Source organism: Kitasatospora sp. NPDC101801, from assembly GCF_044766665.1.
Taxonomy (GTDB): domain Bacteria; phylum Actinomycetota; class Actinomycetes; order Streptomycetales; family Streptomycetaceae; genus Kitasatospora.
The window spans coordinates 396046-510187 of sequence record NZ_JBIWML010000001.1 but is presented as its reverse complement, the minus strand read 5'-3'; the positions used below and the strand labels follow the sequence as shown (position 1 = coordinate 510187).

The 114142-nt window shown below is 72.0% G+C and carries 105 protein-coding genes, 7 tRNA genes and 1 pseudogene (2 of these 113 running past the window's edge); 88 read left to right on the top strand and 25 right to left on the bottom strand.

Annotation, left to right across the window (positions count from 1 at the left end):
• Positions 1–510, top strand: the final stretch of a protein-coding gene (locus ACIRPK_RS02260; protein ID WP_403031679.1) for a methyltransferase. It extends 648 nt beyond the left edge of the window; only the last 510 of its 1158 coding nucleotides appear in the window; its start codon lies beyond the left edge, outside the window; it ends in the stop codon at positions 508–510.
• A gap of 22 nt (positions 511–532) precedes the next feature.
• Here the strand turns inward: ACIRPK_RS02260 and ACIRPK_RS02255 are convergent, their stop codons facing one another.
• The 5 genes from ACIRPK_RS02255 to ACIRPK_RS02235 all read right to left on the bottom strand — a co-directional run bounded on the left by ACIRPK_RS02255 (position 533) and on the right by ACIRPK_RS02235 (position 5191).
• Positions 533–838 (bottom strand): hypothetical protein, encoded by a 306-nt coding sequence (locus tag ACIRPK_RS02255; RefSeq protein ID WP_403031677.1) that lies wholly within the window; start codon positions 836–838, stop codon positions 533–535.
• Positions 839–841: 3 nt separating this feature from the next.
• Positions 842–1753 carry a RimK family alpha-L-glutamate ligase gene (locus ACIRPK_RS02250; RefSeq protein WP_403031674.1) on the bottom strand — a complete coding sequence of 304 codons (912 nt, stop codon included), beginning with the start codon at positions 1751–1753 and terminating at the stop codon, positions 842–844.
• Between the two features lie 40 nt (positions 1754–1793).
• The gene (locus ACIRPK_RS02245; RefSeq protein WP_403031671.1) at positions 1794–2591 is read right to left on the bottom strand and encodes a hypothetical protein; all 798 of its coding nucleotides are present in this window, start codon (positions 2589–2591) and stop codon (positions 1794–1796) included.
• Complete coding sequence (locus ACIRPK_RS02240; RefSeq protein WP_403031668.1) at positions 2588–4399, bottom strand: M6 family metalloprotease domain-containing protein; 1812 nt, start codon at positions 4397–4399, stop codon at positions 2588–2590. Before ACIRPK_RS02240 ends, ACIRPK_RS02245 begins: the two co-directional genes overlap by 4 nt.
• A 99-nt stretch (positions 4400–4498) precedes the next feature.
• The gene (locus ACIRPK_RS02235; RefSeq protein ID WP_403031665.1) at positions 4499–5191 is read right to left on the bottom strand and encodes a Clp protease N-terminal domain-containing protein; all 693 of its coding nucleotides are present in this window, start codon (positions 5189–5191) and stop codon (positions 4499–4501) included.
• Positions 5192–5436: 245 nt separating this feature from the next.
• Between ACIRPK_RS02235 and argC the strand changes: the two genes are divergently transcribed.
• The 20 genes from argC to ACIRPK_RS02135 all read left to right on the top strand — a co-directional run bounded on the left by argC (position 5437) and on the right by ACIRPK_RS02135 (position 28263).
• Positions 5437–6465, top strand: coding sequence for an N-acetyl-gamma-glutamyl-phosphate reductase (gene argC / locus ACIRPK_RS02230; RefSeq protein WP_403031662.1), 1029 nt, complete (start codon positions 5437–5439; stop codon positions 6463–6465).
• Between the two features lie 14 nt (positions 6466–6479).
• Positions 6480–7631 carry a bifunctional glutamate N-acetyltransferase/amino-acid acetyltransferase ArgJ gene (gene argJ / locus ACIRPK_RS02225; RefSeq protein WP_403032709.1) on the top strand — a complete coding sequence of 384 codons (1152 nt, stop codon included), beginning with the start codon at positions 6480–6482 and terminating at the stop codon, positions 7629–7631.
• Between the two features lie 13 nt (positions 7632–7644).
• The gene (gene argB / locus ACIRPK_RS02220) at positions 7645–8577 is read left to right on the top strand and encodes an acetylglutamate kinase (protein ID WP_403031659.1); all 933 of its coding nucleotides are present in this window, start codon (positions 7645–7647) and stop codon (positions 8575–8577) included.
• Positions 8574–9767: an acetylornithine transaminase gene (locus ACIRPK_RS02215; protein ID WP_403031656.1), complete on the top strand. Its 1194-nt coding sequence runs from the start codon at positions 8574–8576 to the stop codon at positions 9765–9767. The genes argB and ACIRPK_RS02215 overlap by 4 nt, the downstream gene beginning before the upstream one ends.
• A 23-nt stretch (positions 9768–9790) precedes the next feature.
• Positions 9791–10339 (top strand): arginine repressor, encoded by a 549-nt coding sequence (locus tag ACIRPK_RS02210; RefSeq protein WP_403031654.1) that lies wholly within the window; start codon positions 9791–9793, stop codon positions 10337–10339.
• Between the two features lie 269 nt (positions 10340–10608).
• A complete protein-coding gene (locus ACIRPK_RS02205) occupies positions 10609–11802 on the top strand; it encodes an argininosuccinate synthase (RefSeq protein WP_403031651.1) in 1194 nt (397 codons plus the stop codon).
• Between the two features lie 78 nt (positions 11803–11880).
• Positions 11881–13305, top strand: a complete 1425-nt coding sequence (gene argH, locus ACIRPK_RS02200) for an argininosuccinate lyase (RefSeq protein ID WP_403031648.1) — start codon at positions 11881–11883, stop codon at positions 13303–13305.
• A 54-nt stretch (positions 13306–13359) separates the two neighbouring features.
• Positions 13360–13647, top strand: a complete 288-nt coding sequence (locus ACIRPK_RS02195) for a hypothetical protein (RefSeq protein WP_403031646.1) — start codon at positions 13360–13362, stop codon at positions 13645–13647.
• A gap of 253 nt (positions 13648–13900) precedes the next feature.
• Complete coding sequence (locus tag ACIRPK_RS02190) at positions 13901–14395, top strand: GNAT family N-acetyltransferase (RefSeq protein WP_403031643.1); 495 nt, start codon at positions 13901–13903, stop codon at positions 14393–14395.
• 386 nt (positions 14396–14781) lie between these two features.
• The gene (locus ACIRPK_RS02185; RefSeq protein WP_403031640.1) at positions 14782–15807 is read left to right on the top strand and encodes a methionine ABC transporter ATP-binding protein; all 1026 of its coding nucleotides are present in this window, start codon (positions 14782–14784) and stop codon (positions 15805–15807) included.
• A complete protein-coding gene (locus ACIRPK_RS02180; protein WP_403031638.1) occupies positions 15804–16541 on the top strand; it encodes a methionine ABC transporter permease in 738 nt (245 codons plus the stop codon). The genes ACIRPK_RS02185 and ACIRPK_RS02180 overlap by 4 nt, the downstream gene beginning before the upstream one ends.
• A 101-nt stretch (positions 16542–16642) precedes the next feature.
• On the top strand, positions 16643–17470 hold the full coding sequence (locus ACIRPK_RS02175; RefSeq protein ID WP_403031636.1) for a MetQ/NlpA family ABC transporter substrate-binding protein: 828 nt from the start codon (positions 16643–16645) through the stop codon (positions 17468–17470).
• Positions 17471–17606: 136 nt separating this feature from the next.
• Positions 17607–18209, top strand: a complete 603-nt coding sequence (locus ACIRPK_RS02170; protein WP_403031633.1) for a GNAT family N-acetyltransferase — start codon at positions 17607–17609, stop codon at positions 18207–18209.
• Positions 18210–18678: 469 nt separating this feature from the next.
• Entirely contained in the window at positions 18679–19938 is a 1260-nt protein-coding gene (gene cbiE, locus ACIRPK_RS02165; protein WP_403031630.1) for a precorrin-6y C5,15-methyltransferase (decarboxylating) subunit CbiE, read from the top strand.
• Between the two features lie 433 nt (positions 19939–20371).
• Entirely contained in the window at positions 20372–23608 is a 3237-nt protein-coding gene (gene cobT / locus ACIRPK_RS02160; RefSeq protein WP_403031628.1) for a nicotinate-nucleotide--dimethylbenzimidazole phosphoribosyltransferase, read from the top strand.
• A gap of 115 nt (positions 23609–23723) precedes the next feature.
• On the top strand, positions 23724–24956 hold the full coding sequence (cobA, locus tag ACIRPK_RS02155) for a uroporphyrinogen-III C-methyltransferase (protein WP_403031625.1): 1233 nt from the start codon (positions 23724–23726) through the stop codon (positions 24954–24956).
• Between the two features lie 55 nt (positions 24957–25011).
• The gene (locus ACIRPK_RS02150; RefSeq protein WP_403031622.1) at positions 25012–25818 is read left to right on the top strand and encodes a TrmH family RNA methyltransferase; all 807 of its coding nucleotides are present in this window, start codon (positions 25012–25014) and stop codon (positions 25816–25818) included.
• 94 nt (positions 25819–25912) lie between these two features.
• Positions 25913–26608: a TetR/AcrR family transcriptional regulator gene (locus ACIRPK_RS02145; RefSeq protein WP_403031619.1), complete on the top strand. Its 696-nt coding sequence runs from the start codon at positions 25913–25915 to the stop codon at positions 26606–26608.
• Positions 26608–27735 carry an FAD-dependent oxidoreductase gene (locus ACIRPK_RS02140; protein ID WP_403031616.1) on the top strand — a complete coding sequence of 376 codons (1128 nt, stop codon included), beginning with the start codon at positions 26608–26610 and terminating at the stop codon, positions 27733–27735. Before ACIRPK_RS02145 ends, ACIRPK_RS02140 begins: the two co-directional genes overlap by 1 nt.
• A gap of 150 nt (positions 27736–27885) precedes the next feature.
• Positions 27886–28263 (top strand): VOC family protein, encoded by a 378-nt coding sequence (locus ACIRPK_RS02135; RefSeq protein WP_403031613.1) that lies wholly within the window; start codon positions 27886–27888, stop codon positions 28261–28263.
• 564 nt (positions 28264–28827) lie between these two features.
• Here ACIRPK_RS02135 and ACIRPK_RS02130 read toward each other — a convergent pair.
• Positions 28828–30054, bottom strand: a pseudogene (locus ACIRPK_RS02130) (protein kinase); the annotation flags it as partial.
• Positions 30055–30484: 430 nt separating this feature from the next.
• Between ACIRPK_RS02130 and ACIRPK_RS02125 the strand changes: the two are divergent.
• Positions 30485–30688, top strand: coding sequence for a hypothetical protein (locus tag ACIRPK_RS02125; RefSeq protein WP_403031610.1), 204 nt, complete (start codon positions 30485–30487; stop codon positions 30686–30688).
• Positions 30689–30899: 211 nt separating this feature from the next.
• On the opposite strand, the gene ACIRPK_RS02120 is transcribed toward ACIRPK_RS02125, so the two are convergent.
• The 5 genes from ACIRPK_RS02120 to ACIRPK_RS02100 all read right to left on the bottom strand — a co-directional run bounded on the left by ACIRPK_RS02120 (position 30900) and on the right by ACIRPK_RS02100 (position 31421).
• Positions 30900–30971 (bottom strand) — tRNA-Val (locus tag ACIRPK_RS02120).
• A gap of 42 nt (positions 30972–31013) precedes the next feature.
• Positions 31014–31085 (bottom strand) — tRNA-Val (locus ACIRPK_RS02115).
• 42 nt (positions 31086–31127) lie between these two features.
• A tRNA-Val gene (locus ACIRPK_RS02110) sits at positions 31128–31199 on the bottom strand.
• Positions 31200–31231: 32 nt separating this feature from the next.
• Positions 31232–31305, bottom strand: a tRNA-Cys gene (locus ACIRPK_RS02105).
• 43 nt (positions 31306–31348) lie between these two features.
• Positions 31349–31421 (bottom strand) — tRNA-Gly (locus ACIRPK_RS02100).
• Between the two features lie 301 nt (positions 31422–31722).
• Here ACIRPK_RS02100 and ACIRPK_RS02095 point away from each other — a divergent pair.
• The 3 genes from ACIRPK_RS02095 (at position 31723) to ACIRPK_RS02085 (ending at position 34598) form a co-directional block, all read left to right on the top strand.
• Positions 31723–32757 (top strand): chorismate-binding protein, encoded by a 1035-nt coding sequence (locus ACIRPK_RS02095; RefSeq protein WP_403032708.1) that lies wholly within the window; start codon positions 31723–31725, stop codon positions 32755–32757.
• The gene (locus ACIRPK_RS02090; protein WP_403031607.1) at positions 32757–33572 is read left to right on the top strand and encodes an aminotransferase class IV; all 816 of its coding nucleotides are present in this window, start codon (positions 32757–32759) and stop codon (positions 33570–33572) included. The genes ACIRPK_RS02095 and ACIRPK_RS02090 overlap by 1 nt, the downstream gene beginning before the upstream one ends.
• A gap of 183 nt (positions 33573–33755) precedes the next feature.
• Entirely contained in the window at positions 33756–34598 is an 843-nt protein-coding gene (locus ACIRPK_RS02085; protein ID WP_403031604.1) for a GNAT family N-acetyltransferase, read from the top strand.
• Positions 34599–34632: 34 nt separating this feature from the next.
• Here ACIRPK_RS02085 and ACIRPK_RS02080 read toward each other — a convergent pair whose 3' ends face one another.
• The 3 genes from ACIRPK_RS02080 to ACIRPK_RS02070 form a co-directional block, all read right to left on the bottom strand.
• Positions 34633–35142, bottom strand: a complete 510-nt coding sequence (locus ACIRPK_RS02080) for a DsbA family protein (protein WP_403031601.1) — start codon at positions 35140–35142, stop codon at positions 34633–34635.
• A 38-nt stretch (positions 35143–35180) separates the two neighbouring features.
• Positions 35181–35747: a CGNR zinc finger domain-containing protein gene (locus tag ACIRPK_RS02075; RefSeq protein ID WP_403032705.1), complete on the bottom strand. Its 567-nt coding sequence runs from the start codon at positions 35745–35747 to the stop codon at positions 35181–35183.
• 256 nt (positions 35748–36003) lie between these two features.
• Positions 36004–36417, bottom strand: a complete 414-nt coding sequence (locus tag ACIRPK_RS02070) for an SsgA family sporulation/cell division regulator (protein ID WP_030056266.1) — start codon at positions 36415–36417, stop codon at positions 36004–36006.
• A 195-nt stretch (positions 36418–36612) separates the two neighbouring features.
• On the opposite strand from ACIRPK_RS02070, the gene ACIRPK_RS02065 reads away from it, so the two are divergent.
• From ACIRPK_RS02065 to ACIRPK_RS02055, 3 genes are all read left to right on the top strand, one after another.
• Entirely contained in the window at positions 36613–37047 is a 435-nt protein-coding gene (locus tag ACIRPK_RS02065; RefSeq protein ID WP_403031598.1) for a TIGR02611 family protein, read from the top strand.
• Positions 37048–37102: 55 nt separating this feature from the next.
• A tRNA-Val gene (locus ACIRPK_RS02060) sits at positions 37103–37174 on the top strand.
• A gap of 171 nt (positions 37175–37345) precedes the next feature.
• Positions 37346–37417 (top strand) — tRNA-Val (locus ACIRPK_RS02055).
• Between the two features lie 68 nt (positions 37418–37485).
• Here ACIRPK_RS02055 and ACIRPK_RS02050 read toward each other — a convergent pair.
• Entirely contained in the window at positions 37486–38259 is a 774-nt protein-coding gene (locus tag ACIRPK_RS02050; protein WP_403031596.1) for an exonuclease domain-containing protein, read from the bottom strand.
• A gap of 234 nt (positions 38260–38493) precedes the next feature.
• Between ACIRPK_RS02050 and thrS the strand changes: the two genes are divergently transcribed.
• Entirely contained in the window at positions 38494–40473 is a 1980-nt protein-coding gene (gene thrS / locus ACIRPK_RS02045; protein WP_403031594.1) for a threonine--tRNA ligase, read from the top strand.
• 147 nt (positions 40474–40620) lie between these two features.
• The gene (locus ACIRPK_RS02040) at positions 40621–41181 is read left to right on the top strand and encodes an HIT family protein (protein ID WP_403031591.1); all 561 of its coding nucleotides are present in this window, start codon (positions 40621–40623) and stop codon (positions 41179–41181) included.
• A gap of 75 nt (positions 41182–41256) precedes the next feature.
• Here the strand turns inward: ACIRPK_RS02040 and ACIRPK_RS02035 are convergent, their stop codons facing one another.
• On the bottom strand, positions 41257–42900 hold the full coding sequence (locus ACIRPK_RS02035; protein ID WP_403031588.1) for a hypothetical protein: 1644 nt from the start codon (positions 42898–42900) through the stop codon (positions 41257–41259).
• Positions 42901–43095: 195 nt separating this feature from the next.
• On the opposite strand from ACIRPK_RS02035, the gene ACIRPK_RS02030 reads away from it, so the two are divergent.
• Entirely contained in the window at positions 43096–43521 is a 426-nt protein-coding gene (locus tag ACIRPK_RS02030) for a thiol-disulfide oxidoreductase DCC family protein (protein WP_403031585.1), read from the top strand.
• 166 nt (positions 43522–43687) lie between these two features.
• Here ACIRPK_RS02030 and ACIRPK_RS02025 read toward each other — a convergent pair whose 3' ends face one another.
• Positions 43688–45658 carry an elongation factor G gene (locus ACIRPK_RS02025; protein ID WP_403031582.1) on the bottom strand — a complete coding sequence of 657 codons (1971 nt, stop codon included), beginning with the start codon at positions 45656–45658 and terminating at the stop codon, positions 43688–43690.
• 204 nt (positions 45659–45862) lie between these two features.
• Here ACIRPK_RS02025 and pgsA point away from each other — a divergent pair, with 204 nt between their 5' ends.
• From pgsA to ACIRPK_RS01945, 16 genes are all read left to right on the top strand, one after another.
• Positions 45863–46501, top strand: a complete 639-nt coding sequence (pgsA, locus tag ACIRPK_RS02020; RefSeq protein ID WP_403032703.1) for a phosphatidylinositol phosphate synthase — start codon at positions 45863–45865, stop codon at positions 46499–46501.
• On the top strand, positions 46498–47394 hold the full coding sequence (locus tag ACIRPK_RS02015) for a phosphatidylinositol mannoside acyltransferase (RefSeq protein WP_403031580.1): 897 nt from the start codon (positions 46498–46500) through the stop codon (positions 47392–47394). The genes pgsA and ACIRPK_RS02015 overlap by 4 nt, the downstream gene beginning before the upstream one ends.
• Positions 47391–48572: a glycosyltransferase family 4 protein gene (locus tag ACIRPK_RS02010; RefSeq protein ID WP_403031577.1), complete on the top strand. Its 1182-nt coding sequence runs from the start codon at positions 47391–47393 to the stop codon at positions 48570–48572. Before ACIRPK_RS02015 ends, ACIRPK_RS02010 begins: the two co-directional genes overlap by 4 nt.
• A 229-nt stretch (positions 48573–48801) precedes the next feature.
• Positions 48802–49152: a 5-carboxymethyl-2-hydroxymuconate Delta-isomerase gene (locus ACIRPK_RS02005; protein ID WP_403031574.1), complete on the top strand. Its 351-nt coding sequence runs from the start codon at positions 48802–48804 to the stop codon at positions 49150–49152.
• Between the two features lie 11 nt (positions 49153–49163).
• Complete coding sequence (locus ACIRPK_RS02000; RefSeq protein ID WP_403031571.1) at positions 49164–49709, top strand: hypothetical protein; 546 nt, start codon at positions 49164–49166, stop codon at positions 49707–49709.
• Between the two features lie 154 nt (positions 49710–49863).
• The gene (gene pdxS / locus ACIRPK_RS01995; RefSeq protein ID WP_184911749.1) at positions 49864–50775 is read left to right on the top strand and encodes a pyridoxal 5'-phosphate synthase lyase subunit PdxS; all 912 of its coding nucleotides are present in this window, start codon (positions 49864–49866) and stop codon (positions 50773–50775) included.
• A gap of 85 nt (positions 50776–50860) precedes the next feature.
• Entirely contained in the window at positions 50861–51472 is a 612-nt protein-coding gene (gene pdxT, locus ACIRPK_RS01990) for a pyridoxal 5'-phosphate synthase glutaminase subunit PdxT (RefSeq protein WP_403031569.1), read from the top strand.
• Positions 51473–51538: 66 nt separating this feature from the next.
• Positions 51539–52297, top strand: a complete 759-nt coding sequence (locus ACIRPK_RS01985; protein ID WP_403031566.1) for a YebC/PmpR family DNA-binding transcriptional regulator — start codon at positions 51539–51541, stop codon at positions 52295–52297.
• A 117-nt stretch (positions 52298–52414) separates the two neighbouring features.
• Positions 52415–52972 (top strand): crossover junction endodeoxyribonuclease RuvC, encoded by a 558-nt coding sequence (gene ruvC, locus ACIRPK_RS01980; RefSeq protein ID WP_403032700.1) that lies wholly within the window; start codon positions 52415–52417, stop codon positions 52970–52972.
• Positions 52969–53580 carry a Holliday junction branch migration protein RuvA gene (gene ruvA, locus ACIRPK_RS01975; RefSeq protein ID WP_403031563.1) on the top strand — a complete coding sequence of 204 codons (612 nt, stop codon included), beginning with the start codon at positions 52969–52971 and terminating at the stop codon, positions 53578–53580. Before ruvC ends, ruvA begins: the two co-directional genes overlap by 4 nt.
• A 23-nt stretch (positions 53581–53603) precedes the next feature.
• Positions 53604–54680, top strand: a complete 1077-nt coding sequence (gene ruvB / locus ACIRPK_RS01970) for a Holliday junction branch migration DNA helicase RuvB (RefSeq protein WP_403031560.1) — start codon at positions 53604–53606, stop codon at positions 54678–54680.
• Positions 54681–54888: 208 nt separating this feature from the next.
• Entirely contained in the window at positions 54889–55284 is a 396-nt protein-coding gene (gene yajC / locus ACIRPK_RS01965) for a preprotein translocase subunit YajC (RefSeq protein ID WP_403031558.1), read from the top strand.
• A 143-nt stretch (positions 55285–55427) separates the two neighbouring features.
• A complete protein-coding gene (gene secD, locus ACIRPK_RS01960; RefSeq protein ID WP_403031555.1) occupies positions 55428–57167 on the top strand; it encodes a protein translocase subunit SecD in 1740 nt (579 codons plus the stop codon).
• 4 nt (positions 57168–57171) lie between these two features.
• Complete coding sequence (gene secF / locus ACIRPK_RS01955; protein ID WP_403031552.1) at positions 57172–58287, top strand: protein translocase subunit SecF; 1116 nt, start codon at positions 57172–57174, stop codon at positions 58285–58287.
• Between the two features lie 22 nt (positions 58288–58309).
• On the top strand, positions 58310–58861 hold the full coding sequence (locus ACIRPK_RS01950) for an adenine phosphoribosyltransferase (RefSeq protein ID WP_403031550.1): 552 nt from the start codon (positions 58310–58312) through the stop codon (positions 58859–58861).
• 133 nt (positions 58862–58994) lie between these two features.
• A complete protein-coding gene (locus tag ACIRPK_RS01945) occupies positions 58995–61412 on the top strand; it encodes a RelA/SpoT family protein (RefSeq protein WP_403031549.1) in 2418 nt (805 codons plus the stop codon).
• Positions 61413–61480: 68 nt separating this feature from the next.
• Here the strand turns inward: ACIRPK_RS01945 and ACIRPK_RS01940 are convergent, their stop codons facing one another.
• Positions 61481–62710, bottom strand: coding sequence for a DUF349 domain-containing protein (locus tag ACIRPK_RS01940; RefSeq protein WP_403031546.1), 1230 nt, complete (start codon positions 62708–62710; stop codon positions 61481–61483).
• Between the two features lie 248 nt (positions 62711–62958).
• Positions 62959–63759: a peptidylprolyl isomerase gene (locus ACIRPK_RS01935; protein ID WP_403031543.1), complete on the bottom strand. Its 801-nt coding sequence runs from the start codon at positions 63757–63759 to the stop codon at positions 62959–62961.
• A 253-nt stretch (positions 63760–64012) separates the two neighbouring features.
• Between ACIRPK_RS01935 and ACIRPK_RS01930 the strand changes: the two genes are divergently transcribed.
• The 4 genes from ACIRPK_RS01930 (at position 64013) to ACIRPK_RS01915 (ending at position 68387) form a co-directional block, all read left to right on the top strand.
• The gene (locus ACIRPK_RS01930; protein ID WP_403031540.1) at positions 64013–64720 is read left to right on the top strand and encodes an MBL fold metallo-hydrolase; all 708 of its coding nucleotides are present in this window, start codon (positions 64013–64015) and stop codon (positions 64718–64720) included.
• 12 nt (positions 64721–64732) lie between these two features.
• Positions 64733–65995 carry a histidine--tRNA ligase gene (hisS, locus tag ACIRPK_RS01925; protein WP_403031538.1) on the top strand — a complete coding sequence of 421 codons (1263 nt, stop codon included), beginning with the start codon at positions 64733–64735 and terminating at the stop codon, positions 65993–65995.
• Positions 65992–67782 (top strand): aspartate--tRNA ligase, encoded by a 1791-nt coding sequence (aspS, locus tag ACIRPK_RS01920; protein ID WP_403031536.1) that lies wholly within the window; start codon positions 65992–65994, stop codon positions 67780–67782. The genes hisS and aspS overlap by 4 nt, the downstream gene beginning before the upstream one ends.
• Positions 67783–67880: 98 nt before the next feature.
• Positions 67881–68387, top strand: coding sequence for a GNAT family N-acetyltransferase (locus ACIRPK_RS01915; protein WP_403031534.1), 507 nt, complete (start codon positions 67881–67883; stop codon positions 68385–68387).
• 289 nt (positions 68388–68676) lie between these two features.
• Here ACIRPK_RS01915 and ACIRPK_RS01910 read toward each other — a convergent pair whose 3' ends face one another.
• Entirely contained in the window at positions 68677–69570 is an 894-nt protein-coding gene (locus tag ACIRPK_RS01910; protein ID WP_403031531.1) for a LysR family transcriptional regulator, read from the bottom strand.
• A gap of 186 nt (positions 69571–69756) precedes the next feature.
• Here ACIRPK_RS01910 and ppk2 point away from each other — a divergent pair, with 186 nt between their 5' ends.
• The 3 genes from ppk2 (at position 69757) to rpsD (ending at position 72873) form a co-directional block, all read left to right on the top strand.
• A complete protein-coding gene (gene ppk2 / locus ACIRPK_RS01905) occupies positions 69757–70566 on the top strand; it encodes a polyphosphate kinase 2 (protein ID WP_403031528.1) in 810 nt (269 codons plus the stop codon).
• Between the two features lie 31 nt (positions 70567–70597).
• Entirely contained in the window at positions 70598–71947 is a 1350-nt protein-coding gene (locus ACIRPK_RS01900) for a replication-associated recombination protein A (protein WP_403031526.1), read from the top strand.
• 311 nt (positions 71948–72258) lie between these two features.
• Entirely contained in the window at positions 72259–72873 is a 615-nt protein-coding gene (rpsD, locus tag ACIRPK_RS01895) for a 30S ribosomal protein S4 (protein ID WP_184911720.1), read from the top strand.
• On the opposite strand, the gene ACIRPK_RS01890 is transcribed toward rpsD, so the two are convergent.
• On the bottom strand, positions 72861–75011 hold the full coding sequence (locus ACIRPK_RS01890; protein WP_403031523.1) for an ATP-binding protein: 2151 nt from the start codon (positions 75009–75011) through the stop codon (positions 72861–72863). The two genes, rpsD and ACIRPK_RS01890, sit on opposite strands and share 13 nt — an antisense overlap.
• A 562-nt stretch (positions 75012–75573) precedes the next feature.
• On the opposite strand from ACIRPK_RS01890, the gene ACIRPK_RS01885 reads away from it, so the two are divergent.
• The 14 genes from ACIRPK_RS01885 (at position 75574) to ACIRPK_RS01820 (ending at position 90302) form a co-directional block, all read left to right on the top strand.
• A complete protein-coding gene (locus ACIRPK_RS01885; protein WP_403031520.1) occupies positions 75574–76053 on the top strand; it encodes a DUF948 domain-containing protein in 480 nt (159 codons plus the stop codon).
• Positions 76054–76055: 2 nt separating this feature from the next.
• The gene (locus ACIRPK_RS01880; RefSeq protein WP_403031517.1) at positions 76056–76475 is read left to right on the top strand and encodes a DUF6167 family protein; all 420 of its coding nucleotides are present in this window, start codon (positions 76056–76058) and stop codon (positions 76473–76475) included.
• On the top strand, positions 76475–79144 hold the full coding sequence (gene alaS / locus ACIRPK_RS01875; protein WP_403031514.1) for an alanine--tRNA ligase: 2670 nt from the start codon (positions 76475–76477) through the stop codon (positions 79142–79144). Before ACIRPK_RS01880 ends, alaS begins: the two co-directional genes overlap by 1 nt.
• A complete protein-coding gene (gene ruvX, locus ACIRPK_RS01870) occupies positions 79144–79626 on the top strand; it encodes a Holliday junction resolvase RuvX (protein ID WP_403031511.1) in 483 nt (160 codons plus the stop codon). Before alaS ends, ruvX begins: the two co-directional genes overlap by 1 nt.
• An 80-nt stretch (positions 79627–79706) precedes the next feature.
• Positions 79707–80900 (top strand): endolytic transglycosylase MltG, encoded by a 1194-nt coding sequence (mltG, locus tag ACIRPK_RS01865; protein WP_403031508.1) that lies wholly within the window; start codon positions 79707–79709, stop codon positions 80898–80900.
• Between the two features lie 112 nt (positions 80901–81012).
• Positions 81013–82689, top strand: coding sequence for an endolytic transglycosylase MltG (mltG, locus tag ACIRPK_RS01860; protein ID WP_403031505.1), 1677 nt, complete (start codon positions 81013–81015; stop codon positions 82687–82689).
• A gap of 22 nt (positions 82690–82711) precedes the next feature.
• On the top strand, positions 82712–83551 hold the full coding sequence (locus tag ACIRPK_RS01855) for a shikimate dehydrogenase (RefSeq protein ID WP_403031502.1): 840 nt from the start codon (positions 82712–82714) through the stop codon (positions 83549–83551).
• A gap of 116 nt (positions 83552–83667) precedes the next feature.
• Complete coding sequence (gene aroC, locus ACIRPK_RS01850; protein WP_403031499.1) at positions 83668–84852, top strand: chorismate synthase; 1185 nt, start codon at positions 83668–83670, stop codon at positions 84850–84852.
• Complete coding sequence (locus ACIRPK_RS01845; protein ID WP_403031496.1) at positions 84849–85364, top strand: shikimate kinase; 516 nt, start codon at positions 84849–84851, stop codon at positions 85362–85364. The genes aroC and ACIRPK_RS01845 overlap by 4 nt, the downstream gene beginning before the upstream one ends.
• Positions 85361–86449 carry a 3-dehydroquinate synthase gene (gene aroB / locus ACIRPK_RS01840; RefSeq protein ID WP_403031493.1) on the top strand — a complete coding sequence of 363 codons (1089 nt, stop codon included), beginning with the start codon at positions 85361–85363 and terminating at the stop codon, positions 86447–86449. Before ACIRPK_RS01845 ends, aroB begins: the two co-directional genes overlap by 4 nt.
• Entirely contained in the window at positions 86446–86886 is a 441-nt protein-coding gene (aroQ, locus tag ACIRPK_RS01835; RefSeq protein WP_403031491.1) for a type II 3-dehydroquinate dehydratase, read from the top strand. Before aroB ends, aroQ begins: the two co-directional genes overlap by 4 nt.
• A 41-nt stretch (positions 86887–86927) precedes the next feature.
• Positions 86928–87656, top strand: coding sequence for an AAA family ATPase (locus tag ACIRPK_RS01830; RefSeq protein WP_403031488.1), 729 nt, complete (start codon positions 86928–86930; stop codon positions 87654–87656).
• A gap of 67 nt (positions 87657–87723) precedes the next feature.
• Entirely contained in the window at positions 87724–88533 is an 810-nt protein-coding gene (locus ACIRPK_RS01825; RefSeq protein ID WP_403031485.1) for an Fpg/Nei family DNA glycosylase, read from the top strand.
• Positions 88534–88658: 125 nt separating this feature from the next.
• A complete protein-coding gene (locus ACIRPK_RS01820) occupies positions 88659–90302 on the top strand; it encodes a peptide-N4-asparagine amidase (protein ID WP_403031482.1) in 1644 nt (547 codons plus the stop codon).
• 6 nt (positions 90303–90308) lie between these two features.
• Here the strand turns inward: ACIRPK_RS01820 and ACIRPK_RS01815 are convergent, their stop codons facing one another.
• Together ACIRPK_RS01815 and ACIRPK_RS01810 are read right to left on the bottom strand one after the other, a co-directional pair.
• Positions 90309–91316, bottom strand: a complete 1008-nt coding sequence (locus ACIRPK_RS01815; protein WP_403031480.1) for a helix-turn-helix domain-containing protein — start codon at positions 91314–91316, stop codon at positions 90309–90311.
• A gap of 65 nt (positions 91317–91381) precedes the next feature.
• Positions 91382–92578 (bottom strand): MFS transporter, encoded by a 1197-nt coding sequence (locus ACIRPK_RS01810; protein WP_403031478.1) that lies wholly within the window; start codon positions 92576–92578, stop codon positions 91382–91384.
• Positions 92579–92660: 82 nt separating this feature from the next.
• On the opposite strand from ACIRPK_RS01810, the gene ACIRPK_RS01805 reads away from it, so the two are divergent.
• The 5 genes from ACIRPK_RS01805 (at position 92661) to ACIRPK_RS01785 (ending at position 96714) form a co-directional block, all read left to right on the top strand.
• Positions 92661–93566 (top strand): winged helix-turn-helix transcriptional regulator, encoded by a 906-nt coding sequence (locus ACIRPK_RS01805; protein WP_403031475.1) that lies wholly within the window; start codon positions 92661–92663, stop codon positions 93564–93566.
• 9 nt (positions 93567–93575) lie between these two features.
• Positions 93576–94688: a M24 family metallopeptidase gene (locus ACIRPK_RS01800; protein ID WP_403031472.1), complete on the top strand. Its 1113-nt coding sequence runs from the start codon at positions 93576–93578 to the stop codon at positions 94686–94688.
• Positions 94689–94760: 72 nt separating this feature from the next.
• Positions 94761–95324, top strand: coding sequence for an elongation factor P (gene efp, locus ACIRPK_RS01795; RefSeq protein ID WP_403031469.1), 564 nt, complete (start codon positions 94761–94763; stop codon positions 95322–95324).
• A gap of 2 nt (positions 95325–95326) precedes the next feature.
• Positions 95327–95767 carry a transcription antitermination factor NusB gene (nusB, locus tag ACIRPK_RS01790; protein ID WP_057228136.1) on the top strand — a complete coding sequence of 147 codons (441 nt, stop codon included), beginning with the start codon at positions 95327–95329 and terminating at the stop codon, positions 95765–95767.
• 128 nt (positions 95768–95895) lie between these two features.
• The gene (locus ACIRPK_RS01785) at positions 95896–96714 is read left to right on the top strand and encodes a thioesterase family protein (protein ID WP_403031466.1); all 819 of its coding nucleotides are present in this window, start codon (positions 95896–95898) and stop codon (positions 96712–96714) included.
• A gap of 64 nt (positions 96715–96778) precedes the next feature.
• Here ACIRPK_RS01785 and ACIRPK_RS01780 read toward each other — a convergent pair whose 3' ends face one another.
• Positions 96779–97645, bottom strand: a complete 867-nt coding sequence (locus ACIRPK_RS01780) for a hypothetical protein (protein WP_403031463.1) — start codon at positions 97643–97645, stop codon at positions 96779–96781.
• A 206-nt stretch (positions 97646–97851) separates the two neighbouring features.
• Between ACIRPK_RS01780 and ACIRPK_RS01775 the strand changes: the two genes are divergently transcribed.
• Positions 97852–98718 carry a hypothetical protein gene (locus tag ACIRPK_RS01775; RefSeq protein ID WP_403031460.1) on the top strand — a complete coding sequence of 289 codons (867 nt, stop codon included), beginning with the start codon at positions 97852–97854 and terminating at the stop codon, positions 98716–98718.
• Between the two features lie 72 nt (positions 98719–98790).
• Here ACIRPK_RS01775 and ACIRPK_RS01770 read toward each other — a convergent pair whose 3' ends face one another.
• A complete protein-coding gene (locus ACIRPK_RS01770) occupies positions 98791–99294 on the bottom strand; it encodes a transcriptional regulator (RefSeq protein ID WP_350646173.1) in 504 nt (167 codons plus the stop codon).
• 316 nt (positions 99295–99610) lie between these two features.
• On the opposite strand from ACIRPK_RS01770, the gene pyrR reads away from it, so the two are divergent.
• From pyrR to metK, 14 genes are all read left to right on the top strand, one after another.
• A complete protein-coding gene (gene pyrR, locus ACIRPK_RS01765; protein ID WP_403031457.1) occupies positions 99611–100219 on the top strand; it encodes a bifunctional pyr operon transcriptional regulator/uracil phosphoribosyltransferase PyrR in 609 nt (202 codons plus the stop codon).
• A 69-nt stretch (positions 100220–100288) separates the two neighbouring features.
• Complete coding sequence (locus ACIRPK_RS01760; protein ID WP_403031454.1) at positions 100289–101593, top strand: dihydroorotase; 1305 nt, start codon at positions 100289–100291, stop codon at positions 101591–101593.
• A 50-nt stretch (positions 101594–101643) separates the two neighbouring features.
• A complete protein-coding gene (locus ACIRPK_RS01755; RefSeq protein ID WP_403032697.1) occupies positions 101644–102153 on the top strand; it encodes a hypothetical protein in 510 nt (169 codons plus the stop codon).
• A complete protein-coding gene (gene carA, locus ACIRPK_RS01750; RefSeq protein WP_403031451.1) occupies positions 102150–103325 on the top strand; it encodes a glutamine-hydrolyzing carbamoyl-phosphate synthase small subunit in 1176 nt (391 codons plus the stop codon). Before ACIRPK_RS01755 ends, carA begins: the two co-directional genes overlap by 4 nt.
• Before the next feature lie 2 nt (positions 103326–103327).
• On the top strand, positions 103328–106636 hold the full coding sequence (carB, locus tag ACIRPK_RS01745; RefSeq protein ID WP_403031449.1) for a carbamoyl-phosphate synthase large subunit: 3309 nt from the start codon (positions 103328–103330) through the stop codon (positions 106634–106636).
• Between the two features lie 73 nt (positions 106637–106709).
• Positions 106710–107807 carry a quinone-dependent dihydroorotate dehydrogenase gene (locus ACIRPK_RS01740; RefSeq protein ID WP_403031446.1) on the top strand — a complete coding sequence of 366 codons (1098 nt, stop codon included), beginning with the start codon at positions 106710–106712 and terminating at the stop codon, positions 107805–107807.
• A 203-nt stretch (positions 107808–108010) separates the two neighbouring features.
• Positions 108011–108865, top strand: coding sequence for a dihydroorotate dehydrogenase electron transfer subunit (locus ACIRPK_RS01735; RefSeq protein ID WP_403031444.1), 855 nt, complete (start codon positions 108011–108013; stop codon positions 108863–108865).
• Positions 108865–109824, top strand: a complete 960-nt coding sequence (locus tag ACIRPK_RS01730) for a dihydroorotate dehydrogenase (protein ID WP_403031442.1) — start codon at positions 108865–108867, stop codon at positions 109822–109824. The genes ACIRPK_RS01735 and ACIRPK_RS01730 overlap by 1 nt, the downstream gene beginning before the upstream one ends.
• A gap of 10 nt (positions 109825–109834) precedes the next feature.
• Complete coding sequence (gene pyrF / locus ACIRPK_RS01725; protein ID WP_403031439.1) at positions 109835–110671, top strand: orotidine-5'-phosphate decarboxylase; 837 nt, start codon at positions 109835–109837, stop codon at positions 110669–110671.
• Between the two features lie 269 nt (positions 110672–110940).
• Positions 110941–111267, top strand: a complete 327-nt coding sequence (gene mihF, locus ACIRPK_RS01720) for an integration host factor, actinobacterial type (protein ID WP_184911660.1) — start codon at positions 110941–110943, stop codon at positions 111265–111267.
• A 72-nt stretch (positions 111268–111339) separates the two neighbouring features.
• The gene (gmk, locus tag ACIRPK_RS01715; RefSeq protein WP_403031436.1) at positions 111340–111897 is read left to right on the top strand and encodes a guanylate kinase; all 558 of its coding nucleotides are present in this window, start codon (positions 111340–111342) and stop codon (positions 111895–111897) included.
• A 59-nt stretch (positions 111898–111956) separates the two neighbouring features.
• Positions 111957–112223: a DNA-directed RNA polymerase subunit omega gene (gene rpoZ / locus ACIRPK_RS01710; protein WP_057228106.1), complete on the top strand. Its 267-nt coding sequence runs from the start codon at positions 111957–111959 to the stop codon at positions 112221–112223.
• Positions 112224–112360: 137 nt separating this feature from the next.
• Positions 112361–113578, top strand: coding sequence for a bifunctional phosphopantothenoylcysteine decarboxylase/phosphopantothenate--cysteine ligase CoaBC (coaBC, locus tag ACIRPK_RS01705; RefSeq protein ID WP_403031433.1), 1218 nt, complete (start codon positions 112361–112363; stop codon positions 113576–113578).
• Positions 113579–113708: 130 nt separating this feature from the next.
• A protein-coding gene (metK, locus tag ACIRPK_RS01700) for a methionine adenosyltransferase (protein ID WP_403031430.1) crosses the window boundary here: on the top strand, positions 113709–114142 show its beginning. It continues 775 nt past the right edge of the window; only the first 434 of its 1209 coding nucleotides appear in the window; it begins with the start codon at positions 113709–113711; its stop codon lies off the right edge, out of view.

The window sequence follows — 114142 nt, the reverse complement described above, 5'->3', positions numbered from 1 at the left end:
GGCATCTTCTGCGCCGAGCGCCTCGACATCGGCACCCGCTTCCTGCTCGCCCACCTCCCGGCCACCACCGGGCCGAAGCGGATCGCCGACCTCGGCTGCGGCAACGGCGTGGTCGGCACCGCCGCCGCGCTGGCCAACCCCGAGGCCGAGCTGCTCTTCGTGGACGAGTCGTACCAGGCCGTCGCCTCCGCCGAGACGACCTTCCGGGCCGCGCTCGGCGCGGCGGCGAAGGCCGGGTTCACGGTCGGCGACGCGCTGGCCGACGCCGAGCCGGACTCGCTCGACCTGGTGCTCAACAACCCGCCGTTCCACACCCACCAGGCCACCACCGACGCCACCTCCTGGCGGATGTTCACCACCGCCAAGCGGGCGCTGCGCCCCGGCGGCGAGCTCTGGGTGATCGGCAACCGGCACCTGGGCTACCACGTCAAGCTGCGCCGGCTGTTCGGCAACTCACAGGTGGTCAGCAGCGACCCGAAGTTCGTGCTGCTCCGGGCGGTCAAGGACTAGCCTCCGCAGCCTCCGGTCTCGCCTAGAGACCGGGTTCGACGCCGAAGTCGGCCGGGGCCGGGGCCTGTTCGGCCAGGGCCTCGCCGACGGCCAACCGGGCCCGGAGCCGGAGCACCGAGCCGGTCGGCACCCCCGCCAGCAGTTCCTGCCGGACCGCCAGGTCGAGCGGCTCGCCGACCCGCTGCGAGAGCAGGTCGGCCCGCCCCTCGACCGGGGCGGCGGAGAGCACCTGGACGCTCGCCGCCACCCACCCCGCCAGCCGGGGGTGCGGGGCGACCGCGAGCAGGCGGACCCGCAGGGCGGTGAGGTTCTCCACCGGGGCGACCATCGTTCATACCTCCAGGGCGGCCGGGGCTCCGGCCAACAGGTCGACGATCGCGGAAGCGATCGGCAGACCGGTGTGCGATTCGTAGTAGCTGTACGCGGGCATCGGGTTCACCTCGAAGCAGACCCAGTCTCCGTCCGGCCGCTCCCGCAGGTCGATCCCGGCCAGCGGCAGCCCGAGCTCCGCGGCCAGCGCGACCGCGCGCTTCTCGATCCCGGGAGGCAGCTCGTACGCGGTCAGCTCGGCGCGCAGCCCGTCTCGCTCGGCGTAGCGGTAGTCGACCGCCGGGCAGTCCACGGCCGCGGCGAAGGCCCGGTCGCCGACCACGTGCACCCGGACGTCGCGGCCCGGCACGTACGCCTGGAACTGGGTCGGCAGCCCGCGCACCAGGTGCAGCCGTGACTCGTCGGCGGCGGTGAACTCCCGGACGATCGACCGGATGCCGCTGGTCGACTTGTAGACCAACCGACCGTGCTCGGCGTGGAACGCGCGCACCTCCGCCGGGTCGTCGGTGACCAGGGTCTCCGGCACCGGGAAGCCGGCCCGGGCGATCAGCTGGGCCTGGTACGGCTTGGACCCGTTGGACTCCATCGCCCGGGGCCGGTTCACCACGAACGCCCGGGCCACGTCCAGCCACTCGGTGAACCACCGGTGGAAGGCCGCCGTCCTGGCCCGGGCGGCGGTGTCGCCCCCGGGGGCCGGGGGCTCCAGCGGGCGGGCGTAGACGGCGGTGATCCCGTCCAGCGCGAGCCGCTGGCCCTCGGCCAGCAGGTACCCGGCCAGCCCGGCGCCGCCGACGAAGTCGTAACGTGCCAGCCGGGTCTGATCGACCACCAGGTGGCGCAGGCCCGCCGCCCGGGCGGCGTCGGCCGCCAGGGTGAGCGGCGGGTCGTCGGGGCAGCCGTAGAAGACGATCATGCGCGGCTCCCGGACGGAGGGCACGGACTGCGGGGCGGGGTCAACTGCCGCTCCGGGCCAGCGCGACCAGTTCGTCGGTGACGGCGGCCCGCTGCTCGGCGGTGGCCAGCGGCGGGCAGGGGTCGACGTCGGTGACCGAGCCGTCCGGCCCGAGGCGCAGCTCGAACAGCCGGGTGCCGAGTAGCCCGGCCAGCCGGTGCAGCCGCGGTCCGTACCGGTCGGCGAGGCGGCCGACCGGGCGGGAGCCGCAGTACAGCAGGCGGTCGAGACCCGGCTCGGGCCGGATCTCGACCGGGACGGGTGCGTTCGCCCCGCCGGGCCAGGCCGGCCGGGGCAGTTCGAGTTCGCCGGAGGCGGCGGTGAGCAGCCCGCCCCTGGTCGCCCCGCCGCTGCGGGCGACCGGCAGACCGCAGCGCTCGGCGTGCACCAGGGCGGTGGTGGGGGAGAGCGGACCGTGCGCCGTGCCGTACGCGCTGACCAGGCCGAGCACCCGGGAGCCGAGGCCGAGCAGCCAGCCGGCGACCAGCGCGTGCAGCTCGGCCCGGGCGTAGTCGAGGTCCTTCGGGCTCGCCCGGCCGAGACCGAGCACCGGCAGTGCGGACAGGCGGTGCAGCACCGCCGCCGTGCCGGTGTCGGTGAGCACTTGGCCGTCGGGGAAGGTCAGCCGGGTGGTGGCGGTCCCGGCCGCGCTGACCCGGTGGCTCCACCGGGCCCGGGCCAGCTCGGCGGGGGAGAGCGGCAGCACGCGGTCGCCGCCCAGCCGGCCGGCCAGTGCGCGGGCCACCGCGGCCGCCCCGAGGTCGGCCCGGTCGGCCAGCACCAGGACCACCGGGGTCACTGCGGCGGGAGGGTGTCGAACGCCCGCTTGGCCTGCGCGTCGCCGTCGGCCATCGCCTGCCGGAGCGTGTCGGCCCCGGTGCCGTAGGCCGGGCCGCCCTGCAGGTCGGGCCGGAGGGCGGAGCCGATGAACGGCTCGGCCGCCGTACCCTCGCCGGTGCCGAGGGCCTGCTCGACCGCCGCCAGCCTGCTCTGCAGGTCGAGCACGGCGGCCGGCACCGGGTCGTCCTGACCGGCACCGAACGGATCGCCGGGCCGCTCGAACTGGCCCTTCTCCAGGCGGTCCTTGCCGTCCTTGCGCTCCTTGAACGGCTCCTTGGCCTCCTTGCGGCCGTCCTTGCGGTCCTTGAGCGGCTCCTTGAGGTCCTTCAGCCCGTCCTTGAGCTCCTTGCGACCGTCCTTCAGCTCCTTGCCGCCGTCCTTGAGCTCCTTGGTCAGCGGCTTGCCGCAGGAGACCGAGACGGTGGCGGTCATGGTGACGGCGGCGGCCGGGATCGCGCTGACGGACACGCAGCTGTCGGCACCGGCATAGGACTTGGTGCTCGGTGAGGTGGCGCCGCTGAGGGTGTTGTTGCCGGTGCTGCCCGGGTACGGGTCGCCGGCGTCGCCGCGGTTGCGGGCGAGCTCCAGGTCGCGCCGGCCGTCGGCCTGGAGCAGGCCGACCTTGTAGTGGTTCTCGTCGGTGTTGCCGGGCTTGCTCTCGTCGATGTGCCAGACCAGCAGGCCCTCGCCGGGCAGCGAGACGTCGTAGCCGCTCTGCTGGCGGTTCTCCACCAGGAAGTACTCGCTGCCGCCCGCGCCGTCCTTCCAGAGCCGGTGCACGGTGTGGCTGGACTTCACGTCCTCGAACGCGACCGGGCCGCCGGTGGTGACCACGGTGGCGCTCGCCCAGCCCTGGTTGACCTTGCACCAGGCGGACGGGTGCACCGGGACGTCACCGCCGCCGCCCCAGGAACCGCCGCCCATCAGGCACCAGTTGCCGACCCCCTCGGAGCTGCCGTCGGTGTCGTACAGGTCGGGGAAGCCGAACAGCAGGTGGCCGAGCTCGTGCGCGCAGACCCCGATCCTGGCGTCCTCGGGGATGGTCAGGTAGGCGAAGATCTTGGTGCCGTCGGCGTTCTGCGCGGCGGGCAGCGTCCACTTGTGCGACCAGATGTCGCCCGGGCGGCCGGTGGCCTCGCCGCCGGAGCCGGCGTGCACCACGATGAAGGCGTCCACGAAGCCGTTGCCGTCGTTGTCGTACGGGGCGAAGTCGAGCAACGGGTCGGCGGCCAGCGCCGTGTCACGGGCCATCAGGTGGGCGCGCGGTTCGCCGCTGGGTCTGCCGATGCCGAAGTTGCCGTTGGCGTACCAGGCCAGCGTCTGCGGCAGCCGGATCGGGCCGACCACCTCGCCGACGATGTCGATCAGACCGTGCGTCACCTCGCGGTAGTACTCCCGCACGCTGCCGTGCGGGAGCTCGCCGAGCGAGAAGAACAGCTGCTCGAAGTGGGCCTTGGTGGCCGTCATCGCCCGGTCGGAGAAGTCGGCCAGCACCACCGCGACCCGGACCGGGCCGCGCAGCGGGGCCCGGTCGGCGGCGGCCGACTGGATGGTGTTGTACGGCGTGCCGAGCGGGAACTCGTCGGGCGGGAAGATCGCGCCGTCGTCGAAGCCGAGCCGCTTGGGGGTGCGCCCGACGGCCAGCTGGCCGGTGAGCTCGTCGGGGCCGGAGCGGACCCGGGCCAGCTCCTCCTGGAGGCGTTGGCGCAGCTCCGGACTGGGGGAGACGGCGCAGAAGTCGGACCGGACGGCGCGGGAACGGGGCATGGCGACTCCCTCGGCAGCGGACTGCGATCTCGTGGCTACTCATGGTAGTCAGCGGAGCGCGCGTTGGATACCGCCGTGCGAGGGAGCGGCCTTGCGGGGTCAGCCCTGTTCGAGGACGAAGCTTTCGGTGGCCGCCTTGCTGGCGCCGAGCCGGCCGAGCAGGCCGTCGGCCCCCTCCAGCTCCAGCAGGGCGAGCAGGATGTGCTCGGTGCCCACGTGGTTGTGGCCGAGCCGGAGCGCCTCGCGGAACGTCAGCTCCAGCGCCTTCTTGCCACCGGCGTCGTACGGGATCAGCCCCGGCACGTCCGCCACCGGCGCGGGCAGCACGGTGCCGACGGCCGCGCGCAGCGCCTCGGGCGTGACCCCCTGGGCGGTCAGCGCCCGGGTGCCGGTCGCCTCGGGGGTGGCGAGCAGGCCGAGGGCCAGGTGCTCGGCCCGGATCTCCTGGTTCCCGGCGGCGCGGGCCTCCTCCTGGGAGGCCATCACCGCCTGGCGGGCCCGGTCGGTGAAGCGGCCGAAGCCCTGGCTCGGGTCGAGGTCGCCGGGCTCGCCCGGGTCCTTGGCCACGAAGCGCTTCTGGGCGGCCTGTCGGGTCACGCCCATGCTCTTGCCGATGTCGGACCAGGAGGCACCCGAGCGGCGGGCCTGGTCCACGAAGTGGCCGATCAGGTGGTCGGCCAGGTCGCCGAGGTGGTCGGCGGCGATGACGGCACCGGAGAGCTGGTCCAGCGCGTCGGGGTGCACCTTCTTGATGGCGTCGATCAGGTCGTCGAGGCGTACGGGGATCGTCATGCGTCAACGGTAGGTTGACGTCAGCCCTGACGTCAACCCGAAGTTGACATCTGGAGGACGGTAGGGATGTGCGGGTGGATTCAGGGTGGGGTGCGACCTGATGGAGAGGTGCGCGGCTCCAGGTGTCGGATGGCAGGCTGTGGCACGCTGCCGACCGGATTGGGCGCCCAGGGCGGGCCGCGGGGACTTCTTGCATGAATGTTCCGTGATGCGTATATTCATGCCGAGTCCTAGGAGGGATCATCATGGCATTGCGAGTCGCCGTCGCCGGCGCCAGTGGGTATGCGGGCGGGGAGGTGCTGCGTCTGTTGCTCGGGCATCCGGAGATCGAGATCGGGGCGCTGACCGGCGGGTCGAATGCCGGGGCCAGATTCGGGGAGCTCCAGCCGCACCTGCTGCCGCTGGCCGACCGGGTGCTGGAGCCCACCACGCCGGAGGTGCTGGCCGGGCACGACATCGTCTTCCTCGGGCTGCCGCACGGCCAGTCGGCCGCCGTGGCCGAGGCGCTCGGCGACGAGGTGCTGGTGGTGGACTGCGGGGCGGACTTCCGGCTCAAGGACGCGGCGGTCTGGGAGAAGTTCTACGGCTCCCCGCACGCCGGCACCTGGCCGTACGGCCTGCCCGAGCTGCCCGGCCACCGGGCCGCGCTCAAGGGGACCAAGCGGATCGCCGTCCCCGGCTGCTACCCGACCGCCGTCTCGCTCGCGCTGTTCCCGGCGTACGCCGCGAAGCTGGCCGAGCCGGAGGCCGTGATCGTGGCCGCGTCCGGCACCTCCGGCGCGGGCAAGGCGGCCAAGGCGCACCTGCTCGGCAGCGAGGTGATGGGCTCGATGAGCCCGTACGGCGTCGGAGGCGGGCACCGCCACACGCCCGAGATGGCGCAGAACCTCGGCCCGGTCGCGGGCGAGCAGATCACCGTCTCGTTCACCCCCACGCTGGCGCCGATGCCGCGCGGCATCCTGGCCACCTGCAGCGCCAAGGCCAAGCCCGGCGTGACCGCCGAGAGCCTGCGCGCCGCGTACGAGCGGGCCTTCGCGGGCGAGCCGTTCGTCCGGCTGCTGCCGGCCGGCCAGTGGCCGCAGACCAGCTCGGTCTACGGCTCGAACGCCGCGCTGGTCCAGGTCGCTCTGGACGAGCACGCGGGCCGGATCATCGCGATCAGCGCGATCGACAACCTGGTGAAGGGCACCGCCGGTGGCGCGGTGCAGAGCATGAACATCGCCCTCGGCCTGCCGGAAGAGCTGGGCCTCCCGCTGAACGGAGTCGCACCGTGACGAACCCCCAGAGCATCGGCGTGACGGCGGCCAAGGGCTTCCGCGCCGCCGGCGTCACCGCCGGAATCAAGGCCAGCGGCACCCCCGACCTGGCCCTGGTGGTCAACGAGGGCCCGTCCAACGCCGCCGCAGGCGTCTTCACCTCGAACCGGGTCAAGGCCGCCCCCGTGCGCTGGTCGGAGCAGGTGGTCAAGGGCGGGCGGATCTCCGCCGTGGTGCTCAACTCCGGTGGCGCCAACGCCTGTACCGGTCCGCTGGGCTTCCAGGACACCCACGCCACCGCCGAGAAGGTGGCCGCCGAGCTTGAGCTGAGCGCGGGCGAGGTGGCGGTCGCCTCCACCGGCCTGATCGGGCTCCGGCTGCCGATGGACCTGCTGCTGCCCGGCGTCGAGCAGGCCGCCAAGGCGCTCTCCGCCGACGGCGGCGAGGCCGCCGCGATCGCCATCAAGACCACCGACACCGTGCACAAGACCGCACAGGTGACGAAGAACGGCTGGACGGTCGGCGGGATGGCCAAGGGTGCGGGCATGCTCGCCCCCGGCCTGGCCACCATGCTGGTGGTGCTGACCACCGATGCCGACGTCACCGCCGGGGGCCTGGACGTCGCGCTGCGCAGCGCGACGGACACCACCTTCGACCGGATCGACTCGGACGGCTGCATGTCCACCAACGACACGGTGCTGCTGCTCGCCTCGGGTGCCTCCGAACTCGTCCCGGAGCAGGACGAGTTCGCCGCCGCGGTGGCCACCGTCTGCGCCGACCTGGCGCGCCAGCTGATCGGCGACGCCGAGGGCGCCAGCAAGGACATCCGGATCGACGTGACCGGCGCCGCCACCGAGCAGGAGGCCGTCCAGGTGGCCCGGGTGATCTCCCGGAACAACCTGCTCAAGTGCGCCCTGCACGGCGAGGACCCGAACTGGGGCCGGGTGCTGGCCGCGATCGGCACCACCGACGCGGCCTTCGACCCGGACCAGCTGAACGTGGCGATCAACGGCGTCTGGGTCTGCAAGGACGGCAGCGTCGGCGAGGACCGGGACCTGGTCGACATGACCGGCCGCGAGGTGGTCATCACCGCCGACCTGCGGGCCGGCGACGCGGCGGCCACGGTCTGGACCAACGACCTCACCGCCGACTACGTGCACGAGAACAGCGCCTACTCCACCTGAGCCGGGGGACCCCGTGAAGATCGCACCCAAGGGCGAACAGGCCCGTAACAACACCGCGTTGCCCAAGGCACTGACCCTGATCGAGGCGCTGCCCTGGCTGGAGCGCTTCCACGGCAAGACCGTGGTGATCAAGTTCGGCGGCAACGCCATGGTCGACGAGTCGCTGAAGGCGGCCTTCGCCCAGGACGTGGTCTTCCTCCGCTACGCCGGTCTGCACCCGGTGGTGGTGCACGGCGGCGGCCCGCAGATCAGCGCCCAGCTCGGCAAGCTCGGCCTGGAGTCCTCCTTCACCAACGGCCTGCGGGTCACCACCCCCGAGACCATGGACGTGGTGCGGATGGTGCTGGCGGGTCAGGTCCAGCGCGAGCTGGTCGGGCTGCTGAACGAGCACGGCCCGTTCGCGGTCGGGATGACCGGCGAGGACGCGCACACCATGACCGCCGTGAAGCGGTACGCCGTGGTGGACGGCGAGCAGGTCGACATCGGCCTGGTCGGAGACATCGTCAACATCGAGGCGGGCGCCGTGAAGGCGCTGATCGGGGACGGCCGGATCCCGGTCATCTCCTCGATCGCGCGCGGCACCGACGGCCACGTGTACAACATCAACGCGGACACCGCCGCCTCCGCCCTGGCGGTCGCGCTGGGCGCCGAGATGCTGGTGGTGCTCACCGACGTCGAGGGCCTGTACGCGGACTGGCCGAACTCCGACGACGTGATCAGCCAGCTCGGCACCACTGAGCTGGAGGAGCTGCTGCCGACCCTGGCCAGCGGCATGCTGCCGAAGATGGAGGGCTGCCTGAACGCGGTCCGCTCCGGCGTCGGTACCGCCCGCGTGCTGGACGGCCGGGTGCAGCACAGCCTGCTGCTGGAGATCTTCACCGACGAGGGCATCGGCACCATGGTGGTGCCGGACGACGAGACGACGGTCCTGGGGGGCCTGGCATGACGAACGACCAGCTCAGCCAGCGGTGGCAGCACACGCTGATGGACAACTACGGCACCCCCCGGATCCCGCTGGTGCGGGGCGCCGGCTCGACCTTCTGGGACGCCGACGGCAAGGAGTACCTGGACCTGGTCGGCGGGATCGCGGTGAACGCGCTCGGCACCGCCCACCCGGCCGTGATCGAGGCGGTGACCGCGCAGATCGGACAGCTCGGCCACGTCTCCAACCTGTTCATCGCCGAGCCGACCGTCCGGCTGGCCGAGCGGCTGCTGGACCTGTTCGACCGCGAGGGCGGCCGGGTGTTCTTCTGCAACTCCGGCGCCGAGGCCAACGAGGCCGCCCTCAAGATCAGCCGGCTGACCGGCCGGACCCACCTGGTCTCGCTCCAGGGCAGCTTCCACGGCCGGACCATGGGCGCCCTGGCGCTCACCGCCCAGCCCGCCAAGCAGACCCCGTTCGTCCCGCTGCCGGGGGACGTCACGTACGTGCCGTTCGGCGACGTCGAGGCGCTCCGGGCGGCCGTCACCACCGAGACCGCCGCCGTCTTCCTGGAGCCGATCCAGGGCGAGAACGGCGCGATCCCGCTGCCCGAGGGCTATCTGACGGCGGCTCGGGAGATCACCCGGGCCACCGGCACCCTGCTGGTGCTGGACGAGGTGCAGACCGGCATCGGCCGGACCGGCCACTGGTTCGCCCACCAGGCGTACGAGGGCGTCGAGCCGGACGTGGTGACGCTGGCCAAGGGTCTCGGCGGCGGGCTGCCGATCGGTGCGACGGTGGCCTTCGGGCCGGCCGCCGAGCTGTTCCACGCCGGGCACCACGGCACCACCTTCGGCGGCAACCCGGTGGTGGCGGCGGCGGGTCTGGCGGTGCTGGACACGATCGTCGCCGACGGGCTGATGGCGCACGTGCAGAAGGTCGGCGAGCAGCTGCGCACCGGTATCGAGGCGATCGGCTCCCCGCTGGTCGACCACGTCCGGGGCGCCGGTCTGCTGCTGGGCATCGTGCTCACCGCGCCGGTCGCCGGCCGGGTCCAGGCGGCCGCCCAGCAGGCCGGCTTCCTGGTCAACGCCGCCGTTCCGGACGCCGTCCGGCTGGTCCCCCCGCTGGTGTTCACCGAGCAGGAGGCGGACCGCTTCCTGGCCGCGCTTCCGGAGATCCTGAACAGCGTCGCCCCCGACGCGAACGTCTGAGCGAACTCCGGGAGAATCCTCGCATGACCGCTTCCCACTCCGACCAGCCCGCCGCCGGGCCGACCTCGCAGGTCCCGCAGACCCGCACCGCACGGCACCGGCGGATCGTGGACCTGTTGACCCGTCAGCCCGTCCGCTCGCAGAGCCAGCTGGCCAAGCTGCTCGCCGACGACGGACTGGTGGTCACCCAGGCCACCCTCTCCCGGGACCTGGACGAGCTGGGCGCGGTGAAGATCCGGAACCGGGACGGCGCGCTCATCTACGCCGTCCCGGCCGAGGGCGGGGACCGCACCCCGCGCGCCCCGATGGGGGAGTCCGCCACCGAGGGCCGGATGGCCCGGCTCGCGGGTGAACTGATGGTGTCCGCCACCGCCTCCGGCAACCTGGTGGTGCTCCGGACCCCGCCGGGCGCCGCCCAGTTCCTCGCCTCGGCGATCGACCAGGCCGAGGTCTTCGAGATCATCGGCACCATCGCCGGCGACGACACCGTCCTGCTGATCAGCCGCGACCCGTTCGGCGGCCAGGCCCTGGCCGACCACCTGATGCAACTGGCCCAGGCCAAGGCCCAGTAGGCACCCGCCGCAGGCGGCTCCGGCCCAGCCCCCGCCCAGACCAGCCCGCCGCAGGCGGCTCCACCGCCGAATCCTCCGAAAAGCCCGCCGCAGGCGGCTCCCGCTTTCGAAGCCCGCCGTAAGCGACCCCTTCCGAAGGCTCGCCGCAGGCGGCCCGTCACCCCCGGAGCCCGCCGCAGGCGACCCCCGTATTTTGAGTTTCATACGGCGTAGTGCATACTTATGCCTGTCGTCGTAACCCTGTTCGCACTGTTGTGAAGGAGAAAGCCGTGACCGAGCGCGTCGTACTCGCCTACTCGGGCGGTCTGGACACGTCCGTCTGCATCGGCTGGATCGCCGAGGAGACCGGCGCCGAGGTCATCGCCGTCGCCGTCGACGTCGGCCAGGGCGGCGAGGACCTCGAGGCGATCCGCCAGCGCGCGCTGGACTGCGGCGCCGTCGCGGCCGAGGTCGCCGACGCCCGCGACGAGTTCGCGGACGAGTACTGCCTCCCGGCCCTCAAGGCCAACGCCCTCTACCAGGGCCAGTACCCGCTGGTCTCGGCGCTGTCCCGGCCGGCCATCGTCAAGCACCTGGTCGCCGCCGCCAAGAAGCACGGCGCCACCACGGTCGCCCACGGCTGCACCGGCAAGGGCAACGACCAGGTCCGGTTCGAGGTCGGCATCCAGTCGCTCGCTCCCGAGCTGAAGTGCATCGCCCCGGTCCGCGACTACGCGATGACCCGGGACAAGGCGATCGCCTTCGCCGAGGCGAAGAACCTCCCGATCGTCACCACCAAGAAGAACCCGTACTCGATCGACCAGAACGTCTTCGGTCGCGCCGTCGAGACCGGCTTCCTGGAGGACATCTGGAACGCCCCGATCGAGGACGTCTACGAGTACACCCAGAACCCGGCCACCCCGCGTGAGGCGGACGAGGTCGTCATCACCTTCGAGGCCGGCGTGCCGGTGGCGATCGACGGCCGCAAGGTCTCGGTGCTACAGGCGATCGAGGAGCTCAACAAGCGGGCGGGTGCCCAGGGCGTCGGCCGGCTCGACATGGTCGAGGACCGCCTGGTCGGCATCAAGTCCCGGGAGATCTACGAGGCCCCCGGCGCGATCGCGCTGATCACCGCGCACCAGGCGCTGGAGAACGTCACCGTCGAGCGCGAGCTGGCCCGCTACAAGCGGCAGGTCGAGCAGCGCTGGGCCGAGCTGGTCTACGACGGCCTGTGGTTCTCCCCGCTCAAGCGCGCGCTGGACGGCTTCCTGAACGAGGCCAACCAGGTCGTCTCCGGCGACATCCGGATGGTCCTGCACGGCGGCCGCGCCGTCGTGAACGGCCGGAAGTCGGACCGCTCGCTGTACGACTTCAACCTCGCCACCTACGACACCGGCGACACCTTCGACCAGTCCATGTCCAAGGGCTTCATCGAGATCTTCGGCCTGTCCTCGAAGATCGCCGCCCGCCGCGACCTGGCCTGATCCCCGCTGTAGAACGCCCCGGCTGCCCTGGGCAGCCGGGGCACCGTACTACCCGAACACCTAGAAGGAGCCCACGCGATGACCGCCGATCAGAACGCCGACGTCCGCCTCTGGGGCGCGCGCTTCGCCGACGGCCCCTCCGAGGCGCTGGCCAGGCTGTCCGCCTCCGTGCACTTCGACTGGCGGCTGGCCCCGTACGACATCGCGGGCTCGAAGGCGCACGCCCGGGTGCTGCACCAGGCCGGGCTGCTCAGCGACGACGAGCTGACCGGCATGCTCGGCGGCCTGGACGCGTTGCTGGCCGACGTGGCGTCAGGCGCCTTCACCGGCACGGTCGCCGACGAGGACGTGCACACCGCGCTGGAGCGCGGCCTGCTGGAGCGGCTCGGCCCGGACCTGGGCGGCAAGCTGCGGGCCGGCCGGTCCAGGAACGACCAGATCGCCACCCTGTTCCGGATGTACCTGCGGGACCACGCGAAGATCATCGGCGGTCTGCTGCTCGACCTCCAGCACGCGCTGGTCGGCCTGGCCGAGGCGCACCCCGACACCGCGATGCCGGGCCGCACCCACCTCCAGCACGCCCAGCCGGTGCTGTTCGCCCACCACGTGCTCGCCCACGTCCAGGCCCTCGGCCGGGACGCCGAGCGGCTGCGCCAGTGGGACACCCGGACGGCCGTCTCGCCGTACGGCTCCGGCGCGCTGGCCGGCTCCTCGCTCGGCCTGGACCCGGAGGCGGTCGCCGCCGAGCTGGGCTTCGAGCACGGCTCGGTGGGCAACTCGATCGACGGCACCGCCTCGCGGGACTTCGTCGCCGAGTTCGCCTTCGTCACCGCGATGATCGGGATCAACCTGTCCCGGATCGCCGAAGAGGTGATCATCTGGAACACCAAGGAGTTCGGTTTCATCACGCTGCACGACGCCTTCTCCACCGGGTCCTCGATCATGCCGCAGAAGAAGAACCCGGACATCGCCGAGCTGGCCCGGGGCAAGTCCGGCCGCCTGATCGGCAACCTGACCGGCCTGCTGGCCACCCTCAAGGCGCTCCCGCTGGCGTACAACCGGGACCTCCAGGAGGACAAGGAGCCGGTCTTCGACTCCTGCGACACCCTCGAGGTCCTGCTGCCCGCCTTCACCGGCATGATGGCCACCCTGACGGTCCACCGGGAGCGGCTGGAGGAGCTGGCCCCGGCCGGCTTCTCGCTGGCCACCGACATCGCCGAGTGGCTGGTCCGGCAGGGCGTCCCGTTCCGGGTCGCGCACGAGGTGGCGGGCGCCTGCGTCACGTTCTGCGAGGCCCGGGGCATCGAGCTCTCCGACCTGACCGACCAGCAGTTCGCCGAGATCTCCGCGCACTTGACCCCCGAGGTCCGCTCGGTGCTCACCGTGCACGGTTCGATCGCCTCCCGGAACGGACGGGGCGGCACCGCGCCGTCCGCCGTCGCGGTCCAGCTGGCCGAGCTGAAGGCCGGCCTGGCGGTCCAGCAGGAGTGGGTCCAGGGCTGAAGGTTCGCCTGATCGAGGGGACGCCCACGGGCGTCCCCTCGTCGTTCTCCGGGTGTGATCCGTTACGCCGAACTGCGCCCCGTCCTCACCCGAACGGAGTGGGTGGTCCCGTCCGCCGAGGAGCAGGTGCTGACCGCCGCCCGGGAACGAGCGGTGCGCCGCGCGCTGGCCCGCCTGCCCGGCCGCTGCCCCGAACTGATGACCGCCCTCGCCGAGGCCCCCGAGCTGACCTACCGCCAACTCGCCGAGCGGCTCGGCCTGCCGCGCGGCAGTATCGGACCCACCCGCTCACGCTGCCTCGCCTGCCTGCGCGCCCTCCTGCACACCGAACGGCCGGAGTGACGCTCGCCACGTCCGGCGGCCGGAAGGTTGCCGGAGGCCGGACGGTGGGTAGAGCGCTGGCGAACGTGCCCTTGACGCTCCCTCAAGCGGCCGGATACTGGGCAGGCGCGCAGATCCGACCCCGAGGACAGTCGGGGCACGACTGCGCCACCCCCGGTCAGGGCAGATCCCCGGCCGGGAATCCTTCGCAGGGCAACCGGTGTGCCACCCTCACCCCGCGCACCGGGAACTAACGATGGGGAGGCCCCAGCACATGGGCATGAGCGTGAACATCTCGGTGGCGAACGAAGAGGACGCGGAGCAGATCCTCAAGCTCCAGTACCTCGGCTACCAGTCCGAGGCCGAACTGTACGGCGACTGGGCCATCGAGCCCCTGACCCAGAGCCTGGAGAGCCTGCGCGCGGAGCTGGCCGAGCGCCACGTCCTGGTGGCCCGACTCGGCGAGGAGATCGTCGGCACCGTCCGCGGCTCCGTGGACGAGCACGGCACGGCGCACGTCCACCGCCTGGTGGTGCACCCCCGGATGCAGCGGCACGGCCTGGGCGGCCGACTGCTGGACGCGGTCGAGCGGCAGCTCAGCGCCGAGGGCCCGGTCAGCTCCTTCGAGCTGTTCACCGGCCACCGCAGCCTGGGCAACCTGCGGCTGTACGCCCGGCACGGCTACCGGCAGACCGAGGTCCGCGAGGTCAGCCGGAGCCTGAGCATCGTCACGCTGGAGAAGCGGGCGGCGGTCGCGGCCGCCGCCTGAACGTGCGGAGAGCACCCGACCTGATGACCGGTCGGGTGCTCTTTGCGTTGGTACGCCTGTGTCGTGTCCGTATTTCGGACCGGTGTTCCTGATAATTGGGACCGTGTCCATATGTCTGATTTACTTTCATCCATGACCACGACGACGACCTGCACCCCCACCGGCGGCACGCCGGCCGGAGCGCGCTGCATGTGTTGTTGTCGAATGTGTCGCTTCTGAGGGCTCTCGCCCCTCTTCCCGCGCACCCCGTGCCGTGACTCGTAAGGGTCACGCCCACGCGCGCCCCCGCCGCCCAGCGGCCACGATCGAAGCATGGCCGGACCTGATCCTCCCTCAGAGGTGTGCCTCCGCATGCCGTCGTCCGCCCCCGACCAACGGAAGCAGCCGTGATCACCACCAAGGACCTGACCAAGGTCTACCGAACCCGAGGCCGCGAGGTCTCCGCCCTGGCCGGGGTGGACCTGCACGTGCGCGAGGGCGAGGTCTACGGAGTCGTCGGCACCAGCGGCGCCGGCAAGTCCACCCTGATCCGCTGCGTCAACATGCTGGAGCGCCCCAGCTCCGGCACGGTCACCGTGGACGGCGTCGACCTGACCGCGCTGCCCGGTACCGAGCAGCGCGCGGGCGCCGAACTCCGGGCCGCCCGCCGCCGGATCGGCATGGTCTTCCAGCACTTCAACCTGCTGGCCTCGCGCACCGTGCAGCAGAACGTCGAGCTCCCGCTGGAGATCATCGGCCTGGACCGCACCCAGCGCCGCCGCAAGGCCGGGGAACTGCTCGACCTGGTCGGCCTGGGCGACAAGGCCCGCGCCTACCCCGGCCAGCTCTCCGGCGGCCAGAAGCAGCGGGTCGGCATCGCCCGGGCGCTGGCCGGCGACCCCAAGGTGCTGCTCTCGGACGAGGCCACCTCGGCGCTCGACCCGGAGACCACCCGCTCGATCCTCGCCCTGCTGCGCGACCTCAACCGGCAGCTCGGCCTGACCGTGCTGCTGATCACCCATGAGATGGACGTCATCAAGTCCGTCTGCGACTCCGCCGCGCTGATGCGCGGGGGCCGGGTGGTCGAGGCCGGGAAGCTGACCGACCTGCTGGCCACCGAGAACTCCGAGCTGGCCCGCGAGCTCTTCCCGCTCGGCGAGTTCGGCCACGGCCACCCCGGTAACACGGTGCTGGAGATCACCTTCCAGGGCGACACCTCGGCCCGGCCGTTCGTCTCCCAGCTGGCCCGCACCTACCAGATCGACATCAACATCCTGGGCGCCGCGGTGGAGACCATCGGCGGCCGGATGGTCGGCCGGATGCGGGTCGAACTGCCCGGCGGGCACCGCGACAACGTGGTGCCGATCGGTTTCCTGCGCGAGCAGGGCCTGCAGGTGGACGTGCTCGACGAGAAGGGCGGGGCAGCGGCATGACCTGGGATCAGATGCAGGACCTGATGTGGCCCGCCACCTGGGAGACCTTCCAGATGGTCGGCGTCGCCACCGTGGTCACCGTGCTGCTCGGGCTGCCGCTCGGCCTGCTGCTGGTGCTCACCGACAAGGGCGGCGCGCTGCAGAACGCCCCGGTGAACCGGGTGATCGGAGCCGTCGTCAACCTCGGCCGCTCGATGCCGTTCATCATCATCATGGTCGCCCTGCAGACCTTCACCCGGGCCGTGGCGGGCACCACCATCGGCTGGGAGGCGGCCACCGTGCCGCTGACGGTCGGCGCCATCCCGTTCTTCGCCCGGCTGGTGGAGACCTCGGTCCGTGAGGTCGACGGGGGCCTGGTGGAGGCCGTGCACGCGATGGGCGGCGGGACCTGGACCACCGTCCGCAAGGTGCTGCTCCCCGAGTCGCTGCCCTCGCTGGTCTCCTCCGTGGTCACCACGATCATCGCGCTGATCGGGTTCTCCGCGATGGCCGGCACGGTCGGCGGCGGCGGCCTCGGCTTCCTCGCCATCAACTACGGCTACCTGCGTTTCGAGACCGGCTTCATGTGGGTGATCGTCGCCGAACTGGCCGTCATCGTGACGGTCATCCAGCTGGCCGGTGACCTGATCGTCCGTCGGCTGACCAACCGCGGCGGGTCCGGGGGGACCACCCGCCTGCTGCGCTCGCGCGCCACCCCCGCCGAGAAGGACGAGGAGCTCGTCCTTCCGCACTGACCACGCGGCCGGCCCGACCCGGGGCCGGCCGCGAGACCTGGCCGGCGGATCGCCAGAAGCGATCCGGCCGACCGTCCGTTCCATGGAGAAAGGCACTTTTCGTGCGTAACGTCCTGAAGTTCACCAGCGTCCTCGCCACAGCCGGGCTCGCCCTGTCGCTCACCGCCTGCAGCAGCGACAGCTCCTCGTCCGGCTCCAGCCCGGACGCCGCGCTCACGGTGATCGCTAGCCCGACCCCGCACGCGCAGATCCTGGACTACGTCAAGAAGAACCTGGCCGACGCGGCCGGGCTCAAGCTCGAGGTCAAGGTGGTCACCGACTACGTGACCCCGAACACCGCCGTCCAGGACGGTTCGGCCGACGCCAACTACTTCCAGCACGTGCCGTACCTCGAGGACTTCAACAAGAAGCAGGGCACCGACATCGTCTCGGTCGAGACCGTGCACCTGGAGCCCCTCGGCCTGTACTCCAAGAAGGTGAAGTCGGTCACCGAGCTGGCCAACGGCGCCACGGTCGGCCTGCCCAACGACGTCACCAACGAGGGCCGGGCGCTCAAGCTGCTCGCCGACAACAACGTGATCAAGCTCAAGGACGGCGTGGGCACCGCCGCCACCCCGGCCGACGTGGTCAGCAACCCGAAGAACCTGAAGTGGAAGGAGCTGGAGGCCGCCCAGCTGCCCCGCTCGCTCCCCGACCTGGACGCCGCCGTGATCAACGGCAACTACGCGCTGGAGGCCAGCCTCAAGCCCGCCACCGACGCGATCCTGCTGGAGAAGGCCGCGGGCAACCCGTACGCCAACATCCTGGCCGTCAAGAAGGGCAAGGAGAACGACCCCCGGGTGAAGAAGCTCGCCGAGCTGCTGCACTCCGACAAGGTCAAGGAGTACATCAACACCACCTTCAACGGTTCGGTCATCCCGGCTTTCTGAGCGGGCAGCTGACGGTTCGTGATGGCACCCTCGCCGGCGGGCGGGGGTGCCATCACCTCGTTTGCGGGTACCGTGTCACGGCCCGCACAGGGCGGGGCGTACCGTGAAGTCCACGACCCGGCGAGGAGAGAGACGGATGGCAGCGAGCTTCCCCGAGACCGCGATCAGCACCGAGCGGCTGCTGCTGCGCCCCCTCGCGGAGACGGACGCGCCCAGCCTGGTGGCCATGATGGCCGACGAGCAGGTGCACGCCTGGACCGCCATCCCGCAGCCCTTCACCGAGGGCCACGCCCTGGAGTGGATCCGGGAGTTGGCCCCCGCCCGCCGGGCGGACGGGCGCGGAATCGTTTTCGCGGTCACCGAGAACCTCACCCAGCGGGTCGTCGGCGTGGTCGAACTGCGCTGCACCGACTGGCGGTTGCGCTCCACCGAGGCGACCTACGTGACCGCGGCCTGGGCCCGTGGCGAAGGTTACGCCCCCGAAGCGGTGAACGGCGTCGCCCAGTGGCTGTTCGAGGACCGGGACTTCCTCCGGCTCGAACTGCGCACCGCCGCGGGCAACACCGCCGGCCAGCAGGTGGCCCAGAAGCTCGGCTGCATCAGCGAGGGCGTCCTACGGAGCGCCTGGATAGTGCGGGACGGCGAGGAGAGCCGCACCGACCTGATCCTCTGGAGCCTCCTCCCGGAAGACCTCGAACCGGTCAACCCCCGCGAACCGCACTTCGCGGCCGGCCGCTGAACGCCCAGCCCTTGGCAGGTGGTTCGGGAGAGTCGGGGGCTCGGGGCTGTGCTGTTGTGCGGCTCCGCCGCGTGGGCGCCGCCGACCGTTGGCAGGTGGCTCAGCACAGCAGGGGCTCGGGGAACTGCGACGCCGGCCTCGTGCAAGGTGATCGTCGCGTAGATGGTCAGGCACTTTCGCAGTGACCCGCACGCCAGATCTCCTCGCAGTTCCCCGAGCCCCTGGGTAGTGCAACCGGACGTCCTGCCGAAAGTGCAGCCCCGAGCCCCTGGGTGGTGCAACCGGACGTTGTGCCGAAAGTGCAGCCCCCGAGCCTGGACCCCCGACCCGGGTGCCCGGTAAAAGGCTGAGCGCCTGCGAAGGTGCAGCCCGTACGGCTGTGCGAGTTTGCCGTGTTCGGTGGGCGCCAGCCGGTAGCCTCGGGGCGGGGGCCGACCGGCCGTCAGGTGGACTGAGGGAGCAGCGGTAGATGGCGGACCGGATCACGGTCATCGGGTGGGACGGCACTCCACTGACCGAGGCAGCCGCCTCGGCCCTCGCGGGCGCGACCCTGGTGGCCGGGGCGCCCTTCCAGCTGGCCGCGCTGCCGGTCCCGGCCGGTGCCGAGCGGCTGCCGCTGGGCAGTGTGCAGCAGGCCGCCCGTCGGATCGCCGAGCACCGGGGCGCCGCCGTGGTGGTGGCCGAGGGCGACCCGGGGTACTTCGGGGTGGTCCGGGAGCTGCGCCGTCCCGAGTACGGGCTCGAACTGGAGGTGCTGCCTGCGGTTTCCTCGGTGGCCGCGGCCTTCGCCCGGGCCGGGATGCCGTGGGAGGACGCCCAGGTGGTCAGTGCGCACGGCGGACGGCTGCGCCGGGCGGCCAACATCTGCCGGGCGTACCCGAAGGTCGCGGTGCTCACCACCGCCGGGGCCGGGCCGAGCGAGCTCGCGTTGATGCTCCGTGGGGTGCACCGTACGTTCGTGGTGTGCGAGGCGCTCGGGACCGACGACGAAACCGTCACGGTGCTCACCTCGGACCGGGTGCCGGACCATGACTGGCGTGACCCGGCGGTGGTGCTGGTGATCGGCGGCGCGGGCCCGAACCACGCGCCGACCGAGACCTCCGGCTGGCTGGCCGGCCGTCCGCTCGGTTTCCCCGGGCCGGACCGGGGTTGGGCGCTGGATGCCGAGGCGTACGCGGGTGCGGAGCGCGGCGCGGCCCCGGCGGGTGCCGCCGGCACCGCGCTGCCCCCGCACGTCCGCGCGCTGGCGCTGGCCCGGTTGGGTCCGGTGCCCGGCGAGCTGCTCTGGGCGGTGGGCGCGGGCAGTGGTGCGCTGGCGGTGGAGATCGGACGGTTCGGTGCTGCGGTGGTGGCGGTGGAGGCGTCCCGTTCGGCCTGCGCGCAGATCACCGTGAACGCCCGCCGGTACGGGGTCGAGGTCGAGGTGGTGCACGGGGTGGGCCCCGAGGTGCTCGGCGGCCTGCCCGAACCTGACGCTGTGGTGGTCGAGTCCGGCGGTGCCGAGGTGGTCCGGGCGGTGCTCGCCCGCCGGCCGGAGCGGCTGGTCGCGGTCGCGCACTCGCTGGGCGAGGCGGAGGAGATCCGGGCCGCCATCGCGGGCGCGGGATACCGGGTGGACGGCGCACTCCTGCAGTCCACGTCGCTCGGGCCGGCGCACGGCAGCGCGCCCGGGCTGGGGCTCGGGCCGGGGGAGCAGAGCCTGGTCCTCTGGGGCGAACAGGGCTCCTGACGGCTGTTCGACAAGCCGCGCGAATCGGACACCGGTTCGGAAGTCGAGCGGGGATGGCCGGTAAGGTAAGCCCTTCGAGTGCGCTTGCGATCGACGGTTCGTGTCCAGTTCGTCCTGTCTGCCACCTTTCTGACGTGGCGGAACCCACAGGCCGGAGCGGTCCCGGACATTCGACGTGAAGCAGGTCGGCCCGGAAGAATGCCATCGGGCCCCGGTGCGGTCGTGCCGGTTGTCCCGGGCTGTCGTTGTTTCTGATGGTGTGCCACCCCTCCCACGGGCAGCGCACCGGTCGGGAGCACGGCACGGCGGACGTCGGGCCGGAGGACGGACGGATGAACGGGCGGGAGCACGGCCCGCCCCGAGCGGAGAATTGGGCGCGGCGGTCGGCGATCACCGCGCCAAGGGTGCGGCAGCGCCCGGAAGGAGCTTTGAGATGACCGATGGCGGCCACGTCCTCAGCGAGGGCCTGCCCGAGCACCTGCTCGGCGGCGCCGACCCGCTCGGCCGCCCGGACGGCGTCCCGGCGCCGGGTGCCGATCCCCATCCCGCCTACACCTTCCTCGACCAGCCGGACGGGCTGGACGAGGACGAGGACGTGCTCCTGATGCCCGGTCCGCAGGTCTCCTGGGGCGATGCGGCGGTGCACGGGGCGGTCGAGACGGTCCTGATGAGCGACCCCGCCGCCACCGCTCCGCCGATCGACACCATGACGCTCCGTGCGGTCGAGGAGCCGCTCGCGGCCCCGCTCGGCCAGCCGGTCGAGCCCTCCTGGCCGCCGCTCACCCCGCCGGCCGTCGGCCTGCCCCCCGTGGTTGCAGAACCGGTTGCTCAACCCGCCCCGGAGTCCCTCGGCCGACCGGCCGCCGCCCCGGCGCGCGAGCAGGTGACGGCCCCTCAGCCGCCGCGCCGCCCGCTGCACGCCGGTCCGCCGATCCCGGACCCCTCACTGATGACCGGCCACGTCCCGGTCCGCTCGCTCGCCGACCGGGGCCCCTCGGGGAGCACCCCGGCGTACGGCGTGCCGATCGTGCCCGCGCCGGTGGTGGTCCAGCCGGTTCCGGTGGCTGCGCCCGCTCCGGTGGAGCCCGCTCCGGTCGTGGCCGAACCGGTCGTGGTGGTCGAGGTCCCGGTGGTGCCGGTCGAGGTTCCCGCCGTCGAGCCGATCGTGGTCGAGCAGCCGGTGGCGGTCGAGCCCGTGGTCACCGAGCCCGCGCCGGTCGAGCCTGCCCCGGCCGTCGAGCCGATCGTGGTCGAGCCGGTGGCCGTCGAGGTGCCGGTCGAGGCCCCGGCCCCGGTCCTGGTCGAGCAGCCCGTCGAGGTCCCGGCCGTGCAGCCGGCCCCGGTCGTGGCCGAGCCGGTCGTCGTGGCCGTCGAGGACCCGGTGGTGCCGGTCGAGGTTCCCGCCGTCGAGCCGATCGTGGTCGAGCCCGTGGCCGTCGAGCCGGTTGCCGAGGTCCCGGTCGAGGTGTCCGCGGAGGTACCGGTGGCCGCCGAGCCCACGGTCGTCGAGGTCCCGGAGCCCGTGGTCGCCGAGCCGACCGCCGTCGAAGCCCCGGTCGAAGCAGTGTCCGAAGCGCCGGTCGAGCCCGTCGCGATCCCGGCCCAGGCCGCCGCTCCGGCCCGGCAGCCGGGCCGGATCTCCGCGTTCCTGGCCGCCCCGGCCCCGCACGGTCTGCCGACCGTCGAGGCGGAGCCCCGCCCGGAGGCCGTCCCGTCCGCCGAGACCGTCAGCGGCGAACTGACGCCCGCGTCCTTCCCGGCCCAGTTCCAGGCCCCGGAGCCGGCCCAGCCCGAGCTGACGGCCGTTCAGCCCGAAGCCGAAGCCGAAGCCGAAGCCGTGGCCCAGCCCCAGCCCGAGCCCGAGGCCGCCCCGGTGACGGAGGCCGCGGAAGAGCCCGAGCCCGAGGTGGACCGGGGCCCCGCCGCCCCCGCCTACGACGAGGCCGGCCGCGACGCCGTCCACCAGGTGATCCGCGAGCGCCGCGACATCCGGAACGGCTTCCGCCCCGACCCGATCCCGCACGAGGTGCTGATCCGGGTGCTGGAGGCCGCGCACACCGCGCCCAGCGTCGGCTACTCGCAGCCGTGGGACTTCGTGGTGATCCGCTCGGCCAAGACCCGCCGCCGGATGCACGAACTGGCGGAGCGTCAGCGGGTGGCGTACGCCGACTCGCTGCCCAAGGCGCGGGCCAAGCAGTTCAAGGAAATCAAGATCGAGGCCATCCTCGACACCCCGGTGAACATCGTGGTGACCGCCGACCGCACCCGGGGCGGCCGGCACACCCTGGGCCGCCACACCCAGCCGCAGATGGCGCCGTACTCGGCCGCCCTCGCGGTGGAGAACCTCTGGCTGGCCGCCCGCGCCGAGGGCCTGGGCGTCGGCTGGGTGAGCTTCTTCGACGAGGAGGAGATGGTCCGCGAGCTGGGCCTGCCCGACCACCTCGACGTGGTCGCGTACCTCTGCGTCGGCTACGTGGACTCGTTCCCCGAGGAGCCCGAGCTCCAGCAGCAGGGCTGGGCCAAGAAGCGCCCGCTCTCCTGGGTGGTGCACGAGGAGCAGTACGGCAACCGCGCGCTGCCCGGCGAGGAGCCGTCCAGTCTGCTCGCCGACACCCTGCGCGGCATCCGTCCGCTGGACGCCAAGGCGCTCGGCGAGGCGTGGGACCGGCTGAAGCGGATGACCAAGCCGGCCGGTTCGCTCGGCATGCTGGAGATCATCGCCGCTCAGCTGAGCGGTCTGTCCCGGAAGTGCCCGCCGCCGATCCCGGAGCCCGGCTGCGTGGCCATCTTCGCGGGTGACCACGGCGTGCACGCCCAGGGCGTCACCCCGTGGCCGCAGGAGGTCACCGCCCAGATGGTGGCCAACTTCCTGGCCGGGGGAGCGGTGGTCAACGCCTTCGCCGCCCAGGTCGGGGCCGAGGTCTGCGTGGTGGACGTCGGCGTCGCCGCCGAGCTGCCCGACCCGATCCAGCAGGGCCGCACCACCGGCCTGCTGCCGCGCAAGGTCAAGCCCGGCACCGACGACATGACGCAGGGTCCGGCGATGAGCCGGGACGAGGCGCTGAAGGCGATCGAGGTCGGCATCGAGACCGCCCGCGACCTGGTCGCGGCCGGCAACAAGGTGCTGATCACCGGCGACATGGGCATCGCCAACACCACCGCCTCCTCCGCCCTGATCGCGGTCTTCGCGGGGGTGGACCCGGCCGAGGTGACCGGTCGCGGCACCGGCATCGACGACGAGACGCACGCCCGGAAGATCGACGTGATCCGCCGCGCCCTGACGCTGCACCAGCCGGACCCGTCCGACCCGATCGGCGTACTGGCGGCGGTCGGCGGTCTGGAGCACGCGGCGATCGCCGGCTTCCTGCTCGGCGCCGCCTCGCTGCGCACCCCGGTGATCCTGGACGGCGTGATCGCCGGTTCGGCCGCACTGGTCGCCAAGGCCATCGCCCCCGAGGTGTTGGCGGCCTGCATCGCCGGGCACCGCTCGGCCGAGCCCGGCCACCAGGCCGCGCTGGCCAAGCTCGGCCTGCGCCCGCTGATCGAGCTGGACCTGCGGCTCGGCGAGGGCACCGGTGCCCTGCTGGCCCTCCCGCTGGTGCAGAGTGCGGCCCGGGCGATGCACGATGTAGCCACCTTCGACTCGGCCGGCGTCACCGAGAAGAACTGACGCCCCCGCAGCAGTCCTGCCGTATCCCCGCACCGGCCCGAGGGCGCGCCGGTGCGGGGTCGTGCCGCCGTACCACCGTAGAACCCTCTCCTCCCCGCCCCCAGGAGCACCGCCGATGAGCACCGCGCCCAACCCCCACCCCAGCACCGAGGGCCGTACCCCGTACCCCGTGGGCCTGCTGCTCACCGGCCGCCGGGTCGTCGTGGTCGGCGGCGGCCAGGTGGCCCAGCGCCGGCTGCCCGCGCTGATCGCGGCCGGTGCGGACATCCAGCTGATCTCGCCCGCCACCACCCCCGCCGTGCAGGCGATGGCCGACGCGGGCGAGCTCACCTGGCACCGGCGGGGCTACGCCGAGGGCGACCTCGCGGACAGCTGGTACGCGCTGGTCGCCACCGACGACCCGGCCGTCAACACCGCCGTCTCCGCCGAGGCCGAGCGCCTGCGGGTGTTCTGCGCCCGCAGCGACGACGCCGCCGCCGCCACCGCCTGGACCCCGGCCTCCGGCCGGGACGGCGGCGCCACCGTCTCGGTGCTCACCGGCGACCCCCGGCACTCCGCCGCGCTGCGCAACTCCATCGTCGAGGGCCTGCGGGACGGCTCGCTGGCGGCCCGTCAGTTCCGCGCCCACGGCGCGGGCGTCGCACTGGTCGGCGGCGGCCCGGGCGACCCCGACCTGATCACCGTGCGCGGCCGCCGGCTGCTGGCCGACGCGGACGTGGTGGTCGCCGACCGGCTGGCCCCGCGCGAGCTGCTCGCCGAACTCCCGCCGCACGTCGAGGTGATCGACGCCTCCAAGATCCCGTACGGCCGCTACATGGCCCAGGAGGCGATCAACCGGACCCTGATCGCGCACGCCAAGGCGGGCAGGTTCGTGGTCCGGCTCAAGGGCGGCGACCCGTACGTCTTCGGCCGGGGCGGCGAGGAGCTGTTGGCCTGCGTCGAGGCGGGCATCCCGGTCACGGTGGTGCCCGGCATCTCCAGCTCGATCAGCGTCCCGGCGGCGGTCGGCATCCCGGTCACCCACCGGGGCATGACGCACGAGTTCACCGTGATCTCCGGCCACGTCGGCCCGGACGAGCGTTCGCTGACCAACTGGGACGCCGCCGCCCGGATGACCGGCACCCTGGTGCTGCTGATGGCCGTCGACAAGATCGGCGCGATCGCGGCCCGGCTGATCGAGGCGGGCCGCTCCGCCGACACCCCGGTCGCGGTGGTCCAGGAAGGCACCACCGCCGCCCAGCGCCGGGTGGACGCCACCCTCGCCACGGTCGCCGAGGTGGTCACCACCGAGGGCATCAAGCCGCCGGCCGTGATCGTCATCGGCGAGGTCGTGCACGTCCTCGGCTGACGAGCAGCCCCGAGCCCCTGCCGGGCCCGGGGCTGCTCTGTGTCAAGATCGACGGGTGGTAGAACCGAGCATCGTCACCGACCCCGCCGACCCCAGGCTCTCCGACTACACGGACCTGACGGACGTCGAGCTGCGGCGCCGCCGCGAACCCGCCGAGGGCCTGTTCATCGCCGAGGGGGAGAAGGTGATCCGCCGGGCGGTGGCGGCCGGGTTCCGGATGCGGTCGATGCTGCTCACCGCGAAGTGGCTCGACGTGATGGCCGACGTGATCGCCGACACCCCGGCGCCCGTGCACGTGGTCGAACCGGGCCTGGCCGAGGCCGTCACCGGCTACCACGTGCACCGGGGCGCGCTCGCCTCGATGGAGCGCAAGCCGCTGCCGACCGCCCCCGAACTGCTGGCCACCGCCCGCCGGGTGGCGATCCTTGAGGGGCTGGTCGACCACACCAACATCGGGGCGATCTTCCGCAGTGCCGCCGCCCTCGGGATGGACGCCGTCCTGCTCTCGCCGGACTGCGCCGACCCGCTGTACCGACGGGCCGTCAAGGTCTCGATGGGCGCGGTCTTCGCGGTCCCGTACGCCCGGCTGGACCCCTGGCCCGCCGCGCTGCAGACCGTCCGTGCGGCGGGCTTCGAGCTGCTCGCGCTCACCCCGGCCGGGGCGGACGACCTGCCCGCCGCCGCGCCGCACCTGATCCCGAAGGCGGCCGTCATGCTCGGCGCCGAGGGCGACGGCCTGACCGACCGCGCGCTCGCCGCCGCCGACCGCCGGGTCCGGATCCCGATGGCGCACGGGATCGACTCGCTGAACGTCGGCGCGGCCGCCGCCGTGACCTTCTACGCCGTGAACGCCGGGGTCTGAGCCCGGGCCGGTTCCCGAGGTCTTCGTCACTCCATCGGACGAACATGTTCGCCACGGCCTTGTTCGGAGCGAACATGTTCGTTACGCTGGAGGCATGACCCCGCCCACCGAACCGCGCAGCCGCCGTGAGCGCCCGGCCAAGCCCGCCCTGAGCCGGGCCGTCATCCTGGCCGCCGCCCTGGAGATCATGCGGGCCGAGGGCCTGCCGAAGGTCACCATGCGCCGGCTGGCCCAGGAGCTCGACACCGGCCCGGCCTCGCTCTACGTCTACGTCGCCAACACCGCCGAGCTGCACGCGGCGATCCTGGACGAGCTGCTCGGCACCCTCGCCACCCCCGCCGAGGGCAGCTGGCGCGAGCGCCTGGAGAGCCTGCTCACCGAGTACACCACCGTGCTGCTCGCGCACCCCGCGCTGGCCCGCTCGGCCCTGGTGGCCCGTCCGAGCGGCGGGCACTACCTGCGGCTGGTCGAGACCCTGCTGACCCTGCTGGAGCAGGGCGGGGTGCCGGACCGTCAGGCGGCCTGGGGGGTGGACGTGCTGCTCCAGTACGCCACCGCCACGGCCGCCGAGCACGCCACCCGGGGCGAGGCGGCCGACGCCCGGGAGGAGTGGGACACCCTGACCCGCGCCCTGCACGGCGCCGACCCGGGCACCCACCCCCGGACCGCCGCACTCGCCCCCGAGCTGGTCTCCGGCGCCCCGTGGCAGCGGCTCTCCTGGGGCATCCAGGTCCAGATCAACGGGGTGCTGCACACCCCGGCCCCGCACCCCACCGAAGGAGCAGCGTGATGACCACTCACCACCCGATCGCGATCGTCGGAGGCGGCCTCGGCGGCCTCACCCTGGCCCGGGTCCTGCACGTGCACGGCATCCCGGCGGCCGTGTACGACCTGGAGTCCTCCCCGGCGGCCCGGGGTCAGGGCGGCATGCTCGACATCCACGAGGAGTCCGGCCAGGTCGCCCTGCGGGCCGCCGGGCTGTACGAGGAGTTCCGCGCGCTGGTCCACCCCGGCGGCGAGGCGGTGCGGGTGCTGGACCGTCAGGCCGTGGTCCACCACGCCGAGTCGGACGACGGCGCCGGCCGCCGCCCGGAGGTGGACCGGGGCCGGCTGCGCGACCTGCTGCTGGGTTCGCTGCCCGAGGGCACCGTGCGCTGGGGCGCCAAGGTCGCCGAGGTCCGGTCCGGCGGCGCCGGCCCGTACGAGGTCACCCTGGCCGACGGCGGCCGGTTCACCGCCGACCTGCTGGTCGGGGCGGACGGGGCCTGGTCCAAGGTGCGCCCGCTGCTCTCCGACGCCCAACCCACGTACACCGGCGTCACGATGGTCGAGCTCGACCTGGTGGACGCGGACGCCCGGCACCCCGCCGAGGCCGCCGTGGTCGGGGGCGGCATGCTGTTCGCGCTGGGCGGCGGCCGGGGCTTCCTGGCGCACCGGGAGGGCGACGGCAGCCTGCACGTCTACGCCAGTCTCAAGGTGCCGCTCGACTGGGCGGACGCGGTCGACTTCACCGACACCGGGGCCGCCAAGGCCGCACTGCTGGCGGAGTTCGCCGACTGGGACGACAGCCTGCGCGCGCTGGTCACCGAGGCGGACGGCGCACTGACGCCCCGGGCCATCCACGCGCTGCCGGTCGGCCACCGGTGGGCCCGGGTCCCCGGCGTGACCCTGCTCGGGGACGCGGCGCACGTGATGTCCCCGTTCGCCGGGGAGGGCGCCAACCTCGCGATGCTGGACGGCGCCGAACTCGCCCTGGCGCTGGCGGCCCACCCGGCCGACACCGAAGGGGCCCTCGCGGCGTACGAGCAGGAGATGTTCGCCCGGTCCGAGGTTGCGGCCGCCGCGTCGGCCGGCAACCTGGTGCTCTGCTTCCAGGACGACGCCCCGCTCGGCCTGCTCAAGGTGTTCGCCGGCTGACCGAACCCCTCGACGGGGAGGCGGAGTTGGCGACCGGGCTCGACCGGCGGCGGACGGCGACCTAGGATCGTCCGCAGACGACATCGCGTGCCGGTCACCGGCCGGGTGAGGCATGGAGGTGTCGTGAGTGCCTTCGGAGGCATTCCACTCATGGCAGTCCAGCTCAACCACACCATCGTCCACGCGCTGAACGCGCAGGAGTCCGCCCGATTCCTGGCCGACATCCTCGGGTTGGAGGTCGGCACCCCCTGGGGGCCGTTCGTCCCGGTGGCCACCGCCAACGGCGTCACCCTCGACTTCGCGGCCGTCCCGGCCGAGATCGTGATGCAGCACTACGCCTTCCTGGTCTCGGAGGAGGAGTTCACCGCCGCCTTCGAGCGCATCCGGCAGGCGGGGATCACCTACTGGGCCGACCCGCACTTCGAGCGGCCCGGTGAGATCAACCACAACGACGGCGGGCGCGGGGTCTACTTCCTCGACCCGGCGGGCCACGGCCTGGAGATCATCACCCGCCCGTACGGCGGCTGACGGACCCTCAGGGGCGGGCGGTGGCTGTCAGCTGCCGCCCGTCCCACCGTTGCCACCGGTGCCGCCGGAGACCCCGGCGCCCGGCCAGGACTCCTCCAACTGCCCGTCCCCGCGCACGGTGTAACGCGTCGTCGAACCGGCCCCGGTGTGCGAGACCCGCTCCTCCCGGACCAGTGCACCGCTCTCGATCCGCCAGGCCGCGGTGGCCTGCGGATCGGCCACCGAGGAGCGCGAGGCCAGCAGCACGGGGGTGTCGCCGCTGAAGCCGTACAGCTGCACCAGGTCGACCGGCGCCGAACCCTCGGCCCGGCGCAGCACCACCAGGGCCGCCGGGGCGCCGTGGTAGCGCGCGGGCAGCACGGTGGTGAGGGCGACCTGCACGCCCTCCACCGCCGAACGCCCGTCCCGCAGCCGGATCGCCGGGCCGCCGGAGAGGTCGGCGTAGCTGCGGTCGGGCCAGTCCACCGCAGGCAGCGCGACGCCGACGGCGGGGCCGAGCCCGGCGTCGGCGGAGCCCTTGGCCACCGCCGCGAACGGCGCGGCGGACGGCTGGACGCCGTCGATCGAGACCGGGAGCGGGGGGCCCGAGGCGCCGGGCGCAGTCACCGCCGGTGCCGGGGGCAGCCCCTGGTTGCCGCGGCTCTCGCAGCCCTGGGCGGCCGCGATGGCCAGCGCGACCCCGACGGTGACGGTGACGAAGACCACCACCCGCTGCCGGAGCAGCCGGCGCCTGGCCTCGCCGGGTCGGCCGGGCAGGGTGTGCTGGCGGTCCCGCTGCGGGCCGCCCTGGCGCGGTGGCGGCGGTACGGGGCGGCCGTCCTGACGCTCCCTCGGCGGCTCGGCGGTGTGCGCCTGCGGCATCGGGGCGGTGCTGGACTGGCGGCCGGGACCGGCCGGGCGGCGGGCCGGCTGCGGCCGGGCGGCGACGCCCACCGGCGGCCCGGCCCGGCGGGCGGCGGGGGCCAGTACGGTGCCCCGGGAGGCGAGTTCGGTCAGCCGCTCGTGCAGCGCCGCGGCGGCCGGCCGCTCGGCGGGCTCCTTGGCCAGGCAGGCCCGGACCAGCGGCGCCAGCGAGGGCGGGACGGCGGAGAGGTCGGGCTCCTCGTGCACCACCCGGTAGAGCATCACCTCGGAGGAGGCGCCGGAGCCGAACGGCGAGTCCCCGGTGAGGGCGTACGCCAGGGTGGCGCCGAACGCGAACACGTCGGTGGCGGGCGTCACGGCCGCCCCCCTGACCTGCTCGGGCGCCAGGAAGCCGGGGGAGCCGACGGCGGTGCCGACGTGGGTGAGCGTGCTGGCGCCGCGCGACCAGGCGATGCCGAAGTCGATGATCCGCGGACCCTTGGGCGAGAGCAGGATGTTGGAGGGCTTGAGGTCGCGGTGCACCACCCCGGCCTCGTGCACCTTGACCAGCCCGTCGGCCAGCGCGGCACCGATCCGGGCCGCCTCCGGCCAGGGCAGCGGCCCCTCCTCGCCGACCCGCTTGTACAGCGAGGGCCCGGGGACGTACGCGGTGGCCAGCCAGGGCCGCTCGGTCTCGATGTCCGAGGCGACCACCCGAGCGGTGCAGCCGCCCCGGATCTTCGAGGCGGCTGCGATCTCGCGGGCGAACCGGGTGCGGAACTCGGCGTCCTCGGCCAACTCGGCCCGGATCAGCTTGAGCGCGACCCGCTGACCCTTGCGGTCCGACCCGAGGTAGACCACCCCCATGCCGCCGGCGCCGAGCCGACGGTGCAGCCGGTAGGGGCCGACGATGCGGGGGTCCTCACGCCTCAGCCGCATCATCGCCATAGTCAGTTCTTCCCGTCAGCCTGAAGGGTGAGACCCCGTCGGTTGGGCCACCGTCAGAATCCTGTTCCGGCACAGCTTACGGACTCCGTGCTGCGGTGTGCTGATACGCAACACCCGGCAGGCCGGTCGGATTGTCGGATCTGCCCGGACGGCCGCACCGACCAGCGCCGGAGCATCCCCTCGGGGTAGCTCTCAGGGTTGCCTCGGGGATCGCCGCCACCCGGTCTCCGCCTCCGGTAGTACGCGGGGTGACCCGGCGTCATCCTCGGGGATGCCCACCGACGGTACGCGGGCATGACGACCCCGTCGGTGGCTCCCCATACCTTTGTTCATAGCGGTGGGCGGCCCGGCTCGTCCCCCGAGGTGAACCGCCCACCGCGACGCTGACACCAGCTCAGGGACCACGACAGAGAAGGCAGGAGCACCGACCATGGCCACCCAGCTCACCGAAGCCGGCCGACGCCGCATCGGGATCCGCCAGGCGCCCGCCCGCTCCACCGAGCAGGGCACCCGGCACCCGGCGGTGGCCGTGGCCATGGTGCTCCCCTTCGCCGTCGCCCTGCTGTTGTTCTTCGGCGGCTGGGAGCACCTGGCGACACAGACCAGGGCCGTCGCCGATCTGATCGGGCGCTGACCTCTGGGGAGAGGTCGGCGTCGGCCGGGAGTGCACCGTCAGGGACAACGCGGACGGGCGGAGACGGTGCACCGCACTCCGGCAGCACGAGCAGGGGCCGGGCACGGGTCGTCGGTGAGGGCGACCCGTACCCGGCCCCTGCTGCCGTACCAACTGCCGGACGCAGGAAGGGCCGTGATCCGGTGTCGGATCACGGCCCTTCGAACTGCGGTGCGCGATACTGGGATTGAACCAGTGACCCCTTCCGTGTCAGGGAAGTGCTCTCCCGCTGAGCTAATCGCGCGGGTGGTGGTGCGGTACAGCAGTCGGACCCGAGAGGTCCGAGTGCGCGATACTGGGATTGAACCAGTGACCCCTTCCGTGTCAGGGAAGTGCTCTCCCGCTGAGCTAATCGCGCGGGTGGTGGTGCGGTACAGCAGTCGGACCCGAGGGGACCGAGTGCGCGATACTGGGATTGAACCAGTGACCCCTTCCGTGTCAGGGAAGTGCTCTCCCGCTGAGCTAATCGCGCGGGGAGGGCCCTGGCGAACCAGGGACACCTCTTGGAGGTGGAGACGGGATTTGAACCCGTGTACACGGCTTTGCAGGCCGTTGCCTCGCCTCTCGGCCACTCCACCAGGCAACACACACAGAAGAACGACCCTACACTGTTCTTCGTCGAGCGGACGACGAGATTCGAACTCGCGACCCTCACCTTGGCAAGGTGATGCTCTACCAACTGAGCCACGTCCGCCTGTCTCCCGGTCACTTCACCGCTTGTTTGCGGCTCCGTTTCCCGGCGACGTGTTGAACTTTAGCGGATTCCTGGGCCAGCTCAAATTCCGTTCCCGCAGCGTGGCGCCGGGGTGCCTCCGAAGTGGCACCCCGTCAGCTTCCCGGCGGGTCCGTGGCCGACCCCGGAGAGCCCCTCCGACCTACACTTCAAGCCACCGCAGTCCCTCCCCGCTCCTGGTCCTGTACCGCCCGGAGCAGCACCGAAACCGCGCAGGAGAACCGTGTCCGGCCGCACCGCACCCCATGCCACCGCCGCCCCGATGGCCCGATTCGGCGGGCGGCTGGCGACCGGCCTGCGCGAGGTCAGCTCGGATCCGGCGGTGCTGGACGGCTCCGGGTTCTGGGCCGTCGCGTACGACTTCGAGGGCCGGCTCACCTGCGCCCGCTTCGACGAGGTCCGGCCGGACCCGGCTCCGCCGCGTACCGACGGGTGGGCCGGCCCCGCGCCGGACAGCTGGCACAGCTCGCTCGACCGGGACGCCTACACGGCGGGCGTGCGCCGGATCCGCGAACACATCGCGGCGGGCGAGGTCTACCAGGCCAACCTCTGCCGGGTGCTCTCCGCGCCGCTGCCCGATCCGGCCCGGAGCGACATCGACGCGCTCACCGGGCTGCTCGCGCACGGCAACCCGGCCCCGTACGCGGGCACCCTCCGGCTGCCGGAGCACGGCGTCGAGATCGCCACCGCCTCGCCCGAGCTGTACCTGCGCCGGGACGGCCGGGCGGTCTCCTCCGGGCCGATCAAGGGCACCGGCCGGACCGAGCACGACCTGCTGGCGAAGGACCACGCCGAGAACGTGATGATCGTCGACCTGGTCCGCAACGACCTGGGCCGGGTCTGCGACACCGGCAGCGTCACGGTGCCCGACCTCTGCGTGGTCGAGAAGCACCCCGGCCTGGTCCACCTGGTCTCCACCGTCGCGGGCCGGCTGCACGGCGGCGCGGGCTGGGGCGCGCTGTTCGACGCCACCTTCCCGCCCGGCTCGGTCACCGGCGCCCCGAAGTCCAGCGCACTGCGGATCATCGACGCGCTGGAGACCGCCGCCCGCGGCCCCTACTGCGGCGCGATCGGCTGGGTGGACGCGGACCGGGGCGAAGCCGAACTCGCGGTCGGCATCCGGACGTTCTGGATCGACCGGGCCGATCCGGGCGCCCCGGTGCTGCGGTTCGGCACCGGCGCGGGGATCACCTGGGGCTCGGACCCGGAGCGCGAGTGGGACGAGACCGAACTCAAGGCCGCCCGGCTGGTCGCGATAGCGTCGGGCACGGCACCGCACCTTAGGAGCAGCAACTGATGATCTGGGTCAACGACTCCCTGGTCGACGACGGCGACGCCGCCGTCTCGGTCCTCGACCACGGACTCACCGTCGGCGACGGTGTCTTCGAGACCGTGAAGGCGGTGGACGGGCAGCCGTTCGCCCTCACCAGGCACCTGGACCGGCTCAGCCGCTCCGCCCACGGCCTCGGCCTGACCGCCCCCGACCACGAGCTGGTCCGCGAGGGCGTGGCCCGGGTCCTGGCCGCCAACCCGATGCCGCTCGGCCGGCTCCGGATCACCTGCACCGGCGGCATCTCCCCGCTCGGCTCCGAGCGCGGCACCGACCCGACCACCCTGCTGATCGCGCTCGGCAGCGCCGCCCGGCGGCCCGACACCACCGCCGTGCACACCGTGCCCTGGCGCCGGAACGAGCACAGCGCGGTGGCCGGCCTGAAGACCACCTCCTACGCGGAGAACGTGGTCGCGCTGGCCGCAGCCCACCGGGCCGGTGCCTCGGAGGCGATCTTCGCCAACACGGCGGGACAGCTCTGCGAGGGGACCGGGTCGAACATCTTCGTGGTGCTCGGTGGCCGGCTGCTCACCCCGACCCTCGCCTCCGGCTGCCTGGCCGGCATCACCCGGCAACTGGTGATCGAGTGGACCGGCGCCGAGGAGACGGACCTCCCGTTCGAGGTGCTGGCCGAGGCGGAGGAGGCGTTCCTCACCTCCACCCTGCGGGACGTCCAGGCGATCGGGCGGATCGACGGCCGCGAGCTCCCCGCCCCGGGGCCGGTCACCCTCAAGGCGATGGCCCAGTTCGCGGAGCGCGCGGCGGACGACCTCGATCCCTGATCGTCAGGCGGCGCAGCAAGGTGCACCACCAGGGGCTCGGGGAACGGCGACGGCTCGTGGTCGGCGGGCATCACGGCGAAAGTGCCTGACCACCTACCCGACGATCACCTCGCACGGGCCGGCGTCGCAGTTCCCCGAGCCCCTGGGTGGGTTGCTCGGAGTGCGGAGGGGAAAGGTCACCGCATGACCACCACCTTACGTCCGGAGTCCCCCGAGGAGTTGCTGCCCAGTGGGGGGCGGAGCCGGCGGTGGTTGATCTGTGTGAACGGGCGGCCGGTGGGCGGCTTGCGGACCAGTGCGCGGCCGTACGGGGACCAGCTCTGGGGTGAGATCTCCCAGTTGGAGGTCACCGAGGGGCGGCGGCGCGGCCGGGCCACCGTCGGGGCGCTGGCTGCGGAGGAGGTCCTGCGGGCGTGGGACTGTCGGCGGGTGGACGTCAGCTTCTCCGCCGGGAACGACGCCGCGCGCGGACTGGCCGAGACCCTCGGCTACACCGAGCGGATGCTGAACATGGTCCAGGAGCTTGCCCAACCAGCAGATCTGCCAATGGAGTTGACGGTCCGTCCAATCGGCCCGGAGCGGTACGGGAGCTGGCTGGAGCAGACCAAGGCGGGGTACCTGCACGACCTGACCGGCTCCGGTGTCGGCGAGCAGGCCGCCCGGGCCAAGGTGGAGAACGACCATCAGCGGTTGCTGTGTGAAGGGCATGCCACCCCGGGCACCGCCCTGCGCGAACTCACGGACGCGCAGGGCGTGTTGCTGGGGTCGTTGTGGCTGACGCTCCGTCAGGAGGTGCAGTCGGACGGCGAGGCGCTGGCCTGGGTGATGAGCGTCGCGGTCGAACCGGAGCACCGGGGCCACGGGTACGGCCGGGCCCTGATGCTGCTCGCCGAACGCGAGTGCCTGGCGGCCGGGGTGCGCCGCCTCGGGCTGAACGTCTTCAGCGGCAACACCGTGGCGGTCCGGCTCTACGAGTCGCTCGGCTACCGGACCACCCGTCGGATCATGGGCAAGTCACTGGCCTGAGCCCACCGGCCGGCCCGAACCCACCGGCCCGAGCTCACTGCTCCGCGCCGGTCCGGGCCGCCTCGATGATCGCGACGATCCGCTCGCGCAGCCCGTCCTGGCTCTTGCCGCCGTCCAGCCGCTGCCCGGCGATCACGTACGTCGGGGTGCCGGTGATGCCGATCGCCTTGCCCTCGGCCTGGTCGGCGTCGACCACCAGCATGTGCCGCCCGTCGATCAGGGAGAGCTCGACCTCCTCGGCGTCCAGTCCGAGCTCACCGGCCAGCGCGGTGAGCACCGGCTGCCCGGCCCTGGCGAGGTCCTCGCAGCGGGCCAGCAGGGCCTCCGCGTACGCCCAGCCCTGCCCCTGGGCGAAGGCCTCCTCGGTGGCTTCGGCGGCGGGGTAGGCGTGCTTGTTCTTCTCGAGCGGGAAGTGCCGCAGCTCGATGGCCAAGGCGTCACCGTACTGCGCGCGCAGCGCCCGTACGTCGGCCAGGGCGGTGCGGCAGTCCGGGCACTGGAGGTCGCACCAGAACTCGAGGCGGGGGAGGGGGGCGTCGGTCATGCCCCCAGTCTTCCATCCGCCACGGGCTGCCGAGGTCGTCAGCCCGTGCTGACGGTCTCGGCCCGCTGCCGGGCCCGGTAGGCGGCCACGTGCAGGCGGTTGCCGCAGGTCCGGCTGTCGCAGTAGCGGCGGGAGCGGTTGCGGGAGAGGTCGACGAAGACCCGGGCGCAGTCCGGCGCCTCGCAGCGGCGCAGCCGCTCGCGTTCGCCGGCCATCACGATGAAGGCCAGCGCCATGCCCAGTTCGGCGGCCAGGTGGTCGCCCAGGGCGGCGTGCGGGGCGAAGTAGTGGATGTGCCAGTCGTGCTGGTCGTGGTTGGTCAGCCGGGGCGTGGTGCCGGCGGCCGCGACCACCGCGTTGACCAGTTCGGCCGCCTGCACGGTGGAGTCGGCCGAGAACACCTCGCGCAGCCGGGTCCGGAGCCGGTGGACGGCCGCCAGGTCGGCGGCGGTGAGCGAGTCGACCTCGCTGATCCGGTGCCGGGCGACGAAGGCGCCGAGGGCCGCCAGGTCCGGGAACTGCTCGCTGCCGCAGGCATCGGCCGAGGTGTTGAGCAGCTCGACCAGAATGCCCAGCGCGCATTCGGTGTCATGGGTGATCAGCACGTGGGGCTCCTCGCGCGGCGAGGGGCCGGCGGCCCCCGCGTCGGTCGTCACGGTGGACTCTACCGGGAGTGCCGGTGGCGGCGCGGTGTCCTCGGCCGGGCCCGGCCCGGTGGCGGAACGGGCGAAGACCCCGGTCCGCACCTGGGATGGGCGAACCGGGGCCTGGCCCCGAGGCCGCTTGCTGGGCGGCTGTGAGTGCGACCGTGCCCCCGAGTAGGACGGACGCGGTGGCGGGAGTACCCGGACGTCGAGGCGGTCAGCTCTCGGCGAGGATGTGGGACAGTTCCCGGTCGAGGTCGAAGTGACGGTGTTCGGTGCCGGGTGGCACCGCGGCATCGGTGCGCTTGAGGAAAGACTCGAGCGCGCGAGCCGGGGCTTCCAGCAGGGCTTCTCCTTCCGGAGAACTCAGGGCGATGCAGACCACCCCCTGACCGTGGCTGCGCGAGGGCCACACCCGGACGTCGCCGGTACCGGTGGGTCGGTGCAGCCCCTCCGCGAGGAGGTCGCGGGCGAACACCCACTCGACGGTCTCGTCGGCACCCGTATGGAAGGTGGCGTGCACGGCATAGGGGTCGGCAGTGTCGTAGCGCAGGCCCGCGGGGACGGGCAGTGACGACTCGCTGGACACGATGAGGCGCAGGTGCAGCTCGCAGCTGACCGTGGTGTTCATAAGCGCCAGGGCCTTTCGCTCAGTGTGCGCTCGGGGAATCGCACGTCGGCGAACGGACCATCCCACCTGAAAGCCCGGTGTAAACCCGTCTGTCCCGATTCAGGCGCGAGTCGTACCCCTTCCGGCGCATTGCAGAATCGCTACGGCAGCCGGAACGGCCGCGCCAGGACTGGGGACTCCGGTAGTTTTCGCCGTATGGCTGTACGAAACGACAATCCCGAGCCCGCGAGCCCGGCGCAGGCGCCGGCCGAGACCCCGGAGGCCGGTCTCGGATCCAAGGCTCCGCACTTCATCCGACGGTCCAGGCCGCTGCACCTCAGCTGGCAGGTGGCGATCTTCCTGGTCGGCCTGGCGGTGGTCGCACTCGGCGTGGTCATGCTGCCGCTGCCCGGTCCGGGCTGGGTGGTCATCTTCCTCGGCATGGGCATCTGGGCGACCGAGTTCGTCTGGGCCCAGCTGGTGCTGCGGTGGACCAAACGCAAGGTGACCGAGGCGGCACAGCGCGCGCTCGACCCCGAGGTGCGGCGGCGCAACCTCATCATCACCGCCGTCGGCGTGGTGATCATCGCGGGCCTCGGCGGCTGGTACCTGTGGAAGTACGGGCTCACCATGCCGTGGAAGCTGAGCTGACCGCCGGGGGTGTTCGGAGCACCCCGCGGCATGCGGTAATGTTTTCCCTGCACCCGGGCGATTAGCTCAGCGGGAGAGCACTTCGTTCACACCGAAGGGGTCACTGGTTCGATCCCAGTATCGCCCACCGGAATGCACGGAAGGCCCCGGCCAATTCAATTGGCCGGGGCCTTCTGCTCTTTCCGGGTTCTGTTCCGGGGCGGGCTGATTCCGCATCAGTCCCCGCGGCCGGTACGGGAGCTGGGGATCCGGTTTGCGGAGTCACCCCCAAGTGGTGCTAGTCTTCTTCTCGTTGCCCGGGCGATTAGCTCAGCGGGAGAGCACTTCGTTCACACCGAAGGGGTCACTGGTTCGATCCCAGTATCGCCCACCCGGCGTCAACACTCAGGCCCCGACCGGAAGTTCGGTCGGGGCCTGAGTCGTTCCCGGAAGCGGTGCTCAGGCCGCCGCCTCGCAGCGGTGGTCGAGGGCGAGCCGTCGGCCGCAGGCGCAGCGGGCCGGGCGCAGCGGCCAGGCGAAGTCCACCCGCTCCCGGGTGCCCTCGCGGTCGAACCAGTTCTGCAACCCCCGGGCCTGGGCGGCGTGCCAGACCGCCTGACGCAGGTGCAGCTCGGCCGGGGTCAGCCCGCCGAGCGGGGCCGCGTACCTGCGGCCCAGTGCGCGGACCAGGTGCAGGGTGGCGGTCGCGTCGGCGGTGGCGTCGTGCGCGCCGTCCAGCATCACGCCGTAGTGCGCGCACAGGTCGGTGAGGGTGCGGCGGCCCTTGCGGTAGCGGTCGACGTACTTGTCCATCACCCGGGGGTCCAGCACCAGCAGTTCGGTCCGGCCCAGGCTCTCGGCGAGTGAGAGGCCGCGGTGCCGGCGCAGCTCGCGGTCCAGCAGGGTGAGGTCGAACGGGGCGTTCATCACCACCAACGGCACGTGCGCCAGGGCCTGTTCGGCCAGCGCGCGGGCGATCTCGGCGACCACCACCCGGGGCGGCCGGCCGAAGTCCCTGGCCCGCTGGTCGGTGATCCCGTGCACGGCGCGGGCGGCGTCCGGGATCGGTACCCCCGGATCGGCCAGCCAGCTCACGGTACGGGCCGGAGCGGTGGGTGTGGTCTGCACCACCAGTGCGGCCGAGACGATCCGGTCGGTCTCGACGTCCACACCGGTGGTCTCGGTGTCGAAAGAGGCGAGTGGGCCCTGATACCAGGGCGGAGTGTGTGGCACGGCTGCGGCCCCCGATCACCACCTGGCGGTGCCCGGCGCGCCACCGAGGACCAGTGGCGCGCCGGGCAGAGCGGCGTTCTGCCTTGGTGATACCGCAGTTGACGCCCCCTCAATCCCGCCGTTCGACGCGTCGTCGCCGCCAGGGGTATATGGGTGCGCGGTCGGGCCTCCGCTCTCGGTACCATCGGACTCGCGCAGCATGGTGCTGCGGCCCACAGATGTCAGGAGAGACCGGTGACCGACGTCCGGATCATCATCAACCGCGAACCCGATCGGGAAGAGCGCGTGGTGACCACGGGCACTACCGCCGCCGAGCTCTTCGCCGACGACCGCTCGATCATCGCGGCCCGGGTCGCGGGCGCGCTGAAGGACCTGGCGTACCAGGTCCAGGACGGCGACGAGGTCGAGCCCGTCGTGATCTCCAGCAAGGACGGCCTGGACATCCTGCGGCACTCCACCGCGCACGTGATGGCGCAGGCCGTGCAGCAGCTCTTCCCGGAGGCCAAGCTCGGCATCGGCCCGCCGGTCAAGGACGGCTTCTACTACGACTTCGACGTCGAGAAGCCGTTCCACCCCGATGACCTCAAGGCCATCGAGAAGAAGATGCAGGAGATCATCAAGCGCGGGCAGAAGTTCTCCCGCCGGGTGGTCACCGACGAGGCCGCCACCGCCGAGCTGGCCGCCGAGCCGTACAAGCTGGAGCTGATCGGCCTCAAGGGGTCGGCCGCCAGCGCGGGCGAGGGCGCGGACGTCGAGGTGGGCGGCGCCGAGCTGACCATCTACGACAACCTGGACGCCAAGTCCGGCGAGCACTGCTGGGGCGACCTCTGCCGCGGCCCGCACCTGCCGTCGACCCGGCACATCCCGGCGTTCAAGCTGATGCGCAACGCGGCCGCCTACTGGCGCGGCAGCGAGAAGAACCCGATGCTGCAGCGCATCTACGGCACCGCGTGGCCGACCAAGGACGAGCTCAAGGCGCACCTGGAGTTCCTGGAGGAGGCCGCCAAGCGCGACCACCGCAAGCTGGGCTCTGAGCTGGACCTGTTCTCCATCCCGGAGGAGATCGGCTCCGGCCTGGCGGTGTTCCACCCCAAGGGCGGCATCATGCGCCGGGTGATGGAGGACTACTCGCGCAAGCGGCACGAGGAGGCGGACTACGAGTTCGTCTACACCCCGCACGCCACCAAGGGCAGCCTGTTCGAGCTCTCCGGCCACCTGGACTGGTACGCCGACGGGATGTACCCGCCCATGAAGCTCGACGGCGAGGTGGACTACTACCTCAAGCCGATGAACTGCCCGATGCACAACCTGATCTACCGCTCGCGCGGCCGCTCGTACCGCGAACTGCCGCTCCGGCTCTTCGAGTTCGGCACCGTGTACCGGTACGAGAAGTCCGGCGTGGTGCACGGCCTGACCCGGGCCCGCGGCTTCACCCAGGACGACGCGCACATCTACTGCACCCGTGAGCAGATGGCGGACGAGCTCGACTCGCTGCTCACCTTCGTGCTGGACCTGCTGCGCGACTACGGGCTGAACGACTTCTACCTGGAGCTCTCCACCAAGGACCCGGAGAAGTTCATCGGCTCGGACGAGGACTGGGAGGAGGCCACCGAGACCCTGCGGGCGGCCGCCGAGAAGCAGGGCCTCGAGCTGGTGCTCGACCCGGCCGGTGCGGCGTTCTACGGCCCGAAGATCTCGGTGCAGGCACGGGACGCGATCGGGCGCACCTGGCAGATGTCGACCATCCAGGTCGACTTCCAGCTGCCGCAGCGCTTCGAGCTGGAGTTCCAGGGCTCGGACGGCAACCGGCAGCGGCCGGTCATGATCCACCGGGCGCTGTTCGGCTCGATCGAGCGGTTCTTCGCGGTGCTGCTGGAGCACTACGCCGGCGCCATGCCGCCGTGGCTCGCCCCGGTCACCGTGGTCGGCATTCCGATCACCGACGAGCACATCCCGTACCTGCGGGACGTCGCGGCCGAGCTGAAGAAGCAGGGCATCCGGGTCGAGGTCGACTCCTCGGACGACCGGATGCAGAAGAAGATCCGCAACGCCCAGCGCAGCAAGGTGCCGTTCATGCTGATCGCCGGCAACGACGACGTCGAGGCGGGCGCGGTCTCCTTCCGCTACCGCAACGGCGAGCAGAAGAACGGCGTGCCGCTGGCCGAGGCGGTCGCCGAGATCGTCGACGCCGTCCAGCGCCGGATCCAGGTCTGACCGAGGTCCCGCGCAGGCGGGAGTGATCCCGACCCCGAGAAGTTCATCGGGTCCGGTGAGGACGTAGTCCCCGCGTCAGCGGGGTTTGCGGGGCAGGCTCTTCAACGAGTCTGCCCCGCACTGCTATGCACAGCCGATCCGGCGAATATGCTGATCAGCATGACGAGTGAGCCGGAACTGCAGCGGGGCGTGGGGGAGTCGGATGGCTTCAGGCGCCTGTGGACGCCTCATCGGATGGCATACATCCAGGGCGAGAACAAGCCCACCGGGCCCGCACCGGACGACGGTTGCCCGTTCTGCTCGATCCCCGCGCTCAGCGACGAGGACGGGCTGATCATCGCCCGGGGCGGTTCGGTCTTCGCGGTGCTCAACCTCTACCCGTACAACGGCGGCCACCTGATGGTCGTCCCGTACCGGCACGTGGCGGACTACACCGAGCTGGACGCGGCCGAGACCGCCGAGCTGGGCGACTACACCAAGCGGGCCATGACGGCGCTGCGCGCCGCCTCCGGTGCGCACGGGTTCAACATCGGGATGAACCAGGGCGCCGCCGCCGGGGCCGGGATCGCCGCGCACCTGCACCAGCACGTGGTGCCGCGCTGGGGCGGGGACACCAACTTCATGCCGGTGGTGGGGCACACCAAGGTGCTGCCCCAACTGCTGGCCGACACCCGGAAGATGCTCGCCGAGGCGTGGCCGCAGAGCTGACCGCACGGCAGGGCTGACGACACGACAGTGGGGCCGCACCGACCGGTGCGGCCCCACTTTTCCGCCCGGCCGGGGTCAGCCCGCGTCGTAGTTGTCGGCCTTGAACGGGCGGACGCCCTGCATCTCGGACCTGAGGATGCCGATCCGGTTGCTGAACCGGTCGACGTTGACGTCGTGCTCGGCCAGGAACTCCACCGTGGCGGCCATCACGGCGTTCACCACCGGGGTGGCGCTGAACAGCACGTCGTCCGACTTGAACCGGCTGGTCCAGGTCCGGTCGGCCCAGGAGCCGCGGAGCGAGAACGGCTCGGGCAGTGCGACCCCGCCGCCCAGCCAGCCGAGCAGGGTGGGGAACTTGTGGAACGGCGCGCGCAGGGCCTGCCGGACCACGTCGTCGTTGTTCACCAGCGGGAGGACGACGGTGCGCTCCTCCCAGAACTTGCCGGTCTTCGGGACCTTGATCTCCTTGGGCTTCGGCTTGGCACCGAACAGCCCGTGCAGCGGGCCGAGCGCGTGACCGGAGACCGAGACCCGCAGGATGTTGCCCATCACGGTCACGCCTATCAGCACGGTGGAGACCAACTGGCCCTTGTGGAGCACCAGTTGCACCGAGGTGCGGTGCCGGCTGTCGGTGCCCAGGGTCTGCCGGTTGGCGATCGTCTGGAGCGCGAAGTCACGCATCCGGTAGCCGTCCATGTCCGCCCCGGACGGCCGGCCGATCTCGTCCGCACCCTCCGGGATGTCCACCACCAGCCACTGCTGGACCGCCATGTGCGGCATCCCGCCGCCCGACACCTCGCTCTGGCCGAGCGTGCCCAGCCGGCCGCTGATGCTGCGGGCGAGGTCCCACGGGTGGAAGGCCCGGAAGTCCACCTGGCCCTCGGCCGGGCGGAGCTCCTCCACCACCTGCCAGTCGCCCCAGCGCAGCCCCGCACCGAGCAGGCCCTTCGAGCCCGCGTAGTGGTGGACGTTGGTCTCCTGCTCGACCGTCAGCCGCTCCAGCGAGGCGCGCAGCTCGGCCGCCTTCTTGTCCAGGTCGTCCTTGGGCACCGCCTTGGGCACGGTGGCCGCCAGCGCACTGCCCGCCACCAGCCCGCCCCAGCGCTCGCGCAGCTCGATGGTGAACCGCAGGCAGATCCGCTTGGCCACGAACCAGCCGATCACCGGCGCCAGCGTCATCACCCGGAAGTACAGCCCGAACACGCCGCCCACCGGCGGCCGGAGCGCGAGCAGCGCCGCCAGCCCGACCGCGAGCAGCACCAGCACGGCGTTGTAGAAGCCCTCCCGGCCGGGGGAGGTCTTCTTGAAGTAGGCGCGGCCGTAGAACACCGCGAGCCAGATCAGCGTGCCGGGCAGGAAGAGCACGCCGGTGAGCATGGTGACCACCATCAGCTCGCGGTCGCGGGCGTCCCGCAGCTCCTGCGCGGCCAGGCAGTGCTCGACCACCATCCGGGTGTCGGTGCCGAACGAGGGCACCAGCGGATTCCGCCCCTTGCCGATGGTGCGGTCGAGCACGGCCCGGCTGAACGCCTCGCCCGTGCTGGGCCGGAACAGCTTGAAGAACTTGCCCTCTTTGAGCTTCACGCCTTCGAGCGCGGTGAGCGCCTCGACCTCGGTGTCCCGGTAGGCCGCCGAGGAGAGCAGCTGCGTGACCGCGGTCTGCGGCCCGACGTCCGTACGGGGTATCTGCGCGCCCGGGGTCATGTCGAGCTTGGTCACGGCGGCCTCCCCTCCTCCCCTTGTGTTCAGCGGCAGGTTATCGTGCGACCGGTACGCCGCGCGGATGATCGTCTGAACAGCCGTCACTTCCGGTACACGGTGGTCGCGGAGGGATGGTGCCCAGTTTCGGACGCCTTCGACCCTGCGGGCGGGGCGGCACCGTCACGGGCGGGACCGATGGTGCAGGATCGGGGTATGAGCGAGGGACGTACGACCGATCCGGTACTGGTCTTCGACGGGGACTGCGCGTTCTGCAGCAGCTGCGTGCAGTTCGCCGAGCGCTACCTGCGCGCGAGCCTCTCCTCGGCGGACTGGACGGGGGTGCCGTTCCAGTTCGCCGACCTGGCGGAGCTGGACGCCCGCGCGGGCGGCACCGGCCTGATCTCCCGGGAGCGGGCCGAGCAGGAGGTGCTCTGGCTGACCCCCCGGGGGGACGTCTACGGCGGGGCGCAGGCGGTGGCGCGGCTGCTGATGCGGAGCGGCGGCGCCTGGGCCTACCTCGGTGCGCTGCTCACCCTCGCACCGGTCCGGCCGCTGGCCGCACTCGGCTACCGCTGGGTCGCCCGCAACCGCCACCGCCTCCCGGGCGGCACCCCGGCGTGCTCGCTGCCGCGACGCTGACTTCTCGGTACACGGTGCACCCCCAGGGGCTCGGGGAACTGCGACGCCGGCCCCTGCCAGGTGATCCGTCCGTACCTGGTCGGGCACCTTCGCAGTGACCCGCACGCCAGATCTCCTCGCCGTTCCCCGAGCCCCTGGACCGTAGACCCGGAGCATCTGCAAAGGGCTACTGGTACTGCGCCGCAAGGGCAGCCGGCATGGGTGCGTGGCGTACGTAGCTGCGGGAGAAGGTGCCCGTGCCGTGGGAGAGCGAGCGGAGGTCCACGGGGTAGTGGGCCAGCTCCAGTTCGGGGACCTCGGCTCGGAGCAGGCTGAGGCCCGGGCCGCCCGGCTCGGTGCCGAGGACGTGGCCGCGACGGGCCGAGAGGTCGTTGAGGACCGCGCCCTGGTACTCGTCGGGCAGGACCACCCGGACCTCGTCGACCGGTTCCAGCAGCCGGACGGTGCCGTTGTCGGCCGCCTCCCGGAGGGCGAGTGCGGCGGCGGTCTGGAAGGCGGTGTCGGAGGAGTCGACCGAGTGGGCCTTGCCGTCGGTGAGGGTGACCCGGACGTCGACCACGGGGTAGCCGGCCAGCACGCCCTTGGCCAGCTGGGTGCGGACGCCCTTCTCGACCGAGGGGACGAAGTTCCGCGGCACCGCGCCGCCCACCACCTTGTCGACGAACTCGAAGCCGCCACCCGGCAGCGGCTCCACCGTCAGGTCGCAGATCGCGAACTGGCCGTGCCCGCCGGACTGCTTGACGTGCCGCCCGTGCCCGGTCCCGGGGCCGGCGAAGGTCTCGCGCAGGGCGACCCGGTACGGGACGGTGTCCACGTGCACGCCGTAGCGGGTGCGCAGGCGGTCCAGCACCACCGCCTGGTGGGCCTCGCCGGTGCACCACAGGACCAGCTGGTGGGTGTCGGGGTTCTGTTCGACCCGCAGGGCCGGGTCCTGGGCGGTCAGCCGGGCCAGGCTCTGGGCGAGCCGGTCCTCGTCGGCCTTGCTGTGCGCCTCGACGGCGGTCGGCAGCAGGGGTTCGGGCTGGGGCCAGCGGTCGAGCTCGGTGCCGTCGGTGCCGAGGGTGTCACCGGTGCGGGCGTGGCCGAGCTTGGCCAGGCAGACCAGGTCGCCGGGCAGGGCCTGCGGGACCGGGCGCTGGTGGTGGCCGAACGGGCTGGTGATCGCGGTGACCCGTTCGTCGCCGAGGACGGTGTCGGGCCGCAGGGTGCCGGTGAACACCCGGACCAGGCTGAGCCGCCCGACGTACTGGTCCTCGCCGGTGTGCACGACCTGGGCGACCACGGGGGAGTCCGGGTCGGGGGACGGCAGCCCGTCGGTGCGGTCCGACGGGCTGGGGAAGGCGTCCACGATCAGGTCGAGGAGCTCGGCGGCGCCGAGCGGGGCGGCGGTGCAGACCAGCGGGTGGACGGTGTTCTGGCCGAGTTCGCGGCGCAGCGCGGCGGTCAGGGCGGCGGGGTCGAGCTCCTCGCCGGCCGCCCAGCGCTCCAGCAGGGCGTCGTCCTCGCCCGCGATGGCCTCCACCAGGGCGCCCCGGGCGGCCGGGTCGGGCGGCGGGGCGTCGGCGTAGGTGCGGCCGGTCAGCAGGTCCAGCGAGCCGGTGAGGCGGCCGTCCCGGAAGGCGGGCAGGCAGAGCGGCAGGACGGTGTCCGGGTGCCCCTCGCCGAACGCCTCCTGACAGGCCGTCACGGCCTCGGCCTGGTGCACGTGGGTGAGCGCGATCGCGGTGGGCAGCCCGGCGGCCCGGCACTCGCGCCAGAGGGCGAGCACGGTGGGCCCGACCGGTTCGGCGGCCGAGACGACCAGGACGGCGGCCTCGGCGGCCCGCATCCCGGCCCGGCGTTCGCCCGCGAAGTCGGCGTAGCCGGGGGTGTCCAGCAGGTTGATCTTGCAGTCCCGCCAGGCCAGCGGGAGCAGGGCGAGCCGGACGGAGCGCTGCTGCCGGTGCTCGACCGCCTCGTGGTCGGAGACGGTGGTCCCGTCCGGGACGTTCCCGGATCGGCCGATCGCTCCGGACGTGTGGGCGAGGGCCTCGGCCAGGGTGGTCTTGCCGGACCCGGCGGTGCCGATCAGGACCACGTTGCGCAGGTGGCCGGGGTCGGCGACGGGTGACGGCGGTGGGGCGGTCCGGTCCGGCATGGCGCACCTCCGTGACGCTGGGTGTCCCCTCGACTGCCCTGGGTGGCGGCCGGTCGGGCCGGGGGACCGGCTCGCGGGCGTGGGGCGGCGGAGCGTGCGAGCGGCGTGGATACCATTGTCCAGCCGGGCGGGCCGATCCGCTCGGCCGCCCGCCACCCGCTGGGTGGGGGCGGGTTCCGTGAGATCGGGGCGGTCCGGAAGGCCATGCTCAACAAGTACGCACGTGCCTTCTTCACACGTGTCCTGACGCCGTTCGCCGCGCTCCTGCTCCGTTGGGGTGTGAGTCCGGACGCGGTGACGCTGATCGGGACAGCCGGGTCGGTCGCGGGTGCGCTGGTGTTCTTCCCGCGCGGGGAGTTCTTCTGGGGCACCATCACGATCACCCTCTTCATCTTCTCCGACCTGGTGGACGGCAACATGGCCCGCCAGGCCGGCACGTCCAGCCGCTGGGGCGCCTTCCTGGACTCCACGCTGGACCGGGTCGCCGACGCGGCGATCTTCGGCGGCCTGGCCCTCTGGTACGCGGGCCGGGGCGACAACGAACTGCTCTGCGCGGTGGCGGTCTGCTGCCTGGCCAGTGGCCAGGTGGTCTCGTACACCAAGGCGCGGGGCGAGAGCCTGGGCTTCCCGGTGAACGTCTCCGGGGTGGTCGAGCGGGCCGAGCGGCTGGTGCTCACGCTGGTCGCGGCCGGGGTGGCCGGGCTGCACGGGTTCGGCGTGCCGTACGTCGAGTGGCTGCTGCCGGTGGCGCTCTGGCTGGTCGCGGTGGGCAGTCTGGTGACGGTCGGGCAGCGGATGCTGACGGTCCGTCGGGAGTCCAGGGAAGCCGAGGCGGCAGCGTGAAGGACCGTTTGATCGACGGGGCGTACGCGCTGGGCTGGGCGGCGCTCAGGCACCTGCCCGAGCCGGCGGCGCGCGGGCTGTTCAACCAGCTCGCGGACCACACCTGGCGCCGTCGGGGCAAGGGCGTGCTCCGGCTGGAGGCCAACCTGCGCCGGGTCCGCCCAGACCTGGACGAGGCCGGGCTGCGCGCGCTGTCCCGGGCCGGGATGCGGTCCTACCTGCGGTACTGGAAGGAGTCCTTCCGGCTCCAGACCCTGAGCACGGCCGAACTGGCCGAGCAGTGCCAGGTCAAGGGCGTGGAGCAGCTGGAGGAGGCGCTCGGCAGCGGCCGGGGCGCCGTCGTCGCGCTGCCGCACATGGGCAACTGGGACCTGGCCGGCGCCTGGGTGGCCAGTGCCGCCGGGCACCCGTTCACCACGGTCGCCGAGCGGCTGAAGCCGGAGTCGCTGTTCGACCGGTTCGTGGCGTACCGGGAGAGCCTGGGCATGGAGGTGCTGCCGCTGACGGGCGGTCAGGTCTCGGTGATCGGGACGCTGGCCCGCCGGCTGCGGGCCGGGAAGCTGGTCTGCCTGGTGGGGGACCGGGACCTCTCGGAGGCCGGTCTGCCGGTGGACTTCTTCGGCGAGCGGACCAGGATGCCGGCCGGTCCGGCCGCGCTGGCGCTGCGCACCGGGGCGGCGCTGTTCCCGGTCACGCTCTGGTACGACGGTCCGGTGATGCGGGCGGTGATCCACCCCGAGGTGCGGCCGCCCGCCGAGGGCGACCAGCGAGAGCAGACCCTGGCGATGACCCAGGCGATGGCCGACATCTGGGCGGACGGCATCCGGGAGCACCCGGAGGACTGGCACATGCTGCAGCGGTTCTGGCTGGCCGACCTGGAGGGGACCCGATGAAGATCGGCATTGTCTGCCCGTACGACTGGGACGTGCCCGGTGGGGTGCAGTTCCACATCCGCGACCTGGCCGAGCACCTGATCGCGCTCGGGCACCAGGTGTCCGTGCTGGCACCGGCCGAGGACGAGTCGGCGCTGCCGCCGTACGTGGTCTCGGCCGGCCGCGCGGTGGCCGTGCCGTACAACGGCTCGGTGGCCCGGCTGAGCTTCGGCATCCTGTCGGCGGCCCGGGTCCGACGCTGGCTGAACGACGGTCAGTTCGACATCCTGCACGTGCACGAGCCGGCCTCGCCGAGCCTGTCGATGCTGGCCGCCTGGGCGGCGTCCGGCCCGATGGTCGGCACCTTCCACACCTCCAACCCGCGGTCCCGGGCGATGATCGCGGCCTCGCCGATCCTGCAGCCGGGCCTGGAGAAGATAAGCGCCCGGATCGCGGTCAGCGAGTACGCCCGCCGCACCCTGGTCGAGCACCTGGGCGGCGACGCGGTGGTGATCCCGAACGGGGTGGACGTCCGGTTCTTCGCGGACGCCGAACCGGACGAGCGCTGGCAGGGCGGGGCGGCCGACGGCGGTCCCGGCACGATCGGCTTCATCGGCCGGATCAACGAGCCGCGCAAGGGCCTGCCCACCCTGCTCGCCGCGCTGCCCGCGATCGTGGCCGCCCGGCCCGGCGTGCGGCTGCTGGTCGCGGGCAAGGGCGACGAGGAGGAGGCGGTGGCCGGCCTCGCCCCCGAGGTGCGCGAGCGGGTCGAGTTCCTCGGCATGGTGACCGACCAGGAGAAGGCCCGGCTGCTGCGCAGCGTCGACCTGTACGTGGCACCGAACACCGGGGGCGAGAGCTTCGGCATCATCCTGGTCGAGGCGATGTCGGCGGGCGCACCGGTGCTGGCCAGCGACCTGGACGCGTTCAAGCAGGTGCTGGACGGCGGCGACGCGGGCGAGCTGTTCCCGGTCGAGGACGCCGGGGCGCTGGCCGAGGCGGCGGTCCGGCTGCTGGCGGACCCCAAGCGGCTGACCGAGCTGCGGGAGGCCGCGTCGCGGCACGTCCGCCGGTTCGACTGGTCCACCGTGGGGGCGGAGATCCTCTCGGTGTACGAGACGGTGACGGACGGCATGCCGCCGGTCGCCGAGGACGTCCGGGGCGGCTGGCGCGAACGCCTCGGCCTCGCCCGGGACTAGTCCCAGTGCTCAGCTTTTGGCAGGTCCCGAGGTTGCACTGTCCAGGGGCTCGGGGAACGGCGACGGTTCGTGGCTGGTGGGCATCACTGCGAAAGTGCCTGACCACTGACGCGACGATCACCTTGCAAGGGTCGGCGTCGCAGTTCCCCTAGCCCCTGGTGGCTGATGCCCGGCGCGCAGCGTTCCCCGAGCCCTGACTTCCGAAGCGTGTGCCCAGATGGAGGATGTTGTGCCGCAGATACTTGTCGACTATTCGGCCGAGCTCGAGTTCGACCGGGCGGGCTTCGCCAAGGAGTTGCACCCGATGATCGCCGAGGTGATCGACACCGAGGTGGCGGCCTGCAAGACGGTGTTCCGGCCGGCCGTGGAGTACGTGCTCGGTGACGGGGCGTCGGGTGAGGCGTTCGTGCTGGTGGAGATCAAGATCCTGGCGGGCCGGAGCGCCGAGCAGCGGGCCGAGCTGACCCGGCGGGCACTGGGGCTGCTGGAGCGGTACGTGTCGGTGCCGCTGGCGTACGGGGTCGAGGTCACCGAGCTGGACCGGGCGACGTACCGCTTCGGGCACCTCGCGGCGCGGTAGCGTACCGCTCCGTGACTACCTGGATCTGGGCCGCGGCCGCGGTCGTGCTGTTCGCCGTGTACCTCAGTTGGACGGCGGGGCGGCTCGACCGGCTGCACGCCCGGATCGACGCCGCGAAGGCGTCGCTGGACGCGCAGTTGGTGCGGCGGTCGGCGGTGGCGCTGGAGCTGGCGACCTCCTCGCAGCTGGACCCGGCGACCTCGATCCTGCTCTACGAGGCGTCCCATGCCGCCCGGCAGGCGGAGGACGACCACCGGGAGGTGGCCGAGAGCGAGCTGAGCCTGGCGCTGCGCGCCGTGTTCGCGGAGCCGGCCCAGTTGGCGGCGCTGGTCGCGGTGCCGGGGGGCGAGGAGATGGTGAAGGAGATGACCGCGGCCGTCCGGCGGGTGCCGATGGCGCGGCGGTTCCACAACGACGCGGTGCGGGCGGCCCGGGCGGTGCGGGAGCACCGGCTGGTGCGGTACTTCCGGCTGGCCGGGCGGGCGCCGTTCCCGCTGGCGTTCGAGATGGACGACGAGCCGCCGCTCGCGCTCACCCCGCACGGTGCGTCCGGCTGAGACCGGCCTGGACCCATTTCGAGTGAAATCGGTGGCTGTTCAGCCTCTTTGTCGTAACCCGTAGGACCTTCTGGCCTGGATGGTGCGTGGTTCGTGTCGGGTTCGGGCCTACGATAGGGCGATAGCACTGGTTCATCTTCGAGTGAGGTCTCACGTGTCCACCACCCCCATCACCGCTGACCAGCCGCAGATCGGCACCGCCCGCGTGAAGCGCGGAATGGCCGAGCAGCTCAAGGGCGGTGTGATCATGGACGTGGTCAACGCCGAGCAGGCGAAGATCGCCGAGGACGCCGGTGCGGTGGCCGTCATGGCCCTGGAGCGGGTGCCCGCCGACATCCGCAAGGACGGCGGCGTGGCCCGGATGTCCGACCCGAACATGATCGAGGAGATCATCGCCGCGGTCTCCATCCCGGTCATGGCCAAGTCCCGGATCGGCCACTTCGTCGAGGCCCAGGTCCTGCAGTCGCTCGGCGTCGACTACATCGACGAGTCCGAGGTGCTGACCCCGGCCGACGAGGTCAACCACTCGGACAAGTTCGCCTTCACCACCCCGTTCGTCTGCGGCGCCACCAACCTCGGTGAGGCGCTGCGCCGGATCGCCGAGGGTGCGGCCATGATCCGCTCCAAGGGCGAGGCCGGCACCGGCAACGTGGTCGAGGCGGTCCGCCACCTGCGCCAGATCAAGAACGAGATCGCCCGCCTGCGCGGCTACGACAACAACGAGCTGTACGCGGCCGCCAAGGAGCTGCGCGCTCCGTACGAGCTGGTCAAGGAGGTCGCCGAGCTCGGCAAGCTCCCGGTGGTGCTGTTCTCCGCCGGTGGCGTGGCCACCCCGGCCGACGCGGCGCTGATGCGCCAGCTGGGTGCCGAGGGCGTCTTCGTCGGCTCGGGCATCTTCAAGTCGGGTGACCCGGCCAAGCGTGCCGCCGCGATCGTGAAGGCCACCACCTTCTACGACGACCCGAAGATCATCGCGGACGCGTCGCGCAACCTGGGCGAGGCCATGGTCGGCATCAACTGCGACACCCTCCCCGAGAGCGAGCGGTACGCCAACCGCGGTTGGTAGTTCCCTGGGTCGGCCCGCCGCGCAGCCTTGATCGCGCGGCGGGCCGCCGCACGTCCGACGCAACAACGTGAATGAGGTAGTGACCGTGAGTACCCCCGTCATCGGCGTGCTGGCTCTCCAGGGCGACGTCCGTGAGCACCTGATCGCGCTGGCCGCGGCCGACGCGATCGCCCGCGAGGTGCGGCGGCCCGAGGAGCTGGCCGACGTCGACGCGCTGGTGATCCCCGGCGGGGAGTCCACCACGATGTCGAAGCTGGCCCTCCTGTTCGGCCTGATGGAGCCCATCCGCGAGCGGGTCCGGGCCGGGATGCCGGTCTACGGCACCTGCGCGGGCATGATCATGCTGGCCGACAAGATCCTGGACGGCCGGGACGACCAGGAGACGGTCGGCGGCATCGACATGACGGTCCGCCGGAACGCCTTCGGCCGGCAGAACGAGTCGTTCGAGTCCGGCATCGCCTTCGACGGCCTCGGCGAGCAGCCGGTGCACGGCGTCTTCATCCGCGCCCCCTGGGTCGAGGAGGTCGGCGCCGGGGTCCAGGTGCTGGCCGAGCTGCCCGCGGCCGACGGTCCGGACAGCCGGATCGTGGCGGTCCGTCAGGGCAACCTGCTGGCCACCTCGTTCCACCCCGAGCTGACCGGTGACCACCGGGTGCACGAGTACTTCGTACGCATGGTCGAGAGTGCCGGTCGCTGAAGCGGCGCGCGGCACCGGTAAGATCCCTTCTGTTCATTTCCCTTTGGCGACGAAAAGGAGCTGGTGATGTCCGGCCACTCTAAATGGGCTACCACCAAGCACAAGAAGGCCGCGATCGACGCCAAGCGCGGCAAGCTCTTCGCCAAGATGATCAAGAACATCGAGGTGGCGGCCCGCACCGGCGGCAGCGACCCGGCCGGTAACCCGACGCTCTACGACGCCATCCAGAAGGCGAAGAAGAGCTCGGTCCCGATCGACAACATCAACCGCGCCGTCAAGCGCGGCGACGGTGCCGAGGCCGGCGGGGCCGACTACTCGACCATCATGTACGAGGGCTACGGCCCGAACGGCGTGGCGGTCCTGATCGAGTGCCTCACCGACAACCGCAACCGCGCGGCCTCCGACGTCCGGGTCGCGATGACCCGCAACGGCGGCAACATGGCCGACCCGGGTTCGGTCTCGTACCTGTTCAACCGCAAGGGCGTCGTGATCGTCCCGAAGGCGGACGGGGTCGACGAGGACAAGGTCTTCGAGGTCGTCCTCGAGGTCGGTGCCGAGGAGGTCAACGACCTCGGTGACTCGTTCGAGGTGATCAGCGCGGCCACCGACATGGTCGCGGTGCGCACCGCGCTGGTGGACGCCGGGATCGACTACGACTCGGCCGACGCCAACTTCGTGGCCGACCTGCAGGTGCCGCTGGACGTCGACGGCGCCCGCAAGATCTTCAAGCTGATCGACGCGCTGGAGGACAGCGACGACGTGCAGAACGTCTTCGCCAACTTCTCCATCAGCGACGAGGTCGGTGCCGAGCTCGACGCCGAGTAACTCGGCCGCCCCTCCGGCCCGGTGGTCCCTCGCGGACCACCGGGCCGGTGTCGTTCGTCCGGTTGTCCGACCCGGACGGTAGCCTTCGCAGGTCGGACGACAGAGATGGGTTCACAGGTGCGGGTGCTGGGAGTTGACCCTGGGCTGACCAGGTGCGGTGTCGGCGTGGTGGAGGGCACCCCGGGCCGGCCGCTCACCATGCTCGGGGTCGGCGTGATCCGCACCCCCGCCGAGGCGGAGATCGGGCAGCGGCTGCTGCTGATCGAGCAGGGCCTGGAGCGGTGGTTCGACACCCATCAGCCCGAACTCGTCGCGGTGGAGCGGGTGTTCGCCCAGCACAACGTCAGCACCGTGATGGGCACCGCGCAGGCCAGCGCGGTCGCGATGCTCTGCGCCACCCGGCGCGGCATCCCGGTCACCCTGCACACCCCCAGCGAGGTCAAGGCCGCCGTCTCCGGCAACGGCCGGGCCGACAAGGCCCAGGTCACCGCGATGGTCACCCGACTGCTGCGGCTGGCCGAGCCGCCCAAGCCCGCCGACGCCGCCGACGCGCTGGCGCTGGCGATCTGTCACATCTGGCGGGGCACGGCGCACAACCGGATCGCCGCCGCCGTCGCGGGCCAGGCCGCGAGCAAGCCAGCGAGCAACCCCAGGATCAGGGAGTACCGCCGATGATCGCCTTCGTCCAGGGCCCGGTCGCCGCCCTCACCCCCGGCAGCGCCGTGGTCGAGGTCGGCGGGGTCGGCATGCTGGTGAAGTGCACCCCGCGCACACTGGCCGCGCTGCGGATCGGCGAGCCCACCCGGCTGACCACCGCACTGATCGTCAAGGAGGACTCGCTCACCCTGTACGGCTTCGCCGACGAGGACGAGCGGGCCACCTTCGACGTGCTGCTCACCGCCAGCGGGGTGGCCGCCACCATGGCGCTGGGCATGCTGGCCACCTTCACCCCGGACGAGCTGCGCCGGATCGTCGCCCAGGGCGACGCCAAGTCGCTCACCGCGGTGCCCAGGATCGGCCCCAAGCTGGCCCAGAAGCTGCTGCTGGAGTACAAGGACAAGCTCGGCGCCCCGCACGGCAGCGTCCCCGCCCAGAAGCCGGTCGCCGCAGGTCCGGCCCCCTGGAGCGAGCAGCTGCACGCCGCCCTGGTCGGCCTCGGCTACGCCCCGCGCGAGGCGGACGAGGCGGTCACCGCCGTCACGCCGGAGGCCGAGGCGCAGAGCCGCACCGACGTCGGCGCCCTGCTCAAGGCCGCGCTGCGCACCCTCAACCGCACCCGCTGATGGACCTTCAGGAGCCCGCCCCGATGAGCCCGTACGACTCCGACCCCGCCGACCGCCTGGTGACGGCAGCCGCCGACGGCGAGGACCAGGCGGTCGAGGCGGCGCTCCGCCCCAAGGTGCTCGACGAGTTCATCGGGCAGGAGCGGGTCCGGGAGCAGCTCTCGCTGGTGCTGCAGGCGGCCCGCAAGCGCGGCACCACACCGGACCACGTACTGCTCAGCGGCCCGCCTGGGCTCGGCAAGACCACCCTGTCGATGATCATCGCGGCCGAGCTGGGCGCCCCGATCCGGATCACCTCCGGCCCGGCGATCCAGCACGCCGGCGACCTCGCGGCGATCCTCTCCTCGCTGACCGAGGGCGAGGTGCTGTTCCTGGACGAGATCCATCGGATGTCCCGCCCGGCCGAGGAGATGCTCTACCTGGCGATGGAGGACTTCCGGGTCGACGTGATCGTCGGCAAGGGGCCCGGCGCCACCGCGATCCCGCTCGAGCTGCCGCCGTTCACCCTGGTCGGCGCGACCACCAGGGCCGGGCTGCTGCCGCCCCCGCTGCGCGACCGGTTCGGCTTCACCGGGCACATGGAGTTCTACGCGCCGAGCGAGCTGGAGCGGGTGGTGCACCGCTCGGCCGCCCTGCTGGACGTACAGATCGACACCGCCGGCGCCGCCGAGATCGCCGGCCGCTCGCGCGGCACGCCCCGGATCGCCAACCGACTGCTGCGCCGGGTCCGGGACTTCGCGCAGGTCAGGCACGACGGCGTGGTGGACCGGGAGATCGCCGCCCAGGCGCTGGCGGTCTACGAGGTGGACGCCCGCGGTCTGGACCGGCTCGACCGCGCGGTGCTCGACGCGCTGCTCCGGCTGTTCGGCGGCGGCCCGGTCGGCCTGTCCACGCTCGCCGTCGCGGTGGGGGAGGAGGCCGAGACGGTGGAGGAGGTGGCCGAGCCGTTCCTGGTCCGGGAGGGCCTGCTGGCCCGGACCCCGCGTGGCCGGATCGCGACCGCCGCCGCCTGGCAGCACCTCGGGATGGTGCCGCCGCCGCAGTCGCCGCGCGGTGCGGTGCCCGGCCAGCCCGAGCTGTTCGGTGGCCCCGGCGCCTGACGGTCCCTCGGGGCCGGGTTTCGGCCAGGGCCCGTCGGCAAACAGTGCGGTCCGAAGGTCGCCACCAACGGCGGCAGGATGACATGCTTGGCGTTGTCCGATCAGGGCGGGTCGCTTAGACTCCGCCGGACCGCCCCTCTCGACCTGATGGGGCCGACCAATCACCACAGGCCGCCCGTTCGGGTGGCCCGTAAGGACTCTGGCTGCTGTGTCTAACCTCATCATCCTGCTCGTGCCGCTGCTCCTGCTCTTCATGCTGTTCCGCTCCAACAAGAAGCGCCAGGAGCAGGCCAAGGAGCTGCGCTCCGCGCTCGAGCCCGGTTCGGGCGTCCGCACCATCGGCGGCATGTACGCCCTGGTGAAGTCGGTGAACGAGGAGACCGTCGAGCTGGAGGTGGCACCGGGCACCGTCGTGCACTACACCAAGGGCGCGATCGCCGCGGTGCTGGACCGCGAGGAGTACGACGCGATCATCAACGGCCGTCCCGCCGAGGACGAGCCGGCGGAGACCGTCGACGAGGCCGACGAGAAGCCGCTCAGCTTCGACAAGAAGGACGAGTCGGGCACCGACGGTACCGACGACGAGGCCCCGCAGAGCAAGTAGTACGGTCGGGCACACCCTCGACCGCGCGGCCGCCGGCCGCGCGTTCACAGGACCTCACGGGCCGTCAGGCCACCTTCCCCCTATCCGCCACCTACCGGACAGGGTCCGGTGACCGGCGCCATGGACAGGGAGAAACGAGCAAGGTGGCAACACCCAAGTCGCGCCCGCGCGACGGTTACCCGGGGCGGGCGCTGGCCTTCATCCTGGTGATCACCGTCGGTCTGGTCGCCCTCATGTTCGGGACGGGCCACACCACGCCACGTCTCGGGATCGACCTCGCGGGCGGCACCAGCATCACGCTGACCGCCAAGTCGGACAACCCCGCCGCGATCAACAAGACCAACATGGACACCGCGGTCAACATCCTGCAGAAGCGGGTGAACGCGTTCGGCGTCTCCGAGGCCGAGGTCCAGACGCAGGGGTCCAACACGATCATCGTCAACATCCCGAACAAGGATGGCGACAATGAGCAGGCGATCAAGGACATCGGCCAGACCGCGAAGCTCTACTTCCGCCCGGTGCTGGCGCTCGCGCCCACCGGCGCCCTGCCCAACGTGCCGGCGGCCACGCCGAGCGCCGGGGCGAGCCCCTCGGCCAGCCCGAGCACCGGTGCCTCCGCCGCGCCGCCGGCTCCGAGCGCCTCGGCCACGGCCGGCCGCGCCGTCACCGACGGCCTGAAGGCGGACCCGACCGCCTCGGCCACCCCGAGCACCGCGCCGTCCGCCGCCCCGTCGGCGCCGTCCGCCGCCGAGCTGTCGGCCGCGCTCACCCAGGGCACCGTCCCGCCGGAGCTGCAGCAGCAGTACACCGCACTGGACTGCTCGGTCCAGGGCCAGCGGCTGGACTACCAGACCGACCCGACCAAGAACACGGTCGCCTGCAGCTTCGACGCCGAGAAGGGTGTCTGGTACAAGTTCGCGCTCGGCCCGGTGGCCGGCGAGGGCAAGAACATCGACAAGGCGATGGCCTCCTTCGACACCCAGCAGGGTGCCGGCTGGCAGGTCCAGCTCCAGTTCAACGACGCCGGCTCCAAGGCGTTCGCCGCCTCCACCGGCCAGCTCGCCACCCAGCCCAGCCCGACCAACCAGTTCGCGATCGTGCTCGACGGCAAGGTGGTCTCCCACCCGTCCGTCAGCCAGTCGATCAGCGGCAGCGCGGTCATCACCGGCAGCTTCACCCAGACCGAGGCCAAGGCGCTCGCCAACGTGCTGAGCTTCGGCGCCCTGCCGCTCACCTTCGAGATGAGCGACGTCACCACGGTCTCCCCGCAGCTCGGTGGTGACCAGCTGAAGGCCGGTCTGGTGGCCGGCGGGATCGGCATGATCCTGGTGGTGCTCTACTCGCTGGTCTACTACCGCGGCCTCGGCCTGGTGTCGATCGCGGGTCTGGTGGTCTCCGCCGCGCTGACCTACGCGATCATGTCGCTGCTCGGCGCCGGCATCGGCTTCGCGCTCAACCTGCCGGCCGTCTGCGGTGCGATCGTCGCGATCGGCATCACCGCGGACTCCTTCATCGTGTACTTCGAGCGGATCCGCGACGAGGTCCGCGACGGCGCCCCGCTGCGCCCGGCCGTCCAGCGCGCCTGGCCCCGGGCCCGGCGCACCATCCTGGTCTCGGACTTCGTCTCGTTCCTCTGTGCCGCGGTGCTCTACCTGGTCTCGGTCGGCAAGGTGCAGGGCTTCGCCTTCACCCTCGGCCTGACCACCGCGCTCGACGTCGTGGTGATCTTCTTCTTCACCAAGCCGCTGATCACCCTGCTGGCGCGGACGAAGTTCTTCGCCGAGGGCAACAAGTGGTCCGGCCTGGACCCGAAGCGCCTCGGTGCCCGTCCTCCGGTGCGCGGTCGTCGCCGCACCTCCGCCACCGCCGCGAAGGAGGTCTGACGCGATGTCGCGGTTCAGCAACCTCGGTCACCGTCTCTACCAGGGTGAGGTCAGCTTCGACTTCGTCGGTCGGCGCAAGCTCTGGTACAGCATCTCCGCCCTGATCGTGCTGATCGCCGGCATCGGTCTGGCGTTCGGCCTCAAGCTCGGCATCGAGTTCGAGGGCGGCTCGGTCTACACCCTCACCAAGCCCGGTCTGACGGTCAGTCAGGCCAAGGCGGCGGCGGACGACATCCTCAAGGACACCAGCGCGCTGGTGCAGTCCAACGACAAGGGTGCGATCAAGATCCAGGTCAGCGCCGAGGAGCAGCTGCCGGCCAGCACCTTCATCGCCGAGCTCTCCAAGGACCTGAGCATCCCGGCGAACGACATCAACGCCCAGGTGGTCGGCCCCAGCTGGGGCGAGGAGATCTCCAAGAAGGCACTGCTCGGCCTGGTCATCTTCATGGTGCTGGTCACCGTCTACATGGCCATCGCGTTCGAGTGGCGGATGGCGATCGCCGCCCTGGTGGCACTGATCCACGACCTCCTGATCACCATCGGCGTCTACGCCCTGGTCGGCATCGAGGTCACCCCCGGTACGGTGATCGGCTTCCTGACCATCCTCGGGTACTCGCTCTACGACACGGTGGTCGTCTTCGACACCGTGAAGGAGAACGCCAAGGGCATCACCCGGCAGAACAAGCGCACCTTCAGCGAGGCCGCGAACGCGGGCCTCAACCAGACCCTGGTGCGCTCGATCAACACCACCGTGGTGGCGCTGCTCCCGGTCGCCGCCCTGCTCTTCATCGGTGGCGGTCTGCTCGGCGCGGGCACCCTGAACGACATCTCGCTCGCCCTCTTCATCGGCCTCGCGGCCGGTGCCTACTCCTCGATCTGCGTGGCCACTCCGCTGTACGCGCAGCTCAAGGAGCTGCAGCCGGAGATGAAGACGCTGGCCAAGAAGGTCGCGGCCCGCCGGGCCTCGGACGCCAAGGCCGAGGCCGACCGGATCGCCGCCGGCGAGCCCGACCCGGCCCAGGAGGGCGAGGGCGACGAGGGCGCTGCGGGTATCGTCGGTAGCCGCAACCAGCCGGTCAGCCGGTCCCGTACCAAGGGCCGCCCGTCCGGCAAGCACTGACCGGACTGACCGAAGGACCCCCGTGACCTCTCCCGACCCCGTCCTGGCCGCGCTGCTCAACAGCCGGATCAGGGACGTACCGGACTACCCCAAGCCCGGCGTGCTGTTCAAGGACATCGCGCCGCTGCTGGCCGACGCCGGGGCCTTCGCGGCCCTCACCCGGGCGCTGGCCGACCGGGCCAGGGCGCTCGGTGCGACCAAGGTGGTCGGTCTGGAGGCACGGGGGTTCGTGCTGGCCGCCCCGGCGGCCTACGCGGCCGGGCTCGGCTTCGTGCCGATCCGCAAGCAGGGCAAGCTGCCCGGCGCGGTGCACGAGCAGTCCTACGACCTGGAGTACGGCTCGGCCACCCTGGAGGTGCAGTGCGACGCCTTCGTGCCGGGTGAGCGGGTGCTGGTGGTCGACGACGTGCTGGCCACCGGCGGCACCATCGGGGCCTCGCTGGACCTGGTCCGCCGGGCCGGTGCCGAGCTGGCCGGGGTGGTCGTGCTGATGGAGCTCGGCTTCCTGGACGGCCGCGAGCGGCTCACCCCGCACCTGGGCGACGCGCCGCTGGAGACCCTGGTCACCGTCTGAACCTGCGTGACGCACGAGGCACGGGCATCCTGAGGATGCCCGTGCCTCGGCGTTTACCCGGGCTCGGTACCATGAAGAATCATCCGTTCCCCTTCTCGTGCGAGGGGAAGGCACCGCGCCACGAGGAGTGTCCTTGCCCGACGAGGTTGTGCCCACGGCCAAGGCCGCCGCCCCCGACAGCCGGCCCACGCCCTCGGGGGCCACCCCGGTACGGCCGACACCGCCCCCCGCGGTGGTCAAGCCCTCCGCCACCGGCGGCATGCGGGCCCGGCTGGCCCGACTCGGCGGCCAGCGCAGCACCCTGCTCAACCCGGTGCTCGAACCGCTCTTCCGGACCATCAGGGCCCAGGACCCGAAGGCCGACCCGGCCCTGCTGCGCGACATCGAGCGCGCCTACGCGGTGGCCGAGAAGTGGCACCGCGGCCAGAAGCGCAAGAGCGGCGACCCGTACATCACCCACCCGCTCGCGGTGGCCACCATCCTGGCCGAACTCGGCATGGACGCCGCCACCCTGATGGCGGGTCTGCTGCACGACACCGTCGAGGACACCGACTACGGCCTGGAGACCCTGCGCAAGGACTTCGGCGACTCGGTGGCCCTGCTGGTCGACGGCGTGACCAAACTCGACCGGGTGAAGTTCGGCGAGGCCGCGCAGGCCGAGACGGTCCGCAAGATGGTGGTCGCGATGGCCAAGGACCCCCGGGTCCTGGTGATCAAGCTGGCCGACCGGCTCCACAACATGCGCACCATGCGGTACCTCAAGCGGGAGAAGCAGGAGAAGAAGGCCCGCGAGACGCTGGAGATCTACGCCCCGCTGGCGCACCGGCTGGGCATGAACACCATCAAGTGGGAGCTGGAGGACCTCGCCTTCGCGATCCTCTACCCCAAGATGTACGACGAGATCGTCCGGCTGGTGGCCGAGCGGGCGCCGAAGCGGGACGAGTACCTGGCCACCGTGATCGACCAGGTCCAGGGTGACCTGCGAGGGGCCAGGATCACCGCCCAGGTGACCGGCCGGCCGAAGCACTACTACTCGGTCTACCAGAAGATGATCGTGCGAGGTCGCGACTTCGCCGAGATCTACGACCTGGTCGGCATCCGGGTCCTGGTCGACACCGTCCGCGACTGTTACGCGGCGCTGGGCACCATCCACGCGCGGTGGAACCCGGTGCCGGGGCGGTTCAAGGACTACATCGCGATGCCCAAGTTCAACATGTACCAGTCGCTGCACACCACGGTGATCGGCCCCGGTGGCAAGCCGGTCGAGCTGCAGATCCGCACCTTCGACATGCACCGGCGCGCGGAGTACGGCATCGCCGCGCACTGGAAGTACAAGCAGCGCGCGGTGGCCGGCGCCTCCAAGGTCCGCACCGACACCCCGTCGCAGGTCCGCAAGGACGACAAGGCCGGCGCGGTCAACGAGATGGCCTGGCTGCGGCAGCTGCTGGACTGGCAGAAGGAGACCGAGGACCCGAGCGAGTTCCTGGAGTCGCTGCGCTTCGACCTCTCCAACAACGAGGTCTTCGTGTTCACCCCCAAGGGTGACGTGATAGCGCTGCCGGCCGGGGCCACCCCGGTGGACTTCGCCTTCGCGGTGCACACCGAGGTCGGGTACCGCTGCATAGGAGCACGGGTCAACGGCCGCCTGGTGCCGCTGGAGTCGACGCTGGAGAACGGCGACGCGGTGGAGGTGTTCACCTCCAAGGCGGAGAACGCCGGCCCGTCCCGGGACTGGCTGGGCTTCGTCAAGTCGCCCCGGGCCCGGAACAAGATCAAGGCGTGGTTCTCCAAGGAGCGCCGCGAGGAGGCGATCGAGCAGGGCAAGGAGGCGATCGCCCGGGCGATGCGCAAGCAGGGTCTGCCGATCCAGCGCATCCTCACCGGCGACTCGCTGGTCACGCTCGCGCACGAGATGCGCTACCCGGACATCTCGTCGCTGTACGCGGCGATCGGCGAGGGTCACGTCGCGGCGCAGAACATCGTCCAGAAGCTGGTCCAGGCGCTCGGCGGCGAGGACGGCGCGACCGACGACCTGGCCGAGACGGCGACCCCGACGACCCATCAGAACCGGGCCACCAGGCGCCGGGCGAAGGGCGACCCGGGCATCATCGTCAAGGGCGTGGACGACGTCTGGGTCAAGCTCTCGCGCTGCTGCACCCCGGTGCCGGGCGACCCGATCGTCGGCTTCGTGACCCGGGGCAACGGCGTCTCGGTGCACCGGGCGGACTGCGTCAACGTCGAGTCGCTGACCCAGCAGCCCGAGCGGATGATCGAGGTCGAGTGGGCGGCCACCCAGTCCTCGGTCTTCCTGGTGGCGATCCAGGTCGAGGCGCTGGACCGGTCCCGACTGCTCTCGGACGTCACCCGGGTGCTCTCCGACCAGCACGTCAACATCCTGTCGGCGGCGGTGCAGACCTCCAGGGACCGGGTGGCGATGAGCCGCTTCACCTTCGAGATGGGCGACCCGAAGCACCTCGGGCACGTGCTCAAGGCGGTCCGCGGCGTCGAGGGCGTGTACGACGTCTACCGGGTCACCTCGGCCCGCAAGTAGCCGGGTACCCGAAAGGGCCCCCACCGCCGGAAGGCGGTGGGGGCCCTTTCGTGAGTCAGGGCGGCGGATCAGCCGCTGAACTCCTGCAGGCTCTTCAGGGCCTGGTCGAGCAGGACCTGACGGCCCGCCAGCTCGTTCTCCAGCTTGGCCACCTTGCTCGCGTTGCCGGCCGCACGGGCCTTGTCCAGCTCGCCCTGGAGCTTGTCCACGGCGGACTGCAGCAGGCTGGTCATACCGGTGGCGCGGGCCCGGGCCTCCGGGTTGGAGCGCTGCCACTCGGCCTCCTCGGCCTCGCGGATCGCCCGCTCGACCGCGTTCAGCCGGGCGTCCAGCTTCGGCTTGGCGTCGCGCGGGACGTGGCCGACGGCCTCCCAGCGCTCGTTGACCCCGCGCAGCGCGGCCTTGGCGGCCTTCAGCTCGGTGATCGGCAGGATCGCCTCGGCCTCGAGCAGCAGGGCCTCCTTGAGCTTCTGGTTCTCGCCCTGCTCGGCGTCCCGCTCGCTGAAGGTGGCCGACCGGGCCTGGAAGAAGACGTCCTGCGCGCTCCGGAACCGGGCCCACAGCTCCTCCTCCGCGTCCCGCTGGGCGCGGCCCGCAGCCTTCCAACTGGTCATCAGATCCCGGTAGGCGGCGGCGGTGTCACCCCACTCGGTGGAGCTGGAGAGCGCCTCGGCCTGGGCGACCAGCTTCTCCTTGACCGCGCGGGCCTGCTCGCGCTCGGAGTCCAGGGTGGCGAAGTGCGCCTTGCGGTGCTTGGAGAAGACCGAGCGGGCGTGCGAGAAGCGGTGCCACAGCTCGTCGTCGCTCTTCCGGTCCAGTCGGGGCAGACCCTTCCAGATGTCCACCAGCGCGCGCAGCCGGTCCCCGGCCTCCCGCCACTGGGTGGACTCGGCGAGCTGCTCGGCCTCGGCGACCAGCTTGTCCTTGGCCTCGCGGGTCTCGTCCTGGGCCTTGGCCTTGGCGATCTTGCGCTCGTTCTGCCGGGTCTCGATCTCGCCGGTCAGGGTGTCCAGCCGCTTGGCGAGCGACTCCAGGTCGCCGACCGCGTGCGCCTCGACGACCTGCGCGCGCAGGTGGTCGAGCGCCGTCTGGGCGTCCTTGGTGCCGAGGTCGGTCTTCCGGACCCGGTGCTCCAGCAGGGCGATCTCGGCCGCCAGTCCCTGGTACTTGCGCTCGAAGTAGGCGAGGGCCTCCTCGGGGGAGCCCGCCTGCCAGGAGCCGACGGCGCGCTCGCCGTCGGCGGTCCTGACGTAGACGGTCCCCTGCTCGTCGACACGGCCCCACGGTTCGCTGCTCACAGCGCGCCTCCTCCACATGACGTCACGGCCCGCACGGGGCGTGTACGTCGTCCACAGTTGATGTGCGGCGGACCGATGGAGTCCGCCGTCCGAGCCGTCGATTCGTGCGCCGAGGGTGACGGCCGACGGTCAGGGCACCCTATACAACAAGCAAGATAGGCGACCAGCACCGGCGTTGTCCGTATCCGGGCCGGTCGGGTTCCGGCGTGGCCGGGCCCCGAGTGCTCGGGGCCCGGCCACCTGACCGGTCAACTCTTGGTGGCGGTAACCGAGTTGAGCACCACGTCGGCGTTCGGCGCACCGTCGCCGCCACCGCCCTTGACGCCGCCGCCGGCGATGTTGGTGAGGACGTCCAGCCCGCCGGTGATCTTCCCGAACGGGGTGTAGTTCGGGGGCAGCTGGGTGTCCTTGTAGACCAGGAAGAACTGGCTGCCGTTGGTGCCCGGGCCGGCGTTGGCCATCGCCACGGTGCCGGCCGGGTAGGTCGCGCCGGTCAGGTTCTCGTCGGCGAACTGGTAGCCGGGGCCGCCCGATCCGGTGCCGGTCGGGTCGCCGCACTGGAGCACGTAGATGCCCTCGGTGGTGAGGCGGTGGCACTTCACGTGGTCGAAGTACTGCTCGCTGGCCAGGTAGGTGAAGGAGTTGACGGTGTGCGGCGCCTTGGCGGCGTCCAGCGTGACGGTCACCTCGCCGCAGCTGGTGGCCAGCTTCGCGGTGTAGGCGGCCTTGGTGTCGATCGCCAGCGGGGGCTCGGTCTTCCACTGCTTGGCGTTCGGCGCACCGGCGGCCGGCGTCTCGCAGCCCTTGGCCGGGGTGACCGCGGCGGGCGGCGTCGGCGCGGCCTGCGCGTTCTTGTCCTTGGCCTTGGAGTCGGAGTCGAAGACCCCGCCGGCCCAGGCGCCGCCTGCGGCGATCACCACGACGGCGAGGGCGCCGCCGACGATCGCGTTGCGCCGCTTGGCCTTCTTCTGGGCCTCGACCCGACGCTCCATCTGCCGCTCGTACTTGTCGCGGGCGAGCTGACGTCGACGCTGTTCGCTGGTGACCACCGGCCGTGTCTCCTGAAAGATGGGGGAGTTCTTCGGGATGCTGATGCGGATCATCGCATCCGCAGGCGGCCAAGTGTAGGGACCCCGTCCGTAAGTACGAGATCAGCTGCGCTGGTCGGAGGTCACGATTGGGCCGGTCGGGGCAGAGTCGACTCGCTGGTAACCGGTTAGGAACCGGCGCCCCGCCGCCGGTAGGCTGGCCCGAAGCCATAGCGTTAAGCAACCGATCGATACCCGATTGAGAGGAATCACGTTGTTCGTCGCCGGATTTCCCGCCGGGGCCTGGGGCACCAACTGCTACCTGGTCGCGCCGGCAGCCGGCGAGGAGTGCGTGATCGTCGACCCCGGGCACGAGGCGACGCAGGGGGTCGAGGACCTGATCCGGGAGCACCGGCTCAAGCCGGTCGCCGTCCTGCTGACGCACGGGCACATCGACCACATCGCCTCGGTGGTGCCGGTCTGCGGTGCGCAGGGCGTCCCGGCCTGGATCCACCCCGACGACCGCTACATGATGAGCGATCCGGCCCGCGGCCTGGGCCGCGCGATCGGGCAGCAGATCATGGGCTCGATCACGGTCGGCGAGCCGGACGACGTGCGGGAGCTGACCGACGGCGCGGTGCTCGAACTGGCCGGTCTCCGGCTGACGGTCGATCATGCGCCCGGCCATACCAAGGGGTCGGTGACCTTCCGGACGCCTTCGCAGAGCGACATCCCACCGGTGTTGTTCTCGGGCGACCTGCTGTTCGCCGGCTCGGTAGGGCGTACCGACCTCCCGGGCGGAGACAGCGAGGCAATCATGCGCTCGCTGGCCCGGGTCTGCCTGCCCCTCGACGACGCCACCGTGGTCCTCTCCGGCCACGGCGGCCAGACCACCATCGGCCGTGAGCGCGCCACCAACCCCTACCTCCAGCAGGCGGCGGGAGCGCTCGGCGCCCCGGCCCTCCCGCGACGAGGAATGTGACGGATAGATAAGTTGAGCACCTTCAGCGCCCCCAAGGGCACCTACGACCTGCTGCCGCCGAGCTCCGCCACCTACCTGGCGATCCGCGAGCGGCTGAGTGCCCCGCTGCGCCGCTCCGGCTACGGCTACATCGAGACCCCGGTCTTCGAGGACATCAAGCTCTTCTCCCGGGGCGTCGGTGAGTCCACCGACATCGTCTCCAAGGAGATGTTCTCGCTGACCAAGCGCGGCAAGGAGGATCTCGCGCTGCGTCCCGAGGGCACCGCCTCGGTGGTCCGCGCGACCCTCCAGGCCAACCTGCACAAGCTCGGCAACCTGCCGGTCAAGCTCTGGTACTCGGGCTCCTTCTACCGCTACGAGCGCCCGCAGGCCGGCCGGTACCGCCAGTTCGCCCAGATCGGTGCCGAGGCGATCGGTGCCGAGGACCCGGCGCTGGACGCCGAGTTGATCATTCTGGCCGACGACGCGTTCCGCTCGCTCGGGCTGAGCGACTACCGGCTGCTGGTCAACAGCCTGGGCGACAAGGAGTGCCGCCCGGTCTACCGCGCCGCGCTGGTGGACTTCCTGGCCGGGCTCGACCTGGACGAGGAGACCCGCCGCCGGGCCGAGATCAACCCGCTCCGGGTGCTCGACGACAAGCGGCAGTCGGTGCAGGACCAGCTGGTCGGCGCGCCGATGCTGCGGGACTACCTGTGCGAGGCGTGCAAGGCGTACGACGAGCAGGTCCGGGCGCTGCTGACCGGTGCCGGGGTGGCCTTCGTCGACGACCCGAAGCTGGTCCGCGGGCTCGACTACTACACCCGGACCACCTTCGAGTTCGTGCACGGGGGTCTCGGCGCCCAGTCCGCGATCGGCGGCGGTGGCCGCTACGACGGTCTCTCCGAGATGCTCGGCGGCCCGGCGCTGCCGTCCGTCGGCTGGGGCCTCGGCGTGGACCGCACCTTCCTCGCGATGGAGGCCGAGGGCATCGTCCTGGACCTGCCCGCCACCACCTCGGTGTACGCCGTGGCACTCGGCGAGGAGGCCAAGAACGTGCTGTTCGGCAAGGTCACCGAGCTGCGCCGGGCCGGCATCGCCACCGACCTGGCCTTCGGTGTGAAGACCATCAAGAACGCCATGAAGTCCGCCGACCGTTCCGGCGCCCGCTTCGCCCTGGTCGCCGGGGACCGAGATCTCGCCGCCGGTGTGGTCCAGCTCAAGGACCTGACCACCGGCGAGCAGATCCCCGTCGAACTCGAAGCACTCGTCACCACCCTGAAGGAGAAGCAGCTGTGATCCGCACGCACGACGCGGGCACGCTCCGCGCGGAGCACGCCGGAACGACCGTCACCCTGGCCGGCTGGGTCGCCCGCCGCCGCGACCACGGCGGCGTGGCCTTCATCGACCTGCGCGACGCCTCCGGCACCGTGCAGATCGTCGCCCGCGACCTGGAGGCGATCGGGGACCTGCGCTCCGAGTACTGCGTCAAGGTCGTCGGCGAGGTCCGGGTCCGCCCGGAGGGCAACGAGAACCCGGAGATCCCGACCGGCAAGGTCGAGGTCGTGGTCGGCGCCCTGGAGGTGCTCTCCGAGTCCGCCGCGCTGCCGTTCCAGGTCGCCGAGTACGAGCCCGGCACGGTCAACGAGGAGGTCCGCCTCCGCTACCGCTACCTGGACCTGCGCCGCGAGGGCCCGGCCCGCGCGCTGCGCCTGCGCTCCAAGGTGAACCACGTCATCCGTACGGTGATGGAGGAGAACGACTTCCTCGACATCGAGACCCCGTACCTGACCCGGTCCACCCCCGAGGGCGCCCGCGACTTCCTGGTCCCGGTCCGGCTCCAGCCGGGCCACTGGTACGCCCTGCCGCAGTCGCCGCAGCTGTTCAAGCAGCTGCTGATGGTGGCCGGCATGGAGCGGTACTACCAGATCGCCCGCTGCTTCCGGGACGAGGACTTCCGCGCCGACCGGCAGCCGGAGTTCACCCAGCTCGACATCGAGGCCTCGTTCGTCGACCAGGAGGACATCCTGGCGCTCGGCGAGAAGGTCGTCTCCCGGATCTGGTCCGAGGTGCACGGCTACGAGCTGCCCAGCCCGTTGCCCCGGATGACCTACGCGGACGCGATGAACCGCTACGGCTCCGACAAGCCGGACGTCCGCTTCGGCCAGGAACTCACCGACCTCACCGAGTACTTCAAGGGCACCGAGTTCCGGGTCTTCCAGGCCCCGTACGTCGGCGCCGTGGTGATGCCCGGTGGCGCCTCCCAGCCGCGCAAGCAGCTGGACGCCTGGCAGGACTGGGCCAAGGCGCGCGGCGCCCGCGGCCTGGCCTACGTGCTGGTGGACGCCGAGACCGGCGAGCTGCGCGGCCCGGTGGCCAAGAACCTCTCCGAGGAGCACCTGGCCGGACTGGCGGCCGCCGCCGGTGCCAAGCCGGGTGACGCGGTGTTCTTCGCGGCGGGCAAGAAGACCGCCTCGCAGGAGCTGCTCGGCGCGGCCCGGCTGGAGATCGGCCGTCGCTGCAACCTGATCGACGAGTCGCAGTGGGCCTTCCTCTGGGTGGTCGACTTCCCGATGTTCGAGCCGATCGAGGACGACAAGGGCGAGTTCCAGGGCTGGCACGCGGTGCACCACCCGTTCACCGCGCCGACCGCGGAGTCGCTGGCCTCCTTCGACACCGACCCGGGCAACGCGCTCTCCAACGCGTACGACCTGGTGCTGAACGGCTCGGAGCTGGGCGGCGGTTCGATCCGTATCCACCAGCGGGACGTGCAGAAGCGCGCGTTCGACGCGATCGGGCTCAGCGAGGAGGAGGCGCAGTCGCAGTTCGGCTTCCTGCTCGACGCCTTCAACTACGGTCCGCCGCCGCACGGTGGGGTTGCCTTCGGCCTGGACCGTATCGTCACCCTGCTCGGTGGGTACGACACCATCCGGGACGTCATCGCGTTCCCGAAGACCTCCACCGGTGGTGACCCGCTCACCGGTGCACCGACCCCGATCACCCCGGCCCAGCGCCGGGAGGCCGGTGTCGACGCCAAGCCCAAGCAGCGCGACGACGCCAAGTCCGAGACGGCGAACGAGGCCTGACGCAGGATCTGTACGATCAGGGCCCCGGTTCGGTGCGAGGTTTGCACCGGCCGGGGCCCTCGTATCATCTCGTCCACAAAGGCGTGGAAGGATCAACCATGAACGTCAGCACCAGAGTTGAGCACCCCTCGGACGCACCCGCGACCCGTCGGGTGCACATGGCCGCCTTCCCCGGACCGGACGAGGCCGACCTGGTGGACGCCCTGCGGCGGGACGGCAGTTGGCTGCCCGCGCTGTCGCTGGTCGCCGTGGACGAACGCGAACTCATCGTCGGGCACGCGCTGTTGACCCGACTGGAGGTCGGCGACGCGACGGCGCTGGCGCTGGCGCCGGTCGCGGTCGCGCCGGAGTGGCAGCGCAAGGGGGTGGGCGTCCTGCTGGTGCGGGCAGCCCTCGCTGCGGCGGTCGAGGCCGGCGAGAAGCTGGTGGTGGTGCTCGGTGACCCCGACTACTACGGCCGCTTCGGCTTCGTCCCGGCGGCGCGGCACGGGCTCACGGGGCCGTTCGACGTGTCGGGGGAGTACTTCCAGGCCCTCGCGTTGCCCGCCTACGACGGTAGTCCTCGGGGGCTCTGTCGGTATGCGGAGCCGTTCAGCGCGGTCTGAAGCTTTCTTCTGGCAGGTGCTCGGGGCTGCGCTGTATGCAGGTGCTCAGCCGTCGACCACCCAGGGGCTCAGGGCTGCACTGTAGGCAGGCGCTCAACGGTCCACTACCCAGGGGCTCGGGGAACTGCGAGGAGATCTGGCGTTCGGGTCACTGCGAAAGTGCCTTACCACCTACGCAACGGTCACCTTTTACGAGGTCGGCGTCGCAGTTCCCCGAGCCCCTGGACCGTAGCCGGTGAGCACCTGCCAAAAGGTCGGCGTCGCCCGCGCGGCGGAGCCGCACGACAGCCTAGAGGTGGACGGTTTCGCGGCAGGCGTCGATGAAGGCGGTCATGGCCCGGGTGAGGGGGCGTTCGCGGAGCCAGTGGAGGCCGACGTGGCTGGGGCTGAGGCCGGTGACGTTGCGGTAGGCGACGTCGGGGCGGGAGGCGAGGCGGCGCATCGCCTCGGGGGCGAAGCCGACGCCCTGGCCGCAGGCGACGGCGGCGAGCCATTCGTCGGCGTTGTGGGCGACGGCACCGATCCGGGCCGGGCGGCCGTCGCGTTCGGCGGCGCCCAGCCAGTAGTCGCGCCAGAAACCGGCCTCGGCGGGGATGGCGACGAAGGGTTCGGCCAGCACGTCCCGGACGTCCAGGACCTGGTGGGCGGCCAGCGGGTGTTCGGAGGAGAGCACGGCGATCCGGTCGACCACGGCCAGCCGGGCGGCGGCGTACTCGGGGCCGAGGTCGGCGGGGGCGTGCCAGAGGGCGAGGTCGATCTCGCCGGTGGCGAGGCCGGAGCTGACGTCGAACCAGTTGTTCTGCCGCATCCGGACCTGCCAGCCGGGCATCCGCCGGCCGAACTCGGCCATGGTGGCCAGGCCGACCAGGTTGATGGTGCTGCCCTCGAAACCGACCCGGAGCAGGCCCTCGGCCTCGGTGGCGGCCTGCCGGGCGGCCCGGACCGCGCCGTCCCAGCCGGCCAGGACGGCCGCCGTGTGGCCGGCCAGCGCCTCGGCGGCCGGGGTGGGGGTGACACCGGTGCGGGTGCGTTCGAACAGCTGGACCCCGAGCTGGGCCTCCAGCTGCCGGATCTGCTTGGTCAGGGTCGGCTGGGAGACGGACAGCCGGGCCGCCGCCGCGGTGAGCTGGCCCTCCTCGCAGACCACGGCGAAGGAGCGCAGCAACCCGGTGTCGATGTCCATGCCCCCAGGTTATGGAACGGGGAATTGGACCCGTGGGCCGGGGCTGCGGCAGGGTGGTCCACTCATCGGCGGGGTTTCCGGCACCGGCAGTACAGGGGTCTCCCGGTGCCGGACCGCGCCGACCTGCGGGCGCGGTTGATCGGCCGTAACGTGAGTGCTCATCAGCACCCGTGACTGGAGGGCCCGATGGCGGCGGACGGCAGGAAGAGACTCCCGAAGAAGCCGTACGAGAAGGAGCTGCTCCGTCTGCAGAGCGAGTTGGTGAAGCTCCAGGAGTGGGTCAGGGCCGAGGGGGTCCGCCTGGTGGTGCTCTTCGAGGGCCGGGACGCCGCCGGCAAGGGCGGCGCGATCAAGCGGGTGACCGAGTACCTCAACCCCCGGGTCGCCAGGATCGCCGCGCTGCCCGTCCCGACCGAGCGTCAGCGCGGGCAGTGGTACTTCCAGCGGTACGTGGAGCAGCTGCCCGCCGCCGGCGAGATCGTGCTGTTCGACCGGAGCTGGTACAACCGCGCCGGGGTGGAGAAGGTGATGGGGTTCTGCACCCCGGAGGAGTACTGGCAGTTCCTGCACCAGGCCCCGACCTTCGAGCGGATGCTGATCGAGGCGGGCATCGAGCTGCGCAAGTACTGGTTCTCGGTCAGCGACACCGAGCAGGAGCGGCGGTTCCGGGACCGGCTGGAGGACCCGCTGCGGCGCTGGAAGCTCTCGCCGATGGACACCGAGTCGATCTCACGCTGGGAGGACTACTCCCGGGCCAAGGACGAGATGTTCGTCTACACCGACATCCCGGAGTCGCCCTGGAACGTGGTGGAGAGCGACGACAAGCGGCGCGCCCGGATCAACATGATCGCCCACCTGCTCTCCACGCTGCCGTACCACGAGGTCAGCCTGCCCGACGTGGAGCTGCCGCCCCGGCCGTCCTCCCGGGGCTACCAGCGGCCGCCGCGCGACCTGCAGAAGTACGTGCCCGACCACGCCGCCAAGCTGAAGAAGTAGAGCTGTCGGCGCCCTGGCATACCCTTCAGGCGTGGAACCGGACCTCTTCACCGCAGCCGCCGAGGAACGCCAGAGCCAGGAGCCCGGGCGGGCCCCGCTGGCCGTACGGATGCGTCCGCGCACCCTGGACGAGGTGGCCGGGCAGCGGCAGCTGCTGAAGGACGGGTCGCCGCTGCGGCGGTTGGTGACCAGTACCCGAGGCCCGGCCGCGACCAGTTCGGTGATCCTCTGGGGGCCGCCCGGGACGGGCAAGACCACGCTGGCGCACGTGATCAGCCAGGCCGTCGAGGGCCGGTTCGTGGAGCTCTCCGCGATCACCGCCGGGGTCAAGGAGGTCCGGGCGGTGATCGAGGGCGCCCGGCGGGCGGTCGGGATGAGCGGCCGGGAGACGGTGCTGTTCCTGGACGAGATCCACCGCTTCTCCAAGGCCCAGCAGGACTCGCTGCTGCCCGCCGTGGAGAACCGCTGGGTCACCCTGATCGCGGCCACCACGGAGAATCCGTACTTCTCGGTGATCTCCCCGCTGCTGTCCCGCTCGCTGCTGCTCACGCTGGAGTCGCTGACCGACGAGGACATCCGGCTGCTGCTGCGCCGCGCGGTGGTCGACGAGCGCGGTCTGGGCGGGCGGCTGACGCTGAGCCAGGAAGCGGAGGACCACCTGGTCCGGCTGGCCGGGGGAGACGCCCGCCGCTCGCTCACCACGCTGGAGGCGGCGGCCGGGGCGGCGCTGGAGAAGGGTGAGGAGACCATCTCGCTGGCCACCACCGAGACGGCGGTGAACCAGGCGGCGGTCCGCTACGACAAGGACGGCGACCAGCACTACGACGTGGCCAGCGCCCTGATCAAGTCGATCCGGGGCAGCGACGTGGACGCCACCCTGCACTACCTGGCGCGGATGATCGAGGCCGGCGAGGACCCGCGGTTCATCGCCCGGCGGCTGATGATCTCGGCCAGCGAGGACGTCGGGCTGGCCGACCCCACCGCCTTGCAGACGGCCGTCGCGGCGGCCCAGGCGGTGGCCCTGATCGGCTTCCCGGAGGCCCGGATCATCCTGTCCCAGGCCGCCATCGCGCTGGCGCTGGCCCCCAAGTCGAACGCGGCCTACCTGGCGATCGACGCGGCGCTGGAGGACATCCGGCAGGGGCTGGCCGGCCCGGTGCCGCCGCATTTGCGGGACGGGCACTACAAGGGCGCGGCCAAGCTCGGCCACGCCCAGGGGTACCAGTACCCGCACGACCTGCCCGAGGGCATCGCCGGCCAGCAGTACGCGCCGGACGCGGTGCACGGCAAGGAGTACTACCGGCCGACCAGGCGCGGCGGCGAGGCCCGGTACGCGGACACCGTGGAGTGGACCAGGGCCCGACTCAAGGGCGATCAGTAAACCTGTATGCTGTCCCGAAGTGCCTTGTCCCGGGTACGGCGGTGAGCGTGAGCCCACCGACCGTCCGCACCAGCGGGGCAGTGGCCCGAGACTCCCTCTCGCAGGGGGTCTCCTGGAGCGTTGCGCACCGTTTTCGGTGTCGCGGGCAGCCCATCACCTTCCCGGCGATGGGCCGCACGTGTGCAAGCACGGATGTGCCCGGCCAGGAGAGCGGCTGATCACCCCTCGGGGTGGTTTTTCTCCTGGTCGCGAGAAGCGACCTCCATCAACACCTGGTGCAGCCGTATTCATTCGCAAGGAAGGTTTGGTTCATGGCGAACCAGAAGCGCCCCAAGGTCAAGATTGCCCGTGCCCTGGGCATTCCGCTGACCCCGAAGTCCGTCAAGTACTTCGAGGCCCGCCCGTACCCGCCCGGCCAGCACGGCCGTGGCCGCAAGCAGAACTCTGACTACAAGGTCCGTCTGACCGAGAAGCAGCGTCTGCGCGCGCAGTACGACCTCAGCGAGAAGCAGATGGCCCGCGCGTTCGACCGCGCGAAGAAGGCCGAGGGCAAGACCGGTGACGCGCTGATCGCCGAGCTCGAGGTCCGCCTCGACTCGCTGGTGCTGCGTTCGGGCATCGCCCGCACCATCTACCAGGCCCGCCAGATGGTCGTTCACGGCCACATCGAGGTCAACGGTGGCAAGGTCAACAAGCCGTCGTTCCAGCTGAAGCCGGGCTACGTCGTCACCGTGCGTGAGCGTAGCAAGGAGAAGGTCCCGTTCCAGGTCGCCCGTGAGGGTGGCTACGCGGGTGAGGGTCAGACCCCGAAGTACCTCGAGGTCAACCTCCGCGCCCTGGCGTTCCGCCTGGACCGTGCCCCGCAGCGTCGTGAGGTCCCCGTGATCTGCGACGAGCAGCTGGTCGTCGAGTACTACTCGCGCTGACCCGCAGTCGGTACCGAGCCCCGTGGCCTTTCGGCTGCGGGGCTCGGCCCGTTCCTGGGGGTCTCCACCGACTCGCGGCCCAGCGCCCGGGCGGCCGCCTGGTCCAGGTCGAGCGCGGCGCCCAGCGCGAACGCCTCGGCGAACTCCTGCTCGGTCAGCCCCTCCCCGGTCCGCTCCTCGCAGGTCCGGTACGGGCCGTTGAACGAGGTGGAGCCGAAGAACGGCTTCCCGACGGCCCGCCAGATCCGGTGCGCCGCGCCCTGCAGCACCCGGGCCTCGTACAGGTCGGGGGTCGGCCCCTCGGTCTCCAGCACCGCCAGCATGTCGAGTGCCAGCACCACCCCGAGCAGGTCCCGGAACAGGTGGTTGAGCCGCACGCACTCCCGGGCGTGCGCCCGGGCGGTGCGCAGCTCGCCGCCGGTCCAGCTGGAGAACGCCATCGCGTAGAGCCCGTAGGCGTACGCCCACTGCTCGCCGTGCTCCTCGCAGGTCTCCCTGACCCGCTCCAGCCAGCGCATGCCGCTCGCGGTCTCGCCCTGGAACAGGTAGGCGACGCCGAGCTCGAACATCGCCATCACCACGTTGCTGTTCAGCTCGCCGATCGCGTCGTAGTGCCACAGCGCGTCCTCGAACAGCCGGGTGGCCCGGCCGAGTTCGTCCCCGATCAGCGCGGCGCAGCCCTGCCGGTGCACGGCGTAGGCCAGCGCCCGGTCGTCGCCGGTCTCCAGGGCCTGCCGGTGACACTCCGCCAGCGCGGGCCTGGCCCGGGCCAGGTCCCCCTGCAGGGTGGCCATATACCCGGTGACCCAGAGCGCCTTGGCCCGGGCCTCGGTCGGCTCGGGGGCCAGCGCGAGCGCCCGGTCCAGCCAGTGCCGGCCCTCGCCCAGGTGGCCGGAGCCGACCCAGTAGAACCAGAGCGTGCCCGCCAGCAGCAGCGCCAGCTGCTCCTCGCCGGGCTCGGCCAGGCAGAACTCCAGTGCGGTCCGCAGGTTGGGGTGGGCCAGCCTGGTCCGCTCGGCGGTCGCCTGCTGGCGCGGGCCGAACCACTCGATCTCGCCCCAGCTGGCCACCCCGAGGTACCAGTCGCGGTGCCGGCAGCGCAGCCGGTACTCCTCGCCGGTGGCGCGCAGCCACTGGGCGCCGTACTCGCGCAGGGTGTCCAGCAGCCGGTACCGGACGCCGAGTTCGCCGTCCTCCCGGAGCAGGACCGACTTGCCGATCAACTCGCCGATCAGGTCCAGGAGTTCGTCGGCGGCCAGGCCCTCGCCGACGCAGACGTACTCGGCCGACTCCAGGTCGAAGCTGCCGGCGAAGACCGAGAGCCGGGCCCAGGTTAAACGTTCCTTCGGCGTGCAGAGCTCATGGCTCCAGCCGATCGTGGTGCGCAGCGTCTGGTGCCGTTCGGGGGCGGCCCGGTCGCCGCCGGTGAGCAGCCGGAACCGGTCGTTCAGGCGGAGCGCGATCTGCTCGACGGAGAGTGCCCGCAGCCGGCCGGCGGCCAGCTCCACGGCCAGCGGGATACCGTCCAGCCGCCGGCAGAGCCGGGTGACCTCGGCCAGGTTGCGGTCGGTCAGCTCGAAGCCCGGCAGCACGGCGACGGCCCGGTCCGCGAACAGCCGGACCGCCTCGGCGGGGGTCCCGTCCGGGGCGGTGACCGGCAGCGGGGCGATCGGCATCCGGTGCTCGCCCGGCACCCGCAGGGTCTCCCGGCTGGTGGCCAGCACCCGGAGCCCGGGCGCGGCCCGCAGCAGGGTCGCCACCAGCTCTGCGCAGGGCTCCACCAGGTGCTCGCAGCCGTCCAGCACGATCAGCAGCTCGCGGTCGGCCAGCTGCTCGACCAGCACGTCGGTCGGCGGCCGGGCGGTCGAGTCGGTCAGCCGGAGCGCCTCCAGCACGGCGTGCCCGAGCAGCAGCGGGTCCTGGACCGCACCGACCTCAACCAGGCGGACGCCGTCCGCGAAGCGGCTCGCCGCCGCAGCGGCCGCGCGCAGCGCCAGCCGGGTCTTGCCGACCCCGCCCGGGCCGGTCACGGTGACCAGCCGACCGGCCGACAACAGGCTTGCCAGACCCGCGAGTTCGGCCTCGCGACCGACGAAGCTGGTCAGGTCCGCGGGCAGCCGGTCTGTCGCACTGAACACTTCCGTCGCCCCCGTGACCGAGACCAGGGCTCGCGACCTACGAGCCATCCCGCCCAACGAGGTGACCCACCGGTGGGTTACTGATGAGCAGGCAGTCCGGAAGGCAGGGGCTCGGGGCTCTGCTGTTGTGCGGCTCCGCCGCGTGGGCGACGCCAACTTTTTGCAGGTGGCTCAGCCCGCTACGGAGTCAGGGGCTCGGGGAACTGCGACGCCGGCCTCGGAGAAGGTAATCCGTGCGTAGGTGGTCAGGGACTTTCGCAGTGACCCGAACGCCAGATCTCCTCGCAGTTCCCCGAGCCCCTGGGTAGTCGACGGCTGAGCGCCTGCCTATGGTGCAGCCCCGAGCCCCTGGGTAGTTGACGGCTGAGCGCCTGCCTATGGTGCAGCCCCGAGCCCCCGGGTAGTTGACGGCTGAGCGCCTGCCTATGGTGCAGCCCCGAGCCCCTGGGTAGTGGACCGCTGAGCGCCTGCCTGCGGCGCAGCCCCGAGCCCTGCGAGTAACTCGTTGCGGAGCGCGATAGGGTTCGAGTCTGAGATACGTGGCAAGTAGGGAGCGCGCAAGGTGTCCGTGGGAGAGCTGGCCGGCCTGTTGGTGGCCGTGTTCTGGGCGGTCCTGGTCACCCTGCTCGCCGTGGTGCTGGTGCGGCTCTCGAAGGTGCTGCGGGAGGCGACCGTGCTGGTCGCCGCCGTGACCGAGCAGGCCGTGCCGCTGCTGACCGACGCGGGGGCTGCCGTCCGCAGTGCGAACGAGCAGTTGGAGCGGGTCGACGAGATCACCGCCAACGTGCAGGACGCCGCGGCCAACGCCAACGCGCTGTCGTCCACCGTCGCCGCCACCATCGGGGGACCGCTGGTGAAGGTGGCCGCGTTCAGCTACGGCGTCCGCAAGGCGGTCAGCCGCCGGCAGGCCGGTCTGACGGTGCCCCAGCAGGCGGGCGAGCGGGAGGAACTGGCCCGGTTGATCCGGGCCGAGGTCCGGGCGGCCACCGCGCCGCGCGGTGGCGGACTGCTGGGCCGGGTCCGCCGAGCGGTGAGGGGCTGACCATGGTGCGACGCATCTTCTGGATGGCGGTCGGCGCCGGCGCCACCGTCTGGGCCATGAACAAGGCCAACGAGGCCGTGCACCGGCTCACCCCCGACAGCCTGTCCGGCACCGCCGCGCGCGGCGCCCTGCACCTGGGCGACGCGGCCAAGCAGTTCGCCGCCGACGTCCGGGCCGGGATGGCCGAGCGCGAGGAGCAGCTGCGCGGCGACCTCGGGCTGGACGGCACCGCCGTGGTCGAGCCGACCCGGCGACGGGCGCTCCGCGGCGAGCCGCAGTACCGAGCTATCTCGGCGGCACCCGGCTCCCCGGCTGCCGCCCTGCGCCCCAGCAAGCATCGCAAGACCCCCCAGGCCGTTGATTCGACGCCGCGTCAGCTCGACGAGCTGCCCGGCGGAACCACCAACCGGAAGGACCAATGATGGAGTCGGCAGAGATCCGCCGCCGGTGGCTGCGCTTCTTCGAGGAGCGCGGCCACACCGTTGTTCCGTCGGCGTCCCTGGTCGCCGACGACCCCACCCTGCTGCTGGTCCCGGCCGGCATGGTGCCGTTCAAGCCGTACTTCCTCAGCGAGGTCAAGCCGCCCTTCAGCCGCGCGACCAGCGTGCAGAAGTGTGTCCGGACCCCGGACATCGAGGAGGTCGGGAAGACCACCCGGCACGGCACCTTCTTCCAGATGTGCGGCAACTTCTCCTTCGGCGACTACTTCAAGGAGGGGGCGATCAGCTATGCGTGGGAACTGCTGACCACCCCCGTCGCGGAGGGCGGTTACGGCCTGGAGCCCGAGAAGCTCTGGATCACCGTCTACCAGGACGACGACGAGGCCGAGGCCATCTGGCGGGACAAGATCGGTGTCCCGGCCGAGCGGATCCAGCGCCTGGGCAAGGCCGACAACTTCTGGTCGATGGGCGTCCCCGGCCCGTGCGGCCCCTGCTCGGAGATCAACTACGATCGCGGCCCCGCCTACGGCGAGGAGGGCGGACCCGCCGTCAACGGCGAGCGCTACATGGAGATCTGGAACCTGGTCTTCATGCAGTACGAGCGCGGCGCCGGCTCCGGCAAGGACGACTTCCCGATCCTGGGCGACCTGCCCAACCAGAACATCGACACCGGTCTCGGTCTGGAGCGCCTGGCCACCATCCTGCAGGGCGTCGACAACCTCTTCGAGATCGACACCAGCCGGATGATCCTGGACCGCGCCGCCCAGCTGACCGGCCACACCTACGGCGCCGACAGCAAGTCCGACGTCTCGCTGCGCGTGGTCGCCGACCACATCCGCACCTCGGTCATGCTCGTCTCCGACGGCGTCACCCCCGGCAACGAAGGCCGCGGCTACGTGCTGCGCCGCATCCTGCGCCGGGCCATCCGCAACATGCGCCTGCTGGGTGCCACCGAGCCGGTCGCCAAGGTGCTCGCGGACATCACCATCGACGCGATGGGCCCGCAGTACCCGGAGCTGTTCACCGAGAAGGGCCGGATCGAGGCCGTCATCGTCGGGGAGGAGGCCTCCTTCCTGGAGACGCTGCGCAGCGGCACCCTGCTGCTGGACACGGCGGTCGCCGAGACCAAGTCCGCAGGGTCGGCCGTGATCGCCGGCGCCAAGGCGTTCCAGCTGCACGACACCTACGGCTTCCCGATCGACCTCACCCTGGAGATGGCCGCCGAGCAGGGCCTGTCGGTGGACGAGGACGGCTTCCGCAGCCTGATGAAGGAGCAGCGGGACCGGGCCAAGGCCGACGCCAAGGCCAAGAAGCACGGCCACGCCGACGTCTCCGCCTACCGCGAGGTGGCGGACCGCTCGGGCGCCACCGTCTTCACCGGGTACACCGAGTCGCACGGTGAGGCCACCGTGGTCGGTCTGCTGGTCGACGGTGTGTCGGCTCCGGCCGCGCACGAGGGTGACGACATCGAGCTGGTGCTCGACCGCACCCCGTTCTACGCCGAGGGCGGCGGCCAGCTGGCCGACCAGGGCAGGATCCGGCTGGACTCCGGTGCCGTGGTCGAGGTCCGCGACGTGCAGGCGCCGGTCCCCGGTGTGGTCGTGCACAAGGGCCGCGTGGTGGTCGGTGAGGTCGTGCTGGGCGCCCAGGCGTTCACCCAGATCGACCTGGACCGCCGCCGGGCGATCGCCCGTGCGCACTCGGCCACCCACCTGACCCACCAGGCGCTGCGGGACGCGCTCGGCCCCACCGCCGCGCAGGCCGGGTCCGAGAACGCCCCGGGCCGGTTCCGGTTCGACTTCGGCGCGCCCGCCGCGGTGCCGGGCTCGGTGCTGGTGGACGTGGAGCAGAAGATCAACGACGTGCTGACCCGCGAGCTCGAGGTCACCGCCGAGGTGATGACGATGGATCAGGCCCGCAAGTCGGGTGCCATCGCGATGTTCGGCGAGAAGTACGGCGACGCGGTCCGGGTGGTGACCATCGGCGACTTCTCCAAGGAGCTCTGCGGTGGCACGCACGTCGGCAACACCGCCCAGCTGGGCCTGGTGAAGCTGCTCGGCGAGGCGTCGATCGGCGCCGGGGTGCGCCGGGTGGAGGCGCTGGTCGGCGCCGACGCGTACAGGTTCCTGGCCAAGGAGCACACCGTGGTGGCCCAGCTCACCGAGCTGGTGAAGGGCCGTCCGGAGGAGCTGCCGGAGAAGATCTCGGGCATGCTCGCCAAGCTCAAGGACGCCGAGAAGGAGATCGAGCGCTTCCGCGCCGAGAAGGTGCTCGCGCTCGCCGCCGGTCTGGCCTCCGGTGCCGAGGACGTCAACGGCGTCTCGGTGGTGGCCGCCCGGGTCGCCGACGGCACCGGCGCCGACGACGTGCGCAAGCTGGTCCTCGACGTGCGGGCCCGGCTCGGCTCCCGCCCCGCCGTGGTCGCCGTCTTCACGGTGGCCAACGACCGGCCGGTGACCGTGATCGCCACCAACGAGGACGCCCGTGGCCGCGGCGTCAAGGCCGGTGAGCTGGTCAAGGTCGCCGCCAAGACCCTCGGCGGCGGCGGTGGCGGCAAGGACGACGTCGCCCAGGGCGGCGGTACCAACCCCGCCGCCGTGGACCAGGCGATCGCCGCCGTCCGCGGTCTGGTCGCCGAGCGCGCCGTCTGATGGAGGCTCAGGAGGAGAAGGTCTTCCGCCGGGGCCGCCGGATCGCCGTGGACGTCGGCGACGCCCGGATCGGGGTCGCGTCCTGCGACCCCGACGGGCTGATCGCCACCCCGGTGGAGACAGTCCCGGCGGGCGGCCGCTCGCAGGCCAGGATCAAGGCGATCGTCGAGGAGTACGACGCCGTCGAGGTGGTGGTCGGCCTGCCCCGCTCGCTGAGCGGCAAGGAGGGCCCGGCCGCCGCCAAGGTCCGCGAGTACGCGGGCCGGCTGGCTATGCTGGTCTACCCGGTGACGGTCCGTCTGGTGGACGAGCGGATGACCACGGTCACCGCTGCCCAGGCCATGCGGGCCTCCGGCCGGAGCTCGAAGAAGGGCCGTTCGGTGATCGACCAGGCAGCCGCCGTGGTGATCCTGCAGAGCGCCCTTGAGACCGAACGGGTGAGTGGTCGCGCCCCTGGTGAGAGCGTCGAGCCGGTCAGCTGATCATTCTGGTCTAGCGTCCCGGACGGGGCACCTGCGGAACTCCGCGGGTGCCCCGTTCCGCATTCGGAGGGGACGAGGCCATGACCGATCCGTACACCGCACCCGGTCTGACCCCGGGACTGACGCCCGGTCACCTCGGTGCGCCGGTGGCCGAGCCCGAGGGGCTGCCGCCGGGGCACGCGCCGGGGATCGAACCGCCCGACCCGCGTCGGCTGCGCAGCGGCCTGGCCTGCTGCCTCAGCGTGCTGGCCGTGGTCGGGGTGCTCGGCCTGGCGGCGCTGGCGGCCTTCCTGCTCTGGCCGTCCGGCCAGGAGAAGGCGGCGGACTTCGCCGGGGCGGGCACCGGCAGCGTGCAGGTCTCGGTGGTCCAGGGCGCGACGCTGACCCAGATCGGCCAGACCCTGCAGAAGGAGGGTGTGGTGGCCAGCGTCCGGGCCTTCACCGAGGCGGCGGCCAAGAGTCCGGCGGGCACCCGGATCCAGCCGGGCACGTACACGCTTCGGCTGCGGATGGCGGCCGTCTCCGCGCTGAACGTGCTGCTGGACCCGGCCAACGCCAACGCGCTGACCATCCCCGAGGGCCGCCGGGCCGAGCAGGTCTACGCCGCGATCGACCAGAAGCTCGGGCTCGCGGAGGGCACCACCAAGGGGGTGGCCGGGCAGCAGGCCGGGGCGCTGGGCCTGCCGGACGCGGCCCGGGGCAACCCGGAGGGCTACCTCTTCCCCGCCACCTACCCGGTCACCGGCGAGACCACCCCGCTGATGCTGCTCCAGCTGATGGTGGCCCAGGCGGCCAAGCGGCAGACCGCCGACGGGCTGGCGGAGGCGGCCGACGCGTACGGCCGCAGCCCGTACGAGATCCTCACCCTGGCCAGCCTGGTGCAGGGGGAGGCGGACAACCCCGAGGACATGGCCAAGGTGGCCAGGGTGGTCTACAACCGGCTGCAGAAGTCGATGCCGCTGCAGTTCGACTCGACCATCAACTACGCGCTGAACCGGTCGACCCTGACCACCACGGCGGGCGACGCCAAGCTCGACTCGCCGTTCAACACCTACCTGCACCAGGGCCTGCCGCCGACCCCGATCGCCAACCCCGGGCGGGACGCGCTCCAGGCCGCCGCGCACCCGGCCGAGGGGGACTGGCTGTACTTCGTGACCGTAGGGCCGGGCGACACCCGCTTCACCGACAGCTTCGACCAGCACCAGCGGAACGTGGCCGAGTTCAACGCCCGGCAGGCCGCGCGCTCCTCCTCACCCAGCGCGGACGGTCGCTGACCGTCCGTCCGGGCCCGCCGGAGGGAGCGCTGCGGTACGGTAACGTCTCCCTCCAGGCGTTGCGCTAGCACGCCGGTTCGAGACGTCTTGCCGGATCGGCTTAAGGGGATCCATGACTGATCTGGGCGGGGGCTACCAGCCCCAGGGCACGCGGCCTTGGCAGCCGGGCGATCCCGGCCCGGGCGACCAGTGGCAGCAGCCGCAGTACGCCCAGGACCAGTACGGCGGTGGCCAGCAGGGGTTCCCGCAACAGCAGCCGCAGCAGCCGCAGTACGGCCAGCCGCAGCAGCCGCAGTACGTGCAGCCCCAGCAGCCCGGGTACCCGCAGCAGGGCCAGTACGGCGGCTACGGCCAGCCGCAGCAGCCGGGTTACCCGCAGCAGCCGCAGTACGGCCAGCCGCAACAGCAGCAGCCGCCGCAGTACGTCCAGCAGCCGCAGCAGCCGCGCCGCCCGATGCCGCAGCAGGGCTACAACCAGCCCCCGCAGCCGGCCGCGCCGCAGCCCACCGGGCCCGGCCCGGACGGCATCGACTGGGAGGCCGAGGCCGCCGCGCTGGACGCGCCGCAGGCCCGGCCGGTGGTCGTCGAGCCCGAGCCGGAGCCGTGGGTGGACGACGAGCCCGAGGCGAACCAGGAGCCGGAGCAGGAGTCCTTCTTCGGCGGCCAGGACGACTCCCGTTCGGCCGAGCGCAACCGCAAGGAGAAGGGCAAGAAGTCCGGCCGCCGCAACCGCGGCGCCTGCCTGGTGGTCGCGCTGGTGCTGCTCGGCGGCGTGGGCGGGGCCGGCTGGTGGGGTTACGGCTTCTACCAGGACCACTTCGGGCCGCCGCCGGACTTCTCCGGTGCCGGTGCGGGCACGGTGCAGGTCGAGATCAAGCCGGGCCCCGGCGAGCAGATGGGCCGGACGCTGCTGGCCGCGGGTGTGGTGAAGAGCGTCGAAGCCTTCACCTCGGCCTTCACCAGGAACTCCAAGGCCAACACGATCCAGCCGGGCTTCTTCACCATGCACCACCAGATGTCCGGCGACGAGGCCGTGAAGCTGCTGGTCGACTCGGCCGGCGGGGACGCGCTGATCGTGCCCGAGGGCAAGACCGCCGCGGTCACCTACGGCCTGATCGACGACAAGCTCAAGCTGGCCAAGGGCACCACCGCCAACGTGGCGAAGGCCCAGGTCGCCACCCTCGGCCTCCCGCCGTACTCCGGCGGCAACATCGAGGGCTTCCTGTACCCGACCAAGTACTCGATCAGCCAGGGCATGAAGCCGGAAGACCTGCTCAAGCAGATGGTCGCCAACGCCATCCAGCACTACCAGGCGCTCAACCTGGACGCAGGGGCGCAGAAGGCCGGTCTGAAGAGCGGCTACGACGTGCTGATCGCGGCCAGCATCCTGCAGGCCGAGGGCAACAACTCGGCGGACTTCGGCAAGATGGCCCGGGTCATCAGCAACCGGCTGAACACCGACATCACCCAGCACAAGCTGGGCATGGACACCACGCTGCAGTACTTCCTGGGTCGCACCAAGCTGACGTCGAAGGAGATCGACGACGGGTCGACCAAGTTCAACACCTACGTGAACACGGGCCTGCCGCCCACCCCGATCTCCAACCCGGGGGAGGACGCGCTCAAGGCGGTGCTCAACCCGACCCCGGGCAACGTGGCGTTCTTCATCGCGATGTCTGCGACGGAGACCCGCTTCACGGACTCCTACGCGGAGCACCTGAAGAACGTCGAGGAGTACTGCACCGCGCACAACCAGGGCTTCGACAAGGGCCGCGGGCACTGCAAGTAGCCCGGGCCGACAGGAGAACGGCATGACTGTGACCTCCCGCCACCGGGCGGCGGTGCTCGGTTCGCCGATCGCGCACTCGCTCTCCCCGGTGCTGCACCGGGCCGGGTACGCGGCGCTCGGGCTGACGCACTGGCAGTACGGGCGGCACGAGGTGGACGAGGCCGGGCTGCCGGGGTTCGTCGCCGGTCTCGACCCGGCGGAGTGGGCCGGGCTGTCGCTGACCATGCCGCTGAAGCGGGCGATCCTCCCGCTGCTGGACGAGGTCAGCCCGACCGCGCTGAGCGTGGACGCGGTGAACACGGTGGTGTTCGGCGCGGACGGCCGGCGGCGTGGGGACAACACCGACGTGCCCGGGCTGGTGAACGCGCTCCGCGAGCGCGGCATCGACTCGGTCGAGGCGGCCTCGGTGCTCGGCGCGGGCGCGACCGCCTCCTCGGCGCTGGCCGCACTGGCCCAGGTCTGCACCGGCGAGGTCACCGTCTACGTGCGCAGCGTCGAGCGGGCCGCCGAGATGCGCGAGCTCGGCGAGCGGCTCGGTCTGAAGCTGCGGACCGCCGACTGGGCGGACGGTGCGCAGGCGCTGGCCGCGCCGCTGACCGTGTCGACCACCCCGGCCGGCGCCACCGACGCGTTCGCCCCGGCGATCCCCGACGCGCCCGGCGCGCTGTTCGACGTGCTCTACCACCCGTGGCCGACCGCCCTGGTGGCGGCCGTCGAGGGGAAGGGCGCCACCGTGCTGGGCGGACTCGACCTGTTGGTGCATCAGGCGGTGCTCCAGTTCGAGTACTTCACCGGCGTGGCCGAGGGGCCGCTGGCCGCGCTGCGGGCGGCGGGCGAGGCCGCGCTGGCCGACGCGAGCTGACACTGTTCGGACCGATCATGTCCGCAACGCGGACCGTGCGCCCGATGGCTCCCGGGACGTGAAAGGATCGTGGGAACGAACGCCCGGCCTTCCGGCCGCTGACGAAGGAGCTCCCGTTGGGTACGTTGCGCTGGCTCACGGCGGGGGAGTCGCACGGCCCCGCACTGGTCGCGACGCTGGAGGGCCTGCCGGCCGGAGTGCCGGTGACCACCGAGCTGGTCGCCGACGCGCTGGCCCGACGGCGGCTCGGTTACGGCCGCGGCGCCCGGATGAAGTTCGAACAGGACGAGGTCACCTTCCTCGGCGGCGTCCGGCACGGCGAGACCATGGGTTCCCCGGTCGCCGTGATGGTCGGCAACACCGAGTGGCCGAAGTGGGAGCAGGTCATGTCGGCCGACCCGGTCGACCCGGAGATCCTCGCGGGCCTGGCCAGGAACGAGGCGCTGACCCGCCCGCGCCCCGGCCACGCCGACCTGGCCGGGATGCAGAAGTACTCGATCGACGAGGCCCGCCCGATCCTGGAGCGCGCCTCCGCCCGGGAGACCGCGGCCCGGGTCGCGCTCGGCGCGGTGGCCCGCTCCTACCTCAAGGCGACCTGCGGCATCGAGATCGTCTCGCACGTGGTCGAGCTGGCCGCCGCCAAGGCCCCGGCCGGCGTGCTGCCGCTGCCCTCGGACGAGGCCCGCCTCGACGAGGACCCGGTGCGCTGCCTGGACCCGGACGCGTCGAAGGCGATGATCGCCGAGATCGACCAGGCCCACAAGGACGGCGACACCCTGGGTGGCGTGGTCGAGGTGCTGGCGTACGGCGTGCCGGTGGGCCTCGGCTCGCACGTGCACTGGGACCGCCGGCTGGACTCCCGGCTGGCCGCCGCGCTGATGGGCATTCAGGCGATCAAGGGCGTCGAGGTCGGCGACGGCTTCGAGCTGGCCCGGGTGCCCGGCTCGCAGGCGCACGACGAGATCGTGCCGAGCACCGAGGGCATCAAGCGGACCTCCGGCCGCTCCGGCGGCACCGAGGGCGGCCTGTCCACCGGTGAGCTGCTCCGGGTGCGGGCCGCGATGAAGCCGATCGCGACCGTGCCGCGCGCGCTGCAGACCGTGGACGTCCGCACCGGTGAGGTCGCCAAGGCGCACCACCAGCGCTCGGACGTCTGCGCCGTGCCGGCCGCGGGCATCGTCGCCGAGGCGATGGTGGCCCTGGTGCTGGCCGACGCGGTGGCGGAGAAGTTCGGTGGCGACAACGTTTCCGAGACCCGCCGCAACGTGCAGGGCTACCTCGACAACCTGATCGTCCGATGACCGCACCGCTCGTCGTGCTGGTCGGCCCGCCCGGGGCCGGCAAGAGCACGGTCGGCCGGCTGCTGGCCGAGCGGCTGGACGTCGCCTTCCGGGACACCGACCAGGACATCGAGCAGCTCGCGGGCAAGCCGATCCCGGAGATCTTCATCGACGAGGGTGAGCCGCACTTCCGGGCGCTGGAGGTGCGCGCCGTCGAGGCGGCCGCCACCGCGCACGAGGGCGTGCTCGCGCTCGGCGGCGGCGCCGTGCTGGCGGAGCCGACCCGGGAGCTGCTGCGCGGGCTCCCGGTGGTGTTCCTGGAGGTGGCGCTCGGCGACGCGGTCAAGCGGGTCGGCCTGGACGCCCCGCGCCCGCTGCTCGCGGTGAACCCCCGGGCGGCCTGGCGCGAGCTGATGGAGGCCCGCCGCCCGCTCTACCTGGAGGTGGCCGCCGCGGTGGTGGCCACCGAGGGCCGTTCGCCGGAGCAGGTCGCGGACGCCGTACTGGAAGCACTGGAGTTGAAGACAGCATGAGCGACACCGTCACCATCCACGTCGGCGGCAGTGCCGGGCACGACCCGTACGACGTGCTGATCGGCCGTCAGCTGCTCGGCGAGCTGGGCCGGTTGATCGGCACCCGGGCCAAGCGGGTGGCGATCATCCACCCCGAGGCGCTGGAGGCCACCGGCGAGGCGATCCGGGAGGACCTGGCCGCCGAGGGCTACGACGCGATCCTGCTGCAGGTGCCGAACGCCGAGGAGGCGAAGAGCGCCGAGGTGGCCGCGTACTGCTGGTCGGTGCTCGGGCAGACCGGCTTCACCCGCAGCGACGTGATCGTCGGCCTGGGCGGCGGCGCCACCACCGACCTGGCCGGCTTCGTGGCGGCCACCTGGCTGCGCGGGGTGCGCTGGGTGTCGATGCCCACCACGCTGCTCGGCATGGTGGACGCGGCGGTCGGCGGCAAGACCGGCATCAACATCGCCGAGGGCAAGAACATGGTCGGCGCCTTCCACCCGCCGGTGGGCGTGCTGGCCGACCTGGCCACCCTGGAGACCGTGCCCGAGCACGACTACGTCTCCGGCCTGGCCGAGGTGATCAAGTGCGGCTTCATCGCCGACCCGGTGATCCTGGACCTGATCGAGGCCGACCCGGAGGGCGCGAAGACGCCGGCCGGGCCGCACACGGTGGAGCTGATCCGCCGGGCGATCCAGGTCAAGGCGGACGTGGTCTCCGGCGACCTCAAGGAGAACGGCCTCCGCGAGATCCTGAACTACGGCCACACCCTGGGCCACGCGATCGAGCGCAACGAGCGGTACAAGTGGCGGCACGGCGCCGCGATCTCCATCGGCATGGTGTTCGCCGCCGAACTCGGCCGGCTGGCCGGGCGGTTGGACGACGAGACGGCCGACCGGCACCGCGCGGTGCTCGGCTCGGTCGGCCTGCCGCTGACCTACCGGGCGGACGCCTGGCCGAAGCTGCTGGACGCCATGAAGATCGACAAGAAGTCGCGCGGCGACCTGCTGCGCTTCATCGTGCTGGACGGTCTGGCCAAGACCTCGGTGCTGGAGGGCCCCGACCCGACGGTCCTGGTGGCCGCCTACGCGGAGGTCTCCGCGTGAGCCGGGTCCTGGTGCTGAACGGCCCCAACCTGGGCCGGCTGGGCAGCCGGGAGCCGGACGTCTACGGCGCCACCTCGTACGCCGGGCTGGTCGAGCGCTGCACCGCGCTCGGCACGGAGCTCGGCTTCGAGGTGGAGGTCAAGGAGACCAACTCCGAGCAGCAGATGATCGAGTGGCTGCACTGGGCCGCCGACGAGAAGACCCCCGTGGTGATCAACCCGGGCGCCTTCACGCACTACTCGTACGGGATGCGGGACGCCGCCGCGCAGCGGACCGCGCCGCTGATCGAGGTGCACATCTCCAACCCGTACGCCCGGGAGACGTTCCGGCACAACTCGGTGATCGCCTCGGTGGCCTCCGGGACCATCGCCGGATTCGGGATCGGCAGCTACGAGTTGGCGCTCCGGGCGCTCGCCGAGCAGCTCAGCGCGGGCTGACGACCGGTCAGCGGTACTGATCATTTGGCCGGTGGCGGGCTGTGCCCGCCACCGGGCCGACGTGTAGTGTCCCCGTCGGGAGGTGCTCAGTGACGCACGCAGGGGGAGGTCAGGTGCCGCCGGGTTATCCGGCCCGGCCGCCGTACCCGCCGCAGGCCGCCACCGGTCACTTCGCCCTGCCGACCGGCGCGCCGGTGCAGCTGCCGCCGCCGCAGGCCCCCGCCCTCACCGTCGCGGTGCTGCTGATCGGCCCCGCCGGGGCGGGCAAGACCACGGTGGCCAGGCACTGGGCCGAGCGCCGCCCGACCGCGACCGCGCACATCAGCCTGGACGACGTCCGGGAGTGGGTGCAGTCCGGCTTCGCCAACCCGCAGTCCGGCTGGAACAACGCCTCCGAGGCGCAGTACCGGCTGGCCCGCCGCACCTGCGGCTTCGCCTGCCGGAACTACCTGGCCAACGGCATCTCCTGCATCATCGACGACGCGGTCTTCCCCGACCTGCCGGCCGTCGGCCTGGGCGGCTGGAAGCGGCACATCGGCCCCGGCATGATCCCGGTGGTGCTGCTGCCCGGCCTCGACTCGGTGCTGGCCAGGAACGCCCGCCGGAGCGGTACCCGTCGCCTGAGCGACGAGGAGGTGGCCCGGATCCACGGCCGGATGGCCGGCTGGTACAACTCCGGGCTGCCGATCATCGACAACTCGCACCTCGACGTCCCGAGCACCGCGGCCGCCCTGGACCAGGTGATAGCAGGCCGGCTGGCGGGCCGCTGACGCAGCCGGACTGTCGGCCCCAGCTGCGATGATGGTCGGGTAGCCGGATCTCCAAGGGGGAGCAGCCTTGCCCGAGGGCCACATCATCCACCGCCTCGCCACCGAGAACGCGAAGGCGTTCGCGCACCGCCCGCTCCGGGTCTCCAGCCCGCAGGGCCGGTTCGCCGAGGGCGCCGCCCTGGTCGACGGTCAGGTGCTCACCGAGGCCGAGGCGCACGGCAAGCACCTGTTCCTCGGCTTCGAGGCCGGAGCCTGGCTGCACATCCACCTCGGTCTCTACGGCGGCTTCAGCTTCGGCACGGGCCCGGCCCCCGCCCCGGTCGGGCTGATCCGGCTCCGGCTGGAGAGCGCGGAGTCGTACGCCGACCTGCGCGGCCCGAACACCTGCGAACTGCTCACGGGGGCCGAGAAGTCGGCGATCCACGCCCGGCTCGGGCCCGACCCGCTGCGCCCCGGCAGCGACCCGGGCCCGGCCTGGGAGCGGATCTCCCGGAGCCGGACCACGATCGCCGCCCTGCTGATGGACCAGAAGGTGCTGGCGGGCGTCGGCAACGTGTACCGGGCCGAGGTGCTGTTCCGGCTCGGCATCGACCCGCACCGCCCGGGCCGGGAGCTGACCCGGGCCGAGTGGGACGCGATCTGGGCCGACCTGGTGGCCCTGATGCACGAGGGCGCGGGCCTCGGCCGGATCGACACCGTCCGCCCGGAGCACACCCCCGAGGCGATGGGGCGTCCGCCCCGGGTGGACGACCACGGCGGCGAGGTCTACGTCTACCGGCGGGCCGCGCTGCCCTGCCTGGTCTGCGGCACCGAGGTGCGGACGGAGAACCACGCCGCCCGCAACCTCTTCTGGTGCCCGCGCTGCCAGCAGCGCTGACCGGTCGCCGTGCTCCCAGCGGCCCGTTCCGTTGATTCCCGGAGGCCAACGGCGCTATTGACAGGTTCAGTTCAGTGTCGGGAGGATGCCGAGCACTGTCGGAACCCCCAGCCCCGGAGGCCGCGTTGCCCGCCCGTCCCGTACTGCGCCGAGCGGCCCGTGCCCTCGGCGCCGCCGTACTGGCCCTCGCGGCCGTCCTGGCCGGAGGCGGCCCCGCGCACGCCGACTTCGGTACCGACTACCAGGACCCGGTCTCCGCCGCACAGCCGCTGACCAGGCCGGACACCCGGTCCTGCACGGTCGAGGTGATGCACGAGCGGGCCTTCAGGAACGGCTACGGCAGCCCGGCCGACACCCCGTACAGCGGCTCGCTCGCCCCGCCGGCCGACTGCGCCGGGCCCTGGTCCAAGGTGGTCCTCGACCTGCACGGCAGCGTCGCCGGGCGGCAGTTCGACCGGCTGTTCACCGTCCGGGTGGGCGGGGTCGAGGTGCTGATGTCCTCCACGCCGGAGCCCTCCCAGGACGGCATCGAGTGGCGGGTGGAGCACGACGTGACCCGGTACGCACCGGTGCTGACGGGTGCTCAGCCGTTCGAGTTCGACCTGCCCAACGTCACCGACGCCACCTACACCGGGGTCTTCGTGATCTCCGCGACCTTCACCTTCTACACCGCCTCGGCGCGCTGGCCGGCCGCCCGCACCGCCGACCGGGTGCTCACCGCCGGCGGGTTCACGCTGGACCAGGCGCACCCGGGCAGCGCCCGGGAGTTCACCTTCCCGCGCAACCTGGAGCGGCTGACCGCGGAGGTGTACGCACGCGGCGGCGGTGCCTGCGAGGAGTTCGCCTACGCCGCCGCGCCGGAGGAGTTCGTCCGGGCCAACCCGGGCCGGGGGTACTGCGGCCAGGGCCCGTTCCGGGAGCTGCGGCTGGCCGTGGACGGCCGGACGGCCGGGGCGGTCTGGCCCTACCCGGTGATCTACACCGGCGGCTGGGACCCGCTGCTCTGGCGGCCCACCCCGGGCATCTTCGCCTTCGACCTGCCCGCCTACCAGGTCGACCTGACCCCGTACGTCGGCCTCCTGCTGGACGGCCGCCCGCACACCGTCGCACTGACCGTCAACGCGGCCGAGCGGCAGAGCAACGACGCCTGGACCGGCCAGCTCAACCTGTTCGCCACCGTCGACCACGGCAGCGCCAGGACCTCCGGCGCCCTGACCCGGCACCAGGTCGCCGCCGAGGCGACCGTGCGCACCGAGCTCACCGACCTCGGCGACGGCAGCGGCGACTGGACGGTCACCGCGGCCCGGCACGACCTGGCCGAGGGGTGGGTGCAGACCTCGCACGGCCGGGTCGGCAGCACGGTCAGCAGCGACCGGACCTTCCGCTCCGGCCAGCAACTGCGGGACGGCGGCGCCGACCTGACGCTGCACAACCGCACCGACCAGAGCACCGTCAGCACCCGCCGGGGCGGCGGCCGGCCGGTCACCGACTCGGTCCGGGAGAGCGCGCCGCTGGACGTCCGCTACCGGTACACGGCCGCCGCGGGCAGTACCGACCAGCGCACCGAGATGGTGCTCGGCCTGCAGCGCACCGCGGTCGAGGACGGCCGCCGGAGCACGGTGGACCACAGCTACGCCCCGACCGCCCACCGGCACGACGGCGACGCGACCGTCCGCACCGGCGGTTCGGTCGAGACCTACCGCAGCACCGGCCCGGACGGCCCGTACGCGCGCACCCTCACCACCCGCGACGGGTGGCTGGTGAAGTGAGCGACGTCAGCCGCCCAGAGCCTGCCGGATCGCCGTGGTGTCCTTGGTCCAGGCGAAGGACTCCGCCTCCGCCGCCTCCTCCGGCGCGCCGAGCGTGCCGGTCCAGTCCCGCACCTGCTGCGCCAGCGCCGTGTCGGTGCTGCGCACTGCGGCGAGCCAGCGGGCGGCCAGCTCGGTCCAGGCCGGGCCGGTGCCGGTGAAGTGCAACTGGAAGCGCGGGTGGGCGAGCAGCCAGTTCTTGACCGTCGGCGCCTTGTGGGTGGCGTAGCTGTCGCAGATCAGGTGGACCTGGAGGCCGGCCGGGACGGCGGCGTCCAGGTCGTCCAGGAACTTGCGGAACTCCACCGCCCGGTGCCGGCGGTGCAGCGAGCCGACCACCTGACCGTCGGTCAGTTCGAGCACCTCGGCCAGGCTCCGGTCGGGGTTGCCCGCGTAGCCGGTGGCGCTGTGCCGGTTCTCGTCCACGCAGACCACCAGGGCCCGCTCCGGCGGGGCGAGGTAGAGGCCGACCAGGTCGTGGGCGCGGTCCAGCGCCAGCGGGTCGGTGGCCAGCGTGACGGCCTCGGTGCGCTGCGGGGCCAGGTCGAAGGCGCGCCAGACCTTGGTCACGGTCTGCTGCGAGACCCCGGCCCGCTCGGCCAGCTCACGGGCCGACCACTGGGTGCCGAGCCGGGGCTTGCGGCCCAGCGTCTCGGCGATCACCTTGGCGATCTGCTCGTCCGTCATGGTGCGCGGGCCGCCGGACCTGAGCTCCTCGGAGAGCCCGGCCAGGCGCTCGGTCAGGAAGCGCTTGCGCCACTTGTTGATCGAGTCGCGGGAGGCGTTCAGCTCGGTCAGCACGGTGTCCACCGGGACCGGCTTCGCGGCCTTGCCCTGCCCGGCGGAGGCGAGCACGATCTTGGCCCGCATCCCCATCGCGGTGGGCCGCTGCGCCAGCCCCTCCAGTGCGGAGCGCTCGGCGGCGGTCAGGTCGAACGAGGTGGTCTTGGATACGGTGCGTACAGTGCGTGCCATCCCGCAACTATAGGGACACCGGGCAGGTCAGCCCGCCGCCCGCCCGGTGACCGGGCGTCAGCGGCTCAGGCGGCCGCGCCGCCCGGCAGCCCGGCCCGGCTCCGTCCGCGCGCGGGTGCGGCGGCCAGCAGGACGGCGGTGCCCGCGAGCAGCCCGAGCCCGGCGCAGAGCGGCCAGAGCAGCCCCGGCGCGGCCTGGTAGACGGCGCCGCCGAGCACCGGGGCGAGCACCGTGCCGCTGACCGAGGCCCCGGCGTACAGGCTCTGGAACCGGCCCTGCAGGTGACCGGGCGCGCAGTCCGCCACGTACGCGGTGGCCGGGGTCTTGTAGAGGATCTCGCCCGTGGTGAGCAGCACCATCATCGCCACCGCGGCGCAGAGGAAGGCGCCCGGCAGCAGCGCCGCGTACCCGAGGCCGACCAGCAGCAGGCCGCCGCCGACGATCCGCAGCGGGGCCCGGTGGCGCAGGGCCACGGCGGCGGGCAGCTCCAGGCAGAGGATCACGCCGCCGTTGATCGCCATCAGCGCGCCGTAGGTGCCGGTGCCGATGCCGTGGTCGGCCAGGAAGACCGGCAGGGTGGAGTACTGCTGCCGGTAGACGGTGTCGATCAGCACGATCGCGGGCAGCAGCACCAGCAGCGCGGGCCGGTCCCGCAGCGACCGCCACACGCCGGGGCCGCCGACCGCCACGGCTGCCCGCTCGGCCGGGCTCGGGTCGGCCTTCAGCACCTTGGCGGCGTACGCGGCGAACAGCAGGGTGCCGACGCCGTCGGCCACGAACAGCCAGCCGTACGAGAACCGGGCGGCGACCAGCGCCCCGAGCGGTGGCCCGACGGTGAAGCCGGCGTTCCCGGCGAAGCGCATCACCGCGATGCCCTGGCGCCGCGCGCCGGGCGGGACGGCGGCCGCCACCAGGGTCGAGTTGGCGGCCCGGACGGCCCCGGCGGCGTACTGGCAGAGCGGCAGCACCACCAGCAGGGCGGGGGTGGGCAGCGCGGTCAGGGTCAGCAGCCCGAGGCCGGACACCACCGAGGCGGCCAGCAGGGTGCGGCGGTGACCGAAGTGGTCGCCGAACCAGCCGCCGGTGAAGTTCCCCGCGATCAGCCCGACCCCGCCGACCCCCGCGACCAGCCCGGCCGAGGCGACGCTCAGGCCGCGTTCGCCGGTCAGATGGACGAACAGGTAGACGAAGGTGAAGGAGACCACCATGTTCGCGAAGATCCCGGCCGACAGCAGCCAGACCGTTCTCGGCACCTGACGCACGCACGCCCCCTAGTGAGTTCCTTTAGGAAACTGACTATGTCAGCATGGGAGGCTTGAGGTCAACGCGAGAGCGGGAGGACGGATGCCAAGACGGGGTGGACCGGGCGACGACAACTGCGCCATCGCCCGGTCGCTGGACGTGGTCGGCGACGCCTGGACGCTGCTGATCCTGCGGGACGTGGCCCGCGGACTGCACCGCTTCGACCTGCTGCAGCACGAACTCGGGCTGTCCCGCAAGGTCCTGACGGAGCGTCTGCACCTGCTGGTGGACGCCGAGGTGCTGGCCCGCGAGCCCTACCAGGACCGGCCGCCCCGGTACGAGTACCGGCTCACGCCGCGCGGCCGGGCCCTGCTGCCGGTGCTGGTCGCGCTCCAGGACTGGGGCGACACCTGGCTGCTCGGCCCCGGCGAGACCACCGCCACCGCTGACCCGGGCTCGCAGGAGGCCGAGCGGGTGCACGCCCTGCTCGGGACCCGGGTGCCCGAGCTGCTGCTCGCCGACACCACCGGGCAGCTCCGCGACCCGGTGGCCGGCCGCACCGTCCTGTACTGCTTCCCCGGCGCCTTCGTCCGTCCGGAGTCCTACCCGCCGGGCTGGGGCACCGTGCCCGGGGCGGCCGGCTGCACGCTCGAGTCCCGCAGCTACCAGGCCCGGCTGGCCGAGTTCGCCGCCGTCGGCGCCACCGTGCACGGCGTCTCCACCCAGCGCACCGACGAGCAGCGCGCCTTCGCGGCGGCGGAGGGCCTGGACTTCCCGCTGCTCTCCGACGCCGGCCTGGAGCTCACCGCCGCCCTGCGCCTGCCCACCGTCCGGGCCGGCGGCACCACCCGGCTCAAGCGCCTCACCCTGGTGATCGGCCCGGACCGGGTGATCCGGCAGGTGATGTACCCCGTGCCGGACATCCTCGACAGTGTCGACGCCGCCCTGCGCGCCGTCTCCGGCCCCATCGGGTGCGCTCAGGAGGCGGCTTCGCCTGCGGGTTCTTAGGCTCGGGGCATGGTTGAGGCATACGCGGCACGGCGCGAGCGGCTGAGGGCACACTGCAGTGCCTCCGGGGCCGACGCCGCGCTGATCACCCGCGCAGCGAACGTCCGCTACCTCACCGGCTGCGCCCCCTGCGGAGCCACTCTGCTGCTCACCCGGGAGCGCGCCGTGCTGGCGCTCCCCGACGACCTGCCGCCGGACGACACCGGCGAGCACCTGCTGCCCGACGACCCCGAGGTGGCCCGGCTGCCGGTGGCCGAGGGCGGCGACACCGCGCTGGCTGCCGCCGAGGCCGCGGGCCGGCTGGGGGTGCGGGACCTCGCGGTCGAGGAGCACGACCTGACGGTCAGTCGGCACCGGGGGGTCGCCGGGCAGGCCGAGGGCGTCCACCTGAGCGACCTGGCCCGGGCCGTCGAACAGCTGCGCGTGGTCAAGGACGAGCACGAGATCGCCGACCTGCGGATCGCCGCCGAGATCGCCGACCAGGCGCTGGGCGAGCTGCTGGAGTCGATCCTGGTCGGCCGGACCGAGCGCCATCTCGCGATGGAGCTGGAGCGCCGCATGATCGACCACGGCGCGGACCGGGCCGCCTTTCCGGTCTCGGTCGGCACCGGCAGCCACTCCGGCCAAGAGTTCCACCTGCCCACCGACCGCCGGGTCGAGGAGGGTGATTTCCTCACCGTGGTGCTCGGTGCCCAGTACCGGGGCTACGGCGTCTCCACCGCCCGGACCTTCGTGATCGGCGCCGCCCCGGCGCCCTGGCAGGTGGAGCTGCACCGCCTGGTGTTCCGGGCCCAGCGGGCCGCCAGGGAGGCGCTCGGCCCCGGCGTTCCGCAGCACGTACCCGACCAGGCGGCCCGCGAGATCCTCCAGTCCGGAGGGCACACCGAGAGCTCGGCGCACCCGCTCGGCCACGGCATCGGCCTGGAGATCCGGGAGGCGCCGCGTCTCGGGCCCGCGGACATGGGTAAACTGGATAATCGCGTGCCGGTCACCGTCGGCCCAGGGGTGCACATCCCGGGGAAGGGCGGGGTCCGGATCGAGGACACGCTCGTGGTCCGTCCCCTCGAAGAGGGTGGTCCCGAGCTGCTCACCATCACTACCAAGGAGCTCCTCGCGCTGTAGTCGCCCCCGGGCGGCCGCGGTCCGCGCAATCCCTTGGTTCCTTGACAGCTATATCCAGGAGTAAGTGCGCCCGTGGCTTCCACGAACGATCTCAAGAACGGCATGGTTCTCAAGCTGGACGGCGGCAAGCTGTGGTCCGTCGTCGAGTTCCAGCACGTCAAGCCCGGTAAGGGCCCGGCCTTCGTGCGCACGAAGCTCAAGGAGGTCCTGACCGGCAAGGTCGTCGACAAGACCTTCAACGCCGGCACCAAGGTCGAGACCGCCAATGTCGACAAGCGCGGCATGCAGTTCTCGTACAAGGACGGCGAGCAGTTCGTGTTCATGGACACGGACACCTACGACCAGATCATGGTCGGCCCCGAGGTCGTCGGCGACGCCGCCAAGTACCTGCTGGAGGGCTTCGAGGCCCTGGTCGCGATGTACGAGGGCGCTGCCATCTACATCGAGCTCCCGGCCTCGGTCGAGCTCGTCATCTCGCACACCGAGCCCGGTGTGCAGGGCGACCGCTCCACCGGCGGCTCCAAGCCGGCCACCCTGGAGACCGGCGCCGAGATCGGCGTCCCGCTCTTCATCGTCACCGGTGAGAAGATCAAGGTCGACACCCGCGACGGCAGCTACCTGGGCCGGGTCAAGTAACCGTGTCAGCTGCGCGCACCAAGGCCCGCACGCGGGCCTTCCAGATCCTCTTCGAGGCCGACCACCGTGGTGTCGACCCGCAGCGGGTGCTCGCCGACTGGATCGCGCGCTCGCGCGAGCCCAAGCCGGACGAGGGCATCCCGCAGGTGGCCGAGTACACCATGCAGTTGATCGAGGGGTACGTCCAGCACGCCCGGAAGATCGACGACCTGATCTCCACCTACGCGGTGGGCTGGACGCTGGACCGGATGCCGATCGCGGACCGCAACGTCCTGCGCCTCGGCACCTACGAGCTGATCTGGGAGGACGGCGTCCCGGACGCGGTCGTCCTGGACGAGGCCGTCGAGATCGCCAAGGAGTACTCCACGGACGACTCCCCGGCCTTCGTGAACGGTCTGCTCGCCCGCTTCCTGGAGCTCAAGCCGACCATCCGTCGCGACTGACGCCCCGTCGAGATGCCGCCGCCCCCCGTGTGGGGTCGGCGGCATTTTCGTGTTCCGTCGGGCGGGGGAGCTGACGTATGTTTGGCTACCGACGGGTAACTCTTTTTGGCGAGAGGGCGGCTCCACCCATGACCACCGCGACGCGCAGCGAGTTCGACCAGGGCATCGCCCTCAGTCCGGACGCTCCCGGCCGCTACCGGGGCGAGCTCGGCGAGGGCTGGCAGATCGGCGGCGGGGTCAACGGCGGCCTGCTGCTCGCGGTTGCGGGCCACGCGCTGTCGCTGGAGCACCCCGAACACCCCGACCCGGTCTCGGTCAGCGGCTACTACCTCTCCGCCTCGCACCCGGGGCCGGTGGAGGTGCGGACCGAGTCGGTGCGGCGCGGGCGTTCGCTCTCGACCGCCACCGCCTCGCTGTTCCAGGACGGCGAGGAGCGGCTGCGGGTGCTCGCCACGTACGGGGACCTGGAGACCCACCAGGGCGAGGTGCGGACCAGTGCCGAGCCGCCGCGGCTGCCGCCGGTCGAGCAGTGCGTCGGAGTCGAGCACGCGCCGCCGCAGCTGATCGAGCAGGCCGCCCTGCTGGAGCGGTTCGACCTCCGGCTGGACCCGGCCACCATCGGCTGGGCACTGGGCCAACCCTCCGGGAACGGCCGGATCCAGGGCTGGTTCAAGCTCGCCGACGGCCGCGAGCCCGACCCGCTCTCGCTCCTGCTGGTCGCCGACGCCCTCCCCCCGGTCACCTTCGACCTCGGCCTGCCCGGCTGGGCCCCCACCATCGAACTGACGGTCCATCTGCGGGCCCGCCCCGCGGCCGGCTGGCTCCGGGTCGTGCACGCCACCCGCAACCTGGCCGGCGGTTACTTCGAGGAGGACGCCGAGGTGTGGGACTCCACCGGGCGCCTGGTCGCCCAGTCGCGCCAGCTGGCCCGGGCGCCGCGCGCTTAGGGCCGGGTCCGGCGGATCCTGCCGGGCGCGCGACGCCGGATCGTCCCGCCTGGACTCCCGCAGATCAGTTGCAGCGCCCGCTCCCGCTGTGGCACGCCGGTGCGCCTGCCGGTGGAGCCGAAGGTGCGGCGGAGTGCGCGGACGGCTCGACGTAGTACTTGGCGTCGAAGCTGAAGGCGGCGACGTAGTGGTGCGGCGTCGACCCGAGCAGGGCGCTCGGGTCGACGGGCCGCCAGGTGAAGTAGACGGCCCGGGCGGAGCTGTCGTTCCGGTACGGCAGGCCGCCCGGGGAGCGGGCGTCGGCCCAGCTGCCCCGACCGCCCGCGGTGGCCGGGGCGGCCGGGAGCTCCAGGACGTCGATGGTCAGGGTGAGGGGCCCGGTGTGCATCCGGGTGTAGGACAGGTACAGCCGGACCGGGACCTTCCGGGGGTAGGCCGACTCCGTGGCGGCCGGGTGGACCGGGCTGTCCGGTGCCTGCAGGTGCCGGTCCGCATCGGTCAGCCAGGCGCCGCCGTCGGGCGTCCAGCCCAGCGCCGCCACCGTGCGGTCGAGGTCGTCCAGGCGCTGCCAGATCTCGCCGTCGAAGGCGAGGTAGCTGGTGCCGGCCCGTCGGCAGGTCACCGGGTCCCAGTGCTCGCCGCTGCCGAAAGAACCCGACCGGGACTGGGAGAAGCACACGTCGGCGGCGGAGCTGCCGAGCTGCTCGGCCCAGGGCGTCCGTGCCTGCAGCAGGCCGAGTTGGCTGTCCGTCAGCTCCGCGGCCGCCTGGTCGGCGGCGCGGGTCGCCGGTGCGTTCGCCATCGCCGTGACGTCGGGTGGCTCGGCGTGCCCGGGCAGGGACAACAGTGCCCACCAGAACAGTCCGACGGCCACCGAACCAACCACCGCGACCCCCAGGGTCACCCGCCGGATCAAGGTCCGTAGTTCCATCCCGCCACCCCCGTGAGCCGTTGTCCTCATCGTGGGGGTGCGGTGCGGCTCCGGGACCGGTCCGTCGGCGGATCGAGTCGCAACGGTGATGGCGCCGTTGCCCGGATCTCACCGTCAGTTACAGTCCTGTGACACCTGGTGCGTGTGCGGATCCGGTGGACGGGGAGGTAGAGGGGCAAGCACCCCTCCACCCCCAGGAGCCCCCGATGAGCCGCAACGGCCGCACCCCCCGTTCCTCCCGCTGCACCGCCGCCGGCCGGTCGGCCCGGCAGGAGGGGCAGGCGTTCGTGACGGGCATCCTGACCAGCCGGGCGGACTTCGAGCGGGCGCGGGAATGGCAGCTGGCCGAGGCGGCCGACTACGACGGCTACCTGCTGGACACCGCCGTGCTGCTGGACGAGGCGCGGCGGACCTTCGGGTTGGTGCAGGCCCGGATGTTCCACCCGGAGGACTTCGCGGACTTCTGCCTGCTGCACGGGCTCGACCCGGCGGAGCCGGTCGCGCGGGACCGGTACCTGGTCAACCCGGCGCTGCAGACCCAGCTGCTGCCCTACCAGGGGGAGGAGCTGACGGGTGACTTCATCCCCCGTCTGATCCGGGCCAGGGAGAGCGGTCTGACGCTGCGCCATGCGGATCTGCTGGTGGACGGCGGGCTGTTCGAGGCGGACGAGGAGACCGACCCGGCGGTGAAGCGGGCGTACCAGTCGGCGGCCGAGCTGTTCCGGCGGATGCTGGTGGGGGCCGGGGCGGGGACGTACCAGTTCCGGTGCGCGGTGGAGGGGCCCGGGGGACGGCTGACCGCCGAGGCCAGGATCCTGCACTGGGAGGACGGCGTGGTGCGGATCAACGACGAGGACATCGACCTGGTGGTCGCGGTGCTCTGCGCCGGGCTCTACCGGGAGCTGCCCGGTGCAGCGCTGCTGCACGGGACGCAGGGGTCGGCGGGGGCCTGCGGTGAGTACCGGCAGGTGGCCTGGGCCTGGCAGAGCGGTGGGGCCGGGTACCGGCCGGCCACCGCGCGGCTGGCGGGGGTCGAGGCGGAGCCGGGGTTCAGCCTCGGCTCGGTCTGCTGATGGGGAACGGCCGACGGCGGGGTGGGTGACTGTGACCCGCCCCGCCGTGACGTTTCTGCATCTGGCGTCAGGTCAGTTGGCGTCCTCGTCGCGCACTGCGCGGCGCGCGTCCGGGTTCAGCACGCCCCAGCTGATCAGCTGCTCGGTGAGGATCGAGGGGGACTGGTCGTAGATCACGGCCAGCGTCCGCAGGTCGTCCTGGCGGATCGACAGCACCTTGCCGTTGTAGTCCCCGCGCTGGCTCTGGATGGTGGCCGCGTAGCGCTGGAGCGGGCCGGCCTTCTCGGACGGGACCTGGGTCAGTCTCTCCAGGTCGAGCACCAGGCGCGGCGGCGGCTCGGCCGCGCCACCGGGCGTACCGCCGGGCAGCAGCTCCTGCACCGGCACGCCGTAGAACTCGGCGAGCTCGGCGAGGCGCTGCACCGTGACCGCGCGGTCCCCACGCTCGTACGAGCCGACCACCACGGCCTTCCAGCGCCCCTGGGACTTCTCCTCGACGCCGTGCAGGGAGAGCCCCTGCTGAGTGCGGATCGCCCGGAGCTTGGCCCCGAGCTGCTTCGCGTAGTCGCTGGACATTGGTCTCCCCGGACGAGATTGCTTCGCGTTTCGCGTTGAGTGGTGGGTCACGAGCAGCGAGTGGTTCAGCCGCGGTTTCCGGCCGCGTTACCGATGGGTTCGGCGGCCGTCTCGTAACTCACTGTGAGGTTACGTAGAGTGAGGTAGTTGCGTCAAGCCGAATGGGGCAGTCGTGCGAACGACACCCGCAGGTCGGGGCGGCGGGCGGCGGTGGCCGCGCTGTTAGGATGACGATGGCTTCCGGCGCGACCGGGCGCCGTCCACAGACATCCTTTAAAGCCCGTCCAGTGAGGCGGGGAAGGAGGTCGGCTTCGGCATGACCGCACACCTCGAGACCGCGCGTCCACCGCACCAGGTGCTGGACGCCACCGACGTGGCCCGGGTGATCACCCGGATCGCCCACGAGATCGTCGAGCGCGCCAAGGGCGCGGAGGACGTCGTCCTGCTCGGCATCCACACCCGCGGGGTGCACCTCGCCCGCCGGCTGCACGCCAAGCTGGCGCAGATCACCGGCCGCGACATACCGCTCGGCACCCTGGACATCACGATGTACCGGGACGACCTCCAACTGAAGCCGGCCCGCGCGGCCGAGCACACCGAGATCCCGCCCGGCGGGATCGAGGGCAAGCTGGTGGTCCTGGTCGACGACGTGCTGTTCTCCGGCCGCACCATCCGGGCCGCGCTGGACGCGCTCGGCGACATCGGCCGCCCGCGCGCCGTGCAGCTGGCCGTGCTGGTCGACCGCGGCCACCGCGAGCTGCCGATCCGGGCCGACTACGTGGGCAAGAACCTGCCGACCTCGCTGCGCGAGGCGGTCCAGGTGCAGCTCTCCGACGTGGACGGCCGGGACGCCGTCCTGGTCGGGGACCGCGACTACGCGGCCCGCTCCTCGCAGGCCCTCGCCCCCCAGCGCTCCGGGGAGTAGCGGCCGTCGGCGCCCCGAGCGCCCGTCCGCGATGCCCGCCACCCCCGCACCGACCTCCGGAGTACAGCTGTGACCAGCTACCTGATCCGTAACGCCCAGATCCTCGGCGGCGCCCCGCAGGACCTGTTCCTCGCCGACGGTGTCGTCGCCGAGATCGGCACCGGCCTGACCGTCGAGGCCGACGTCGACATCGACGCCCGCGGCCTGATCGTGCTGCCCGGCCTGGTGGACCTGCACACCCACCTGCGCCAGCCCGGCAAGGAGGACGCCGAGACCGTCCTGACGGGCACTCAGGCCGCCGCCAAGGGCGGCTACACCGCCGTGCACGCGATGGCCAACACCACCCCGACCGCCGACAACCCCGCCGTGGTCGAGCTGGTCCACCAGCTCGGCAAGGACTCCGGCTACTGCGACGTGCACCCGGTCGGTGCCGTCACGGTCGGCCTGGAGGGCAAGGAGCTGGCCGAGCTGGACGGCATGCACCGTTCGGCCGCCGGAGTGAAGGTCTTCTCGGACGACGGCAAGTGCGTGGACGACGCCGCGCTGATGCGGGCCGCACTGGAGTACGTGAAGACCGTCGACGGCGTGGTGGCCCAGCACGCGCAGGAGCCCCGGCTGACCGAGGGCGCCCAGCTGAACGAGGGCACCGTCTCCGCCGAGCTCGGCCTGCCCGGCTGGCCCGCCGTCGCGGAGGAGGCGATCATCGCCCGGGACGTGCTGCTCGCCTCGCACCTCGGGGCCCGGCTGCACGTCTGCCACCTGTCGACCAAGGGCTCGGTGGAGATCGTCCGCTGGGCCAAGGCCCAGGGCTGGGACGTCACCGCCGAGGTGACGCCGCACCACCTGCTGCTCACCGACGAGCGGGTCCGCACCGAGGACGCCGTGTTCAAGGTGAACCCGCCGCTGCGCACCCAGGAGGACGTGCTGGCGCTGCGCGCCGCGCTGGCCGACGGCACCATCGACGCGGTGGCCACCGACCACGCGCCGCACCTGGACGCCGACAAGGACTGCGCCTGGGCGGTCGCCGCGATGGGCATGGTCGGTCTGGAGACCGCGCTCTCGGTGGTGCAGGAGACCATGGTCGAGACCGGCCTGCTGAACTGGGAGGGCGTCGCGGACCGGATGTCGCACCGCCCGGCCCGGATCGGCCGGCTGACCGGCCAGGGGCGTCCCGTCTCGGTCGGCGAGCCTGCCAACCTGGTGCTCTTCGATCCCGGTTACCGTGGGACCGTGACTGCCGACACCTTCGCCACCCGTAGCCGTAACACCCCGTTCAAGGGCCTCGAACTGCCAGGACGGGTGCACGCCACCTTCCTGCGCGGCGAGGCCACCGTGCTGGCCGGCGAGCTCGCCGAGCTGGGCGGGGCGAAGTGATCGCGCAGGAGAAGGCCCGGATCACCGACTGGTCCGGCTACCTCGGCTGGATGGTCGGGCTGGCGATCCTGGTCGGGCTGGTCTACTGGCTGATGCGGCAGGGCTGGAACTGGCGCCGCACCCTGCAGTCCGAGCTGCCGCCGCTGCCCGAGCTGCCCGCCGACCCGGGCCCCGCGCTGCTGGCGGGCTCCGGCCGCTACCACGGCACCACCACCGCCGGGAACTGGCTGGACCGGGTCGTCGCGCACGGCCTGGGCACCCGCAGCCTGGCCGAACTGACCCTCACCGAGCGGGGCCTGCTGGTCCGGCGCCCCGGTGACGTGGACTTCTGGATCCCGGCCGAGAGCCTGACGGCGGCCCGCACCGACTCCGGCATCGCGGGCAAGGTCGTCCCCGGCGGACTGCTGGTGGTCACCTGGGAGAACCAGGGGACCGCGCTGGACTCCGGCTTCCGGGCCGACCGCTCGGCCGGGCACACCGCCTGGGTCGAGGCGGTCGAAGCCCTGGTGACACGACGTACGACGAAGACGAAGAAGAAGACGGAAGAGGCCATCTCATGACCGCACCTGCCCCCACCACCGAGCGCCACAGGCGGGAGCGAGTGCCCGCCGTACTCGTCCTGGAGGACGGCCGCACCTTCCGCGGCCAGGCGTACGGCGCGGTCGGCGAGACCTTCGGCGAGGCGGTCTTCAACACCGGCATGTCCGGCTACCAGGAGACCCTGACCGACCCCTCGTACCACCGTCAGGTGGTCGTCATGACGGCGCCTCAGATCGGCAACACCGGCTGGAACGACGAGGACGACGAGTCGAAGCAGATCTGGGTGGCCGGTTACGTGGTCCGTGACCCCTCCCGGATCGCGTCCAACTGGCGCTCGAAGCGCTCGCTGGACGAGGAGCTGACCAACCAGGGCGTCGTCGGCATCAGCGGCATCGACACCCGGGCGCTCACCCGGCACCTGCGCGAGCGCGGGGCGATGCGGGTCGGGATCTTCTCCGGCCCCGCGCTGGCGGACGAGGCCGAGCTGCTGGCCCGGGTCAACAGCGCGCCCGAGATGAAGGGCGCCGACCTGTGCGCCGAGGTCGCCACCAAGGAGACCTACGTCGTCCCGGCGATCGGCACGAAGAAGTACACCGTCGCGGCGCTGGACCTGGGCATCAAGGGCATGACCCCGCACCGGATGGCGGAGCGCGGCATCGAGGTGCACGTCTTCCCGGCCAACTCCACGGTCGAGGAGCTCTACGCGGTGAGCCCGGACGGGGTGTTCTTCTCGAACGGCCCCGGTGACCCGGCCACCGCCGACCACCAGGTCGCGGTCGCCCGCGAGGTGCTGGCGAAGAAGACGCCGTTCTTCGGCATCTGCTTCGGCAACCAGATCCTCGGCCGCGCGCTGGGCTTCGGCACCTACAAGCTCAAGTACGGCCACCGCGGCATCAACCAGCCGGTGCAGGACCGCACCACCGGCAAGGTCGAGGTCACCGCGCACAACCACGGCTTCGCCGTGGAGGCGCCGCTGGACCGGGTGAGTGACACCCCGTTCGGTCGCGCCGAGGTCTCCCACGTCTGCCTGAACGACGACGTGGTCGAGGGCCTCCAGTGCCTGGACACCCCGGCGTTCTCGGTCCAGTACCACCCGGAGGCGGCGGCCGGTCCGCACGACGCCGCCTACCTGTTCGATCGCTTTGTCGACCTGATGGCCGGCGCCCCGGCCCGCACCACCGCAGGGAGCTGACCGTGCCGAAGCGCACTGACATCAAGTCCGTCCTGGTGATCGGCTCCGGCCCGATCGTCATCGGGCAGGCCGCCGAGTTCGACTACTCCGGCACCCAGGCCTGCCGCGTGCTGCGGGCCGAGGGCCTGCGGGTGGTGCTGGTGAACTCCAACCCGGCCACCATCATGACCGACCCGGAGATCGCCGACGCGACCTACGTCGAGCCGATCACCCCGGAGTTCGTCGAGAAGATCATCGCCAAGGAGCGCCCCGACGTGCTCCTGCCGACCCTCGGCGGGCAGACCGCGCTGAACACCGCGATCTCGCTGCACGAGAACGGCGTGCTCGCCAAGTACGGCGTCGAGCTGATCGGCGCCAACGTGGAGGCGATCCACAAGGGCGAGGACCGGCAGCTGTTCAAGGGCGTGGTCGAGGCGGTCAACGCCAAGATCGGCCACGGCGAGTCGGCCCGTTCGGTGATCTGCCACTCGATGGACGACGTCATCAACGGCGTGGAGACGCTGGGCGGTTACCCGGTCGTGGTCCGCCCCTCGTTCACCATGGGCGGGGCCGGTTCCGGCTTCGCGCACGACGAGGGCGAGCTCCGCCGGATCGCCGGCCAGGGCCTGACGCTGTCGCCGACCACCGAGGTGCTCCTGGAGGAGTCCATCCTCGGCTGGAAGGAGTACGAGCTCGAGCTGATGCGCGACAAGAACGACAACGTCGTGGTGGTCTGCTCGATCGAGAACTTCGACCCGATGGGCGTGCACACCGGTGACTCGATCACCGTCGCCCCGGCGATGACCCTGACGGACCGTGAGTACCAGACGCTGCGCGACATCGGCATCGCGATCATCCGCGAGGTCGGCGTCGACACCGGCGGCTGCAACATCCAGTTCGCGATCAACCCGGACGACGGCCGGATCATCGTGATCGAGATGAACCCCCGGGTCTCCCGCTCCTCCGCGCTGGCCTCCAAGGCCACCGGCTTCCCGATCGCCAAGATCGCGGCCAAGCTGGCGGTCGGCTACACGCTGGACGAGATCCCGAACGACATCACCGAGAAGACCCCGGCCTCGTTCGAGCCCTCGCTCGACTACGTCGTGGTCAAGGTGCCCCGGTTCGCGTTCGAGAAGTTCCCGAGCGCCGACGCCACGCTGACCACGACCATGAAGTCGGTCGGCGAGGCAATGGCGATGGGCCGCAACTTCCCCGAGGCGCTGAACAAGGCGCTGCGCTCGCTGGAGAAGAAGGGCTCGCAGTTCTCCTGGATCGGCGAACTCGGGGACAAGGCCGAGCTGCTGACCAAGGCCCAGGTCCCGACCGACGGCCGGATCAACACCGTGATGGACGCGATCCGGGCCGGGGCCACCCAGCAGGAGGTCTTCGACGCCACGAAGATCGACCCGTGGTTCGTCGACCAGCTGTTCCTGATCGACGAGATCGCCACCGAGCTGGCCGAGGCCGAGCGGCTGGACCCGGAGCTGCTCCGGCACGCCAAGCGGCACGGCTTCTCCGACCAGCAGATCGGTGAGATCCGCGGCCTCAAGGGCGACGTGGTCCGCGAGGTGCGGCACGCGCTGGGCATCCGCCCGGTCTTCAAGACCGTGGACACCTGCGCCGCCGAGTTCGCCGCCAAGACCCCGTACTTCTACTCGTCCTACGACGAGGAGAGCGAGGTCGCGCCGCGCACCAAGCCCGCCGTGATCATCCTGGGCTCGGGCCCGAACCGGATCGGCCAGGGCATCGAGTTCGACTACTCCTGCGTGCACGCCTCCTTCGCGCTCAGCGAGGCCGGGTACGAGACCGTGATGGTCAACTGCAACCCGGAGACCGTCTCCACCGACTACGACACCTCCGACCGGCTCTACTTCGAGCCGCTCACGCTGGAGGACGTGCTGGAGATCGTGCACGCCGAGCAGCAGGCAGGACCGGTCGCCGGTGTGCTGGTCCAGCTGGGCGGCCAGACCCCGCTCGGCCTGGCCCAGGCGCTCAAGGACAACGGCGTGACGATCGTCGGCACCCAGCCCGAGGCGATCGACCTGGCGGAGGAGCGCGGCGCGTTCGGCCGGGTGCTGCGCGACGCGGGCCTGCCCGCGCCCAAGCACGGCACCGCCTTCTCCTTCGAGGACGCCAAGGCGATCGCCGACGAGATCGGCTACCCCGTGCTGGCCCGCCCGTCGTACGTGCTCGGCGGGCGCGGCATGGAGATCGTCTACGACGAGCCCTCGCTGGCCTCCTACCTGGAGCGGCACGCGGGTCTGATCTCCGAGCACCCGGTGCTGATCGACCGGTTCCTGGACGACGCGGTCGAGATCGACGTGGACGCGCTCTACGACGGTGAGGAGCTCTACCTCGGCGGCGTGATGGAGCACATCGAGGAGGCCGGCATCCACTCCGGCGACTCGGCCTGCGCGCTGCCCCCGATCACCCTCGGCGGCTACGACATCAAGCGGCTGCGGGTCTCCACCGAGGCGATCGCCAAGGGCGTCGGGGTGCGCGGCCTGATCAACATCCAGTTCGCGCTGGCCGGTGACATCCTCTACGTGCTGGAGGCCAACCCGCGCGCCTCCCGCACCGTGCCGTTCACCTCCAAGGCGACCGCCGTGCCGCTGGCCAAGGCCGCGGCCCGGATCTCGCTCGGCGCCACCATCACCGAGCTGCGCAAGGAGGGCCTGCTCCCGGCCGAGGGCGACGGCGGCACGCTGCCGGCCGACTGCCCGATCTCGGTCAAGGAGGCCGTGATGCCGTGGAGCCGCTTCCGCGACATCCACGGCCGAGGCGTGGACACCGTGCTCGGCCCGGAGATGCGGTCCACCGGCGAGGTGATGGGCATCGACAAGGTGTTCGGCACCGCGTACGCCAAGGCGCAGGCCGGCGCGTACGGCGCGCTGCCGACCTCCGGCAAGGTCTTCGTCTCGGTCGCCAACCGCGACAAGCGCAACCTGGTCTTCCCGGCCCGGGCGCTGGTCGAGATGGGCTTCGAGGTGCTCGCCACCTCCGGCACCGCCGAGGTGCTGCAGCGCGGCGGCATCCCGTCCACCGTGGTGCGCAAGCACAGCGAGGGCCCGGGGCCGGACGGCGAGCGGACCATCGTGCAGCTGATCCACGACGGTGAGGTCGACCTCATCATCAACACCCCGTACGGCACCGGCGGGCGGCTGGACGGCTACGAGATCCGTACCGCCGCCGTCTCGCGCGGCGTCCCGTGCCTGACGACCGTTCAGGCGATGGGCGCGGCCGTCCAGGGCAGCGCGGCGCTGGTGCGGGGCGACATCGGGGTGATGTCGCTCCAGGAGCACGCGGCGCTGATCAACGCGGGCCGCAAGTAGTCCGATCCTCGTGGGGGGCACACCGCACAGTGGGGTGCCCCCCACACCCATGTCCAGGAAGGCTCAACCCGCCGTGTACAAGCTCCTGTTCGACCTGGTCTTCAAGAAGATGGACCCGGAGAAGGCGCACCACCTCGCCTTCTTCTGGATCCGGCTGGCCGCCTCGGTGCCCGGACTGCGCCAGCTGGTGAAGGCGGTGCTGGCCCCCCGGGACCCGGCGCTGCGCACCGCCGCGCTCGGGCTCGACCTGCCGGGCCCGTTCGGTCTCGGTGCGGGCTTCGACAAGAACGGGATCGGTATCGACGGCCTGTCGATGCTCGGCTTCGACTTCGTCGAGATCGGCACCGTCACCGGTGAGCCGCAGCCGGGCAACCCGGCGCCGCGGCTGTTCCGGCTGGTCGAGGACCGGGCGCTGATCAACCGGATGGGCTTCAACAACCAGGGCTCGGCCCGGGTGGCGGCCCGGCTGAAGGCCCGTCCGCACACCACCTCGACCCCGGTGATCGGCGTCAACATCGGCAAGACCAAGGTGGTCGAGGAGGCCGACGCGACCGCCGACTACGTGCAGAGCACCGAGCGGCTGGCCGAGTACGCCGACTACCTGGTGGTCAACGTCAGCTCGCCGAACACCCCCGGCCTGCGGAACCTGCAGACCGTCTCCACGCTCGGCCCGCTGCTGGTGGACGTCCGTCGGGCGGCCGACCGGGCCACCCCGCACCACGTGCCGCTGCTGGTGAAGATCGCCCCCGACCTGGCCGACGAGGACATCGACGAGATCGCCGACATGGCGCTCCAGATCGGCCTGGACGGCATCATCGCGACCAACACCACGATCGGGCGGGACGGCCTCCGGGAGTCCGCCGCGCGGATCGAGGAGATCGGGATGGGCGGGCTGTCCGGCGCCCCGCTGAAGGCGCGCTCGCTGGAGGTGCTGCAGCGGCTGCGGGCCAGGACCGAGGGCCGGCTGGTGCTGATCGCGGTCGGCGGCATCGAGACCGCGGACGACGCGTGGGAGCGGATCACGCACGGGGCCGACCTGGTGCAGGGGTACAGCGCGTTCGTCTACGAGGGGCCGTTCTGGATGCGGCGGATGCACAAGGGGCTGTCGGCGCGGCTTCGGGAGAGCGGCTTCGCGTCGATCGCCGAGGCTGTGGGCAGCGCCAAGGTGTAGCGCTCCTGGGGATGCACGGGCAACTGGCCGGAGGTGCTCGGCTGCGGGACGGAGTCTTCCGATTCGCGCAGTTCCTCGCGCCCCTGGTGGGTCCGATCCCGTGGGAGTCGTACCGACAGGTCGGGCGGGTGTGCGGGGGAAGTGACAGGGGGTCGTCCGGTTTGGCAGAGTGCAGCGCGAGTCTGCCGGAAAGGTGAGTTCTGATGGCCCATCCAGTTCAGACCGAGGCCGAGGTGGTCGAGTCCACCGCGGCCGGGGCGTACCGGCGGCTGGTGCTGCGGGCGCCCGAGGCGGCTCCCCGGGTGCGGCCCGGGCACTTCGCCACCCTGGCGGTCGGTGGCGGGGCCTCGGCGCTGCTGCTGCGGCGGGCCTTCTCGATCCACCGGGCCGACGTCGCGGCGGGCACGATCGAGCTGGTGATCGCTGAACACGGCGCGGGCACAGGGGAGTTGGTGCGCAGCCGGGTCGGCGACCGGCTCGGTCTGATCGCCCCGCTCGGCACCCCCTTCCCGCTGCCCGAGGGGCCGGTCAGCGCACTGCTGGTGGCCGGCGGCTACGGCAGCGCACCCCTCTTCCCCCTCGCCGAGGAGATCAAGCGGCGCGGCGGCCAGATCGGCTTCATCCTGGGCGCGGCCACCGAGGCGCGGCTGTTCGGGGTGGAGGCGGCCCGGGCGCTCACCCAGGACGTGCTGGTGGTCACCGAGGACGGCTCGGCCGGGCTGACCGGCCGGGTCACCGACCCGATGGCACAGGCGATCAAGGCGATCGACGCCACCGTGGTGCACGCCTGCGGCCCGATGCCGATGCTGCGCGCGGTGACCGCGATCGCCGAGGAACTGGGCACCCGGTGCTGGACCGCCGTGGAGGAGTCGATGGCCTGCGGCGTGGGCATCTGCATGACCTGCGTGCTGCCGGTGGTCGGCGAGGACGGGGTGAGCCGGTTCGTCCGCTCCTGCACCGACGGGCCGGTCTTCGACGGGGCCAAGGTGCGCTGGGCGGACCTCGGCACGGTGCCCGCCGACCTGGAAGGCGCGGCCGCGATGGGGGTGCGGGGCTGATGACGGCTCAGCAGGTCGACCTGACCGCCCCGTTCGGCGGCCGTACCCTGCCCAACCCGCTGACCACCGCCTCCGGCTGCGCCGGGTACGGGCGGGAGCTGGCCAAGTTCGTCCCGCTGGACGCGCTCGGCTCGGTCACCACCAAGACGATCATGCCGTACGCCCGGTCCGGCCGGGCCACCCCCAGGATGGCCGAGACGCCGTCCGGGATGCTCAACTCGATCGGCCTGCAGGGCGCCGGGATCGCCCACTTCGTCCGGAACGAGCTGCCCTGGCTGGCCGAGCGCGGCGCCCGGGTGCTGGTGTCGATCGCGGGGGAGCGGCTGGAGGAGTTCGCCGAGGTCGCCGAGCAGCTCAACGGGCAGCCCGGGGTGATCGGCCTGGAGGTCAACATCTCCTGTCCGAACGTCGCCGACCGCGGGCTGGTCTTCGCCCGCAATCCGGCCACCTCCTACGACGTGGTGCGGGCGGTGCGCCGGGTGGCCGACGCGGAGCTGCCGGTCTACGCCAAGCTCTCGCCCGACGTCACCTCGATCACCGAGATCGCCGCCGCCTGCGTCCAGGCCGGCGCGGACGGGCTCTCGATGATCAACACCACCCTGGGCATGGCGATCGACCCGGTCACCATGCGCCCGGCGCTGGCCGGGATCACCGGCGGCCTGTCCGGGCCCGCGATCCGTCCGATCGCGGTCCGCTGCGTCCACCAGGTGCACGCGGAGATGCTGGCCGGACGCATCCCGCAGGTCCCGATCCTGGCGATGGGCGGCCTGCGCACCGGCCTGGACGCCCTGGAGTTCACCCTCGCCGGGGCCTCCGGCGTCGCCGTCGGCACCACCCTGTTCAACGACCCCGCCGCCCCGCTGCGCATCCTCGACGAGCTGCGCAGCGAGCTGGCGGCCCGGGGTTTCGCCACGTACACCGATGCGGTGGGGTACGCCCACCGTCCCGCCACCAGCTGAAAGGCCGTCCATGACCCTCGCTCCCTTCGGTGCCCGACTGCACACCGCCCTGGAGACCCGCGGCCGGCTCTGCGTGGGCATCGACCCGCACGCCTCGCTGCTCACCGCCTGGGGCCTGAACGACGACCTCGCCGGTCTGGAGACCTTCAGCCGCACCGTGGTGGAGGCACTGGCCGGGGAGGTGGCGGTGCTCAAGCCGCAGGCCGCGTTCTTCGAGCGGTTCGGCTCCCGGGGCATCGCGGTGCTGGAGCGCTCGGTGGTCGAGGCCCGGGAGGCCGGGGCGCTGGTGCTGATGGACGCCAAGCGCGGCGACATCGGCTCCACCATGGCCGCCTACGCGGAGACCTTCCTCTCCCCGGACCGCGCGCTGTTCTCGGACGCCCTGACGGTCAGTCCGTACCTGGGGTTCGGCTCGTTGCAGCCGGCCGTCGACCTGGCCCGGGCGAACGGCTGCGGCCTGTTCGTGCTGGCGCTCACCTCCAACCCGGAGGGGCACGAGGTGCAGCGCGCGATCGGCGCCGACGGGGTCAGCGTGGCCCAGGGGGTGCTGAACCGGCTGGCGGCGGAGAACGAGGGGGCCGAGCCGCTCGGCTCGTTCGGCGCGGTGGTCGGCGCGACGCTGGCCGAGGCCGGGGCGGACCTCGCCGTGAACGGCCCGCTGCTGGCCCCCGGAGTCGGCGCCCAGGGCGCGACCGCGGCCGACCTGCCCCGGGTGTTCGGCGACTCGGTGGGCAACGTGGTGCCCAGCGTCAGCCGGGACATCCTCAGGCACGGACCCTCGGTGGCGGCCCTGCGGGCGGCCTCGGCACGCTTCGTCGAGGAGATCGCGACGGCGGTCAAGGAGTGAGGAGCGTCACAGTGATCGGTCGGACGGTGCGTCAGGCCGGTTGATTTGCCCCGAAAAGTCCTGGTCGACCTCGGCTGACCAGGACTTTTCGTGTTCTTCTCCTGACGTGCGGCCTCAAGTTGGGTAGTGTCCGGCGGGAGGTCACCGAAGGGCGGCGGGAATCGTCGCTTTTGCAGGTCAGAGCCCTTGGGTTCACCCTGCGATCGGTGTACTTCAGGCACCAACCAGTCATAGCTCATCCCTTCCTTCCACACCCTGAGGTGAACGGCGTGGCTCTTCCGCCCCTTACCCCTGAACAGCGCACTGCTGCGCTCGCCAAGGCTGCCGAAGCCCGTCGGAAGCGCGCCGATGTGAAGAACAAGCTGAAGCACGCCGGCGCTTCGCTGCACGACGTGATCAAGGCGGGCAAGGCCGATGACGAGGTCATCGGCAAGATGAAGGTCTCCGCACTGCTGGAGAGCATGCCGGGCGTGGGCAAGGTCCGCGCCAAGCAGATCATGGAGCGTCTGGGCATCTCCGAGAGCCGTCGGGTCCGCGGCCTCGGGACGAACCAGATCGCCTCGCTGGAGCGGGAGTTCGGCAGCACCGCTTCCTGAACCGCCTCCTCGCCGACACCGGGTGGCCACCCGGTGGTGCCCGGACCGTCCGCGATCCGGGATAATCGGTGCATGAGTGAACGTCCGCGGCTGACCGTGCTCTCCGGCCCTTCGGGGGTCGGCAAGAGCACGGTCGTCGCTCATCTGAGGAAGCAGCACCCCGAGCTCTGGCTCTCGGTGTCGGTGACCACCCGACACCCGAGGCCCGGCGAGCGGAACGGGGTCCACTACTACTTCGTCGACAACGACGAGTTCGAGAAGCTGATCGCCAACGGCGAGCTGCTGGAGTGGGCCGTCTTCGCCGGGAACCGGTACGGCACCCCGCGTGCCGCGGTGCTGGAGAAGCTGGAGAACGGCGTCCCGGTGCTGCTGGAGATCGATCTCCAGGGTGCGCGGCAGGTCCGGGAGACGATGCCCGAGGCGCGCCTGGTCTTCCTGGGCCCGCCGAGCTGGGACGAGCTGGTCCGCCGGCTCACCGGCCGGGGCACCGAGCCGCAGGACGTGATCGACCGCCGGCTGGAGGCCGCCAAGGTGGAGCTGGCCGCCGAGAGCGAGTTCGACACGACCCTTGTCAACAGGTCGGTCGAGCAGGTAGCGGCCGAACTGCTAACCTTGCTCGGTGTAGCCTGATCAGCTCACGTTGATCTGATCAGCATTCTGTCTTTCTCTTTCTTTCGGAAGGTTTTCGCGTGTCCTCTTCCATGACCGCGCCCGAGGGCATCATCAACCCGCCGATCGACGAGCTGCTCGAGGCCACGGACTCGAAGTACAGCCTGGTGATCTACGCCGCCAAGCGCGCCCGTCAGATCAACGCGTACTACTCCCAGCTGGGTGAGGGTCTCCTCGAGTACGTCGGCCCGCTGGTGGACACCCACGTGCACGAGAAGCCGCTGTCGATCGCGCTGCGCGAGATCAACGCGGGCATGCTCACGGCCGAGGCCATCGACGCCGCCTGAGTCACAGCACTGCACCGGAAGGGCCCGTCGGAGTTCGCTCCGCCGGGCCCTTCCGTGTGTCGAGGGCCATGGTGCGGTGCGGATCTGATGCGCCGTAGGGTTGGCCTGATCCCCTCCGACGGCAGAGAGAGCCCGCGATGAACGCCAGTCCGCCCCAGGTCGTCCTCGGCGTGAGCGGCGGCATCGCCGCGTACAAGGCGTGTGAGCTGCTGCGCCGGTTCACCGAGTCGGGGCACCAGGTGACCGTGGTGCCGACCGCCGCCTCGCTGCACTTCGTCGGCGAGGCCACCTGGGCGGCGCTGTCCGGCCGGCCGGCCGCCACCGAGACCTGGGAGCGGGTGCACGAGGTCCCGCACGTGCGGATCGGCCAGCAGGCCGACCTGGTGGTGGTGGCCCCGGCCACCGCCGACCTGATGGCGAAGGCCGCCCACGGTCTGGCCGACGACCTGCTCACCAACACCCTGCTGACCGCGCGCTGTCCGGTGGTGCTGGCCCCCGCCATGCACACCGAGATGTGGGAACACCCCGCCACCCGGGAGAACGTCGCGACCCTGCGCCGCCGGGGCGTGATCGTGCTGGAGCCGGCCGTCGGACGGCTCACCGGGAAGGACACCGGCAAGGGCCGGCTGCCCGAGCCCGCCGCGATCTTCGAGGCCTGTCGCCGGGTGCTGGAGCGCGGCGAGCTGACCGCCGACCTGACCGGCCGGCACGTGGTGGTCTCGGCCGGCGGCACCCGCGAGCCGCTCGACCCGGTCCGCTATCTGGGAAACCTGTCCTCCGGCAAGCAGGGCTACGCGCTCGCCGTGACGGCCGCCGCCCGGGGCGCCAGGGTCACCCTGCTCTCCGCCAACGCGACGCTCCCCGACCCGGCCGGGGTGGACGTGGTGCACGTCTCGACCGCGCTGGAGCTGCGGGAGGCGGCGCTGAAGGCGGTGGCCGACGCGGACGCGGTGGTGATGGCCGCCGCGGTGGCCGACTTCCGGCCGGCCGAGTACGCCTCCGGCAAGATCAAGAAGGTGGACGGCGTGGAGCCCGCGCCGGTCGCCCTGGTCCGCAACCCCGACATCCTGGCCGAGATCTCCGCGCACCGGGCCCGGCCCGGCCAGCTGGTGGTGGGATTCGCCGCCGAGACCGACGACGTGCTCGCCAACGGCCGCGCCAAGCTGGCCCGGAAGGGCTGCGACCTGCTGGTCGTCAACGAGGTGGGCGGGGGTAAGGCGTTCGGGCGGGATACCAACGCCGCGGTTCTGCTCAGCGCGGACGGCACCGAGACCGAGATCGCCGACGGGCCCAAGGAATCGCTGGCCGACACGGTCTGGGACGCCGTGGTGGCCCGGCTCGGCGGAGCAGTCTGATCCATCTCACTTTCTGAGGGGATTGCCGCAGGCCGTTTGCCGACCGTTACACTCCAGGAATCAAAGTCTTTCCGGATGCCCGGACCAGCTGGGCATTCAGTCAGCAGCCGCTGCAACCCCAGGGAGCGCTGTGTCTCGCCGCCTGTTCACCTCGGAGTCCGTGACCGAGGGACATCCTGACAAGATCGCTGACCAGATCAGCGACACCATCCTGGACGCGCTTCTGCGGGAGGACCCGAAGTCCCGGGTCGCCGTGGAGACGCTGATCACCACCGGCCAGGTGCACATCGCCGGTGAGGTCACCACCACCGCCTACGCGCCGATCGCCCAGCTGGTCCGGGACAAGATCCTGGAGATCGGCTACGACTCGTCGAAGAAGGGCTTCGACGGCGCCTCCTGCGGCGTGTCGGTGTCCATCGGTGCGCAGTCGCCCGACATCGCACAGGGTGTCGACACCTCGCACGAGGCCCGGGTCGAGGGCGACGAGGACGACCTCGACAAGCAGGGTGCCGGCGACCAGGGCCTGATGTTCGGCTACGCCAGCGACGAGACCCCCGAGCTGAT

Excerpts from the sequence above, each read along its gene's own strand:
- ACIRPK_RS02030 (WP_403031585.1), top strand. The coding sequence starts at position 43,096 with ATGAGCGAGGGACGTACGACCGATCCGGTACTGGTCTTCGACGGGGAC.
- ACIRPK_RS02190 (WP_403031643.1), top strand. The coding sequence starts at position 13,901 with ATGGGCATGAGCGTGAACATCTCGGTGGCGAACGAAGAGGACGCGGAG.
- pyrF (WP_403031439.1), top strand. The coding sequence starts at position 109,835 with ATGACCCTCGCTCCCTTCGGTGCCCGACTGCACACCGCCCTGGAGACC.
- ACIRPK_RS02080 (WP_403031601.1), bottom strand. The coding sequence starts at position 35,142 with ATGACCGACGCCCCCCTCCCCCGCCTCGAGTTCTGGTGCGACCTCCAG.
- ACIRPK_RS02125 (WP_403031610.1), top strand. The coding sequence starts at position 30,485 with ATGGCCACCCAGCTCACCGAAGCCGGCCGACGCCGCATCGGGATCCGC.
- ACIRPK_RS02180 (WP_403031638.1), top strand. The coding sequence starts at position 15,804 with ATGACCTGGGATCAGATGCAGGACCTGATGTGGCCCGCCACCTGGGAG.
- ACIRPK_RS01985 (WP_403031566.1), top strand. The coding sequence starts at position 51,539 with ATGTCCGGCCACTCTAAATGGGCTACCACCAAGCACAAGAAGGCCGCG.
- ACIRPK_RS02095 (WP_403032708.1), top strand. The coding sequence starts at position 31,723 with ATGGCCCGATTCGGCGGGCGGCTGGCGACCGGCCTGCGCGAGGTCAGC.
- pgsA (WP_403032703.1), top strand. The coding sequence starts at position 45,863 with ATGCTCAACAAGTACGCACGTGCCTTCTTCACACGTGTCCTGACGCCG.
- ACIRPK_RS01775 (WP_403031460.1), top strand. The coding sequence starts at position 97,852 with ATGAGCCGCAACGGCCGCACCCCCCGTTCCTCCCGCTGCACCGCCGCC.
- cbiE (WP_403031630.1), top strand. The coding sequence starts at position 18,679 with ATGGCGGACCGGATCACGGTCATCGGGTGGGACGGCACTCCACTGACC.
- ACIRPK_RS02255 (WP_403031677.1), bottom strand. The coding sequence starts at position 838 with ATGGTCGCCCCGGTGGAGAACCTCACCGCCCTGCGGGTCCGCCTGCTC.
- ACIRPK_RS02235 (WP_403031665.1), bottom strand. The coding sequence starts at position 5,191 with ATGACGATCCCCGTACGCCTCGACGACCTGATCGACGCCATCAAGAAG.
- ACIRPK_RS02215 (WP_403031656.1), top strand. The coding sequence starts at position 8,574 with ATGACGAACGACCAGCTCAGCCAGCGGTGGCAGCACACGCTGATGGAC.
- ACIRPK_RS01730 (WP_403031442.1), top strand. The coding sequence starts at position 108,865 with ATGACGGCTCAGCAGGTCGACCTGACCGCCCCGTTCGGCGGCCGTACC.
- ACIRPK_RS02065 (WP_403031598.1), top strand. The coding sequence starts at position 36,613 with ATGGCTGTACGAAACGACAATCCCGAGCCCGCGAGCCCGGCGCAGGCG.
- ppk2 (WP_403031528.1), top strand. The coding sequence starts at position 69,757 with ATGGCGGCGGACGGCAGGAAGAGACTCCCGAAGAAGCCGTACGAGAAG.
- argC (WP_403031662.1), top strand. The coding sequence starts at position 5,437 with ATGGCATTGCGAGTCGCCGTCGCCGGCGCCAGTGGGTATGCGGGCGGG.
- ACIRPK_RS01785 (WP_403031466.1), top strand. The coding sequence starts at position 95,896 with ATGACCACCGCGACGCGCAGCGAGTTCGACCAGGGCATCGCCCTCAGT.
- ACIRPK_RS01915 (WP_403031534.1), top strand. The coding sequence starts at position 67,881 with ATGAACGTCAGCACCAGAGTTGAGCACCCCTCGGACGCACCCGCGACC.
- ruvB (WP_403031560.1), top strand. The coding sequence starts at position 53,604 with ATGAGCCCGTACGACTCCGACCCCGCCGACCGCCTGGTGACGGCAGCC.
- carA (WP_403031451.1), top strand. The coding sequence starts at position 102,150 with ATGACCGCACCTGCCCCCACCACCGAGCGCCACAGGCGGGAGCGAGTG.
- ACIRPK_RS02240 (WP_403031668.1), bottom strand. The coding sequence starts at position 4,399 with ATGCCCCGTTCCCGCGCCGTCCGGTCCGACTTCTGCGCCGTCTCCCCC.
- ruvA (WP_403031563.1), top strand. The coding sequence starts at position 52,969 with ATGATCGCCTTCGTCCAGGGCCCGGTCGCCGCCCTCACCCCCGGCAGC.
- ACIRPK_RS02025 (WP_403031582.1), bottom strand. The coding sequence starts at position 45,658 with ATGCCGGACCGGACCGCCCCACCGCCGTCACCCGTCGCCGACCCCGGC.
- ACIRPK_RS02210 (WP_403031654.1), top strand. The coding sequence starts at position 9,791 with ATGACCGCTTCCCACTCCGACCAGCCCGCCGCCGGGCCGACCTCGCAG.
- alaS (WP_403031514.1), top strand. The coding sequence starts at position 76,475 with ATGGAGTCGGCAGAGATCCGCCGCCGGTGGCTGCGCTTCTTCGAGGAG.
- ACIRPK_RS01910 (WP_403031531.1), bottom strand. The coding sequence starts at position 69,570 with ATGGACATCGACACCGGGTTGCTGCGCTCCTTCGCCGTGGTCTGCGAG.
- ACIRPK_RS02250 (WP_403031674.1), bottom strand. The coding sequence starts at position 1,753 with ATGATCGTCTTCTACGGCTGCCCCGACGACCCGCCGCTCACCCTGGCG.
- cobT (WP_403031628.1), top strand. The coding sequence starts at position 20,372 with ATGACCGATGGCGGCCACGTCCTCAGCGAGGGCCTGCCCGAGCACCTG.
- gmk (WP_403031436.1), top strand. The coding sequence starts at position 111,340 with ATGAGTGAACGTCCGCGGCTGACCGTGCTCTCCGGCCCTTCGGGGGTC.
- rpsD (WP_184911720.1), top strand. The coding sequence starts at position 72,259 with ATGGCGAACCAGAAGCGCCCCAAGGTCAAGATTGCCCGTGCCCTGGGC.
- ACIRPK_RS01800 (WP_403031472.1), top strand. The coding sequence starts at position 93,576 with ATGGTTGAGGCATACGCGGCACGGCGCGAGCGGCTGAGGGCACACTGC.
- mltG (WP_403031508.1), top strand. The coding sequence starts at position 79,707 with ATGACCGATCCGTACACCGCACCCGGTCTGACCCCGGGACTGACGCCC.
- aroB (WP_403031493.1), top strand. The coding sequence starts at position 85,361 with ATGAGCGACACCGTCACCATCCACGTCGGCGGCAGTGCCGGGCACGAC.
- ACIRPK_RS02135 (WP_403031613.1), top strand. The coding sequence starts at position 27,886 with ATGGCAGTCCAGCTCAACCACACCATCGTCCACGCGCTGAACGCGCAG.
- ACIRPK_RS01735 (WP_403031444.1), top strand. The coding sequence starts at position 108,011 with ATGGCCCATCCAGTTCAGACCGAGGCCGAGGTGGTCGAGTCCACCGCG.
- ACIRPK_RS01780 (WP_403031463.1), bottom strand. The coding sequence starts at position 97,645 with ATGGAACTACGGACCTTGATCCGGCGGGTGACCCTGGGGGTCGCGGTG.
- ACIRPK_RS01770 (WP_350646173.1), bottom strand. The coding sequence starts at position 99,294 with ATGTCCAGCGACTACGCGAAGCAGCTCGGGGCCAAGCTCCGGGCGATC.
- ACIRPK_RS01805 (WP_403031475.1), top strand. The coding sequence starts at position 92,661 with ATGCCAAGACGGGGTGGACCGGGCGACGACAACTGCGCCATCGCCCGG.
- ACIRPK_RS01845 (WP_403031496.1), top strand. The coding sequence starts at position 84,849 with ATGACCGCACCGCTCGTCGTGCTGGTCGGCCCGCCCGGGGCCGGCAAG.
- pyrR (WP_403031457.1), top strand. The coding sequence starts at position 99,611 with ATGACCGCACACCTCGAGACCGCGCGTCCACCGCACCAGGTGCTGGAC.
- ACIRPK_RS02140 (WP_403031616.1), top strand. The coding sequence starts at position 26,608 with ATGACCACTCACCACCCGATCGCGATCGTCGGAGGCGGCCTCGGCGGC.
- ruvX (WP_403031511.1), top strand. The coding sequence starts at position 79,144 with ATGGAGGCTCAGGAGGAGAAGGTCTTCCGCCGGGGCCGCCGGATCGCC.
- ACIRPK_RS02090 (WP_403031607.1), top strand. The coding sequence starts at position 32,757 with ATGATCTGGGTCAACGACTCCCTGGTCGACGACGGCGACGCCGCCGTC.
- ACIRPK_RS02010 (WP_403031577.1), top strand. The coding sequence starts at position 47,391 with ATGAAGATCGGCATTGTCTGCCCGTACGACTGGGACGTGCCCGGTGGG.
- ACIRPK_RS01755 (WP_403032697.1), top strand. The coding sequence starts at position 101,644 with ATGGTCGGGCTGGCGATCCTGGTCGGGCTGGTCTACTGGCTGATGCGG.
- ACIRPK_RS02085 (WP_403031604.1), top strand. The coding sequence starts at position 33,756 with ATGACCACCACCTTACGTCCGGAGTCCCCCGAGGAGTTGCTGCCCAGT.
- ACIRPK_RS02070 (WP_030056266.1), bottom strand. The coding sequence starts at position 36,417 with ATGAACACCACGGTCAGCTGCGAGCTGCACCTGCGCCTCATCGTGTCC.
- ACIRPK_RS01880 (WP_403031517.1), top strand. The coding sequence starts at position 76,056 with ATGGTGCGACGCATCTTCTGGATGGCGGTCGGCGCCGGCGCCACCGTC.
- secF (WP_403031552.1), top strand. The coding sequence starts at position 57,172 with ATGTCGCGGTTCAGCAACCTCGGTCACCGTCTCTACCAGGGTGAGGTC.
- ACIRPK_RS02170 (WP_403031633.1), top strand. The coding sequence starts at position 17,607 with ATGGCAGCGAGCTTCCCCGAGACCGCGATCAGCACCGAGCGGCTGCTG.
- coaBC (WP_403031433.1), top strand. The coding sequence starts at position 112,361 with ATGAACGCCAGTCCGCCCCAGGTCGTCCTCGGCGTGAGCGGCGGCATC.
- mltG (WP_403031505.1), top strand. The coding sequence starts at position 81,013 with ATGACTGATCTGGGCGGGGGCTACCAGCCCCAGGGCACGCGGCCTTGG.
- ACIRPK_RS02040 (WP_403031591.1), top strand. The coding sequence starts at position 40,621 with ATGCTGATCAGCATGACGAGTGAGCCGGAACTGCAGCGGGGCGTGGGG.
- ACIRPK_RS02145 (WP_403031619.1), top strand. The coding sequence starts at position 25,913 with ATGACCCCGCCCACCGAACCGCGCAGCCGCCGTGAGCGCCCGGCCAAG.
- ACIRPK_RS01815 (WP_403031480.1), bottom strand. The coding sequence starts at position 91,316 with ATGGCACGCACTGTACGCACCGTATCCAAGACCACCTCGTTCGACCTG.
- ACIRPK_RS01855 (WP_403031502.1), top strand. The coding sequence starts at position 82,712 with ATGACTGTGACCTCCCGCCACCGGGCGGCGGTGCTCGGTTCGCCGATC.
- cobA (WP_403031625.1), top strand. The coding sequence starts at position 23,724 with ATGAGCACCGCGCCCAACCCCCACCCCAGCACCGAGGGCCGTACCCCG.
- argH (WP_403031648.1), top strand. The coding sequence starts at position 11,881 with ATGACCGCCGATCAGAACGCCGACGTCCGCCTCTGGGGCGCGCGCTTC.